Source organism: Streptomyces sp. NPDC091292, from assembly GCF_044757265.1.
GTDB lineage: Bacteria > Actinomycetota > Actinomycetes > Streptomycetales > Streptomycetaceae > Streptomyces.
On sequence record NZ_JBIVUQ010000004.1, the window covers coordinates 56,661 to 166,554 of the forward strand.

Sequence of the window (109,894 nt, forward strand, 5' to 3'; positions counted from 1 at the left end):
CCGAGCAGATCCGGCGGGTCGTCTCGACCCCGTCCAGCTTCGGCATACGGACGTCCATCAGGACCACGTCGACCTCGGTACCGCGCAGCACCTGAAGCGCCTCGACACCGTCGCCCGCCTCCGCCACCACCTCCATGTCCGGCTGGGCGGCGAGCACCATACGGAAGCCGGTGCGCAGCAGCACCTGGTCATCGACGAGCATCACCCTGATCGAGGGCATCGGGATCCCTTCATGGACACCTGGACAAATCAATGGCGGTCGACATCGGCGTCAACATTGACATCAACATCGACATCGGGCGGGTCAGTGGGCCGGTTTCAGCGGCAGCAGGGCGCTGATACGGAAGCCTCCGCCCGGCCGGGGCCCCGCGTCCAGCGTGCCGCCGACCATGCCGATGCGCTCGCGCATACCGATCAGACCGTGGCCCTGCCCGTCCGGGCCGCCGTCCTCGTACAGCTCGTGCGGCGCGCCTTTGCCGTCGTCCTCGACAAGGAGGCCGAGGCCGTCGTCGAAGTAGACCAGGCGCACACTGGCGCCCGCGTTCGGCCCACCGTGTTTGCGGGTGTTGGTGAGGGCCTCCTGCACGATGCGGTACGCGGTCAGCTCGACGCCGCTGGGCAGCGGGCGCGGGGTCCCCTCGACCTTGTAGTCGACGGGCAGCCCCGCCGTCCGCACCTGCTCGATGAGTTCGTCGAGCTGGCCGACGTCCGGCTGCGGCACGTACTCGCCGCTCTCCTCGTGCTCCCCCGTGCGCAGCACGCCCAGCAGACGCCGCATCTCGGCGAGCGCCTGCCGGCCCGTCCCCGAGATGGTCTCCAGGGCCTTGCGCGCCTGGTCGGGGGCCGCGTCGAGCACATAGGCGGCGCCGTCGGCCTGGACGACCATCACGGAGACGTTGTGGGCGACCACGTCGTGCAGCTCGCGCGCGATGCGGGCGCGTTCGGCGGCGACGGCGACCTTGGACTGTGCCGCGCGCTCCTTCTCCAGGCGCGCCGCCCGCTCCTCCAGCTGCGCGAGATAGGCGCGGCGGGTGCGGATGGAGTCGCCGAGCACCCAGGCCAGCGCGAACGGCACGATCATGAAGATGGTGACCGCGAGATGGCCCACCGCGCTGGTGTTCGGCTCGGGCCACCGCAACTGCGCGAGCGGCGCCGCGACCAGACCGCCCGCGAGGGCGAACCGCGACGCCCAGCGGGCACCGTCCGCCGCGACGGTGTAGATGATCACCAGCATGGCGAAGTTCGCCGCCATCGCGGGCACGTCGAACACGAGCTGGACGACGCCCATGGTGGCGGCCACGACGAGCATGCGCTCGGGCATCCGGCGCCGCAGCGCGACCACCAGGCACAGCACCAGCGCGATCAGCACCGACGCCACGGGCTCCCGGTGCGGCGGGTTGTTCACCGTCTGGACCAGACTCACGCCGGTGATCCCGAAGAGGAAGACGGCCCAGAAGCTGTCGACCCACGTCGGGTGTCTGCGGAGAAAGTCGTAGAGGCGCTGCACGTAACCCAGCGTAGGTAGCCGTGTGGCGCCCCGGGGTCAACCGGAGGTTCGATCCGGAACCTGTACACGTACTCCCCAAGGTGGAGGCTCGCGAGGTTCGCCCATGGTTCGCCCGTGGTTCGCGCGTGGCCCGACGACCTAGCCTGGCCGCGTGAGGGATGACCGTGAGGGATGACACAGGGGGCGCGTGCCCGGAGGGCGACAGGGGCGCGCGAGGGTGGCGCGAGGCGGCCGACGAGGCGCTGTACGGGCCGTCGGGCTTCTACCGGGGACCCGCCGGTCCGGCGGCACACTTCCGTACGTCGGTGCACGCGTCGCCTTTGTTCGCGCGGGCGGTGGCACGGCTGCTGTGCCGGGTGGACGCCGCGCTCGGCCACCCCGCCGAAGTGGCGTTCGTCGACATGGGCGCGGGCCACGGCGAACTCGTGACGGGTGTACTGGCCGCGCTGCCCGCCGAGGTGGCCGCACGCGCGCGTGGGTACGCCGTCGAGCGCGCGGAGCGCCCCCCGGGCCTCGACCCCCGTGTCGCGTGGCGGGCGGTCCCTCCGGACGGCGTCGCGGGGCTGTTCTTCGCGAACGAGTGGCTGGACAACGTGCCCGTGGACGTGGTCGAGGTCGACTCCGACGGTGTGCCCCGTCTCGTACGGGTCCGCCGCGACGGCACCGAGACGCCCGGGGAGCCGCCGGCCGGGGCGGACGCGGAGTGGCTGGCGCGCTGGTGGCCCTTTCCGCCGGGGCCCGGCGGGAAACCGGAACCCGGACTGCGGGCCGAGATCGGCCGGCCGCGCGACGCTGCCTGGGCCGCCGCCGTCGCGACCCTCACGCGCGGCCTCGCGGTCGCCGTCGACTACGCGCACACCGCCGGCGCCCGGCCGCCCTTCGGCACGCTCACCGGCTTCCGCGCGGGCCGTGAGACGCCGCCCGTGCCGGACGGCTCCCGCGACCTCACGGCGCATGTGGCGCTGGACGCGTGCGCGCTGCCCGGCGGGCGGCTGACCCGCCAGCGGGCCGCGCTGCGGGCCCTGGGAGTGCGCGGAGACCGTCCGCCGCTGTCCCAGGCGTCGAGCGACCCCGCCGGGTACGTACGGGCGCTCACGCGCGCGGGAGAGGCCGCGGAGCTGACGGCGGCCGGTGGGCTCGGCGACTTCGGGTGGCTGCTCCAGCCCGTCGGATTCCCGGACGGACCCCCACCCGGCCTCCTGGACGACCTGCTCACCGGCGACGGCCGTACCGACTGCCTGCCCGCCGCCTCCCCGATAGCCGAGGGGGGCCTACTTGTCGATGTCCCCGACCACGAAGAACAGTGACCCCAGGATCGCCACCATGTCCGCGATGAGCGTCCCGGGCAGCAGCTCGGTCAGCGCCTGGATGTTGTTGAACGACGCGGACCGCAGCTTCAGCCGGTACGGGGTCTTCTCGCCCTTCGACACCAGGTAGTAACCGTTGATGCCGAGCGGGTTCTCGGTCCAGGCGTACGTGTGGCCCTCGGGCGCCTTGAGCACCTTCGGCAGCCGCTGGTTGATCGGCCCCGGCGGCAGCTCGGCGATCCGGTCGAGGCAGGCGTCGGCGAGGTCGAGGGCGTTGTGCGACTGGGCGAGCAGCACCTCGAAGCGGGCGAGACAGTCGCCCTCGGTGCGCGTGACGACCTCAAGGGTGTCCTGAAGCTCCCCGTACGCGAGGTACGGCTCGTCGCGGCGCAGGTCGAAGTCGACGCCCGACCCGCGCGCGATGGGCCCGCTCACGCCGTACGCGTGCACGGCCTCCGGCGAGAGCACGCCGACGCCCCGGGTCCGGCCCCGGAAGATCTCGTTGCCGAGGACCAGCCGGTCGTAGATGTCCATACGGGAGCGGACCGACGCGACGGCCTCCCGCGCGCGGGTGGTCCATCCGGCGGGCAGGTCCTCCTTGAGGCCGCCGACGCGGTTGAACATGTAGTGCATCCGGCCGCCGGAGACCTCCTCCATCACGGCCTGGAGTTCCTCGCGCTCCCGGAAGGCGTGGAACACGGGGGTGATGCCGCCGAGTTCCAGCGGGTACGAGCCGAGGAACATCAGATGGTTCAGCACCCGGTTCAGCTCGGCGAGCAGCGTGCGCGTCCACACCGCGCGCGGGGGGACCTCCATACCGAGCATCCGCTCGACGGCGAGGACGACGCCCAGTTCGTTCGAGAACGCGGAGAGCCAGTCGTGACGGTTGGCGAGCATCACGATCTGCCGGTAGTCACGCGCCTCGAACAGCTTCTCGGCGCCCCGGTGCATATAGCCGATGACCGGCTCCGCGTGCTGGATCCGCTCGCCGTCCAGGACGAGCCGCAGCCGCAGCACGCCATGCGTGGACGGGTGCTGCGGTCCGATGTTGAGCACCATGTCGGTGCTGTCCGCGGCGCCACCGATGCCGACCATGGTCTCCGTGGTGGGAGTCATGGCACCAGTCTCCCCTACGTAGGCTTGCGGCATGGAGACGGGGAGCGCGGGTATGGGCGGGGCGGAAACCACGGGGTCGGACGGGATCGGAAGCAGCGGGATGGACGGGACGACGGAAAAGGCCGGGGACAAGGCCGGTGAACCGGTGTGGACACCGCTGCCACCAGGGCTGCTACGGATGCGACGGCTGCTGCTCGTGCTGTGGCTGGTGCCGCTGACCGCCGGCACGGCCGTACTGCTGTGGCTGACGGCCGGCGCCGCCTGGGCCGCGTTCGCCGCGCTGCCGCTGGCCCTGCTGCTGTGGGGCTGGCCGCTGCTGGGCCGCAACTGGCGCTCCTGGCGGTACGCGGAGCGCGCGGACGACCTGCTGATCAGCCGGGGCGTCCTGTGGCACGAGGAGACGGTGGTGCCGTACGGCCGGATGCAGCTCGTGGAGGTCACGTCGGGCCCGTTCGAGCGGTACTTCGGCCTCGCGAGCGTTCAGCTGCACACGGCCGCCGCCGCGTCGGACGCCCTCATCCCGGGCCTCGACCCCGCTGAGGCGGAACGCCTCCGCGACCGCCTCACCGAGCTGGGCGAAGCACGATCGGCCGGGCTGTGACGGGGGCCGGAGAAGGCGTTCCCGTCGCTGCCGAGAGCATGCCGGTCGCCGAGAAGGGCGTACCACTGACCGGCGACGACGGCGGGCCGGTGGAGCGGCGGCTGCACCCCGTGACGCCCTTCCGGCGCGCGTGGGCACCGTTCGCCGTGCTCGTCGGACTGGCCCTGCACAACCCCGACCAGGCACAGCGGCGCCTCACGCAGCTCACCACGACGACCCTGCTGAGCGCGCTCGCCGCGATCGTCCTGGCCGGCGCGCTCTACGGCTTCCTGTCCTGGTGGTGGACGCACTTCTCGGTCACCGACACCGAACTGCGCATCCGCACCGGCCTGATCTTCCGGCGCACCGCCCACATCCGCCTCGACCGCATCCAGGCCGTCGACATCACCCAGCCCCTGCTGGCCCGTGTCGCGGGCGTCTCGAAGCTCAAGATCGATGTCATCGGCACGGACAAGAAGGACGAACTCGCGTTCCTCGGCGAGCGCCACGCGCGCGTGCTGCGCGCCGAACTCCTCGCCCGCGCCGCCGGATTCGCACCCGAGACCGCGCACGAGGTCGGCGAGGCCCCCGTACAGCGGCTCGCGCATGTGCCGCCGCGCATGCTCGCCGTGTCCGTGCTGCTCAGCGGGGGGCCCTGGCTGATGCTGATCGGCGCGGCCGTGGTGCCGACACTCCTCTGGTACGCCACCGAAAGCCCGTGGACGGTCATCGCCACCGCGCTGCCGCTCCTGGGAGGCGCAGCCGCGAACAGTGCGGGCCGGTTCGTCACCGAGTACGACTGGACGGTCGGCGAGTCACCGGACGGCCTCCGCCTCGACCACGGCCTCCTCGACCGTGCGCACGAGACCGTGCCGCCCGGCCGGGTGCAGACGGTGCGGATCGTGGAGCCGCTGCTGTGGCGCCGACGGGACTGGGTGCGGGTCGAACTCGATGTGGCGGGCTCGTCCAACTCCGTGCTGATGCCGGTGGCACCGCGCGCGCTGGCCGAGGAGATCATCGGGCGGATCCTGCCCGGCGTGCGGGTGCCGCGTGAGCTGTCGAGGCCGCCGCGCCGGGCCCGCTGGTGCGTGCCGCTGTGGTGGCGCGGTTACGGACTGGCCGTCACGGACACGGTGTTCGCGTCGCGCCACGGGCTGCTGCGGCGCAGTCTGTCGCTGATCCCGCACGCCAAGGTGCAGAGCGTACGGCTCACGCAAGGGCCCTGGCAGCGCTTCCACGGCCTCGCGGACGTCCATGTGGAGACCGGGGCGAACAACACCGTACCGGCCCACCAGAGGGGCGCTCAGGAGGCCGCAGCGCTGCTGCGGTCCCAGGCGGAACGGTCGCGTACGGGTCGGTTGACGGCGCGACCCGAGCGGTGGATGGCCTGAGGTAGGTCTTGCGGGTCGCGGGTTACGGATTACGAGTTCGGTTACGCCCGGAGGGCTGAGCGCAGGCCCGCCAGGTCTATCTGCTCGGTCTCGTCGTGCGCGGTCAGGTCGATGACCTGGCCGATGCCGCGGTCGGCGTCGCTCGACGGCTTGAACTCCGACTCGGCCTCGGCCTTGTGCACGGCAAGGGCCTCCTCGCCGACGACATCGGCGAGGTCCTGGTTCCGCACGGCCTCCAGGGCGGCCGGCTCCGGCTCGCCCTTGGTGCCGAAGAAGTCGAAGCCGCCCTCGACGGGCCGCCGGCGCGCGGGGGTCGGGGGGACGACGGCCGCGGCGGTGGGCACGTTGAAGTGACCGGTGGCGGTGGCGGTGGCGGCCGTACCGGTGCGCGCGGGTGAGGCGGCGGCGCGCTCATGGGTGTCGGCCGCGGGCGCTTTGGTCACCGTGCTCTTGGCAACGGCGCCTTTGCCGCTCTTCTCACCCTGGCCACCCTTGTCACCCCGGCCACCCTTGTCACCGTCGCCCGGCGCGCCAGCACCCGCGCCCGGTTCATCACCCGCACCCGGATCGTCGTCCGTGCCGGAGGGCCGCCCGAGCCGTTCCAGCGCCGCGTTGGCCCGCGCGTACAGCGGTGCGAGCGGGGGAACGGGCGCCGCCGCCGCTTCCGTGGCCACGCCGTCGACCGCCTCGGCGGCGTCGTCCTCGTCGGTGTCCTGGCCCGCCGGCAGTTCCCTCGCCGGGGCCGCCGCCTCGATGGCGAGCCTGCGGCGCCCTTCGAGTGCGCTGGCCCGCTCGGTCTCCGCCGTCGCGTACCGCCGCAGCAGCGCCGCGTGTTCATTGCGCAGGGACGCCAGTTCGGCACGCTTCGCGCGCAGCCGCTGCTCCAGCTTGACCCGCAGTTCGCGGGACTCCTCCAGGTCGCCCTCGACCTCCGCGACCCGTTCGTCGAAACGCCACTCGTCACCGGCGCGGGCCCGTATCAGCTCGGCGACGCGCCTGCCCGCCACCCGGTCCCAGCGGCGCATCACGACGGAGCCCACGACGGCCGCCGCCGCGGCGCCCCCGGCCAACGCGCGGAGCACCACAGGCTCCGCGACCAGCCAGGCGCCCGCGGCGCAGACGACGGAGGCTCCGGCGATCACTGAGGGGGGCAGCATCCGGTGCAACGGTGGGGAATGACGGTGACGTCCACGTGGCATGGCCAGAAACTTACCGCGCGTAGGGGAATGTTGCTGCCCCGCCCGGTAAAAACCCGGCGCCCGTTGCGCATTACTTCTTGATCAGCCCCTTCGACTCCAGATACGCCTTCGCCACATCGGCCTCCTTCTGGCGCTCGGCGTCGACCTTGCGGTTGAGTTCGACAAGATCGTCCGTGGTCAGCGTGCGCGTCAACTTCCCCAGGACGTCCGCTATCTCCTTGTCGCCCGCGTCCTTGGCGTTCACGACGGGGAGGATGTTGTCGGCGTTCTGGAGCTTCTTGTCGTCCTCAAGGAGCACGAGGTCGAAGTTCTTCAGCGTCGCGTCGGTGGTGGTGGTCAGCACGAGTTGGTCGGTGCCGTTCTTGACGGCCTGCTTGGCCTGCGTGGTGCCGACGCCCTTGGGGTCGATTCCGGTGACGTCGATCCCGTACGTCTTCTTCAGACCCGGTGCGCAGAAGGGCCGCGTCTCGCATTCGTCGCCGGCCGCGATCTTGACCTTTTCGCCCGACTTCCCCAGATCCGAAAGGGTCTTGAGGTCGTGCTTGTCGGCGAATTCCTTGCTCACCGCGAACGCGTTCTGGTCGACGGCCTCTCCGGCGGGCAGCACCTTGAGGCCCTGCGGTTCGGCGAGCTTCTTCAGCGCGGCGACCGTGGCGTCGAGATCGCTGGAGGCGACGGGCGCGGCGTCCGGGCCGTTCTGCTTCAGGTTGAGGAATTCCGCGAGGGTCGCCGCGTATTCCGGGACGACGTCGATCGCGCCCTTCTGGAGCTGCGGTTCATAGATCTCGCGGTTCTCGACGGTCTTGACCGATGTGGAGTATCCGGCGTCGCTGAGCACCTGCTTGTACAGCTCCGCGAGCACCTTGGCCTCGGTGAAGCCGGCCGCGCCCACCACGAGCGAGCCCTTCTTGCCGCTGTCCGCGCCTCCGGTGCCGCCGTCGCTCTCCAGGCTGTCCCCGCCGCAGGCGGCGAGCGCGGCCGTCAGCGCCCCTACGGCGACCGCGGCCACGGCGGTCCTTCGCGCTCTCACGCGCGTGCTGCTGTTGCGCATCCAACTGTTCATGTCACTTCACCTGTTCACGTTCGGGTTTTCGGATCACGTGTTTCGGATCACGTGTTTCGGATCTCATGTGTCGGGTTCTCAGCGCGCCGCGCCCGCGCGCCCCCGCATCGGGTCGAAGAGGCGGCCCGCGATCACGAGGACCGCTTCCACGAGGAGCGCGAGCGCTGCCACGAGGAGGGCGCCGGCGACGACCTGCGGGGTGTTCTGGAGGTTGAAGCCGGCCGTGATGATCCGGCCGAGGCCGCCCTCGCCGGCCATCGCGGCGAGCGTCGCGGTGGCGACGACCTGCACGGCGGCGGACCGAATGCCCGCGGTGACCAGCGGATACGCGAGGGGCAGCTCCACGCGCGCGAACACCTGCCGACCGCTCATGCCCATCCCCCGGGCCGCCTCCACGACCGCCCGGTCGACCTCACGCATCCCCAGATACGCGTTGGTGAGCAGCGGCGGCACCGCGAACAGCACCAGCGCGATGAGGGTCGGCAGATCGCCGTGCTCCCCCAGGGGCGTCAGCGTGAGCAGCACCAGGACGGCGAGCGTCGGCACCGCGCGCCCCACGTTGGAGATGTTCACGGCGAGCGCGCCACCCCGGCCGATGTGCCCGAGCCAGAGCGCGAGGGGCAGCGCGAGGGCGCAGGAGACGGCGAGGGCGACCCCGCTGAAGTACAGGTGCTCGGCGAGGCGGTTCCCCACGCCTTTGTCGCCCTGCCAGTTGGCGCCGGTGGTCAGCCAGTCGTAGGCGCCGGACAGGGCGTTCATATCGCGTTCATGCCTGGTTCGGCCGCCTTCTCGACATCGGTACGGGCATCGGTACGGGCATCACCACGGGCATCGGTACGGGTACGGGTGCTGAGGCGGGGTGTGCGGGGGCGGCGGCGGTTCGTCCGGGTCCAGGGCGTGAGCAGCCGCTGGAGGCCGAGCAGCAGCAGGTCCGCGACGACGGCGAGCAGCACGCACAGCACGGACGCCGTGAGCACCTGGGACTTGAAGGAGGTGTCCAGGCCGTCGAGTATCAGCGTGCCCAGGCCGCCGTAGTCCACGAGGGCGCCGACCGTCGTCAGGGCGACCGTCGAGACCGTGGCGATCCGGACGCCCGCGAGCAGGGCGGGCAGCGCCAGGGGCAGTTCGACCTCCCACAGCAGCCGCAGCGGTCCGTACCCCATCCCGCGCGCGGCCTCACGGGCGTCCTCCGGGACGGCCTGGAGGCCCAGCAGGATGTTCCGCACGAGGATCGTCAGCGAGTACAGCACGAGGCCCGTGACGACGAGGGCCGCGGAGAGGCCGAAGACGGGCAGCAGCAGCGAGAACATCGCGAGCGACGGAATCGAGTACAGCACCGTCGTCACGCCGAGGATCGGGCCCGCGAGGGCGCGGCGGCGGCGCGCGAGGAGGGCCAGCGGCAGCGCGACGGCGACCCCGATGGCGACGGAGGCCACCGTGATCCCGATGTGCTGGACGGTGGCGTCGATCAACTCCTGGCTGCGGGAGCTTATGTATTCCCCGCAGATCCAGTCGTTCGCCACCATGCAGTTCTGTTCACTCACCCCGACCCACCTCCCCCGGATCCCCTCGTACACACATCTGTCAACCTTGGTATTCGGTCGTTCTTGCGACCCTAACCCCGACCACTGACAATCACCGAGAGCCGTCGTACGGGCGCAACATGCCCTTCACAATGCGCGCACCACAATGGGGACCCATGATCCGGTTCGAGAACGTCACGAAGCGCTATGCCGATGGCACCACGGCCGTCGACGACCTGTCCTTCGAGGTCGGCGAGGGTGAACTCGTCACGCTCGTCGGCCCGTCGGGCTGCGGCAAGACCACGACCATGAAGATGGTGAACCGGCTCATCGAGCCGACCAGTGGCCGGATATTCCTGTCCGGCGACGACATAGCCGAAGCGGATCCCGTGGAACTCCGGCGCCGTATCGGCTATGTGATCCAGCAGGTCGGTCTCTTTCCGCACAAGACCGTGCTCGACAACACAGCCACCGTTCCGCATCTGCTCGGTGTAAAGCGGTCGAAGGCGCGGGAACGGGCCGCCGAACTCCTCGACCTGGTCGGCCTCGACCCGGCCGTCTTCGGTGGCCGCTACCCCGAGCAGCTGTCCGGCGGGCAGCGCCAGCGGGTCGGCGTCGCCCGCGCGCTGGCGGCCGATCCGCCGGTCCTGCTGATGGACGAACCCTTCGGCGCGGTCGACCCGGTGGTGCGCGAACGGCTCCAGTCGGAGTTCCTGCGGCTCCAGCAGTCCGTACGCAAGACCGTGCTGTTCGTCACACACGACATCGAGGAGGCCGTCCGCCTCGGCGACCGCATCGCGGTGTACGGGAGCGGGCGCATCGAGCAGTTCGACACCCCTACGACGGTGCTCGGGGCTCCGGCGACGGACTATGTGGCCGACTTCGTCGGTGCGGACCGGGGGCTGAAGCGGCTCTCCGTGACGCCGATCGAGGAGAGCGACCTGGAGCAGCCGCCCGTCGTGCACCTGGATGATCCGCTGCCCAGGGAGCTGGACGCGCGCTGGGCGGTCGTCCTCGACGGCGACGACAACCTTCACGGCTGGATCTCCGAGGAGCACGCACGCGGGCGCGAGGGGACGGTGCGGGCGTATGCGCGGCGGATGGAGGCGTGGCTGCCGCTCGGTGCGTCACTGAAGCAGGCGTTCGCGACGATGCTTCAGCATGACGCCGGGTGGATCGCGGTGATCGACGAGAACAGTGAGGGACGGTTCCTGGGGGTTCTGACGCCCGCGCGTCTGCATGAGGCGCTGCGCCGCTCGACGGTGGCGGAGGCCCGGGACATCTCCCGCGCGGAGGTCGCGTTGGAGACGGTGAGCGGAACCAGGGCGTGACCGCGGAGCGCCCGGCGGGTCACGCCGTGTTGTCGTCCTCGTCCTCCGGGAGTTTGCAGACCCGCTCCAGGAAGAAGGCCGCCGCTATGACGGCGATGCCGGCCAGGACCGAGAAGCCGGCGTAGAACGCCTGGTCGCGGCGGGTGGGGATGTCCAGGGAGCCCAGGAGGAACACGCCCACCCCGCCGTAGAGACCGGAGACCAGGGCGGCCACCAGGGCGCTCGCCTGGCCGAAGACGACGGCTCGGGCCGCCATCAGCGGGTCGACGCCCTTGGCGCCGGGGCGCCGCTCGCGCTGGGCGCGGAGCCGGGACCGCAGCGACAGTGCCGTCGCGAGCAGGACGACGGCGATCACCGCGAGGACGATGGGGGCGGCGATCGGGACCCGCGGCAGGGTCCCCACCGAGTCCCAGAGGCGCGCGCCCGCCCACGACACCACACCCGCCACCACGAACAGGCCCGCCAGGGTCCTGAGGCGCAGTTGTTTCACGTCGTCCCTTCGTCGCCCTCGTCCCGCCCTCGTCTCCACAGACCTTAACGACTACTCGGGCAGCCGGAGTTCCAGGTCATCGCGGGCCGCGACACTGTCACGGGTGACCATGTCGAGCAGCCGGGCCACGGGCCCCCGGCCGGGCAGCTTGGCCTCCGGCTCGACGTCGGCCCAGGGGGCGAGGACGAACGCCCGCTCGTGCGCGCGCGGGTGGGGCAGGGTCAGCACCGGATCGTCGGAGACGACATCGGCGTACGACACGATGTCCACGTCGATGGTGCGCGGGCCCCAGCGCTCGTCCCGCACCCGGTGGAACGCCTCCTCCACGGCGTGCGCCCGCTCCAGGAGCGAGCTGGGCGGGAGGGTGGTCTTCACGACCACGACGGCGTTGAAGTACGTCGGCTGCGATGCGGGGTCGACGCCCCAGGGCGCCGTCTCGTACACCGGCGAGACCGCCTTGACGCGCAGGCCCGGGGTGTCCTCCAGGGCGTCGATGGCGCCCTGGAGGGTCTCCAGGCGGTTGCCCAGATTGCTGCCGAGGGCGATCACGGCGCGCTGGGGATTGCTGAGGGTGGTGTCGGCGGCGTCCACTTGCGCCACCACGGACGCGGGCACCGGCTGGACGGTCGGATCGCTCTGCCCCTGGGCGAAGAATGCGGTCATACTCGGCTCCGGGTGATGGTGACGGTCACGTCGTCGAAGGGGACGGTGATCGGGGCGTCCGGTTTGTGGACACAGACCTCGACCTCCTGGACCCCGTCGTGCTTGAGACATGTCTGGGCGATGCGCTCGGCCAGTGTCTCGATCAGGTCGACCGGCTCGCCCTGCACCACGGCCACGGTCTCCTCCGCCACGATGCCGTAGTGCACGGTCTTCGCCAGGTCGTCGTCGGCCGCGGCGGGCCGGGTGTCCAGGCCCAGGACGAGGTCCACGATGAAGGTCTGGCCCTCCTCGCGCTCCCGGGCAAAGACGCCGTGGTGCCCGCGGGCCTTGAGGCCGCGCAGCGCGACACGATCCACGCGAATCACTCCTGCAATCGTCGTTGACAGCCGGTTCGTCCCGAATGCGGTCGGTGCGTTCAGTGCGGTCGGCGCCGTCCCGGCACACCGGCTGCGATCGAATCTACCTGCGAGCACCGACAGTGCCCGCCCGCGGGTGCCGGGTGTTCCGCTCGGGCGACGGGACGCCGCCCGGGGGAACGTGGCTGCTCACGGCCGGGGAGCCGCCCCTACCCAGGGCAGTGGGCGGCCAATCCCACTGAGGTGCCTACGGGGGCACCTACCCACTCAGGAGGGTGTGTCGTCCGTCTCGTCGTCACTGGTTTCGGCGAGTACGGGTGACGCGTGGTGGGACCAGAGCTTCCAGCCGCCGGGTGTGCGGCGGAACACGTTCGTGGCGACGACGAGCTGTCCGACGAGCGGCCCCAGCTCCTCGCCGCCCTCGGGCGCGGGCCCGCCGCTGAGGATGTTCTCGGTGCAGGTCACCAGCGCGGTGCCGTCGAAGACGGAGACCTGGACGTCGGTGAGGAAGAACTGGATGTACTCGGTGTTCGCCATGATCAGCGCGTACGACCGCAGGACCTCGCCGCGGCCCGTGAGGACCGGCCAGCCTGGGTGGACGCAGGAGATCGCGGGTTCGTCACCGGACGGACCGGACGCGTCGTCTTCATCGGACATATCGGATACGTCGGATGTGCCCGAGAGGCCGTGGCCGGACGCCCCGTAGCCCTCCGGGAGGTCGCCGATGTTCAGCCACAGGTCGGACACGGCGTCGAAGTCGCCCTCCTCCATCGCCTCGTAGAAGGCGGTGTTGGCGGCTTCGACCTGTTCGAGGTCGGTGTCGGGTGTGTTCACCGGGCGGCCTCGACGGCCCGTGCGACGCGTACGGCGTCGGCGGTGGCCCGTACCTCGTGGACGCGGACCGCCCAGGCGCCGCGGTGTGCGGCGATGGCGGAGACCGCGGCGGTCGCGGCGTCGCGTTCGCGCGCGGGCGGGGGCGCGCCTTCGGGGCCCGCGAGGATGCGGCCGAGGAAGCGTTTGCGGGAGGCCGCGACCAGGACCGGGTGGCCGAGGGCGCGCAGCCGGTCCAGGTGGGCGAGGAGGGTGAGGTCGTGCTCGGCGTCCTTGGAGAAGCCGAGGCCGGGGTCCACGACGATGCGGTGCGGTGCGATGCCGCCGGCGATGACGGCGTCCACGCGCGCGTGCAGCTCGTCGACGACTTCGGAGACGACGTCGGCGTAGGTGCCGCGTATGTTGCCGCTGCCGCCCTCCATGAAGCCGCGCCAGTGCATGACGACGAAGGGGGCGCCGGCCGCGGCGACGGTGGGGACCATCGCGGGGTCGGCGAGGCCGCCGCTGACGTCGTTGACGAGGGTGGCTCCGGCGGCCAGTGCCTGTTCGGCGACGCGGGCGCGCATGGTGTCGACGGAGACGGTGACGCCTTCCGACGCGAGGCCCCGGACGACGGGTATGACGCGGCGCAGCTCCTCGGTCTCGTCGACCCGGGTGGCGCCGGGGCGGGTGGACTCGCCGCCGACGTCGACCAGGTCGGCGCCCTGGCCGACCAGGTCGAGGCCGTGCTTGACGGCGGCCGTCGTGTCGAACCAGCGCCCGCCGTCGGAGAAGGAGTCCGGCGTCACATTGACGACACCCATGACCGCGCAGCGGTCCCACACGGGAAGCCCGTCGATCCGGCCACGGCCCTGGTAGGTACTCATGGCTTCCAGCCTAGGCCCGCGTACGGGGTGCCCCCCACCCTGCGGTTACGGAAGCCGGTGCCGGTACGGATGCCGGTGCCGGTACGGAAGCCGGTCGCTGTTCCGATGCGGGTCACGCCGCCCGTGCCTCGCGGTCCAGGCCTTCGTGGGCGCACGGGCGCCGGGTGCGGCCCCGGGGGTGCAGGAAGCGCGGCAGGCCGACGTTCACGAACCCTTCGGCGCGCATCGCGGCGAAGCCGATCCGGGGGAGGTCCCTGGTGTGCCGGAAGACCACGAAGCGGGGCTCCCAGCGGGGGCGGAACTTGGCGTTGAAGCGGTACAGGGACTCGATCTGGAACCAGCGCGACAGGAACACGAGCAGCCCGCGCCACGCGCGCAGGAACGGGCCCGCGCCGATCTTCTCGCCGCGCGCGAGCGCCGCGCGGAACATCGCGAAGTTGAGCGACACGCGCGCGATGCCGAGTCCGGGGGCGGCCTGGAGGGCGGCCACGATGAGGAGTTCGTTCATCCCCGGGTCGGCGGAGCGGTCGCGGCGCATGAGGTCGAGCGAGACGCCGTCCTTGCCCCACGGCACGAAGTGCAGGACGGCCCGCAGATCGCTGTGCGGCCCGTATTCGGTGATGAGGGCGTCGGCCTTGTGGGCGGTCGCGACGAGGCAGTCCCCGTCGGCCGCGTCGCCGATGCGGCCGAGCGCCATCGAGAAGCCGCGCTCCGTGTCGGTGCCCCGCCAGGCGTCGGCGGCGCGCCGGATGCGGTCCAGCTCCTGGTCACCGAGGTCACGGACGCGCCGTACCCGGGTCTCGTAGCCCGAACGTTCGATGCGTTTCACCATCTGGCGTACGTTTCGCATCGCACGCCCGGACAGGGAGAAATCCGCGACATCCACCACCGCCTCGTCGCCCAGTTCGAGGGCGTCCAGGCCGGTCTCGCGGGTCCACACCTCGCCGCCGGTCTCCGAACAGCCCATCACGGCGGGCGTCCAGGAGTGTGCCTTGGCCTCGTCCATGAAGCGTTCGATGGCGCCCGGCCAGGCCTCGACGTCGCCGATGGGGTCGCCGCTGGCGAGCATCACGCCGGAGACGACGCGGTAGCAGACGGCCGCCTTGCCGCTGGGCGAAAAGACGACGCCTTTGTCGCGGCGCAGCGCGAAGTGGCCGAGCGAGTCGCGCTGCCCGTGCTTGTCCAGGAGCGCCCGCAGGCGGACCTCGTCGTCCTCGGTGAGCCGGGCGGCGGGGTGTTCGGGCCGGAAGGCGAGGTAGACGGTGGTGAGGGCGGTCAGCAGGCCGAGGGCGCCGAGTGAGGCGGCGACGGTCCATGAGGTGGAGCCGGTGTAGTCGACGGGTCCCTCGACGCCGAAGAGGCCGTACAGGACGTGTTCCAGGCGCTCCGCGAGGCTCGGGTCGCCGACCACCCGCTTGGGGTGCACGCTGACGATCAGCAGGCCGAGGAGCAGGGAACCGGCGCCCATGAGGACGAAGTTGGCCAGCGCCCGCCAGCGGCTGCGCGGGTCGGGCAGCGCGGCGAACTCACTCCGATGGCGCAGCAGCAGCGCGAGAAGTACGAGCGGGATCAGGACGCCGATGAGCGAGTGGCGGTAGGCGAACTGGGCGAGGGCTCCGGCGGGCAGCAGCACCACCGCGGCCCGCCACGCGCGCCTTTTGTTGCGGCGCAGCCCGTGCGCGAGGAGGAGCAGCAGGACGCCGACGCTGATCGCCAGGGCGGCGGCGAACGGGCCCAGGGCGCCCGGGAGTACCTCGGCGATGGCGTGCATACGGCTGTGCCGGAAGCGCGGGAAGACGCCGGCCGCGATGTCCAGGAGCCCGACGAGGGTGCACGCGCCGGCGACCAGCGCGGGGACGGACTCGGGGCGCGGCCCGCGCGGGGTGACCTTGCGCAGGGCGTGGCGTACGCGCGCGGGACGCCTCTCGGGCGCTGCATCTGCTGACGCCGCCGAGCGGCGCGTTTCCGGCTCGGATACGGACGGAACCCTGCCCGACATTTCCCCATCTATCCTGACAGACATCGCATCCCGTAGTTCTGCGAGAGACCTTGATTCCGGAGCCGGCCGGCTCCGGTGCTGTGGCGCCCTCTAGGACGGAGCTTCGACGGGGCGGGTTCACTCCGGAACCGGAAAACCGGCACAAAAACTGCAAAGAAGCAGGTCGAAATACAGGCATAAAGACCGACAGAGAGTTAATGCTGACGCAGAGCTGGTCGCAGGACCGGGTCGAGGGCTGGATGCAGGGCTGACGGCACAGGCGGGAAACACCGGATGGGTCTGACGAGCAACAAGGTGCTGGCGTTGGCGGCGGTACTCGCCGTGCTGCTGTTCTTCGGCACGATCTGGATCTGGCCCCGGCTGGCGCGGCGCTCCTGGCGGGCCGTCGTCGGACGGGCGGCGCTGCTCCTCGCCACCCAGTTCATGATCTTCGCGACGATCGGCGTCGCCGCGAACCAGGCGTTCGGCTTCTACGCGTCCTGGGCGGACCTCTTCGGCCAGGAGAAGGGCCAGGGCGTCGTCCACGACTACGGCTCCGGCGGCGCCCACGCGCCCCTGCGGCTCACCGGGACCCAGACGGTCAACGTCTCGGGCGGCGCCCGCCCGGACGTCGGCGGCCAGATCCAGCAGGTCGACCTCGTCGGCCCGGTCTCCCACATCGCCACACCGGCGTACGTGTATCTGCCGCCGGAGTACTTCCAGCCGCAGTACCAGAACCGCAGGTTCCCGGCCACGACCGTGCTGACCGGTTACCCGGGGACGGCCGCCGCGCTCATCAAGGGCCTGCACTACCCGCAGACCGCCCACCAGTTGGCGGCGGCCGGCCAGATGCCGCCGATGATCCTGGTGATGCTCCGGCCCACGGTGGCGCCGCCGCGCGACACCGAGTGCGTCGACGTCCCGAACGGGCCGCAGACCGAGACGTTCTTCGCGAAGGACCTGCCGGATGTCGTCGCGGGCCACTACCGCGTCGACCGCAGGCCGGGCTCCTGGGGCATCATCGGCGACTCGACCGGCGGCTACTGCGCCCTCAAACTCGCCCTGCACCACCCCCAGGTGTACGCCGGCGCGGTGGCCCTGTCGCCGTACTACACGGCGGCGAACGACGCCACGACGGGCGACCTCTTCCAGGGCGACCAGACGGAAAGGGACCGCGCGAACCTGATGTGGTTCATGGAGCACGAGCCCGCCCCCCGCACATCCCTGCTGGTCACCACGAGCAAGCAGGGCGAGCACAACTACGGCGACACGATGAGGTTCATCGACCTGGTCAAGTCGAAACCCCCCACGACCATCGCATCGATCGTCCTGGAAAGCGGCGGCCACAACTTCAACACCTGGCGCAGGGAGATCCCTCCGGCGATGCAGTGGCTGGGCACGAAACTGGCGGACCGGTAGCCCCGCAGGTCACCTCGCCATGATCAAGCTCATCGCCTCGGCCCGCGTGGCCGGAACCCGTAGCTGTCCCCGTACCGCCGACGTGATCGTCTTGGCGCCCGGCTTCCGTACGCCCCGCATCGTCATGCACATGTGCTCGCACTCGACCACCACGATCACCCCGCGCGGCTCCAGGATCTCCATCAGGGAGTCCGCGATCTGCGTCGTGAGACGTTCCTGCACCTGGGGGCGGCGGGCGAAGACGTCGACCAGGCGGGCGAGCTTCGACAGGCCGGTGATCTTGCCGTCGGTGGACGGGATGTACCCGACGTGGGCGACCCCGACGAACGGGACCAGGTGATGTTCGCAGGAGGACATCACCTCGATGTCCTTCACGAGGACCATCTCGTCGTGCCCGAGGTCGAACGTCGTCGTCAGCACATCCGACGGCTTCTGCCACAGCCCCGCGAAAATCTCCCGGTACGCCCGCGCCACCCGCCCCGGAGTCTCCCGTAGACCCTCGCGGTCCGGGTCCTCGCCGACGGCGATCAGGAGTTCGCGGACGGCGTTCTCGGCGCGCTTCTCGTCGAACTCGCCTATCGCGCCCTCGCCGTCCAGCGTCACGGGGTCGGTCATGGTTTCGCCTCGTTCCTGTGCGGGGGCCGGGGCTCGTCCGCGCCCCCCTGTGGTGCCGTGCCGTACGGGCACGGACAAATGCCGCGCCCCCCAGGCTAGAACCTGGGGGGCGCGGCATCCATTCCGGCCTGGTGAGACGACCGTCACCGTCCCGTCAGCCCTCGGACCGCCGGTCCTCCGGCTTCGGGGACGCCTCGGTCGGCGGCACCACGGGGGTGGTGTCGGTCTTGGCGCCCGCGGTCACCGCGGGGGCCGACCCGTTCGTCAGCGACAGCTCCTTGGGGGAGAGCACCGGCGGGCGGGTCGACGGCGTACGCCGTGAGGAGCCCGTCCACGCGGGGCGGGCCGGGCGCTTGGTGATGGCGGTGAAGATCTCGGCGATCTCCTCCTTGCCCAGCGTCTCCTTCTCCAGAAGCTGAAGCACCAGGTTGTCGAGGACGTCGCGGTTCTCGACGAGGATTTCCCACGCCTCGTTGTGCGCGTTCTCGATGAGCTTCTTGACCTCTTCGTCGACGAGGGCCGCGACCTCTTCCGAGTAGTCGCGCTGGTGCCCCATCTCCCGGCCCAGGAAGGGCTCGGTGTTGTCGCCGCCGAACTTGATCGCGCCCAGACGCTCGGTCATGCCGTACTGCGTGACCATCGCGCGTGCGGTGGTCGTGGCCTTCTCGATGTCGTTGGCCGCGCCGGTCGTCGGGTCGTGGAAGACCAACTCCTCGGCCGCGCGCCCGCCCAGCATGTACGCGAGCTGGTCGAGCATCTCGTTCCGCGTGGTCGAGTACTTGTCCTCGTCGGGGAGCACCATCGTGTACCCCAGGGCGCGGCCCCGGGACAGGATGGTGATCTTGTGGACCGGGTCGGAGTTCGGGGAAGCCGCCGCGACCAGGGCGTGTCCGCCCTCGTGGTACGCGGTGATCTTCTTCTCCTTGTCCGACATGATCCGGGTCCGCTTCTGCGGGCCCGCCACGACGCGGTCGATGGCCTCGTCCAGCATCTGGTTGTCGATGAGCTTGCGGTCGCTGCGGGCGGTCAGCAGCGCGGCCTCGTTCAGCACATTGCTGAGGTCCGCGCCGGTGAAGCCCGGAGTGCGCCGCGCGACGGCCGACAGGTCGACGTCCGGGGCGACCGGCTTGCCCTTCTGGTGGACCTTGAGGATCTCCAGACGGCCGATCATGTCCGGGCGGTCGACCGCGATCTGCCGGTCGAAACGGCCGGGGCGCAGCAGCGCCGGGTCGAGAATGTCCGGCCGGTTCGTCGCGGCGATCAGGATCACACCGCCCTTGACGTCGAAGCCGTCCATCTCCACCAGGAGCTGGTTCAGGGTCTGCTCACGCTCGTCGTGCCCGCCGCCGAGCCCGGCACCACGGTGCCGGCCGACCGCGTCGATCTCGTCGACGAAGACGATCGCCGGGGCGTTCGCCTTGGCCTGCTCGAAGAGGTCGCGCACCCGGGACGCACCGACACCGACGAACATCTCGACGAAGTCGGAACCGGAGATCGAGTAGAAGGGGACCCCGGCCTCACCGGCGACGGCGCGCGCGAGGAGCGTCTTGCCGGTACCGGGCGGGCCGTAGAGCAGGACGCCCTTGGGGATCTTGGCGCCGACGGCCTGGAACTTCGCCGGCTCCTGGAGGAACTCCTTGATCTCGTGCAGTTCCTCGACGGCCTCGTCGGACCCCGCCACATCGGCGAACGTCGTCTTCGGGGTGTCCTTGGTGATGAGCTTGGCCTTGGACTTCCCGAAGTTCATGACCCGGGAGCCGCCGCCCTGCATCTGATTCATCAGGAACAGGAAGACGACCACGATCAGGACGAAGGGGAGCAGCGAGAGCAGGATCCCGAGGAACGGGTTCTGCTTCGACGGCGAGACGGTGTACCCGTCCGCGATCTTCTTGTCCTGGAACTTGGTCTGCAAGGTGTTGGCGAGGTCGGCGCCCTGGGTGCCGATGTAGCTCGCCTGGATCTTCTGGCTGCCTTCGACCTTGTTGCTGCCACTCAGCTCGACCTTGATGGTCTGTTCATCACCGGTGGTGAGCTTGGCCGACTTGACCTTGTCCTCGTTGATCGCCTGAATGACCTGGCCGGTGTCCACCGTCTTGTAGCCGCCGGACGAACCGACGACCTGCATCAACACGACCACGGCGAGGACGGCCAGCACGATCCACATGACCGGCCCACGGAAGTATCGCTTCACGTCCATCCATACGGAGCGGTGTCGCCCCGTCCCTCCTGCCATAGTGAGTTTGATAAAGACTGTTTTGAAGACTGCTCTTCGGACGGTACCCCAGCATTGTCACCCGAAGGCGCAGGGGACGGCCGCCGAACCAGTCTTCGCATGCTCCAACGGCGGGAACAGGTTCTGGGTTCCCACCAAGGTCCCACCGGATTCCCGGCGAGTCCCCGAGAATACGGCGCGGGGCGGTTCAGCCGCCGTAAACGTGGGGCGCGAGCGTACCGACGAAGGGGAGATTGCGGTACTTCTCGGCATAGTCCAGGCCGTATCCCACGACGAACTCGTTGGGGATGTCGAAGCCGACCCACTCCACGTCGATCGCGACCTTCGCCGCCTCCGGCTTGCGCAGCAGCGTGCACACCTTGAGGGACGCGGGCTCACGCGATCCGAGGTTGGAGATCAGCCAGGACAGGGTGAGCCCGGAGTCGATGATGTCCTCGACCACGAGCACGTGCCGGCCCTTGATGTCGGTGTCCAGGTCCTTGAGGATCCGGACGACGCCCGAGGACTGGGTGCCCGCGCCGTACGACGACACGGCCATCCAGTCCATGGTCACCGGGGTGGACAGCGCACGCGCCAGGTCCGCCATGACCATCACGGCGCCCTTGAGGACACCGACGATCAGCAGGTCCTTGTCCGCGTACTCCGCGTCGATCTTCGCGGCCAGCTCCGCCAGCTTGGCGTCGATCTCTTCCTTGGTGATGAGCACCGACTTCAGGTCGGTGCCCATGTCTTTCGCGTCCACCCGCATCACTTTCGGTCGTCCGAGCCGCCGGTTGAGCCGCCGTCGCGGGGCTCGTCTCAGCCTTGCCGAATCACCAGTCTGCCACCCTGCCGCTGAGCGACGACCTTGCCCGGGAGATTGATGGCTCCCTGGCCGCGCCAGCCGGTGATCAGGCGGTCGAGTTCCTCGATGTGACGGGCGAACAGCGAGCCGGCCGGCGCACCCGCCTCGATCGCCGCGCGCCGCAGGATGCGGCGGCGCACGGCGGGCGGCAGCGCGAACAGCTTGGCGCATTCCAGCCGGCCCGCGGGGTCGCGTACCGCGGTCTCGGCCTGGGCGGCCCAGGAGTCGAGGGCGTCGGCGTCGTCGCGGGACAGCTGGGCCGTACGGGCCAGGGCCTCGACGACGCCTTTGCCGAGAGCTTTCTCCAGGGCGGGCAGGCCCTCGTGGCGCAGCCGGGAGCGGGTGTACGCGGGGTCGGCGTTGTGGGGGTCGTCCCAGACGGGCAGATGCTGGACGAGGCACGCCTTGCGGGCGGTCTGCCGGTCGAGGTGGAGGAAGGGGCGCCGGTAACGGCCGCCGGCCCCCGAGACCGCGGCCATGCCCGACAGGGAGCGGATGCCGGAGCCGCGGGCCAGCCCGAGGAGAACGGTTTCGGCCTGGTCGTCGCGGGTGTGGCCGAGCAGGATCGCGGCGGCGCCGTGGAGTTCGGCGGCGGCGTCCAGGGCGGCGTACCGGGCGTCGCGGGCGGCGGCTTCGGGACCGCCGTCGCGGCCGACGGTCACGGCGACGGAGTCCACCGGGTCGAGGCGCAGCGCGGTGAGCCGCGCGACGACGTCGGCGGCGCGGAGGTCGGAGCCGGGCTGGAGACCGTGATCGACGGTGATCCCACCGGCGCGGATGCCGAGTTTGGGGGCTTCGAAGGCGAGGGCCGAGGCGAGCGCCATGGAGTCGGCGCCGCCGGAGCAGGCGACGAGCACGAGGGGGGGCCGCGCGTCGCGGGGGGTGGCGGGGTGGCCGTGATCACCGGGGCCGCCGGGGGCGACGGCGGTTCGGGCGGCTCGGGGGGTGGTGTCGGGGCGCTGGGCGAGTTCGTTGAGGACGTCGTGGAGTACGCGGCGGACCGCCAGGCGTATCGCCGCGACCGCAGGATGGGGACCCATGTCCGGTTCCCTTCGTGAAGTTCGGGGGGTGTGGCTCGGTCACTCAGAGTGTGTCGATGGTGACAGAGCCGAGCCGTTCCCCGAGCATTGCACGCCTACCCATCGCTCACGGTCCCTCGGACGGGTGATTACGGGGGCGTTCTTCTGTCGTCGGCCGCATGGCGCTCAGGACTCTGCCTTACGGTGCACCCTCGCGACCCAGTCCGCCGGTTTGCCGATCTCCGCCTTGGTCGGGAGCGTGTTGGGGGAGGTCCAGACCCGGTTGAAGCCGTCCATACCGACCTCTTCCACGACGGCGCGTACGAAACGTTCGCCGTCCCGGTACTGGCGCAGTTTCGCGTCCAGGCCGAGGAGTTTGCGCAGCGCCAGGTCGAGGCGGGACGCCCCGCGGGCGCGGCGCTGCTGGAACTTCTCGCGGATCTCGGCGACGGACGCCACGACGTCGGGGCCGACGCCGTCCATGACGTAGTCGGCGTGGCCTTCGAGCAGGGACATCACGGCGGTGAGACGGCTGAGGATCTCCCGCTGGGCGGGCGTCTGGACCAGTTCGACGATGGACCGGCCCTCGTCCTCCTCGTCGTCGGTACGGCCGCCGGCCAGGGACTGGGCGGCCTCCCTGATGCGTTCGAGAACGGTCATCGGGTCGACCTCGGTCTCGGCGAGGAACGACTGGATTTCGCCCTCCAGGTGGTCGCGCAGCCAGGGCACGGCCGTGAACTGGGTGCGGTGCGTCTCCTCGTGGAGACAGACCCAGAGGCGGAAGTCGTGGGGGTTCACGTCGAGTTCGCGCTCGACGTGGACGATGTTGGGGGCGACCAGGAGGAGCCTGCCGCCGCCGTTCGCGGCGGCCGGGAGGTCGCGGGTGGCGGGGGCGAAGGTCTCGTACTGGCCGAGGACGCGGGACGACAGGAACGACAGGAGCATGCCCAGCTCGACGCCGGTGACCTTGCCGCCGACGGCGCCGAGTACGGCGCCGCCCGGGGTGGAGCCGCGGCGTTCCTGCATCTTGTCGAGGAGCGGTTTGAGGATTTCGCGGAATCCGGCGACGTTCGCCCGGACCCAGCCTGGTCGGTCGACGACGAGGATCGGCGTGTCGTGCACGTCCCCGTCGCCCATCCTGGTGTACGTCCGGACGTGTTCCTCGGACGATTTGGCGTGCCGGCGCAGCTCGGCGACGACGGCGCGGGCCTCGTCGCGGCTCACCTCGGGTCCCGGCCGCACGAGCCGGGTCGCGGTCGCCACCGCGAGATTCCAGTCGACCATCTCGGCACCACCGATGCTCGTCATGCGTCAACGGTACGTGGTCGGCTCCGCCTACGGTGAGGGATAACCCCACGCTTTCCCCGCCACCCGGCCTAACCAGGGCCCCGAACGCCCCCATCCCCACCCCCCGCCCCCGGTGCTCGGCCCCGGCCCCCAGCCAGAAGCAGGAACAGGGTCTGCGCCCCAGCCCCCACCACCCCGGCCGCTCGGCACCGCCGGAATGCGCCGTCCCGCGTCCTGCCGTCGCGGCGGAGAAAAGGGGTGGTGGAGAAAAGGGGCGGTGGAGAACAAGGGGCGACCGGACTGCCCTCCCCCCGGCCGTCTCCCGCCCACGCCCCCAGCGCGAGAACCCACAGGAGCTGCAACCCCGCCCCCACCAACCCGGCCGCTCGGCACCACCGGAATGCGCCGTCCCGCGTCCCGCCGTCGCGGCGGAGAAGAGGGGGCGGTGGAGAACAAGAGGGGCCTGGGCTGCGCACCGGCCGACCTGCTCACCCGCCCAGGCCCGCGGCACGAAGACCACCAGGGCCATCGCCCCAGCCCCGCCACCCCGGCCGCTCGGCACCGCCGGGAACGGACCATCCCGCGTCCCGCCGTCGCGGCGGCGGATGGGCGGCGGCGGAGACGAAGGCGTGAGAGAAAGCGGGCGGCGGCGAAGAAGGAGCGACCCGACCTGCACACCCGCCCTCCCTCTCACCCCGCCCACACCCCCAGCGCCAGAACCCACAGGAGCTGCACCCCGGCCCCCAGCACCACAGCCGCTCGGCACCACCGGAATGCGCCGTCCCGCGTCCCGCCGTCGCGGCGGAGAAAAGGCGGCGGCGGACGCATGGGGGGCCGGGCTGCGCGGCTGCTGTCTCTCCTGGTCCCTGCTCGCTGGGGGTGCTCCACGGGCGCCCAGCACCGTTGATCTGGTTTGTCCCTGGGGCTGCGGCACGCGAGAAGGGGGGGGTGGGTGGGGCAAAAAGCTGTCGCGCAGCGGCAGGTTCGGGTTAGCGGCAGCCGCAGTTCGCCAGAGTTGTGGCCAGGTGGTCCAGGGTGGATTGGGTGGTGGTCGGGTCCGCTGAGGGGCCGTCCGACATGAAGGTGAAGGTGAGGAGGCGGCCGTCGGCGTCGACCACTGTGCCGGCCAGGGTGTGGACACCGGTCAGGGTTCCTGTTTTGGCGCGGACCACACCCGTTCCGGGGGCGTCCGGACCGTCGGCGTAACGATTTCTCAGGGTGCCGGTGAAGCCGGCGACGGGCAGGCCGGTGAGGACGGGCCGCAGCTCTGGGCGGGCGGGGTCGGCGGCGCGGGAGAGGAGAGAGGTCAGCAGGTCGGCCGTCAGACGGTCGGCCCTGTCCAGGCCGCTGCCGTCGGCGAACCGCGCCCCACCGAGCGGAAGTTCCAGCTTGTCCAGGGCCCGGTGGACCGCCTTGCCGCCCCCCTCGAAGCTGGCCGGCTCCCCCACCGCGACGGCCGTCTGCCGCGCCAGCGCCTCCGCGATGTCGTTGTCGCTGTTCGTCAGCATCCGCTCCACCAGCGCGGACAGCGGCGCCGACCGGACGGCGCCCAATTCCTCCGCCCGCCCCGACGCCTTCGCGCCCACGGGCTCGCCCTTCGTCCGGACCCCCCGGTCCCGCAGCAGCTCGGCGAACTTCCGCGCCGCGTCCCCCGCCGGATCGGTGCTCCGGGGCGCCGTACCGGACGACGAGTCGTCGAGCCGCCCCTCGTCCACCATCAGGGCGCTCACGGGCGCGATGTTCTCGTTCGGGCCGATCGGGTGGGTGGGCGGACCCGCGTACAGGGAGGTGTCGTACGCGACCGTGACCTCCGTCGTACCCCGGGATTTCAGGGCGCTCGCCGTCTCGTCGGCCAGGGTGCGCAGCGACGCGTTGCCGGCCGCGTCCGCGCGCGCGGTCAGCGTGGGGTCGCCGCCGCCGACGAGGACGACCTCCTTGGCGTCCGGTTCGGCGACGGTCCGGGTGGTGATGCGGTGGTCGGCGCCGGCCGCCGAGAGCGCGGCGGCGGCCGTCGCCAGCTTGATGGTCGACGCGGGGGTCAGCGCCGCACCCTCGTCGCGCCCCCACAGCCGCTCCCCGGTCACCGCGTCCACGACGGCGGCGCTGCGCCGGGTGCCGGCCGGCAGGGAGCCGCCGAGCAGCGGCTCCAGGACGTCGCCGAGCGCCCGCCCGGTCGGCACCGGGGCGCCCCCGGTCGGGGCGCCGAGCGCGGTCAGGACGGACGGCGCGCTGGGCGCGGCCTTCGGGACCCCCGTACCCGTACGCCCCGTACCGCCGGTAAGCCCCGTACCGCCGCCACCGTCGCCGTGATCTGTGCCACCCTCGGCCTCGCGCTCGGCCGCCCAGTCGCGCTCGGCCGTGCGCTGGCCCGAGGAGTCCCAGGGGCCGGCGACGGCGATCGACCCGGCGGCGACGGCCAGGCCGACCACGGCGGCACCCGTTGTGACCTGCCACGTCCTGAGCTGTCCGGGGCGGACCGACCGCAGGGCCGACAGGTGGGTCACCGAGCGGCGCGCGATCCGTACGGCGCGCGGCCACGGCTTCAGCTCCGGCACGACCGACCAGCCCCTTTCGCGATCACACACTTGCGTGAGGGACACTTAATCACTGCGTCTTGCCTGAAAGTGTCACGAGACAGTGTCACGAAGAATGATGTGCTGATCATGGAGGAGCCACCGGTGGAGTTCGACGTCACGATCGAGATTCCGAAGGGTTCGCGGAACAAGTACGAGGTGGACCACGAGACCGGTCGGATCCGCCTGGACCGTCGGCTCTTCACCTCGACCAGCTACCCCGCCGACTACGGCTTCGTCGAGAACACCCTCGGTGAGGACGGCGACCCGCTGGACGCGCTGGTCATCCTGGACGAGCCGACCTTCCCGGGCTGCCTCATCCGGTGCCGCGCCATCGGCATGTTCCGCATGACGGACGAGGCGGGCGGCGACGACAAGCTGCTGTGCGTGCCGGCGTCCGACCCGCGCGTGGAGCATCTGCGGGACATCCACCACGTGTCGGAGTTCGACCGCCTGGAGATCCAGCACTTCTTCGAGGTCTACAAGGACCTGGAGCCCGGCAAGTCCGTCGAGGGCGCCAACTGGGTGGGCCGTACGGAGGCCGAGGTCGAGATCGAGCGGTCCTACAAGCGCGCCGAGGAGTCGGGCGGCCACTGAGCCACCGACCGTCGTACGTACGGGCCGTGTGTTCCTGAGGGGGCACACGGCCCGTTCTGGTGCCCGTGCTCCCGTACTCCGGTTCTGGTGCGCGTGCTCATACTGGGCATACGAACTACGGCCGTACCCCCGATTCGACTGGGACGTAGTGGGTGAGTGAGCAGGAGTCGTCCGAGGACCGCGACCGGAAGCCGTCGTCGGACGAGGCGCGCAGCGCCTTCAGCCAGCCCGCCGGTGTGCAGCCGCAGGCAGCGGCGGCGCCGGAGGGCGAGTCGCAGACGACGTCCGAGTTCGCGGTGCCGGACGGTCTCGCGGCGCCGCCGGCCACCCTGGCAACCCCGGCGGACGAGGGCTCGGCGTTCAGTACGCCCCGTACCTACAGCGCGCGGTCCGCGCCGCCCGCCTTCACTCCGCCGTCCGGTGTGCCGGTGGTGCGGCCGGCCACGGAGGCGCCCTGGCAGGACCGGATGCGCACGATGCTGCGGATGCCGGTCACCGAGCGGCCCGCACCGGAGCCGGCGCAGCGGCACGGGGACGAGTCGGTACCGGCCGTTCCGCGCGTACTCGACCTGACGCTGCGGATCGGGGAGCTGCTGCTCGCGGGCGGTGAGGGCGCCGAGGACGTGGAGGCGGCGATGTTCGCCGTGTGCCGGTCGTACGGGCTCGACCGCTGCGAGCCGACGGTCACCTTCACGCTGCTTTCGATCTCGCACCAGCCGTCGCTGGTGGAGGACCCGGTGACGGCTTCGCGGACGGTACGCCGCCGGGGCACCGACTACACGCGGCTCGCGGCCGTGTTCCGGCTGGTGGACGACGTCAGCGACCCGGAGACGGAGGTGTCGCTTGAGGAGGCGTACCGGCGGCTCGCGGAGATCCGCCGCAATCGGCATCCGTACGCCGGATGGGTGCTGACGCTGTCCAGCGGGCTGCTCGCGGGCGCGGCGTCGGTGCTGGTCGGCGGTGATCTGATCGTGTTCGTGGCCGCGGCGGTGGGGGCGATGCTGGGTGACCGGCTGGCGTGGCTGTGCGCGGGGCGGGGGCTGCCGGAGTTCTACCAGTTCACGGTCGCCGCGATGCCGCCCGCCGCGATGGGGGTGGCGCTGACGCTCGCGCACGCGGACGTACGGGCGTCCGCCGTGATCACCGGTGGGCTGTTCGCGCTGTTGCCGGGGCGGGCGCTGGTGGCGGGGGTGCAGGACGGGCTGACCGGCTTCTACATCACGGCGGCGGCACGGCTCCTTGAGGTCCTGTACTTCTTCGTCGGCATCGTCGTGGGCGTGCTGATCGTCCTGTACTTCGGTGTCCGGCTGGGCGCCAAGCTGAATCCGGATGCGGCGCTGCTGGTGATCGAGCGGCCCGGGTGGCAGATCGCGGCGTCGATGGCGTTGTCGCTGTGTTTCGCGGTGCTGTTGCAGCAGGAGCGGTCGACGGTGCTCGCGGTGACGTTGAACGGGGGTGTGGCGTGGGTGGTGTACGGGGCCCTTCACTACGCCGGTGGGATCTCGCCGGTCGCCTCCACCGCCGTCGCCGCCGGGCTGGTGGGGCTTTTCGGGCAGTTGTTCTCGCGGTACCGGTACGCGTCCGCGCTGCCGTATGTGACGGCGGCGATCGGGCCGCTGCTGCCCGGTTCGGCGACGTACTTCGGGCTGCTGGCGATCGCCCAGAACAACATGGATGCGGGACTGGTCTCCCTCACGAAGGCGGCGGCCCTGGCCATGGCCATCGCGATCGGCGTGAACCTGGGCTCGGAAATCTCCCGCCTCTTCATCCGCATCCCCCGGGGAGCCCCGGTGGGCGACCGCAAATCAGCGAAGCGGACGCGGGGTTTCTAAGGAACGTGGGCCACGGAAGTCCCCGCCCACCCGACTCCCGCACCGACGCTCCCACCCACCCACCCAAAAGCCAGCAAGCCTCGCTCCCCCCACACCCGAAACCCCGAATCACACGGCTCGCCACCACGGACACGGCGGGAAAGAAACGCCGCGACGCACGCGGAACAGACACGGCCGAGGCAAGGCGAAGCGCCCGCTACGCGGGCAGAACAGACGACGCCAGGACAAGGGCCATTGCACCGCCGGTCCACGCCGCGGTGGCACACCACCGTCGCGGCGGGAAAGAAGAACGGACGCGGTCGAGCCCCGCCCTACCCCGGGCCCCGCCCACAACCCCCCACACCCCCGACCACCGGAACCCGGGCGCCCCACCCGGGCGACCAAACATCCCCCGCTACCGCCTAGCGTGCCGCCCCCGCTGAGGGTTCTCCGGGGACGACCCCGACCCCTGGTCGCCCGACTCCGCCGCCGCCTTCTTCGAGCCTCGGCGGGCCCGCCAGAATTCGATGATGATCGGGACGACCGAGATGAAGACGATGAGGATCAGGATCGCCTCGACGTTGTCACGGACGAAGGTGTGCTTGCCGAGCCATGCGCCGAGGAGGGTGACGCCGGCGCCCCAGAGGATGCCGCCGAGGATGTTGAACGTGATGAACGACCGGTACCGCATGCCGCTGACGCCCGCGATGATCGGCGTGAACGTCCGGACGATCGGCACGAAGCGGGCCAGGACGAGCGACTTCGGGCCGTGCTTCTCGAAGAATTCGTGCGCCTTCGCCACGTTCTCCTGTTTGAACAGGCGTGAGTCCGGCCGGTTGAACAGGGACGGGCCGACTTTCTTGCCGAAGAGATAGCCCGCCTGGTCCCCGAGGATCGCGGCGATGCAGATCAGTACGCACACCAGCCACAGCGGCATGTCCAGCTGCCCCGTGGTCACCAGCAGACCGGTGGTGAAGAGCAGCGAGTCACCCGGCAGGAAGAACCCGATGAGCAGGCCCGACTCGGCGAAGACAATGATCAGCAGGCCATAGATTCCGAACTCGTTCAGCAGGTAATTCGGGTCCAGCCAGCTCGGTCCGAGAGCAAGCGTCATCACGGTTCCGGGCTCCTGAGGGGTGAAAGGGGTGGACGGCTGTCCGTGCGCCGCCAAAGCTATCAACGCCAGGCGACACGCTGGGGTTCCACCCAGCCCCCTGGAATCCGATTGTTTTCCCGGTGTGCGGGCGACCCGCCGTACGGCCAAGCTGTGCGGGACAGCATCGCGCGCCGGCGCGGGCGTCCCGGAAGGTGGATCGCGTGGGTATCGAGGAGTACGGGGGCGGCATGAGCCCCCAGTCCGACGTGCTGGTGGTGACGACGAACGACGTGCCCGGCTACCAGGTGACGCGGGTCATCGGCGAGGTCTTCGGCCTCACCGTGCGCTCGCGCCACCTCGGCAGCCAGATCGGCGCCGGGTTGAAGTCGATGATCGGCGGCGAGCTGAAGGGCCTCACGAAGACGCTGGTGGAGACTCGTAACCAGGCGATGGACCGGCTCATCGAGCAGGCACGCGCGCGGGGCGCCAACGCCGTCCTCATGTTCCGCTTCGACGTGACGGAGGCGGCGGACGTCGGCACCGAGGTGTGCGCCTACGGCACCGCCTGCGTCATCAGCCCCCTGTAGCGGCCGGAACCACGACCAACTTCATGTCCTGCGCGCGGCGTTCGCGAGAATCGCCGCGCGCAGGTACGCCGCGAGGCCCGGCTTCGCCTTGTCGATGTTCCGCGTGAACCGCTCGTCGGCGATGTACATCTCCGCGAGACAGACGTGCATCTCGTACGGGCACGTGTAGTGGTGCCGCGTGATCTGCCCGCGGTGGTCCTCGGCGGCGTCCATCGCGGCCTCCGAGTCCGCGGGCTCCCCGGCCTCCATCAGCGCGACGAACCGCCGCGTGAGCGCGTCGGCCTCTCCCTGGATCCTGGCCCAGTCCTCCTTGGTGTACGTGGCCGCCTTGCGCTGCGACTCCGCGTAGGCGTCGGTGTCTCCCCAGCGCTGTTCGACCTCGTCGGCGTACTGGTCCGGGTCGAAGTCCCCGAACACCTCGAACTTCTCCTCGGGCGTGAGGTTGATGCCCATCTTCCGTGCCTCCATGGCGGTTTCGACGGCGGCGGCCATCCGCCGCAGTTTCTCGATACGGGCGGTCAGCAGCTCGTGCTGACGGCGCAGGTGCGCGCGCGGGTCGGCGTCGGGGTCGTCGAGCAGGACGGCGACCTCCTCCAGCGGGAAGCCGAGTTCCCGGTAGAAGAGGATCTGCTGCAGCCGGTCGAGGTCGGTGTCGCTGTAGCGGCGGTGTCCCGCGTGGCTGCGCCCGCCCGGCGTGAGCAGGCCGATCTCGTCGTAGTGGTGCAGCGTCCGCACCGTGACACCGGCGAACCCGGCGACCTGCCCCACGGAGTAGTTCATGACACGCTCCCTCCTTCCGTCCGCGCGGGCCTTCCCTCCGCTCAGGGTGGCTCCTCACGTCGCGTGAGGTGCAACCCCGCTTTATCGTGGGCCGTGCCCGTAGCCACCCCGTCACCCACCGTGAGGGAGGCCCCGCCGTGCCCCTGCACAAAGGTTCCGGCAAGTCCGACGAGCGCCCGATGTCGGTCAACCCGTTCTTCGGTGACGCCAACCCGGTCGGTGCCATGACCGACGCCCCGCCGAAGCACCGGCTCCCGGACGGGCCGCTGACGCCGGCGAGCGCGTACCAGTTGGTGCACGACGAGCTGATGCTCGACGGGAACTCACGGCTGAACCTGGCCACCTTCGTCACCACCTGGATGGAGCCGCAGGCCGGGGTGCTGATGGCCGAGTGCCGCGACAAGAACATGATCGACAAGGACGAGTACCCGCGCACGGCGGAGCTGGAGCGGCGCTGTGTGGCGATGCTCGCGGATCTGTGGAACGCGCCCGACCCGTCGGCCACCGTCGGCTGCTCGACCACCGGTTCGAGTGAGGCGTGCATGCTCGCCGGGATGGCGCTCAAGCGGCGCTGGGCGCTGCGCAACGCCGACCGCTACCCCTCGCGCGAGGCCCGCCCGAATCTGGTGATGGGCGTCAATGTGCAGGTGTGCTGGGACAAGTTCTGCACCTTCTGGGAGGTCGAGGCCCGGCAGGTGCCCATGGACGGCGACCGCTACCACCTCGACCCGCGCGCGGCGGCCGAGCTGTGCGACGAGAACACGATCGGGGTCGTCGCCGTCCTCGGCTCCACCTTCGACGGTTCGTACGAGCCGGTGAAGGAGCTGTGCGCCGAGCTGGACGCCCTCCACGCGCGCACGGGGCTCGACATCCCGGTCCATGTGGACGGCGCGTCCGGCGCGATGGTGGCGCCGTTCCTCGACGCGGACCTGGAGTGGGACTTCCGGCTGCCGAGGGTCGGCTCGATCAACACGTCGGGGCACAAGTACGGGCTTGTGTACCCGGGGGTCGGCTGGGCGCTGTGGCGATCGGCGGCCGAGCTGCCCGAGGAGCTGGTGTTCCGGGTGAACTATCTGGGCGGTGACATGCCGACGTTCGCCCTGAACTTCTCGCGGCCCGGCGCGCAGGTAGTCGCGCAGTACTACACGTTCCTGCGCCTGGGCCGTGAGGGGTTCCGCGCGGTGCAGCAGACCACCCGGGACGTCGCGATGGGGCTCGCGCGGCGGATCGAGGCGCTGGGCGACTTCCGGATGCTGACGCGGGGCGACGAACTGCCCGTGTTCGCGTTCACGACGAAGGACGACGTGAAGGCGTACGACGTCTACGACGTGTCGCGGCGGCTGCGCGAGGCGGGCTGGCTGGTGCCCGCGTACAGCTTCCCGGCGAACCGTGAGGACCTGTCCGTGCTCCGGGTGGTGTGCCGCAACGGTTTCTCGGCCGATCTGGCGACGCTGTTCCTGGGGGATCTCAAAAGGCTGATGCCGGAACTCCGGGGCCAGCCCCATCCGTTGACCAGGGACCGGGCCGCGGCGACGGGCTTCCACCACTGAGACGCCCCCTGCGGGGAAGCCCACCACCGCGACCCGTCCGCTACTTGCTGAGCGCCCCGAACTTCCGTACCGCCAGCGGGAAGAACACCGCCACCATCAGCAGCGGGAACACCACCGCGAGCGCGCCCGCGTGGTCGGCCGCCCAGGACGTGCCGGTGCCACCGGGGTTGCCGAACAGGTCGCGTACGGCGGTCGCGGTCGCGGACATCGGGTTCCATTCGACGGCCGCGCCGAGCCAGGACGGCATGGAGTCGGGTGTGGCGAGGGCGTTGGACAGGAAGCCCACGGGCCAGACCAGGATCTGCACGGCCTGCACCAGCTCCGGCTTGCCCGCGACCATCGCGAGGTGGATGCCTAGCCACAGCATCGCGAACCGGAGCAGGAGCAGCAGCCCGAAGCCGCCGAGGAGAGCGGCGAAGGAGCCGTCCCAGCGCCAGCCGATCGCCAGGCCGACGCCGAGCATGACCAAAAGCGCGGCAGCGGACTGGAGCATGTCCGCGACCGAACGCCCCACGAGAACGGCGCCCTTGGTCATCGGCATCGATCGAAACCTGTCGATCACGCCTTTGTTGAGATCCTGCGTGACCGCGACCATCGTGGCGTCCAGACCGAAGGCCATGGTGAGCGCGAGCATGCCGGGCACCAGGAAGTCGACGTAGTCACCGGACACGCCCCGGCCGCCGCCGATGAGGAAGCCGAACATCAGCAGGAGCATCACCGGGAAGGCGAGGCCGACGACGACCTGGACGGGCTGTCGCGCCCAGTGGGCGAGTTCGCGCCGGGTCATCGTCCAGGAGTCGGCCAGCACCCACCCGATCCGGCCGCCCCCGCCCCCGCCGTCGACGCCCCCGCCGCCGCCCCCACCGCCACCATGCGCAACGGCCACCCCGCCGCCGACCTCGGTCTGATACGTGGTCATGCCGCCCCCTTCGTCAGGTTCAGGAACACTTCGTCCAGCGTGGGCCGCCGTACGGCCACGTCCTCCGCCTCGATACCGGCCTCCTCCAGCGCGCGCAGGGTCCGGGTGAGCGCGGCCATGCGGTCGGCGACGGGCGCGCTGAGCAGCCGCCGGTCCGCGTCCACGACGGCGCCCTCGGGCAGCAGCCGGGCCGCCGCGTCGAGTTGGGCGGTGTCGCGGACCACCACGTCGATACGGTCGCCGCCCGTCCGCGACTTCAGCTCGTCGGCCGTGCCGTCGGCGATGACCCGCCCGTGGTCGACCACCGAGATGCGGTGCGCGAGCTGGTCCGCCTCCTCCAGGTACTGCGTGGTCAGCAGGACGGTGGTGCCGCCGCCGACGAGGGAGCGCACCGCCGACCACACCTCGGCGCGCCCGCGCGGGTCGAGTCCGGTCGTCGGCTCGTCCAGGAACAGCACCGCCGGTTCGGTGATCAGCGACGCGGCGAGATCCAGCCGCCGCCGCATGCCGCCGCTGTACTGCTTGACCGCCTTGCGGCCCACGTCCGCGAGCCCGAACCGGTCGAGCAGTTCGGCGGCCCTGGCCCGCGCGCGGGCGGCGCCCAGGTGGTGCAGCCGTCCGAACATCTCCAGGTTCTGGCCGCCGCTCAGCTCCTCGTCCAGCGCCGCGTGCTGGCCGAGCAGTCCGATCCGGCGGCGTACGTCGTCGGCCTGGGTGCGGACGTCCCGGCCCGCCACCTCGACCCGGCCCTCGTCGTGCCGGAGCAGGGTCGCCAGGACCCGGACCAGGGTGGTCTTGCCCGCGCCGTTGGGACCGAGGACGCCGTGCACGGTGCCGCGTGCGACCCGCAGATCGAGTCCGTCGAGTGCGCGTTTCGTCCCGTACCGCTTGTGTGCACCCTCCACGACGATCGCGTCGCCGCCGCCCGGGTCCCCTGACCTCACTGAGCCCACTTCGCCCTCCACCATCAGCCACCTTCCCCAGTAATCAAACTTGACTACCGGCCCGCGACCATATTCCCTCCACCTCGATTGGTCAAACTTGATTAGCTGGAACAGCCGGCCGAATCCGGCTCAGCCACGGTCCCCGGGATGCGTCTCGCCCGTCGCATACGGGTTCTCCTGGCCCTCCGTGAGCACCCCGACGAACGGCTCGCCCTCACCGGCGAACGTGTACGCGCCACCCTCGATCCGCTCGATCAGACCCCGCGTCCACTCGGCGCCCCCGTCGGCCGTGTGCAGCCACATGTTCATGATCTCGCCGATATGGCCGTACTGACCGGGCCCCTCCTCCGGCACGTAGTGCTCGACCACGGCCGCGCGCCACTCCTCGATCCCGCGCACCCGCTCCTTGAGCAGCGCCACGACCTCGTCGCGCTCCAGCTCCACGAGCAGCCCGAGCGCGGCGGACAGCACGTCGGTCCTCTGGTCGTACTTGGTCAGGGCCTCGCGCAGCAGCGTGAGGAACTCCTCCTCGCCGCGCTCGGTGATCTCGTACTCGACGCGGGGCGGGCCGCCGACGGTGGACGGCGCGACCTCGTGCGCGAGCAGGACGCCCTGCTTGGCCATCTGTTTCAGGGCGTGGTAGATCGACCCGGGCTTGGCGTTCGACCACTCGTGGGCGCCCCAGTACTCCAGGTCGTTACGCACCTGGTAGCCGTGCGCCCGCCCGTGCTGACGAACGGCCCCGAGCACGAGCAGACGGATCGCTGACATGTGATCCACCCTAGAGCGCCGACCCCACCCACCCGGCCCCGCCCCGCGTCACACAGCCCGAGGGCCACCGCGCCGCGCCGCCCCGTCCAGATCAAGCGCCACTGCGACCGATGTGCTCGATATGGAGCGTGCCCGTGTCCGAGTCGACGCGATAGAGAATGCGCCAAGGACCGTGACGCAGGCGCCGGTGAGCAGTGCCCCAGGCACGGGATCCCTCGGGTCGATCATTCTCCGCGAGTTGATCCGTGGCCCGCAGGAGCGCATCGACACCTTGCGGATCGTCCTTGAGGTGCCCCGCAGCGGCGTCGAGTGCCGCAGGCTCCCACGACACCTGCCAGGTCACTCGCCCCTCCCCGCCGCTTCCAGCAGTGCGCGGCGCGCCTCGGCGTGAGGAATGGCGGACTCGGCCCGCCCCAGCGCACGATCGCGCTCCAGGCGGGCGAGCGCGAGGGCGTCCTCCAGGTCTTCCAGCTCCGCCGGAGAAATGAGGACGGCGGCCGGAACGCCGCGATCGGTCAGCGTGATGTGCTCATGCTGGGCCGCCCGGCGGGCGAGTTCACCGAGCTTGCCTCTGGCTTCCGCGATGGGATACGTAGCAGACATGCATCTACTGTACACCTACATTCACATCTGCCTCGCCCCACACCACTCAGCCCTGGCCTTCCTCAGAGCGGGAACGCGCTGCGGCCGTGCTGGACCGACACCCACTTGCGGGTGGTGAAGGCGTCGACCGTCGACTCGCCGTTCAGGCGGCCGAGGCCCGACTGCTTTTCGCCGCCGAAGGCGATCATGGGCTCGTCGCGGACGGTGGTGTCGTTGACGTGCATCATGCCGGTGTCGATGCGGTGCGCGAAGTTCACGCCGCGCTCGGCGTCCGCCGTGTGCACGGCGCCGCTCAGCCCGTACGGGGTGTCATTGGTGATGCGTACGGCCTCGTCCTCGCCGTCGAACGGGATCAGCAGCGCCACCGGGCCGAAGATCTCCTGCCGCAGCAGCGGCGAGTCGGCGGGGAGCCCGGTGAGGACCGTCGGCTCGACCAGGTTGCCGATCGTGCGGCCCTCGACCAGGGCCGTGGCGCCCTCGGCGAGCGCCTGGTCGACCAGGCCGCTCAGCGCCTCGGCCTGGAAGTCGTTGATCACCGGGCCGATATGGGTGTCCGGGTCGCGCGGGTCACCGGTGTTCAGCTCCCGCACCCGGGCGACGAACTTCTCCGTGAACTCCGGCTCCAGAGTGCGGTCGACGAGGATCCGGTTGGCCGCCATGCAGACCTGGCCCTGATACGCGTACCGGCTGAAGACGGCCGCGTCGACCGCGTAGTCCAGGCCCTCGTCGTCCAGGTCGTCCAGGACGACGAGCGCGCTGTTGCCGCTCAACTCCAGGATGGACCGCTTGAGATGGCTCGCCGTCACGGCCGCGACATGGCGGCCGACGCGGTCGGAGCCGGAGAACGAGACGACCTTGGGGACCGGGTGCTCGATGAGCGCGTCACCGATCTCGGCGATGTCCGTCACCAGCACGTTCAGCAGGCCGGGCGGCAGGCCCGCGTCCTCGAAGATCTTCGCGATCAGGCCACCGCCGACGACGGGGGTGTTCTGGTTGGGCTTGAGGACCACCGCGTTGCCGAGGGCGAGCGCCGGCGCCACCGACTTGAGGGTGATCAGAAAGGGGTAGTTGAACGGGCTGATGACCGCCACCACGCCGACCGGCAGCCGGTATACCCGGTTCTCGCGGGTCTCCTCGCGGGACGGCACGATCTCGCCGTCGAGCCGCATCGCGAGCTGCATCGCCTCCCGCAGGAAATCGGCCGCGCCGTGCACTTCCTGCTGGGCCTTGACCCGGGTACCGCCGAGTTCGTCGATGATGGCCTCGACTATCTCGTCCGCCCGTTCCTCGGTGATCCGCAGCGCCCGCTCGATCACCTTTCGCCGCGCGTAAGGACTCGTGGCTCCCCAGGACTTCTGCGCGCGTTCGGCGGCGCGATAGGCCGCGTCGACCTCGGCGACCGTCGCGACGGTGATCGAGGCCAGTTTCTCGCCGTTGTAGGGATTGAAGTCGATGATGTCCCACGAGCCGCTGCCGGTCCGCCATTCGCCATCGATGTACTGGTGGGCCAGGTCAGTGAAGAAGGACATGTGATCCCCAACTCAAAAGGCAAGCGCGGGCGCAAGCGCCTGATGAGACGTCATCGTACTTGTGTCTCATGAAAGTTGAAGCAGTCCACGGAGGAGATCACGGGTCTGGGACGGATCAGGACTGTCCGTCCTGAGCAGTTCCATGGCCTTTGCGTAGTGTGCGACTTCTTCTGGCTTGTCCACATAGAGGGCGCTGGTGAGCTGTTCCAGATAGACCACGTCGGAAAGGTCGGATTCGGGAAAGCTCAGCATCGTGAAACTTCCGCTCTCACCGGAGTGCCCGCCGAAGCTGAACGGCATCACCTGAAGCGTCACGTTCGACCGCTCCGACGCCTCGATCAGATGCTGCAACTGGCCGCGCATCACCTCTCGGTCGCCATACGGCCTGCGCAACGCGGCCTCGTCCAGGACGACATGGAAGTGCGGGGCCCGCTCCGACACGAGGATCTTCTGCCGTTCGAGGCGCAGCGCGACCCGCCGGTCGATATCGGCGGTGTTCGCGCCCTTCGTCCCGCGCGAGACCACCGCGTGCGCGTACGCCTCCGTCTGGAGGAGGCCGTGCACGAACTGCACCTCGTACACCTGGATCAGTGAGGCGGCGCCCTCCAGCCCCACATATGTCTGAAACCAGCCGGGCAGCACATCCGAGTAACTGTGCCACCACCCCGCGACGTTGGCCTCCTTGGCGAGTGCGAGGAGCGACCCGCGCTCCGCGTCGTCGTTCACGCCGTAGAGCGTCAGCAGATCTTCGACGTCCCGCGCCTTGAAGCTCACCCGTCCCAACTCCATGCGGCTGATCTTCGATTCGGAGGCCCGGATCGAGTAACCGGCCCGCTCTCTCGTGATGCCGCGCGCTTCCCGCAGTCGCCTGAGTTGTGAGCCCAGCAGGATGCGCCGCACCACCGAGCCTCCCCCCGCGCCTTCGGTCTGGGGGTACCCCCAGGACTCGCCTGCGGTCACTTCGTCAGCCTCCCCAACGTGTCAGGGGGCGAAGTCTGCCACTAAAACCTTCCAGCCCGTACTCGTTCGGTTACGGAAATGGAAAGCCTGCGAAAGTCCTGGACAGAAAGTCTGCGGAAGAAATCGGCGATAAGTGGTATGGGATCGTCCATTCCCGGCGCGTGCACGTGCATCTGCCCTTGCATCTGCTGTACGCATTCGGAACCATGGCACGCGCACCACCGCAGCAACCGCAGTAGCGCTACGGCCGCGAATCACGGGAGTGCCTCGCATGGGGATGAATGGATCGACCATGCTCGAACCGTTGAGGCAGGGGCTGCCCCCGATGGAGCCGTCGGCCGTCTCCAGCGCGGCGTCGTGCGCACTGCCGGCCCGCTACGAAGCGGTCGGCGAAGCCCGGAGATTCACCCGGAGAACGCTGACCGACTGGGACGCGGCCGAGCGCTTCGACGACATATGTCTCGTCGTCTCGGAGCTGGTGACCAACTCACTGCGCCACGCACTGCCGTCGGACATCCCCCGTACGGAGGACCCGCCGGTCCGGCTGCATCTCATGCGATGGGCGTCCCGGCTGGTGTGCGCGGTGCGCGACCCCAGCGAGGAGAGCCCGATCGCACGGGCCGAGGTGGACGACTGCGCCGCCGAGTCGGGGCGCGGCCTGTTCCTGGTCGAGTCGTTCAGCGACGGCTGGGGCTGGCATCCGCTCGCGGGGGCACCCACGGGCAAGGTCGTCTGGGCCCTGTTCCGCCTCTGACCCACCTCACCGCCGCCGGTACGGACGCGGCCCCCGCCCGGGTCTACGCGGGTCGACCCCGCCCCCTGTAACGTTCGAGGCCCTCTGGAACGTTCCAGCAGATCAGGGCCCGGCGACCAGATGGTCGAACTCGCCGTCCTTGATGCCCAGGAGCATGGCCTCGATCTCGGCACGCGTGTAGACCAGCGCCGGACCGTCCGGGAACCGCGAGTTGCGTACGGCGACCCCGCCTCCCGGCAGGCGCGCGAACTCGACGCAGGAACCCTGCGAGTTGCTGTGCCGGCTCTTCTGCCAGACCACCCCATGAAGCTGTGTGGCGGCCATGCCGTTGTACACGTCGTGCACAGGTCGCTCCCCGGTGGTGCAGTGGCTGATGTGGCCGATGCGGCTGATGTGACAATTGCTGTACAGGTCAACTGCTCCGGATCATAACTCTGTTTCTCATGCAGATGCATGGGCAAATGCACGTGCACGCGGGGTGGTCTCTTGGTTACAGCTTTACTGTCCCTTGACCTTGCTTCCTGGCGGCTCGGAAGGCTCTCTTCGCTCGCGTGCCGGTTCAGCGCCTGCCCCGACACCCGCCCGACATGCGCACTCCTCTGCCCGAGACCGCATGTACACGATGAGACGCACTCCGGGGCCAGGATGTTCCAGCGTTCACATAGTGGACTCGGATGAGTGGTTCGTGTTCACGTTCTCACCGCTTCCCCACAGGGGTTCGTAGAGATCGAGCCACGCGCGCACCTCCGCCAGCGGGGCGGGCTCCAGCCGGTGGATGCGCTGCCGCCCCACCCGCCGCTCCGACACCAACCCGGCGTCCCGCAACACCTTCAGATGCTCCGACAGACTCGGCCGCCGCATCGCGAAGTGCGCGGCGAGCGCCTGTACGGGCTGCGGGCCGCGCTCCCGTAACAGCCGCAGCAGCTCGCGGCGGGGGGCGCTGGCGAGCGCGGCGAAGATCTGGTCCTCGCGGGGCTCGGGGTTCTCGCGGTCCATGCGGTGTCCGTCTCGGTGGCCTGCGGTGTCCGTGGTCGGACCATGATCCACGAAGGGTGCGGCGCGCCGGTCGCCACCCTCCCCCGGCGGCCCACGCTCCGTATCCTGACGGGGTGAGCTGGCTCCGGGCGTTGCGGGAGACGGCCCGGTCGGGCGTGACGGTCGAACGGAAACGGCTCGAACCGCTCGCCGCGGCCCGGGGTGCCGCCGGTCTCGCGATCGTGATCGCGTTCAGCCTCTGGGCGTTCGGTCCGGCCGCGGCGGCGAGTTCCGCGTTCGGCGCGTTCCAGGCGGCCATCGCCACCTTCCAGCGGAGCTGGCGGCCCCGCCCCGAACTGGCCGTGGTGTCCGGCGCGACCCTCGCCGTCTCGACCTTCCTCGGCTACCTCACCGTCTCGCGTCCGGCCCTCTTCCTCGCCCTCCTCGCGCTGTGGACGTTCGTGGCCGGGCTGAGCTGGGCAGTGGGCCCCACGATCGGGCTGATCGCCACGTCCAACGTCGCGATCATGCTGGTCACGGTCACCCTGCCGACCTCGGTCGCCCAGGCCGCGGGACACGGCGTGATGATGATCGTCGGCGGTCTGGTGCAGGCCGCGCTCGTCGTACTGTTCCCGATCCGCAGATGGGGCGCCCACCGGGACGCGCTCGCCGACGCGCTGGCCGCCGAGGCGGACTACGCGCGTCGGCTGCGCCAGGACCCGGTGGCCCGTTTCGACCCCGTACCGCTCATGCAGGCCCGCGACGCCGCCGCCGTCACCTCCTGGCAGGCCCGCACCCGGCCCGCCGAACTCCACGGCGCGCGGGGCCTCGCGGAGCGCATCCGTCCGGTACTCGCCGCCCTCGCCGACCCCGCCGTCGGCGTCCCCGCCGAGGGCCCCGCCCGCGACCGCGTCCGCGAACTCCTCGCCGCGGCGGGCGCCATCCTCGACGCCGCGGCCCACGCCATCCGCCACGGCACCCCGGCCACGGTCCCGCCCCCGGCCACCGCCACGTTCCGCACCCCGGACACGAGCACGCTGCTGAAGGGCCCAGCACTGAGAGCGGCAACCCGCCTGGGCTCGCTACTGGACGACGTGGTGGAGGCCACGGAGACCCCGGTTCCCCGCCCCCGACCTCGTCTCCGGCTCCGGCTCCGTACTCGACCTCGCCCGCGTGTCCAACCCCGTTGTGGGCAGGCGTTCCGCACGGCGGAACGGGTGGGCACAACGCCAAGTGCCGGGCACCTGGACGTACAAGGGGGAGGCAGCCCGACCGGCAAGGTGAAGGTACGCCCCGGACTCCTACAGCTCGCCCCAGGCGCCGCCCGAGCAATACGGCAAGAGATCCGACCCGGCTCCCCAGTACTACGACACGCGATCCGAGTAGCCTCCGTAGCCGCCGCAGGCTACCTGCTGGGCACCGCCCTCCCCTTCGGCCACGGCTACTGGGCCCCCATGGCCGCCGTCATGGTGATGCGCCCGGACTTCTCCCAGACCTACTCCCGCGCCGTCGCCCGCTTCGGCGGCACCCTCCTCGGCGTCGGCCTGGCCACCGCCATCGGCCAGGCATTCCACCCGGGCACGTACCTCTCCGCCACCCTCGCCGTACTGAGCGCCGCACTGATGTACCTGGTGATGCGCACCGGCCAGCTCGCCGCCCAGGGCTGCATCGCCGCGTACGTCGTGTTCCTGCTCGCCATGGGCGGCGAGGAGTGGACGCAGACCGTGCCCGAGCGAGTCCTGCTCACCCTCATCGGCGGCCTCCTCGCGATGCTGTCGTACGCCGTCTACCCGGCCTGGGAGACGCCCCGGCTGCGCGCCCGCCTCGCCGACTGGCTGGCGGCGACGGGCCGGTACGCCGCCACGGTCGTCGGGCACTACGCCGAGCCCGCGGGAAAGAACGCGCCCGACGTCCGTACCGCCCTCCTCGCGTCCCGCGCGGCCCGCACCGCCTGGCACGAGGCGGTGGACCGCGCCCGGATCGAACCGGTGCGCCACCGCGGTCTCGCCCCTGCGGCGGCCGAGGCCGCGGCGGAGGCCGTGGGGCACATCGGCCGCGCGGTGATGCTCATCGAGGCGCACCTCCCGGAGCCGGGCGACCCACCGGTCCCGGCCGCCGCCGCCTTCGCCGACGCCCTGCGCACGGCCACCGCGAAGGGCGCGAAAGCGGTACGGGAACGGCGCGTTCCGGAGTGGGGCGCGGTACGGGACGCCCTCTCCGCGTGGGAACGGGTAGGGGTGCGGGACCAGGTCGTACGGCAGGGCGCCGAGATGGTCGTCGACGCGCTGGGGCAACTGTCGGACGCGCTGGCCGCCGCCGACGGCGGTCAGGACGTCGGCAGACCCGCCGTCGGGAGCCCGTCCGGCAGTTGACCGTCCTTGGTCTTCTGGTACGTCTCGGTGCCGAGCCCGCCCTCCCAAGTGATCTTGAGGGTGTCGGCGTTGACGGAGTCGACCATGCCGTGCGCCCGGTTGTCCTTGCCGGTGGTGCAGGTGAGTTCGATCATCTGCATGCCGGAGTCCTTGGACACCGCGCCGCTGCACACCGATCCGCCGGTCTCGAAGAGGCCCGCCTGGGAGCCGGTGACGACCAGCGCGACGACCTTGCCGCCGTTCGTGGCGACCCAACTGCCCTCCAGCGCACCGGCCTTGGCGCCGGAGTCCGCCCCGGAGCCCGACGACGAGGACGCCGACGAGGACGAGGAAGCCGACGAAGAGGGGGGCGCGCTGCCGGACGGATCCGCCTTGTCGGCGGTGCATCCGGCCAGCGCGAACAGCGCCACCAGACCCACGGCCGCGACACCGGCCCGGCGGACAGGTCCCGACGCCACAGAATTCACCGAAGTCCCAGCAGACACGGAAGTCCCCCCAGTCACGGATCGCCACGGATGGTCGCGGATGGCCACGGATGGCCGCGAGCCCGCAGCAAGCTACCAGGAGGACTTGCGCACACCCGGGAGGAAACCGGCGTGCGCCTGTGCGCGTACGCCGATCCGTGAGAGGCCGAAGGCGCGCAGATAGCCGCGTGGGCGGCCGTCCACACTGTCCCGGTTGCGGACCCGGGTCGCGCTCGCGTCACGCGGCTGCCCGCGCAGTTCCCGCTGGGCAGCGAGCCGTTCGGCGTCGGTGGAGCCCGGCCGGCGGATGATCTCCTTCAGCTCGGCGCGGCGCTCCGCGTACCGGGCGACGATCTCCTGGCGGCGCCCATTCTTCGCGATCTTGCTCTTCTTGGCCATCAGACCTTCACCCCGCGGCCACGAATCCTGGCGACGGCGGCCTCGACGCCGATCACGTCGACGGTCTTGATCCCTTTCGCGCTCAGCCGCAGCCGGACGTACCTGCTCTCGCTCGGCAGCCAATAGCGCTTGCGCTGGACATTGGGGTCGAAGCGGCGCGAGGTGCGCCGGTGCGAGTGCGAGATCCGGTTGCCGAAGCCGGGTTCGGCGCCGGTCAGCATGCAGTGGGCGGACAAGGGGACACACCTTTCCGTCGGCCGGTCGGCCGACCGTTCGGGAGGCTCGTTCGAGAGCTGTTCGAGAGCCGTTCGGGGCCCTCTTGAAAATGGGACCCATTTTCATTACACTACCAGCATGGCACGCAACGAACTCCGCCCGGTCATCAAGCTCCGGTCCACGGCGGGGACCGGCTACACGTACGTGACCCGCAAGAACCGCCGTAACGACCCCGATCGCCTGACGCTCCGCAAGTTCGACCCGGTCGCCGGCCGGCACGTCGACTTCCGCGAAGAGCGCTGAGCCGAGCCGCCTCCGCGCGGCCCAGGAAGGACACAGGTACACACGCCATGAAGCCCGGAATCCACCCCGCGTACGGGCCGGTCGTCTTCCGCGACCGCGCCGCCAACCACGCCTTCCTCACCCGGTCGACCGCGACCAGCGACAAGACGGTCGAGTGGGAGGACGGAAACACCTACCCCGTGGTCGACGTCGAGATCTCGAACGTCAGCCACCCCTTCTACACGGGCAACGCCCGCGTCCTGGACACGGCGGGGCGCGTCGAACGCTTCGAGCGCCGGTACGGCCGGGACGCGCGCCGGGGCGAGGCCGGCTGATGGCTGCCGGTCACGAACCCGGAGCCGACGACAAGCCCGACCCCGGTCCCGGTCCCGGCCCCCGCGCGCACCGTCCCGCGCGCGGGGGCCTTCATGTCGCCCTCGTCGGCGGGCTGCACGCCGACGCCCGTAAGGAGACGGTCGAACGGCTGCTCGCCGCCGTCCCGGGGAGCGTCGCCCTGCACCACGACCTGTCGACGGCGCCCGAGGGCACGGTGCGGCGGACGGTCCGTGACGCGCGCGGGGTGCTCTCCACCGGGGACACGCCCCTGGTCAACGACTGCGCGTGCTGCGCGCTGCGCGAGGACCTCGTACCGGAGATCGCCCGCATCCGTGACGAGCGTGACCGTGCGGCCGGTGTGCGGCTCGCGGTGGTCGAGCTGTGGGACTCCGTCGAGCCCAAGGCGATGGCCGAGGTGGTCGCCGCGCACGGCTTCACGGTCAGCGCGGTGATCACGGCGGTCGACCCCGCGCTGATGCTGCCGTACCTCGCCAACGGCGACGACCTGGCCGACGTGGGGCTCGCCGCCGCCGCGACCGACCAGCGGACCGTCGCCGACACCTGGGCACGCCAACTGGAGTACGCGCCCGTGCTCGCCGTCGCGGACTCGCCGGAGGCCGACGACGAGGACCGGGCCCTGCTGGCGCAGCTCCATCCGACCGCCCGCCAGGTTCCGATCGGCCACGGTGACCTGGCGGGCGCCGCACTCGGCGGCTTCGGTGCGTTCGACGTGGAGGCTGCGGCAGCCGCGCAGCACCCCGCGTGCGCGCGGCTGCCCGCCGACGCCGACGAGGCCGGTGTGTCCACGCTGGTCTGGCGGCGGCGCCGGCCGTTCCACCCGGAGCGGCTGTACGCGGCCCTGGAGGACCTGACCTGTGCGGCGGCCCGCAGCCGTGGCCGGTTCTGGCTCGCCGACCGGCCCGACACGCTGCTGCACTGGGACGCGGCCGGGGGCGCCCTGTGCGTGGAGAGTGCGGGGCCGTGGCTCGCGTCGCTGCCGGACGCGGCCTGGGAGATGGTGCCGCCCGTACGGCGGGCCGCCGCCGCGCTCGACTGGCACCCCGCGCACGGCGACCGCTGTCAGCATCTCGTCTTCACCTCGCCCGGTCTGGACCGCGACGGCCTGGCGGACCTTCTGGAGTCCTGCCTGCTGACCGACGCCGAGTACGCCGCCGGGCGCGACGCCTGGAAACGGCTGCCGCCCGCCTTCGACACCCTCCTGGAGGTCTGAAACCCATGCCCCGCAAGCCCAAGCCCGAACGGGGGCCGGTCAAGTCCCGGCCCAACCCGCTCGATCAGGCCAAGATCACGTACATCGACTACAAGGACACCGACCTACTCCGGAAGTTCCTCTCCGACCGGGGCAAGATCCGCAGCCGCCGGGTGACCCGGGTTTCGGCGCGGCAGCAGCGGCAGTTGGCGCGGGCCGTCAAGAACGCGCGCGAGATGGCGCTTTTGCCGTACTCGTCGTCACGCTGACCCGAGCGCGGCGTCGCCTCCGGTGTGCGCTCCGGCGTGCCGGAGGGTCGCCGCGTCCGCCGCGCGGGTGCCGTCGGTCCAGCCCGCCTCGTCGGAAACGCCCCGTACGCGCGCGTGGGTGGTGTGCGGGAACATGCGCTCCGTGCTCGCCGCGACCGCGACCTCGCGCGCGGCGAGCACGGGCAGCGACTCCGGCTCCGCCGAGGTCACGCGCCGCGCCGTCGCGGTCAGGCGGTCACCGATCCGGTGCGCGTAGGCAGCCAGGAACGACTGCCGGAACGTCTTCGTGCGTTTGCGTCCGGCGGCGCGCTGGGCGGCCTCCGCGCGGGTCATCGCCGCGGTGCCCTGCACCAGGAGCGAGGTGTACAGCAGCTCCACGGCGTCCAGGTCCGCGTCGAACCCGACGACCGTCGAGAACCCCAGGTCGCCGTTCCACACGGCGCGGCAGCGGTTGGCGGTGGCGACCGCGTCGAGCAGGACCGCCTTCGCCGTCTCGTACGGGGCGTCCACGCCGATGCGACAGGCGCCCGGCGCCGCCTCGCGTGAACCCGCGCGCGTACGGGACGACAACAGCGCCTCGTCGACACTGTGCCGCGCCATCAGCTCCTGCGCCTTCGCGCTCAGCGCCTCCGCCTCCTCCGGGAAGGTCGTCGCCTCCGCCTTCGCGAGCAGGGCCCGGATCCGGGTGAGCATGCGCGGCTCGCCCACGGTCGGGGCGGCGGCGGTCGCGGTGCCCGTGCCCGGCGGTGGGCCGACCGGTTCGATCGCGGGCAGGGCGAGCAGCAGCCGGTACAGCTCCAGGACGGTCGTGGCGTACGAGAAGCGGTCGGGTGGCGGGCCGTCGGTGGGGACTTCGCCGACTGCGGTGAGCTGGTCGGTCCAGCGGGGCGGCAGGGTCGCGTACCGGGAGGTCTCGGAGCGGATCAGGCGGGCGGCGACGCGCAGGTGCGGGTCCGCCAGGTCGCGGCGGATCATCCGTACGATGTCGGCCGGCTGCCAGCCCCGGTGCCAGGCGGCCCGGAGGAACTCCTCGCCTCGGCGGGTGAGTTCGGCGTCCGCCGAGGGGGTGGCGGCCAGGAGGGAGGCGGCGGCGTCGAGCGCCGCGTCTCCCTCTTGGTACAGGGCTGTGCCGAGTGCCTGGTCGATTCCCACGGTTCTATGTTCTCAGGGCTGGTCGGGTGAGGTTGTCCACAGGTTGTGGACAACTGCTGGGCGTTGCGGGGTTGCGGGGCTGCCTGTGACGGTCACCGGTGTTGTCAGTGGTGGCTGCGACACTCGCGGATATGAGTGGGCGGTGGGGTTTGGCGCTGGTCGAGGGTGGTGGCGTGGAGGTCGCCGCCCTCGGCCCGGACGGGCTGCCCGCGGGGCCCGTGGTGCGGGAGGCCGACCTCGTCGAGTCCGTACGCGCACGCCCCGAGGTCACTCGCTGGGTCTGGCGGTCCACCGCCGACGTGTATCCGCGACTGCTCGCCGCAGGCGTGTCCGTGGAGCGGTGTTACGACATCGAGGCCGCCGAGACCCTGCTCCTCGGGCACGAGGGGCGGCTCGGGGAGCCGCATTCGGCAGCGGCGGCCTGGGCGCGGCTGCACCAGGCACCCGTACCGCCGGACCCCCCGCAGCGCGCCGCCGCGCCGGGCGCCCAGTCGCCGCTGTTCGAGCCGCAGCCGGTGCCGATGGCGCTGGACGCGCTCCTGGAGGTGTACGCCGATCAGCAGCGGCGGCACGACGCGGCCGAGCACCCCGGCCGGATGCGGCTGCTCACGGCGGCCGAGTCGGCGGGGATGCTGGTCGCCGCGGAGATGAACACGGCGGGGCTGCCCTGGCGCGCGGACGTGCACCGCGAGGTCCTGCGCGAACTGCTCGGCGAGCGGTACGCGGGCGGGGAGCCGCGCCGGCTCGCGGAGCTGGCCGACGAGGTGTCGGCGGCCTTCGGACACCGGGTCCGCCCGGATCTGCCCGCCGAGGTGGTGAAGGCGTTCGCGCGCGCGGGCGTGAAGGTGCGGTCGACGCGGCGGTGGGAGCTGGAGTCCGTCGACCATCCGGCCGTGAAGCCGCTGATCGAGTACAAGAAGCTCTATCGGATCTGGGTGGCGCACGGCTGGTCGTGGCTCGGCGACTGGGTGCGCGACGGCCGCTTCCGCCCGGAGTATCTGCCGGGCGGTACGGTCACCGGGCGCTGGGTGACCAACGGCGGGGGCGCCCTTCAGATCCCGAAGGTGATCCGGCGCGCGGTGGTCGCCGACCCGGGGTGGCGGCTGGTCGTCGCCGACGCCGACCAGATGGAGCCGCGCGTCCTCGCGGCGATCTCCCGCGACCCCGGCCTGATGGAGGTCGCGGGCCGGGGCACGGATCTGTACCAGGAGGTGTCGGACCGCGCCTTCTCCGGCGACCGCGACCAGGCGAAACTCGCCGTGCTCGGCGCGATCTACGGCCAGACGTCGGGCGACGGCCTCAAGAACCTCGCCGCCCTGCGCCGCCGCTTCCCGCGCGCGGTGGCGTATGTCGACGACGCGGCGCGCGCGGGCGAGGAGGGGCGCCTCGTACGGACCTGGCTCGGCCGGACCTGTCCCCCGGCGGCGGGTACGGAAGATGCGGCGGGCCTGGAGGAGGCGGGCATCCCTCAAGACGAACCCACGGCCGACGACGGATCGGCCACCGGCACGGGCACCGGCTCCGACCCCGGGTACGGCTTCACCCCGGGCTATGCCTCGTCCAACTCCCGCGCGCGGGGCCGCTTCACGCGGAACTTCGTCGTCCAGGGCAGCGCGTCCGAGTGGACGCTGCTCCTGCTCGCGGCCCTGCGGCGGGCCTGCGCGGGGCTCGCGGCCGAGCTGGTCTTCTTCCAGCACGACGAGGTCATGATCCACTGCCCGGCCGAAGAGGCGGACACCGTGGCGGCAGCGATCGAGGAGGCCGGCGCCCTGGCCGCCCGGCTGACCTTCGGTGAAACCCCGGTCCGCTTCCCGTTCACGACGGCGGTGGTGGAGTGCTATGCGGACGCCAAATGACCCCGGTTTCGCTCGTGTTGAGATTCTGACCTCACGGCAGGCGGGGATGGGCGCCGCAGTCAGGCCCAACCGTGTTCCGTCAGGTCACCTTCGTTCCCCAGGTACCCGAGGAGACCGGCCTTCGGGTACTCGATGATGTCCTCGGGCAGCTCGTGGACGCTGAACCACTCCAGACCGAGGCACTTTTCCGGTTCCCGGTTGACCGGTTCTCCACTCCACTCGGTGGCCTCGAAGAAGAACCCGACCCGCTCCACGGTGTCGTCCTGCTGGTGGTGCACGACGTGGACCAGGCGCAGATGATCAGGGTCGACCGAGATGCCGGTTTCTTCCAGCAGTTCGCGCGCGGCCCCCACACTCAGGGGCTCACCCCGGTCGAGCTTGCCTGACGGCATGTGCCAGCGGCCGTAGCCGTAGGGGCCGCCGCGCTGTGAGAAGAGCAGCTTGTCCCCGTCGCGGAGGATGACGTGGGTGTCGATGACGGGTTGTGCGGGTTCCGGATTCATGGTTCCTGGGGGGTCGTCGGGGGCGGTAGGGCCCCCGACGGTACCGGCGGTGCGGAGAGTGTGTCGGCGATCGTGACCGCGACATCCGTTGGGGTGGCGGTGCCGGTGTTGACGACGAGTACGGGCACACCGGCCGCCTGGAGGGTGCGGGTGATCTCGTCGTAGAGCTGGACTTCGCGGGCGGGCGCGGTGGGGTCGCGGTGGAATCGGTTGTGAGGCCCGCGGGCGGCTATGCGTTCGGCGATGAGGCCGGGGTCGGCGGTCAGGATGACCGCGAGATCCGGCATGAGGACGTTCCGGTTCAGGTCGAGGAGGAACTTGAGAGGGACGCCGTCCAGTTGCTGCATGACGAAGGTGGATGCGACGTACCGGTCCGTGATCACTGTGTCCCCCGCGTTGAGCCGGGGCTCGATCTCGTGCTCGACGTGCTCGTACCGGTCCGCGGTGACCAGGCAGGCCAGGGCGTGCCCGCGGATGGTGGCGAAGTGGCTGCTGATGAAGCGGCCGAGGTCGCTGGCGGTGGGCTCCACGGTCGGGTACACGGTGTTGCCCCGGCCGGTCAGCTCGGCATGCAAGGCATTGGTCGTGGTGGACTTTCCGACGCCGCTGGGGCCGTCGAGGGTGATGAAGTGACCGCGTCGTGCGGTCATGCCGCCGCTCCTTCGGTCGCCTGGTTGCGCTCGTGTTGTTCGCGGGTGAGCGTGGCCAGGGTGGAGCGGATCTTGGTGAGGGGGACGTCGCCGAACTGGATGCCGACGGAGAAGTTGAATTCGTCACGTTGACGCATGGACTCGTCGGCTCCGTCGGACGTCAGGTCGACGTCTCCGTACGCCAGCAACGCGTCGGGGTCGTGGCCGGCTGTGGTGAGGGTCTGCCAGACGGGTGTTCCGGGGTAGGGGCGGAACTCGAACACGCTGGCCCGTATGTCGCCGGGGTTGTTGTCGGCGATGCGCCACAGATTGTGGATGTGACGGACTGTCGCTTGCATGTCGTCGTGGGTCTCACCGGGGAACCCAAGGATGAAGTAGCCCTTCACGCCGATGCCGTGCTCGACCAGGCGCCGGGCCACGCGTTCGGTCATCTCGGCGTTGATCCGCTTGTCCATGGCCTTGAGGATGGCGTCGCTGCCGGATTCGATACCGAGGGCCACCTCCCGTAGGCCGTTCGTGACAAGCCGGTCCAGTTCGTGGTCGGAGATGCGGTCGAGGACGTTGATGCGGCCGGTGGCGTCCCACACGTAGCGCTCACCGATCCTGTGGCGGGTGAAGGCGGCCATCTGTTCCTCGATGACCCGGCCGACGCCGAGGAAGAGGTCGTCGACGAAGCGGAAGGCGGTCACACCGTACTCGGCGTGCAGTTGGTCAAGTTCCCCGATGATGTTCTCGGGGTCCCTGACGCGGATCGTGAGGTCCGGGTTGGCGCTGACGGCGGCACCGCAGAACGTGCAGTTGTATGGGCACCCGCGGCTTCCGACGATGTTCGCCTCGATGTGCCCGGCGTGGGCCGCGGTCCGCAGAAGCGCCGTATGGCGACTTGCGGCGAGGCGCCGGTCCGTCTCCGTGGGCGCGGCCTGGTAGGGGTCCTGGGGCAGGAACGCTCGGTTGACGTACGGCAGGGTGTTGATGTCCGGGCCGAGCATCCGGGCGCTCAGCTTCGTGTCGGCCGGGATCCCGGTCGCCCGGGTCCCGAGCAGGGGGTCGCGCCACACGACGCCAGGCAGTTCGCGGCGGCGTTGCTCGTCCTCCAGGAGGGCGGCGACGCGCAGCTCGCCCTCGCCGAGGACGAGTGCCCGCAGCTTGGCCATGCGGGGGTCGGCGAGGACACGGTCCGGCATGGCCTTGGCGTGGTGTCCGCCGACCATCAGGGCGATGTCCGGATCGAGGGCTGCCGCGATGCGTGCGGACATCTCGTAGGTGGGGGCGAGGAGGTTCATCGCCGCCCACCGCGGTGTGGCGGCGTTGACCAGTGCCGCTGTCTGCGTGATGCCGAGCCCGTGCGCCTCGGCGTCCAGGACGCCCACGTTGAACCCGGCCTGCTGCGCGTATGTGGCGATGTACGCCATGCCCAGCACAGGCAGTGTGTAGTCGTTGGTGCGCGGTCGTCGGTCGTAGTCGCGCAGGGGCGCGTTCACGAAAAGGGCGTCAAGCGCGTGGGCCGGATCGGCTCCGGCGATCAACGGTAAGTGCGACATCGGTCCTCCTGGTCAGCGGGCATGGGAGCCCCAGGTGAGGGTGGCGAGCGTCAGGGTGTGCACAGCGGTCCGGTCCCGACCTGCCATGCCGGTCCACATCGGACCGAACGCCTTGTCCTTCTTGTCGGGCCAGTCGAGACCGGGCGCGATCTGCGCGGCCCAGGTGCGCACGGCGAGGTCGTCGTGCGGATAGATGCTGAAGTCCCCGGTGAAGTCGGCCGCCGCGGCGGACGCGGTCCAGGGGCCGATCCGGGGGACACCGGTCAGCGCCGCCACCAAGTCGCCCGCATCCAAGCGGTGCCATTGAGCGCTATGCCGCTCGCAGTGGGTGGCGGCGGCTTGCAAGGCGGTGCGGTGGAACTTGGCGCCCACCGCCGCGAACTGGTCGTCATCGAGCGTCAGGACCCGCTCCGCGGACGGGGCGACGGCCAGCGTCCCGTGCGGTGTGTCGACGGTGGTGCCGTAGGTCTCGCACCACGCCCGGTACAGCTTCCGGGCCTGCCCGGCACGGACGACCTGCCGGAGGATGGCGGTGGTGATCGCGTCCCACAGCGACGGGTTGGCCGGCCGCTGCGTGGGCCCAAGTTCATCGAGTCCGGCCTTGAGCACGGCGGGGACGGTACCGGGCAGGCACGCGGGGTCGGTGGTGACGACGACCGGCTTCACGTCCTCGGTCCCGTGCGCGCAGGCCATGTGCAGGCCGGTGCGGCGGTCCCACGACAGGACCCAGACCCCGGACGCAGTGCGTACGGCCCGCACGCGGCCTCCGGTCCCGGTCTCGATCCAGGCGGGGTGATCAGTCGTCAGAACGCCGGTCATGGACGTGCTCCTCGGGGTGTTGTGCGGTTGGTGCGTCGTAGCCTCTCGCGCCACGGCGGTCCGTCGCGCGCGACGACGGGATGTCAGGCGCGGCCGAGGAGAGTGCCGTCAGGCGGTTCTTGGAGTGGGGCAGGTTCCGGCGTGGCCGGCGAACAAGGGGCAGGCGAAGTCGTCGTGCGGGGAGCGGATGCAGTCGGAGAGCGTGACCACCTCGCTCAGGGGGCCGAGCCATCTCACCCACACCACGTTGGTGCCGGTCAGGTGGCGGAGAAGGCGGTAGTGCGGGCCGGAGTGGCGGGGGCGCAGAGTGCACCAGGACGTCAGGAAGAGGTCGTCGTCCGCCCCCGGGCCGCCGTCGATGGCACATACGGCCTCCATCTGGTCCATAGTGAGGTGGCCGCCCCGCCGGCCACAGCGCACGACTGCCTCTCCGGACTCGACCAAGTGCCTGGCCAGGATCTCCGCGTAGGCCGGCTCACGGACGGCACGGCGGATTGATTCCATGTCGAAATCCACGGCACAGACCTTCCCGTCAGTGGCTCTCTCGGTGGCTGCGGTTCGTAGGTATGCGAGGAGGGGGTGAGGTTGGCGTGGTCCGTCGCCCTGCGCCTCGGGTGTGAACGTCCAGGCAGTGCGCTGCCAGTTCAGCGTGGGCCGAGTGCAGTGTGCAGTTCCTCGTCCAGAACGGCAGTGAGCGCGTCGGCGTCGGTGAGGTAGCGGTGGGGGGTGGGTGGCTGCATCCACTCCAGGCCGGGCCGGTCGGTCCAGTGCACGGGAGGCACGGCGACGTAGGTACCGTCGCCCAAGACCTGGACATGCTGGGAGAGCCTGCCCCGTGCGGTGACGGTGTCCGGGAGGACGAGCCAGTACATCGCGAGGGCGTAGCCGTCGCGGATGACCGCGCCGGATGCGTCCCGGAGGCGTGCGCGGGCGGGTTCGCCGATGGACTGGGGCACACGTACGGCGTCCCAGTAGCGGCCCGCATTGACGAGCTGGACGCTGATGCCCTGCGGCGGGTGCCACGCTTCGACCGCGCGGTGACGGCTCCCGGTGCGCATCTGCTCCAAGTGGCCGGCGAGAGCCTGGACGGAGCGGGCGAGGGACTGAGTGAGTTTCACCTCGGCCGACAGGGAAGGGCCGGGGGTCAGATCGAGGCGCCCGCGGGCCTCGCCGACGCACAGCATGGCGCGCAGGGGCGGCCCGGCGTGCTGCGCGGTGCGGGCCGCGTCCTCCACGGCGGGGACGAGTTGCATCAGGGCGCCCCGTAACTGGGCGCGGAGAGTGTCGAGTTCGTTTCGGGTGGGCGGATCTGCCGTCTCCGAGAGGACGCTGTCGGCGAGCGCGAGCATCGCGGCCGTGTCGAGCGGCGACGTTCCGGACGTGCCCTCGCCGGAGCTGCCGGCCGCAGGCTGATCGCGCACCCACTCGGTGAGCCGGTCACTGAGCAGAGGCCGCTCCTTGCCCTCATCGGGCACGTCGGTCTCCCTGATCGGACCTGATGCTGAGCTGACCATGGAATCGCCTCCTTTTGTCGGCTTGGTGTACCGAACCAGTTGACCGTTCCAAAGGGCGCACGATCGGTCTGGGGTGCCGGACTTTCAGGCGGACTTTTTGATCCGACGTCCAGGTGAATTCACTACCGTTGGAGGCAGTTGGCCAGAGCGAGGGCAAGCGAGGGGACTGGCATGACGGCAGTAGGGACAGGCAAGCTGGCGAACCTACGCAGAGATGCCGGCTACACCCAGGCGTCCTTCGTCGCCGCGTTCCTCAAAGAGGCTGCCCGGCTGGGAATCCCGGCGACAACCGGCGTCCGTCAGGTACGGCGGTGGGAAACCGGGAGTCCGCCCCCGCTGCCCCATCCCGGCCAGCAACTCGTACTGGAGGCGATGTTCGGTCTCCCGCTCGCCGAGATGGGGTTCGAAGTTCCCGCCCATCGCAAGGCCATTGGTGAGGGAATCAGCGACGATGGAGAGGTGAAACGTCGAACCTTCGTCACTCATTCGGGGGCGATTGCGGCTGCGTCGATCCTTCCGGACCGGCATGGGCCCCGTATTGGCGCCGGCGAAGCAAGCGAACTCCGTGGGCGGCTACAGAGTCTGTACACCGTGGATCACGTTTCAGGCGGCATTCCCGCCAAAGCGCGCGCCCAGAAGCTGGAGCACCTGATCACGACGATCTTGAATGAAAGCGTCTACACAGGAAGGATCGGCCAGGCCCTCCAGACCACCCTGTGTGAACTTTTGTGTCACCGGGCCTGGTTCGGATATGACGGTGGCCCGCCCGAAGAAGCGCGGGCCGTGTGCATGGAAGCGATGACCACCGCTCAGCTCGTCGGCAGTCCTTTGCTCCAAGTACGTGCACTCAACACCCTGTCCCTGCTCTCTGTGGATGCCGGGCGCTCCTGGGAGGCCGCCTCGGCGGTGGAGAACGCCTACTCCCTCGCGCAACGGGCAGGCGCCGGGCCAACCGTTCACTTGGTGATCTCCTTGCGTGAGGCGAATGCCGCGACCAGTGCGGGGGATCTGTCGGGGGCCCGCCGCGCCTTGATGCGTGCGGTGTCCTACCAGGGGCGTGCGGACGGGGAAGCCGAGGTACCCCGATGGGCACGTTTCGCCGGGCCCGTCGAAGTGGACTACGCCACTGCCGCATACCACGCCAAGGACGGCAAGCCCGCGCGAGCCGTCCCCTTCCTGCGCTCAGCGGTGGACGGGCTCGGCGGCGGGTACACCCGCAACGCTGCCTGGTACCGGGCCCGGCTTGCTCAGACGCTGTTGGCAACGGGCGAGGTCGAAGAGGCATGCCACGAGATGACAGGCGTACTTCGCGCGTGCGGTGGTGTGTCCTCAGCGCGCCTTCGGCACCGCCTCAGCGCCTTTGAGTACGCCGCCAAAGCAATCGATCATCCCGCCGCGCGTGAAGCGGTCGACCGCGTAAGGCATGCGAAGGCGAGCGCGTGATGAGCGAGTTCGAGGACATCACCGTCGAATACATGGACGGCGCGGCAGCGGCGCAGGCACAAGATGCGTTCATGTTCGTCTATGCCGAGGCGTTCGCTGAACCGCCCTATCTGAAGTCCTCCGCCGATGTTGAGGCCAACACCGCGCGGTTCCGTTCTCAGGTGCGGAAAGCGACCTTCCGCGCCGCTCTCGCCCGCTCCGCCGATGGCACTCCGGTCGGTATCGCCTACGGCTATCCCCTCGGTCCTCGCACGGGATGGTGGGATCACCTGACCGTTCCCGTGTCAGCCGAACTCCGCCATGAGGACGGGAACCGTACCTTCGGCCTGATCGAGCTTGCCGTTCGGGCATCCTGGCGGCGGCGCGGCGCGGCCCGGCGACTGCACGAGATGATCCTCGCCGGAGCTACTGAAGAACGCGTGCTGCTGAATGCGCGGCCCGATGCCGATGCCGCGCAGGCCGCCTACCGATCATGGGGATACCGCAAGGTGGGTGAGGCCCACCCATGGGCTGGAGCGGCCCTCCACGACGTGATGATTCTCGAACTGCGCGAACAACAGTGACGGCAGAACCGGCGCTTGCAGAAGCCCTCCAGCGCAGAGAGGAACCGAGCGGCCCGCACACGCAGGAAACTGTCGGCCGTCATCAGACCGACGATCTTGGTTACGTGTTGATCGACAGCACGTCCGACACCGGCCGCCGTCGGGTCGCCGGGCCCGCCGGCCCGTAGCCCAGGCGGATCACCATGTGGACGTGGCCCATCGGGGACGTCGGGTCCCGTACCGCCCAGCGGAGTTCGGACCACTCCAGGGCCTGGGACGCGACGGAGGTGGCGAGGCCGTCGAGGGTGGCCTCCAGGAGGACGCGTTCCATGGCCTGGCCCGCGCGCAGCCAGTCCAGCGGGGTGTCGCCCGTGGTGCCGAGCAGGGCGAGTCTCGGCGCGTCCTCGAAGACGACCGACTCGCGCAAGGGGAGCGTCCCGGTGTCCTGTCCGCCGTCGAAGTCGCGTACCGGCGCGCCTCCGGCGGACTCGCGCGGCCCGAACGCGTACCGCGGAATCCCGTCGTCCCGCGCCCGGCCGCCCGTGGTCCAGTGCGCCAGTTCCTCGCGCAGCCCCGCGTCCTCGGCCTCGCGCCGCGCCGCGTCGCGGCTCAGGTCCACGATGGTCTGGGTGTGGAAGGCGTCCGGGTACACCAGTCGTGCGCCCTCCAGGAGCGCGGCCCGCCGCAGGACGCCTAGCAGCGACTCCTCGATCGGTTCCGCGCTGAACGGGAAACGGCTCGTATGGCGGCGGTGCAGGGCGGGGTACAGGTCGGCCAGTTCGTCGTATCCGCTCACGGGGGCTGTGAGGGTGACCTCGGCCAGTAGGTCCTGGTCGGCGGGGTTCGGCAGCAGCCGGGTGGCCGGGGTCCAGCCCGCGTGCGCCGCCGCTACGCGCAGATTGAGGACGGCCGCCGCACAGCTCAGATGCAGGGCGCGCCGGTCGGGGTCCATCGCGGGCAGTTGCCGCGAGGGGTCGGCGCGTATCTGGAAGGTCCGGTCGGCGGGGTCGTAGCGGAAGGTCCACGGCTGGGCGTTGTGCAGCGACGGCGCCAGGGTGGCGTCCTCGACGAGCGAAGCCACCGGCAGGTCGGTCGTCTCCCTATCGATTCCTTGGGTCATGAGACTCCCTTTGCCCGAAAAGACCAAATAAAGCGTAAATAGAGCAAAGAAGGTTAAAGAGTCTTCTTATTTAGATTTTACTGATAGAGGGTATTTGGCACCGGTTCACGAAGTTTCCTATCGTCGGGAACGAGGAGGTGAGGTGCGGTGACGGAGGACACCAATCAGCGGATCGGCCAGGTCGGCAGAGACCCCCTCCCCGAGAGCGTGATCCGGCTCCTCGCCGCCCCCGACTCGGCGACGCTCCTGGACACGGCCTTCGACCTCGATCTGTCCGGGCTCGGCGCGCGGGCGGGCGCCCTCTACCTCACCGATGACGAACGCTGGCTGCGGCTGGTGGCCCAGCGGGGCATGGACCAGGACGTGCTGGACCGGTTCGCGGTCATCGCGCCGGACGCCGCGCTGCCGATCGCGATGTCCGTCCGCGAGCGGCGCCCCTTCTACGGGATGTCCGCCGACTACCGCGACCGGTATCCGGACATCGCGGCGCTCCAGGTACCCACCGACTTCGTCACCATGCCGCTGCTCGTCGACGACCGGTGCCTGGGCGCCCTGATCGTGGAGCTGTCCCGGCCGGGGCCGCTCTCCGAGGAGGACCATCAGCTCCTGCTCATGGTCACCGGCGTGTGCGCGCACCGCCTGGAGCATCTGCTCGCCCTGGAACGGTCGGCGCTGCTGCCCGCCGACAGTCCGCGACCGGTCCCCACGGAGCGCAACGAGGCGCAGCGCACCCGGAAGACCCGGGTCGAACTCGCCATGTCCAGCGGCGACATCGGCTCCTTCGAGTGGAACATCCGGACCGGCGCGATCTTCTGGGACGAGCGGCAGATCCGGCACTTCGGGCTGGACCCCGAGACCTTCGACTCACGCTTCGACACCTTCATGGACGCCGTGCACCCCGACGACCGCGAGCGGCTTGGCCGGACCATCCAGGAGGGTCTGGAGAGCGGCGACTACCACTGTGTGTACCGGGTGGTGTGGCCCGACCGCTCGGTGCACTGGCTGGAGAGCAAGGGCACCGTCCACCGCGGGCCCGGCGGGCAGCCCGAGACCCTGATCGGTGTGGTGTGGGACCGCACGGAGCAGCGGGAGCGGGAGTCCCGGCGCGAGGCGCACCGCGAGTTCGTGCTGCGGATGACGCACGCGTTCGCCGCCGCGCTGTCGACGCGCGACGTCCTCGACGCGGTGACCGGGATCGTCCTGCCCGAGCTGGGCGCGAGCGCGCTCGCCGTGCACATCGAGCACGAGGGGCGGCTGATCCTGGAGGGCGCGGTGGGCTACCCCGCCGACACCCTGGAGCGGCTGCGGCTGGTCGGGCGGGTCGACGACAACCCGATGTCGGCGGCGCTGCTCGCCGACGGCCCGCTCTTCCTCGGCTCGCGCCGCGCCTACCTGGAGCGGTTCCCCGATCCCCGGCTGCGCCCCGCCGAGCAGCACCAGGCGTTCATCTTCCTGCCGCTGACCTCGGCGGACGGCACGGTGGGCAGCTGCCTCATCTCGTACGACGAGCCGCGCGAGTTCACGCCGGACGACCAGATCGTGGCGGCGACGGTGTCCGGCATCCTCGGCCAGTCGCTGGCGCGCGCCCGGCTGTCCGATCTGTCGCGGCGCCGGATGACCGAACTCCAGCAGCTGATGATGACGCGCACGCTGCCGCCACTGCCCGGCTTCGAGGTCGCCGGGCGGTATCTGCCGGCGGCCGAGGGCATGCAGGTCGGCGGCGACTGGTTCGACGTACTGACCCGGGAGGACGGGGGCGCGTCGCTGGTCATCGGCGATGTCCAGGGGCACAGCGCGGAGGCCGCGGGCGTGATGGGACAGCTCCGTACGGCGCTGCGCGCGCACGCCGCCGACGGCTACCGGGCCGAGCATCTGATGCGCCGCGGCAACAGCACCCTGTGGGGCCTGGACACGGACCGCTTCGCGACCTGCTGCATCACCGACGTGTCCCCGCGCGCGGGGCACCTCCAGCTCGTCCGCGCGGGCCACCCGACCCCGCTCCAGGCGGAGCCCGACGGAGCGGTCCACGAACTCGCCGTCCCCACCGCCCTCCCGCTGGGCGTCGCACCCGACGACACGTACCCCGTCTACCACGGCCAACTCGTCCCCGGCGCCAGCCTGTTGCTGTACACGGACGGCCTGGTCGACCACCCGGACCGCCCGTACGACGACGCGGTGGCCGCCTTGGCGGACCTCTTCAGGACCTGGGCGACCCCGGGGCCGGAGGACACCCCCGCGAAGTCGCTCGAAACCCTGGCCGACGCCATCGTCTCCAGCGACCTCACGCAGTCGGGCTCGGACGACGTGGCGATTCTGATCCTGCGCCGGATCTGAACGGGGAACTTCCGCGCGCCCCTGGCGGACCTCCCGGTCCCGCTCAGGGCGCGATTCGTACGCGGTCACTCTCGCCCTCGGACAGGAACGCCGCCATCGCCCGGCCCTCCTCCGTGACGGCGGCGCGTTCGGCCCGGGTGAGGGGGCGCAGCGGGGTGACGACCACGGTGGCCGTGTCGACGGTCCAGGTCGCGGCGGCGCGGCCGTCGACCAGGACGGCGCGCTCGCCGGCGACCGAGAGGCCGCGGTGCTCGTCGTCGACGATGCGGCTGCGGTCCTGGTAGCCGAGGATCGCGTTGTCGAACGCCGGCAGGAAGCGGACAGGGGCGGGGGTTTCGGGGTCGGGGCGGGGCGCGTCGGGGAGGTCGAACAGCTCGCGGCCCCGCTCGTCGCGGAAGGTGACCAGTTCGTCGCGTACGGCGGCCACGGCGGCCGGGAGCCCGGCGATCCCGGACCAGGCGCGCAGATCGGCCGACGCGGCGGGCCCGAACGCGGCCAGATAGCGCCGTACGAGCACCTGGCCGACCGGGTCCGAACCGTCGAGGGGCAGCGGGTCGGGCTTCCGGCCCAGCCAGGAGGAGAGGAGCACATTGCGTACGCCCGCCTTGGTACGCCACAGCCCGCGCGGCGGGATCTGCGCCACCGGGAGCAGGGCGGGGATCAGCAGTTCGCCCAGGGCCCTGCGTCCCGGCGCATGCGGAGCGGGGCGGCCGGTGGTCGGTGGTCGGTGTTCGGTGAGCAGCCGCACCAGCTCGCTCATGGTGCGGGGCTCGCCGTCGGCCATCACCGCCAGGCCCGCCGCGCCGATCGCGTCGAAGTCGAGACCTTCGAGTTCGCCGCGGTAGGTCCCGACCACGCGCTGCCGCAGCATCGCCTCGTGCCGCGAGCGCCAGGCGAGGGTGTCGTCGGCGGTGAGGAGGTGGACGGTGCGGCGCATGAGGTGGGTCCGCACCACGCGGCGCCCGGTCAGCAGCTCCGAGAGGGCCGCCGGGTCGAAGGCGCGCAGCCGGGACCAGAGCCCGATGAACGGTTCCTGGGGCTCCTGGGCCTGGAGGCCGCAGAGGTGGGCGACGGCGTCGAGGACGGGGAGGTCGGCGCGGTCGAGGAGGAGTTGGCGGGCGAGGGTGGCGCGGTTGAGGGAGCGGCGGTCGAGCACCGTCATCGGGTCGGCGGGGTGTCGGGGGCCTGATCGCCGGAGTTCTGGTTCTGCTGGTCGAGGGTTTCGCGGAGGATGTCGGCGTGTCCGGCGTGCTGGGCGGTTTCGGCGATGAGGTGGGTGAGTACCTGGCGGACGCTGCGTACGCCGCCCGGCTCGTGCCAGGGCGCCGCCGGCAGCGGGTGCGCCGCCGACAGATCGGGGACGGCGGCGATGATCTCCTCGGTTCGGGCCGCGACCTCCTCGTACCGCCGCAGGATTCCGCTCAGGGTGTCGCCGGGCTGCATCTCGAATTCGCGCTGATGGTCGATCGCCCACTGCGGGAACTCGCGCGCGGTACCGGCCAGGAAGTCGTCCCAGGTGACGCCGTCGGGCAGGTCGTGGGGCATGGCCGACGGGCCCTCCACGGCGAAGCGCGTCCACTGCTCCTCCATGGACGCGACGTGCTTGATCAGGCCCCCCAGGCACAGCGCGCTGACCGTCGGGCGCGCGCCGGCCTGCTCGTCGGTGAGCCCGCGGGCGGGGGCGGTGAGGGCGGTGCGGGCGGTGGCGAGGGCGGCGAGGAGGTCGCTCCGCTCGGGGTCGAGCGCGGCGGGGGGTGTGGCGGAGGGCGCGGCGGGGGGTGTGGCGGTCATGGTGATCGGTCCTCGTGGTCGGTCGGCGCGGTTCCGGTTGCTCCGGTTGTTCTTCGGTACGAGACCACCGTGCCAGGGGTAGAGGACAGGTTGTGTCCGCTACCCGCCGAGAGGTTCGGGGTGTTCCGACCAGGTGCGGAGTTTCTCCGGGTTGCGGATCGCCCAGATGTGCGTGATGCGGTCGCCCGCGAGCTGGAACGCCGCCACGGTCGCGGTCACCCCGGCGTGCTGCGCGACCAGGCCGGGCCTGCCGTTGACCGTGCGCTCCAGGAGCGTCAGCCCGGGGGCCTTGTCGGCGATGTGGATCAGGTACTGGGCGATGCGCGCGCCGCCCTCGACCGGGCGCAGGACGGTGCCGACCATGCCGCCGCCGTCGGCGATCATCGTGGCGTCGGGGTCGAGGAGGTCGACCAGTGCCTCGATGTCCTTGGCCTCCCACGCCTCCTTGAACTCCCGTACCAGACCGGCCTGTCCGGTCCGCCCGGTCCGCCCGGCCTGTCCGGCCTGTCCGGTCGCGGATGCCTCCTGGGCGGGCGACGCGGCGCGCATACGGCGACGCGCCGACGACGCGAGCTGTCGGCAGGCCGCGGGGGTGCGGCCGACGATCTCGGCGATCTCCGCGAAGGGGTACCGGAAGACGTCGTGGAGGATGAACGCGACACGTTCGGCCGGCGTCATCGACTCCAGTACGACGAGGAAGGCCATGTTCACCGACTCGTCCAGCGTGACCCGGTCGGCCGGGTCGGCCCCGCCGTCGGGCGTCCGGCCGCTGAACCACTCCGTACGGTCGGGCAGCGGCTCGGGTATCCACGCGCCGACATAGCGCTCGCGGCGGGCCCGCGCCGAGCCGAGCAGATCCAGGCAGACGCGGCTCGCCACCGTCGTCAGCCAGGCGCCGGGCGACTCGACGGCCTCCCGCTTCGGCCGTGACATCGCGTACCAGCGGGCGTACGTCTCCTGCACGGCGTCCTCGGCCTCGGCCAGCGAACCGAGCAGGCGGTAGGCGAGGTTGATGAGCTGCCGCCGCTCGCCGATGACGGCGCTCAGGTCCGGCTCGGCCCTGTCGTCCCCCGGTCCGGAGCTGTCCCCCGGTTCGGATGTGGTGCTCATGATCGCGACCGCCCCCCCTTGGCCCTTCCAGTCCGCTTCGGCTTCCGCTTCCGCTTCCGCTTCCGCTCTCCCTACTCCGACGAAATACCGCACCGGACTGTCAGACCGGCGCGGCTCTGACATTTCGGGGGCCCACATCGTCGGACCAATGAGACACCACCGCACAGGAGAGGACCACGTCATGGCCACACCGACGACGACGGGCGAGCGGGGCGGCGGCCTCCCGTTCCTGCGGATCGCGATCGCCGCGCAGACCCTGGCCCTGCTCTTCCAGGCGGTCACCGCCGGCATGCTGCTGACCTCGTCGTACGGCGAGACACTGCACAGCGTCGGAGCGCGCGTGATGTACGGGGCGTCGATGCTGTACGTGGTCGCCGCGATCCTGGCGTGGCGGCCGGGCGGCGGTCCGGCCCGCCCCATCCTGTACGCGTCCGGCTTCCTCGTACTCGCCTCGATACAGGTGGTACTGGGCATCGCGCACAAGCCTGTGCTCCATGTCCCGCTGGGCGTGGTGATGTTCGGCCTCAGCCTGCTGGCGCTGGCCCAGGTGCTGTTGCCTCGCGCGTCCACGAGCGCCCTCCCGCGCCCCTGATCCGTCCCGCGCTCACCACGGCACCGTCCGCCCCAGGTAGTCGACGTAGTGCAGACCCGGGCTGTCCCGGAGGGTGTCGAGCGTCCTGACCAGGTTCGGGATGCTCTCGTCCACGTCGAGCAGGGCGCCCGGACCGCCCAGGTCCGTGCGTACCCAGCCGGGTGCCATGAGGACCAGGGGGCGGGGTTCGCCGGTGTGGCGGGCCGCGTAGCTGCGCATGAACGTGTTGAGCGCGGCCTTGCTGCCTCGGTACACCTCGTGGCCGCCGTGCTCGTTGTTGGCCACGCTGCCCTGGCCCGAGGACATCACCGCGATCGTGCCGGCGGGCGCGACGCGGTCCTGAAGGGCCTCGATGACGCGCAGCGGGCCCAGCGCGTTGGTGACCATGACGCGGACGAACTCCTCGGTGGGGGTCCGCGCGACCGTGTCCTCGGGGCTGCTGGCGACACCCGCGTTGACGAAGAGCAGGTCGAATGTCCGGTGGGCCTCGGTCAGGCGGTCGCTGAGCGCGGCGATCTGCTCGGGGTCGGTGATGTCGACGGTCTCGATCTCGATGCGCCCGGAGCCTGCGCCTGCGCCTGTGTCGGCGTGGTCGTGGTCGTCGGCGTGGTCGTGGTCGTCGGCGAGGCTGTCGGCGAGGTCGTGGAGTGCGGTACGGGCCGTTCCGCGCACGGTGGCCACGATCTGCCGGCCGCCCCGCGCCCACTCCCGGGCCAGCGCGAGACCGAGCCCCCGGGACGCGCCGATCAGCAGCACGCGCCCGGCCGGGGCCGACGGCGGCTCCTCACCGGAGCGACCGCTCAGGTTGCTGTCGGACATACCACCCATGGTCCGAGAGGCAACGGAACCCGGCAAGTCGGGTCCCGGTGGACGGCCCGTACCACTCGAACCTCGGTCAGGCGGAGTTGGACCCTCCGCCGATCTCCCGCCCCAGCCTTCGCGTCTCGTCCTGGATGCGGCGTACGACGCTGCGTACGTCCTCGCCGCCGTCCACCCCGTTCTCGACCAGTTGGACCGCGAGGGTGTTGAGGTAGTTGGTGGCCCCCACCAGGTGGCTCACGACGTCCTGCCCGTTCCCGTAGCGCAGTTGGTCGAGGAGGTGTGAGGCGTCGTCGACGACGCGGCCCACCTGGACCGAGATCTCGTAGGCCGCCTCGGCGGGGAGGTCGGCGCGGCCGAGCTGCCGTCTGATGCGCTCGCAGGAGTCGATCAGTGACTGGGCCAGGGTGAAGTCCCGGCGGCGCCCGACGACGAAGTCCGCGTTGATCACCGAGCCCTGCGCCACCGTGGCCGGGGGGAGGCTGTCACCGCCGAAGGCATGGGCGCGCTGGAGGGGGTTGTAGGGGCGCAGTTCGGTGGAGTTGAGTGCGTTGAGCGCGGGGCGGAAGCACGGGTGGATGTGGAACTCGGTGTCGTGCGGCTCGACGGGGATACGGGCGCCCCCGGTGTGGACGACCTCGCTGCCCCGGCGTACCCCCAGAAAGTTCACCCCGAACAGGACGTCAATGACTCCGTCGACGGTGAGGGTGTCGGTGTAGTCGGGGAAGCGGGTGTGCAGCGCCTCGCGGTGTTCCTCGAAGCGGCTCGCCAGCGCCGGCCTCATCACCACGTAGCCGGTGTTCTGGAACAGGGCGAAGATCCGGCTGAGGAAGGGGTAGTTGACCAGGTATTCGCGGGCGACGTCCTGGAGCTTCCACTCCGAGAACTGGCGGGTGGCCAGGGCGATGTCGTCCGCGCCGATCGTCGTGTGGCCGCGTTCGGTCGCCTTGTCCCGGCACAGGTTGAGGTACTGGATCGTGTCCCGGGGCCGGGGCAGTGAGCGGGAGAAGAGGTACTCCGCCGTCGGAAGGCCCTCCGTCCGCTCGGGGAACACCTGCCCCCAGAGTTCCGCCGATGCCAGCCGCCGCCCCAGCGATACGGAGGCGCGGGTGAGGGCCAGCTCCTTCAGCTCGTCGGGGGTCCATTCGACGCGGATCTCGTCGCCGCGGTACTTGTCGCCGTCGCTGAACTCCAGCGAGTCGTAGATGTCGGCACGCAGGAACAGGACGCAGCGCAGGGCCTTCCCGTACGCGCCCGCCACATGCTTGCCCGCCAGCAGGAGGCCGGTGACCATGGCTTTGCTGTCGGGGTCGTTCGACCAGACCTGTTCGAGCTGATCGACCAGCACCAGCAGCGGCCCGTGCGTCTCGGCGCAGTCGAGTGCGCTCAGCGCGCGGGCGACCCCCGTCTCCAGGACGTCGAGCTGCGCGGTCGCCCTGGCTCCCTCCGACGAACCGCTGACATCCAGCGACGCCTTGACCCCGAACGCCTCCAGGGACAAAGCGGTCTGGAGCCCGCGCGTACCGCTCACCAGCCGGTCGTACAGCCGGGCTTCCCCTTCCTCACCATTCGCCCGCAGAAACTTCCGTAAGGCGCGTACGGACGCGGGGAGCCGTCGTCCGTGCCGCGCCCTGGCGTGGGTGATGACGTGCCGGGCCGCGTGTACGGCGAAGACGTAGCGCCAGATCAGCGACTTGGCGGTGTCCGGGGTGAGCCCCTGAAGCTCGAATCTGCGGATCTCGTCGCCCGCCGCGTCGTCCGGGGTGATCAGCACCGTGGAGCCGGAGCGTCCGCCGCCGACGCCGTCGAGGCTCAGCCGCATGCAGATCGCGCTCTTGCCGACGCCCTTGCGGCCGATGACGAGGATCTTCCGCCCGGAGAGCACGGCTTCGTACGCGGCCGTACTGAGGAACCCCTCGCGGAGCAGCCCGTCGGCGAGGTCGTGTTCCGCGTCGTCGCGGCCGAAGTACAGCTTTCGGATGGTGTCGCCCGGTCCGGGCATACCGCCCACCGCCCTCCCCGTATGTACGCGTGCCGGCCCAGCGTGTCCACGGTAGCGAGTGGACCGGGCCGCGTCCTTGCGGACGGAGGTATCCGCGCCGACCGTCCGGGGCCGGAGGTGGTCATCTACCCGACAACGCGAATATCGGCGAAGTGCCATGGACCGGCCGCCACCGTCTCCCCTAGCGTCCTCATGACGGCACGGAACAACACTGCACCGAGGAGGGCCTAATGGCACGTGAGGAACTGACCCGCCTTACCGGCACGACCGGCGGCCCCAACTGCGACGACGACGATTGCCCCAACGTCTACCGGACGAAGAGGGGTTCATTAGTCGTCCAGGGAGAGCTGTCCGACGCCTTCGCCACTCGTGATGGCGAGGGTCTGGTGGAGATTCCCGAGCACGTTCTGAGGGAGGCCGTCCGTGCTCTTGGATGGTGAGGAATGGCGCAGGTTCTTCGACACCTTCGAGCGGGAAGCGTGGCGCTTCGAGGCGCAGCCCACGTACACCATGCCGAAGGAGCAGGAGAACATCGCCCATTTCCTACGGGGCGCGGACAAGCCCGCCGATCACAACGCACGCTGGCATGAACGGGTACGCGGATACGTTGAATCGGGCCGACGGATCGGCCGCGTACGCGTCGTACGCCGACCGCTCACCCCATATCAGCGGTACCAATTCGCCTGGGGCATCCCCGGCAACATCGCCGCCGGCGAAGACATCCGCATCCTGGACGTCACCGAGAACGACCACGGCCTGCCGCTCTCCGGCCGCGACTGGTGGATGTTCGACGCATCCCGCATCGCTCACCTCAACTTCCACCCGGACGGAACGCAGATCAACCGCGAGGCATACGAGGGCAACCCGGCACCGTACCGGGAGTGGAAACGCATCGCCCTGGAGCACGCGATGCCTTTCGAGGAGTACGTGAAGGGCCTTGACGTTTGACCCTGGGCAGTTGGGCCAGTCGAAGGCTGACCTGGCGGAGACGCTCCGCACCCTGCGCAAGCGAGCCGGCCGTACGCAGGTCTGGCTCGCTCAGCGCTGCAACATGTCCCAGACGAAGCTCAGCAACATGGAGACGGGCCGGATCACGCCGGGTCTGGTCGACGTCGAGTTGATTCTCAGGTGCCTCGACGCGCCTCCCGCGCTGGTAGCCGAAGTGGCCGCCCTCGCACGGCTGGCCAACACGGAATGGCAGGGAAAGCGGGCGTCGTGGCGGCGGGGACTGGACAGACGTCAGGCAGAGTTGGCGGTCCTCGAAGCCGAAGCGACGCAACTTCGCTACTTCCTCCCCGCGATGGTGACGGGCCTGCTGGCCACACCCGAATACGCCAGGGCCAGCCTTGGCCACTCGCCGGTGGACATTTCCAAAACGGTCGCGCGGAAACTGGAACGGCAGGCTGTTCTCTACGACAGTACGAAGCAGTTCACTTTCCTGTTGACCGAGCAGGCCGCCAGATGGGGCGTGGTCTCCCGTCCGGCGATGGCCGTGCAAATTGACCGCCTGATCTCCCTGTCCCACCTTCCTCATGTATGTATCGGCATCATTCCGTTCACTGCGACCTCGGCACGTGGCCCGATGAACACGTTCACGGTGTACGACCAACGGCTGGTTACCGTCGAGACCTTCACGGGGCGCATAATTTTCCAGGACGCCAGAGATATCGCGGAACATCTTGAAGTATTCGCCCTGTACGAGCGCCATGCACTGTTCGGCGATGAAGCCAGAAATCTACTCGGACAATGGGCAGCCGACTTCCGGTCGTGATCGTCTACCCCACAACGCGAATAAAGCTGGAGACGTGGTCTCGGGGAGCCGACGATCCCTTCATGCCAACCGCAACCGCCCAGGTTCGGATGGCGGGCGGCCGTGATCCCGGCCGTGAAGACGATCAGGAAGGCACCACCATGACCGACCTGTACTCGATGGACATCACCGGGGCTTCGTTCGTGAAGGCGTGCGGGGGCCCCTGCACCGAGGGGTGCGTGACCCTGTCCCGGATCGGTGAGGACGCCTGGGCTCTGGGTGACAGCAAGCGGCCGGACGTGGAACCACTGCGGTTCACCACGGCCGAGCTGGACGCGGCCGGGATCGACCCGGCGCGCTTCGACCTGACGGCCTGACGCATCTGTCCCTGGCCGGTCCCCGCCCCTCAGGCGGGCGGGGATGGGCCGTGCTGACCGAGACGCCAGTCGCTCCGACTACCCGAAGAGGGAACGGCAATTGCACTACCACGGGTATCTGTGGACAGGCCCCAAGCAACGGTTCGATGACGAGGCGTTACGACGACCGCCACACCCCGACCCACCACCTCCCTACGGCAGACCGGAGCTGATCCAGCGGTACAAGGAAGTGATGGCGGAGTTTCCCCTCGTGGACCTCCCTCCGCTGGAAACCGCGTACTGGCTGATCAAGTCGAGGAATCTGGTGCGGGGCACCTGGCCGGAACCCAAGGAAGCGGCGGCCTGGCTCGGGGAGCGGATGACGGAGTACGCGCCTCGCTTCCAGTCAGCGGCCGACCGCGACGTCACGGGGCCCGCGGTCCTGATCGACTGCGCCGCCGAACGCCTCGGATGGGGCGGGGACGTGTCCCACGGCTGGTACCTCGAACGCCCCGTGTTCCTGTCACTGGCCTTGGTGTGCTGCCCGAATCGCATACGAGCCGAGTTGCCGTGCCCGCTCCGGTGACCCGCGACCTGACCACCGCGGATCTGATCGCCGACCCCGGGCCACCGCATCCGGACGAGGTAGTCGGTGGTGGGCGCTCGATAACCAGTGGAGCGGCGCCGCTGTGCGCCATTACCTTGCTGCCGAACCAAGTCGTAGTCGGCTGGACCCGGACAAGGACGTGCCGTTGTACACCGTGTGAGACCTCCCAAGCGCTGATCTGTCGCGCGTCGCACCTGTGCGCCGCGCTGTTTTCTGCTGCGGATTTCTCACTGAGACCGGTGTATTTCTGTGCTCCATATCTGGGTGGTCATGCCCACCTGCCTGCCGCTCGTTCGCCGCCGCTGCCATGGGTGCGCGTCCGAGCGTTTCCGGGCAAACGGAAAATTTCGCGTCAACGCGCACCACAAGCTCATAGACGCCTGGCTCCTCGCACTCTGTACGGATTGCGGGGAGACCACGAAGCTCACGGTCTTCGAGCGGGTGAACGTCCGCTCCGTACGACCGGAACTGCTGGACCGTCTCCACAACAACGACCCCGGCCTGGCGGCCGAACTCCTCCAGGACCCGGTCGTACAACGCCGCAACCGCATCACGCTCGACTGGGACAAGGCCTGGCGTCTCGATACGGGCGGATCGGATCACCTGGCACGCGAGGTGATCGACGTCTCGGTCCGTTTCACGGCCCGAATCCCTGTCCGGCCGGTACGACTGATCGCTGAAGGCTGCGCTCTTCCACGGGCCGAGATCGAAAGACTGATCGCGGAGGGAAAGCTGGTTTCGGCGGTGCGCCTGAGCGGCAGGCTTTCGGGCGACTTCACGTTCACGCTGAAGCGCTGAGCGTTCCTGGGAACCGGGGGCCTGTCCGGCAAAACCCGCCGGGCGGGCCCTGGCCTGGCGGACGAGCATCCGATGGAGGGAGGCCGTCCGCGCTCTTGGATGGTGAGGAATGGCGCAGGTTCTTCGACACCTTCGAGCAGGAAACGTGGCGTCGAATCGGAACGACGAATCAGCCGTGTACGAGTCGTACGCCAACCACTCACCCCATATCAGCGATACCAATCGCCTGGGGCATCCCCGGAAACATCGCCGCCGGCGAGGACATCCGCATCCTGGACGTCACCGAGAACGACCAGGGCCTGCCGCTTTCCGGCCGCGACTGGTGGATGTTCGACGCATCCCGCATCGCCCATCTCAACTTCCACCCGAACAGAACGCAGATCAACCGCGAGGCATACGAGGGCGACCCGCATCGCCCGACCTTGCTGTCTGACCCTGGGCGGTATTTGCGGGGGCTGTCGTCAGTGCATGGACGCCGGAAGGACGGTCCTCGCCTGTTCATACAGGGCTCGGGCGTGCGCGTTCTTCGTGTGGGGGCGGATCAGTTCGACCATGGTGCGCATACGGTCGTCCGCGCGGCCGGACTGGACCATGGGCCACTCGTCCAGAGCGGATGTCCATGTCTCGCACGCCGCCTCAAGGTGGCCGACCTTCAGTTGGCGCTCGGCCAGGGTGCCACGGCGCTGTACTCGGATGCGCCGGTAGACGCTGTGCCGTAGGCGGTCGGCCTGCTGCATGGCCTCGATGGAGCCGGTCGTGTCGCCGAGTTCGTAACGGACTTGGCTGATGTGGTAATTGAGGGCCGCCGGGTCGTACCTGCCGACCGTCTTGCCGCGCGATTCAGCCCGGTCAATGGCCGCCTCGGCCTCCCGCAGATACCGGAACGCGCCCGTACGGTCACCGGTCTGCGCGGCTGCGTGCGCTTGCTGACCGGCGATGAAGGCCCGCAACCGGGGACCCGCTGCCGGAGACGCGGCAGCGGCGGCGTCCGCAAGATCCATGGCCTTCGGCCCATGACCCAGGTCAACGGCCTGCACGCTCATGCCTCGCAGGGTTCTGCAATACGTGAGGTGGTCGCCCGACGCTCCTGCGAGTTCAAGAGCTTTGACGTAGTAGCGCTGGGCGAGCCCGTGCAGCCCTTCGTCCACGGCCATGTAGCCCGTGAGGTAGCTGAGATCGGACGCCGCCGCCATCATCGCTTTGCGTACGTCGTCGGATGCGTCCGCGCCGAGGTAGTCGGCGACCGTGTTGACCATGAACGCGGCGGCCATCGGGCGGGTATGGCGCCCGCCGAACAGGTCGACCAGCTCGGACACCTTGGCCGTCATGTCGATGACCATGTCGACTTCTGGCATCCCTATACGAGTCGCCCGCCCGGTCTTGAACGCCTCCATCCGCCCAAGCACGTCCGGCCACCCCGGGATGGTGAGCGCCACGGAGAACAACCCGGCACCGAGAACCCCGCGCCTCGACGGGTCCATGTCCTGTCTGCCCAGTTCGATCAGCCCTTCCATTCGATTCCGCGTAGGTGAGGTGCCCGACCAAGTTCTATGGCAACCGGAGTTCCTGCGGGGCAACGGAAGGATATTTACGCGCAAGCTCATCGAAGACGACCTCCAAGCGCGAGAGCGTTTCGGCTCCGACGGCACTTGCCGCGACCCTGAGGGCGAGTTCGCTCGCTTCTACCTCGTCATCGCCCTCTCGCCCGACCGCCATTCCCGCCTCCCCACGCTCTGAATCGCCGTTCTACCAGCCCAGAGCAACGAGACACAGACCCAGCCAAGGTGGGTGAGCAACGGGGTACGACTGGGGACCGTGGGATACGCCTTGACCGATGACGGGCGCATCGGCAGCATGACTACTGGACCAGTCCACTAGTCAGGGGAAGGGCGAACATGGCACTGCCCAAGTACGACCAGATCGCGGGCGACCTTCGAGGACGGATCGTGCGCGGCGAGTTGGCGGCGGGCGATCTGCTGCCCTCCGAGCGGGAGTTGACCGAACGCTGGAACGTCTCGCGCGCCACCGTCGTACGGGCGCTCGACGTCCTGCGTCAGGAAGGGCTCGTGGAGACCCGTCAGGGAACCGGTTCGCTCGTACGTGAACGGCTGCCGCTGGCGCGCACGGCCGGCGAGCGGTACGCCACGTCCGTGGCGACGGGCAACATCTACACCGCCGGGGAGTACGCGGAGATCCACTCGGCCGAGATGGTGCCCGCACCGGAAGACGTGGCCACGGCTCTGGATGTCCAGCCCGGCGACCCGGTCGTACGCAGGCACCGTGTGACCTTCGAGGGCGAGACCCCGACCGCGACCTCCTACAGCTGGTTCACCTCCGAGACCGCTGACGCGGCACCCCGACTCCTCCAGCGCGAACGCGTCCGTGAAGGCACCACGCGCTACGTGGAAATGCAGACCGGCCGCAGCCCGCACACAGGCCGGGACTGGTGGACCGCCCGCCTGGCATCGGCCGAAGAGCTGGACCTCCTGCACCTCACCGGACCGGAAGCAGTCGCCGAGTCGCGCCATGTCGCGTACTGCGCCGAAGGCCGACCACTCACGTACGAGGTAGGAATCGTCCCTGCCGGGCGTTGGGCGCGTACGGAGGAGTACGCGATGGGCAGTTGACGCACCGTCAATCACCCTGAGAGTCCCCGTCGTTGGCGGGGACTCTTTTTCTTTCCCTCTTGACCTGACTAGTCCACCGGTGGACCATGCAAGTAGACACTCTGTGCTGACCGGCACTAACAGAGTGGCAGCGCTCGACGGCATCAGATCGAAGAGGGGCGATGGACCATGACGAGGGAGCCGATCCTTGGCGAGTACCTCATCGATGAACAAGGGCGCGTCGGCAGGGTGATGGAGTTCACCCACACGTGGGTCACGCTTCGTCCGCCGAAGGGCGGCCGGGAGTGGGACGTGTTACGCGACGACAGTCAACCGGCCACGCACGAGCAGTTGTTGCGGGCACTCGTCAACAACGCCAACAAGCGGAGCCGGGGCGAACTTCTGTGACCACAAGCGCCGCATCGGACCAACCGAGTTACCGGTGCGAAGTCCACGCCGAAGGGGTCGTCCACGGCGCCGGACACACCGCCCACCACATCCTCTCCACCCACGACACCATCTCCCCGATACTCGCCATCCGCTGGCTCCGCAGCCAGGCGTTGCGTATCGCGGACCGGCTCGACCCCGACCCCAACCGTTCGCCCTGGGTGACACCCGCCATGCGGCAGCCCACCACCCCGCCCGAGCCCGACAGCCCCACCCACCTCCGCACATGGGCCCACAACCCCACCCGCCAACAAGCCGCCCGCCTCCGCATCAAGGCCGGGCACCCCCTCCTCATCCTCATCCCGGACACCGACTGCTCCTACACCCTCACCGTCCAACCACCCCACCACCCGAAATCCCCAGGACCCGCCATGCGCGAATGCCAAGCCACCAACCCCGTACCCCCCACCCCCCTCCTCTTCGCCATCCTCGCCGGACAAGGCCGCGTCCTCGGCAACGACCTCCAGTACGCCCCCATCCACACCCACTGCGAACTCGCCCACGGACACCCCGGCCAACACGCCGACCACGTATGGGACTGGGACCACAACCCCACCCACGCCCTCTGGGCCCGCTGGACCACCGGCCAGCCCTTACGGTTCGAGTCCCTGCCCTGGTGCGAAAGTCCCGGCGGGCCCGACGCCGACGCCTGCACCCTCTTCCGCGACCATCCCCACCCCCACTCCTGGGCCGTCCACGACGGCAAGCCGGACTAGGGCCCGGGAGCAGGGGCGGCTTCGGTCAGTCGTCAGTCGGTCGGGTCGTCGGGCATGATCTCCCGGACCTCCTGCGCACAGCGGCACGAGGCAGCGATCTTGGCCGCCCACTCCAGCGCGTCCTCACGTGACGGCACGTCGATGACCGAGAACCCGCCGAGTACCGCCTTGGTCTCCGGGTACGGGCCGTCGGTGACGGTCCCGTCGGTGGCCACGACGCTCGCCCGCTGCGTTTCCACTCCCCCACCGAAGACCCACACACCCGCCTCCTGCGCCTCCCGCACCACCTCGTGCGAGGCCGCGGCCACCTCGGGCAGCTCCTCCTCGGGGATGATCATCGTGCCGTCGTCGAACGAGATCAGGTACCGCGTCATCCTTGGCTCCTCTGACTGCCTTGGCCGTCGGCCTCTTTCGGCGGCCTCACACCGTACGGCGAACGCCCCCTCCTGACGTCTAGGACACCGACACCGGTTCGTCGGACTTCCGGGGGCTGACGAACAGGGTGGCCGCCAAGGCCAGCATCAGCAGACCGGCACACACATAGCTGGAGATCGCCAATGCGTCCGCCATCGCCTCCCGCCCCGCCTCCGCGACCCCCGCCGTACGCGGGTCGGCCGCGAGGGACGGGATCGCCGAGCCTGCGCTGTCCGTCACGGCTCCGCTGATCCGGTCCGCCTCCGGGCCCGTCAGCCCGCTCCCCGTGAGGCTGTCCCGCAGGTTCGACGTCAGCGTGCTGAAGAACAGCGTGGTCAGTACGGCGATACCGAGCGCAGCGCCCAGTTCGCGCGACGCGCTCTGGATGCCCGACCCCTGCCCCGCGCTCTCGGCCGGCACGTCCACCATCACGATGTTGGTGACCTGCGCGGTGGCGAAGCCGACGCCGATTCCGTAGACGAACAGGGCGGTCGCGATCAGGCCCCACCCGGTGTCGGTGGCGGCGACCAGGCCCAGCATCGCCAGACCCGCCGTCTCCAGGAGCAGCCCGATCCGTACCAGCCCCAGCGCCGACGTACCCATGGAGAAGCTGGCGCCGCTCGCGCAGAAGCTGCCCGCCGCGAGGGCGACCAGCGCCAGCCCCGCCTGGAACGCGCTGTAGTCCAAGGCGAACTGCAACCACAGCGGCAGCACCGCGATGATGCCGAACTCGCCGAGCCCCACGACCAGTGTCACGACATTGCCGTTGCGGAAGGACGGGATGGCGAACAGCCGTACGTCCATGAGGGGTTCCTGCCGTGCGCGGTGGAGCGCCGCCTGCCTGCGCCAGAACACGAACAGGACCAGCGCCGCCACGACGAACGCGACCAGGACCGGGGAAGGGCCCCCGCTCCACGACAGTCCTCCGACGGTCAGCGGCTCGACCGTCATCAGCCAGCCGTACGTACGCCCTTCGATCAGCCCGAATGCCAGAAAGCCCAGGCCGACCGCCGACAGGACGCCACCGGCGACGTCGACCCGCCCCGGCGTGCGCGGCGACGCCGGCAGGTAGCGCAGCGCCGCCGCGACGATGACGGCCACGAGCGGCAGGTTGATGCCGAAGGCCCAGCGCCAGGAGAAGTCGGCGAGCCACCCGCCAAGGAGCGGGCCGACGGCCGCCGCGGCGCCGATGGTCGATCCCCAGACGGCGAACGCCTGCCCTCGCGCCCTGCCGGTGAACGTCGCGTTCACCAGCGCCAGCGACGTCGGCAGGATCATGGCCCCGCCGACACCTTGCAGGAACCGCGCCAGGATCAGCGTGCCGCCGCCCGGCGCGACCGCCGCCAGCAGGCTCGTCACGCCGAACACGGCGAGGCCGACGAGGAAGATCCTGCGGGCGCCGTGCAGGTCGGAGAGGCGGCCGGTGATCAGCAGCAGCGCGGCGAAGACGATCGCGTACGACTCCTGGATCCACTGGTCCTCGACCGACGTGATCCCCAGGTCGTCGATGATCGGGGCGAGGATCACGTTGACGATGGTGATGTCCACGACGATCAGCGCCACGCCCAGGGACACGGCCACGAGACCGAGCCACTGGCGGAGGGGTGGGGGAGGGGGAGGGGGAGAAGCTGGGGTCGGCTTTGGCTTACTCAAGGAAGTTACCTCCATGGTGAAGTATCTTTATGATGGAGGTAATGTGAGGTGGGTTGTCAAGTGGCCGACCGTCACCGAGGGCCGAAGCGGCCCGGGTACGCGCGGATGGGAAGGTGAAGCATGTCGATGGAGCAACCCGAGCAACCCGAGCACCCCGGCCAGCCCGGTCACCCCACCCCCGACCCCGACCCCGTCGAGGCCCAGCGCGACCGCCTCCTCTACGGGCTCCGGACCTTCGGCGCCCACTACGCCGAGTTCACCCGCCGCTTCGCGACCTGGCTCGGGCTGCACTCCACCGACGCCGTGGCCCTGACCGAGATCCTGTACGCCGAGGACAAGGGGGTTCCGCTGTCCCCGGCCCGGCTGAGCGAGCGCATCGCGCTGTCCTCCGGCGCGACGACCGCCCTGCTCAACCGCCTCGAACAGGCGGGACACATCGTCCGCACCCGCGAGGGCACGGACCGCAGGATCGTGACGCTGCGCAGCAGCCCCGACATCAGGCCGCACGCCATCGAGTTCTTCGGTCCTTACAGCGAGCGCACCACCGCTGTCATGGCGGCGTACAGCCCCGAGCGCCTACGGGAGTTCGAGGACTTCCTCGTCCGCCTCCGCGAAACCATGGACGGGCTCCTCGCCGACGAGTACCAGGAGGGCCGACACGGTCACCGACACGGCCACCGACCCTGACCCGCCCCGGTTGTCCGACCTCGCGGGCACCATGGGGACATGCCCAAGACCTCCGCCCGACTCCTCGCCCTGCTCTCGCTGCTCCAGGTACGCCGGGAATGGGCCGGGGCCGCGCTGGCCGAGCGGCTGGACGTGAGCGTGCGGACCGTGCGGCGCGATGTGGACCGGCTGCGCGAACTCGGCTACCCCGTCCTCACCACCAAGGGTCCCGACGGCGGCTACCGGCTCGACGCCGGTACGGAGCTGCCGCCGCTGCTCTTCGACGACGACCAGGCCGTGGCCCTCGCCGTGGCGCTGCGGACCGCGACCGTCACCGGCGCCGGAATCGAGGAGGCGGCGGCGCGGGCCCTGCGGACCGTACGGCAGGTCATGCCCGCCCGGCTGCGGCACCGCGTCGACGCCTTCCAGGTCACGGCCGTCGAACGGACGGGAAGCCGGTCGCACCCGCAGGCCGACCCTCAGGTACTCGTCGCGCTGAGCGCCGCCGTCCGCGCTCGCGAAGTGCTGCGCTTCGACTACGAGGGGTCCACGGCCAAAAGGTCCGCCCACGGAGCCTCCTCGGAAGGCGCCCACCCGCCCCCGCCCCGCCGCACCGAACCGCACCACCTCGTCACCCGGGGCGGTCGCTGGTACCTAGTCGCCTGGGATCTCGACCGCGACGACTGGCGCATCTTCCGCGTCGACCGGATCACCCCGCGCACCCCGACCGGTCCCCGCTTCACCCCGCGCGACCTGCCCGGAGGAGACGTGGCCGCCTTCGTCACCAGCAAGTTCGAGGGCGCCGACGGCTTCGAACGCTGGCCCTGCACCGGCGAGGTGATCCTCGACCTGCCCGCACCCGCCGTCTCCGGCTACACCCACGACGGAATCGTCGAAGCGCTCGGCCCCGACCGCTGCCGGCTCGTCCTGGGCGCCTGGTCATGGCCCGGCCTCGCCGCCACCATCGGCCGGTTCGACGCCGACATCGAGGTCATCGGGCCGCCCGAACTACGGGACGCCTTCGCGCACTTGGCCCACCGGTACGCGAACGCCGCGCGCCCCGCCGCCGACACCCCCTGAGCGCCCCTCACCCATCCCCGTACCACTACTCCCCCGTACCACCACTCACCCGTACCGCACCCCCCGTCTCCAGCCCCAGGCGGGCCGCCCACGCCAAGGCGTCGTCCATCGAGGCGTCCTCGTCGGCCAGGCGGGCGGCGGCGAGGGTACGGAGGATGCGGGGTATCGCGTCCGCGTCCATGAGGGTGGCCCACTGGCGTCCGGTCAGGGCGAGGTAGCGGAGGTCCTTCAGGTCGGCCACGACCGTCAGGTCCACGGTCTCCGCCTCCGAAAGGTCGAGGCAGCGCAGATTCGGCACCGTGGAGAGTGGGGTCACGTCCACCGGCGCCGTCGTCTTCAAGTCGAGCGACGACAGATGCGGGTGGCCCGTCAAAGCAGTCAATGCGGTCAGGGTTCCGTCGGCCAGCCCCACCCTCAGCGACTCGACCGGCAGATCCCGCACCGGCGTCAGGTCGGACGCGACAGAACGGTTCAGGTGCAGTCGGCGCAGGCCGGGCGCCGCCCTGAGCGGGGCGAGATCGACCGGGCCCGTCGCGTCGTTGATGTGGATCGCCTGGAGCGTGGGCGGGACCTCGCCGGGGAGGTCGCCGATGATCTGCTGAGGGCCGCGCTCGCGGGCGGGGGCGGGGGCGGGGGCGAGCAGCGAGAGGTAGTCGTCGTCCTCCAGTTCATACGCGCCCTGGTCGAGCAGGTCCAGGTAGTGGCCGAGGAGTGCGGTGACCGAGTCCGCGATGTAGTGGGGGCCGTCGTCGTAGTCACGGCCGGTGCGGATGATCTGGCCGGGGTGGCCCGCGCGGGCCGGGGCCGTGTCGACCGCCAGGTAATTGCCGTCCTCGCTGGTGGCGAAGCGGAGCCAGCCGGGGTGGCCTCCGCAGCGGCGGACCGTGTCGGCGGGCGTGGCGTCGAAGACGACGGCGCCCCACTCCAACTCCCAGGTGAACCAGGGCCGTTCGCCCGCGCCCCACCCGCTGTACTCGGCGACCATCCGCTGTAGCGAGAGCCAGGAGCTGCCGTCGAAGAGGTAGCCGCTCTCGAAACCGACCGCGTCACCGTCCGCGAGGGCGTAGAGCGCGCGCAGGTCGGCCGGGAGGCGGCGGCCCAGGTGGCGTTCGGCCTCCTCGATCTCGGCCGGTGTCGCGGGCGGTGGCAGTTCGTCGGGGCGGCCCAGGATCGCGGCCCGCCGCTCCAGATACGTACGGAAGCGGGCCACCGCGAGGTCCGGGTCGCCCGCCGGTCCCGCCGTGCCGGGCTCCTGACGCGCGCCGGGCTGAGGCAGCCGGTACGCGGGGTCGAGTACGACCTGGAAGCCGCCGTCCGTGCCGGTCACGCGGGTGATCGCGCCATGGAACGCCACGAGTCGGTACGCGCCGGACGCCTGGACGCGGAGTTCGAAGCTGACGGGTTCCCAGCCCCGCTCCTCGCGCAGGGCCTCCGCCAGCGCCATCAACTCCTCGTAGGGGTTGGGCACGCCGGATGTCCGGGCCGACGCTCCCCGCCGGGCGAAGCCGCCCGTCACCGACGTACCGAAACGCCCCGCGCGGGCGTGCAGCACCCCCTCCGTCCAGCCGTCCGGACCGTACCCGGCCATCGCCTCGACCACCGGTCGTACCGCTCGCTCCACTCGCTCCGCCATGCCCCGCCCCCGTACCGCCGAAAGTGCCCCCGCCGATCTCCAGAAATCATGACACCGACCACTGACATCAGGCCGGAACGCCGGATGAGGGGGGCGGCGGACTAGCCGCCGATGGCGTTCAGCTCGGCCATCGCGTCGTCCGGCAGGACCACATCGGCGGCGGCGATGTTCTCGCGGAGGTGCGCGACCGACGAGGTGCCCGGGATGAGGACGATGGTCGGGGAGCGCCGCAGCAGCCAGGCGAGTGCGGTCTGCTGGGGCGAGGCGCCGACGCGGGCCGCGACCGTGTTCAGGGTCTCCGACTGGAACGGCGAGAAGCCGCCGAGCGGGAAGTACGGGGCGTACGCGATGTTCTCCGCCGCACACCGGTCGACCAGGGCGTCGTCGCCCCGGACGGCGACGTTGTAGAGGTTCTGCACGGTGACCACCGGGGCGATGGCCTGCGCCTCGGTGAGCTGCTCCGACGTGACGGTGCTGAGGCCGAGATGGCGGATCAGCCCCTCGCGCTGCAACTCGACGAGGGCGCCGAACTCCTCGGCGAGGCCGGGTTCGTCGGCGGGACCTTCGACGTTGCCGAGGCGGAGGTTGACGGCGTCGAGGGCGTCGACGCCGAGGCGGGTGAGGTTGTCGTGGACCTGTGCCTTCAGGGACTCCGGCTCGCGAGACATCACCCACGCGCCGTCACCGTCGCGCCGGGAGCCGACCTTGGTGACGATACGGAGGTCCGCCGGGTAGGGGTGCAGGGCCTCCTTGATGATCTCGTTCACGACGAACGGGCCGTAGAAGTCGCTGGTGTCGATGTGCGTGACGCCGAGGTCGACGGCCGTACGCAGGACCGCGACGGCCTCGGCACGGTCCTTGGGCGGCCCGAAGACGCCGGGGCCCGCCAGTTGCATCGCTCCGTACCCCATTCGGCTGAGGATGAGGTCGTCGGCGAGTGTGAGCGTTCCACCGGGGGCGCTGCTGGTCATTTTCTTACCTTTCGTCCCGATTCGAGAGCCCGACGCTATCCCGCGCCACCGGCCGCTCCCGCGCTTTGCCACGGACCTGGTCACGGACCTGGCCATGACCTGGCCCTGGACCTGTCCACGGACTCCGGTGCGGCTCCCACCTCCGACTCTGCCGCGCCCCGCCGCCCCTAGGCAGTACACCGCCCGTCCTGGGACCGGGGGTCCCTGTCTGGCGTACGGGACCTGTCCGCCGAACGGGGGACGCGGGTCCGGCGGGCTCCCGCCCCCGCGCTACGGTGCGCCGATGCCGCACCTCACCGCGTACGACCGCATACCCGACCGCATACCCGACCGCGAGACCTTCGCCGCCTACGTGGACGCGCTGCGCGCCGACCACCGCCGGCACGGCCACGCGTGGGAGAACGCGACTCTGGACGATTTCCTGGAGGCACTGGCCGCATGGGTACGGGACGCCGGCGGCTCGTACGCGAACGCCGGCCAGGCGCTCCCGGCGGACGGGGACTGGACCTTCTTCGCCCGCGCCCTCATGGCTGCCGCGTACTACGAATGACCCCCCGGCCCCGGACCGACGGGAAAGCCCCTCGTGAACGTCTCCCTCTGTCTCTTCACCGCTGATCTCCGGCTGCACGACAACCCGGTGCTCCGGGCCGCGCTCGACGAGGCCGATCAGGTGGTGCCGGTGTTCGTGCTGGACGTCGGGGTCGGTACGGCGGGGTTTGCCGTACCCAATCGGCTCGCTTTTCTCGCCGACTGCCTCGCCGATCTCGATGCCGGGCTGCGGGGGCGGGGCGGGCGGCTGGTGGTGCGGGCGGGGCCCGTGGTGGACGAGGTCTGCTCGGTCGTCACCCGTACCGGTGCCCGCCGGGTGCACGTGGCGGCCGGTGCCAGTGCGTACGCGCGCCGCCGTGAGGAGCGGCTTCGCGCGGCGCTGACCGCCCTGGGCTGTGCCCTTCACGTCCACGAGGCGGTGACCACCGTGCTCCCCCCGGGAACCGTCGTACCGCACGGCCGCGACCACTTCGCGGTGTTCACGCCGTACTTCCGGCGCTGGCAGGCCACTGCGGTACGGGACGTCGTGGCGGCTCCCCGGGCCGTGCCGGTTCCCGCGTCCGTCGCCGAGCGGGCCGGTTCCGTGCCGCTTCCCGTGCGCGCGGAGGTGGCCGGGGTGTCGCCGGGGCTCGCGACGGGCGGGGAGCGGTACGGGCGCGGGCGCTGCGCGGACTGGCTGCGCGGCTCACTCGCCGGATACGCCGACCAGGGCGCCGAACTCGCGGCCGACGCCACCTCGCACCTCTCCGCGCATCTGCACTTCGGCACCTTGTCGCCCCTCGAACTCGTCCACCGGGCAAGGAAGTTCGGGGGACCGGGCGCCGACGCCTTCGTACGCCAGTTGGCCTGGCGGGACTTCCATCATCAGGTGCTCGCGGCCCGCCCGGAGGCGGCGCGTACCGACTACCGCACCCGGCACGACCACTGGCGCCACGACGCGCGCGAGGCCGAGGCGTGGCGCGCCGGGCGGACCGGATACCCCGTGGTGGACGCCGCGATGCGCCAGCTCCGGCACGAGGGCTGGATGCCGGGGCGGGCCCGGATGCTGGTCGCGAGCTTCCTGACGAAGACGCTCTACCTGGACTGGCGGATCGGCGCCCGGCACTTCCTCGACCTGCTCGTGGACGGCGACGTCGCCAACAACCAGCTCAACTGGCAGTGGATGGCCGGCACCGGCACCGACACCCGCCCCAACCGCGTACTCAACCCGGTCACGCAGGCGAAACGCCACGACCCGCGCGGCGAGTACGTACGCCGCTGGCTGCCCGAACTGGCCGCCCTGCCGGGCCCCGCGATCCACCACCCCTGGACCCTCCCGCCCGCGGAACGGGCCCGCTACGACTACCCCGATCCGCTGGTCGACCTGGGTGAAGGGCTGGAGAGGTTCCGGCAGGCCCGAGGTGGTTGAGGAGCGCGGAGGCGGGCCAGGGCCAGGAGTCCGCCGATGCCGGGGACGGCGGCGCGCCATCGGGCGCCTGATCCGGCGGCGCCCGGGGCCTGCCAGACGGCGGCGAAGGTGACGAGGTAGGCCATGCCGTGCACCGGTCCCATCAGGGAGGTGACCACCTTGGCGTGGACCGTGAACAGGTTGAGGAAGAGGACGGCGAGCGAGGCCGCCTCGACGGCGGCGGCGATCCGCAGCAGACGCGGGGTCGCGGGCCCGGACGCCGAGGTGGGAGTGGGGTCGGACATCGGTCACGCCCCCGTGGTGGAGCCGGGTCGGATGATCATGAGCACGACGACGATCGCCCACAGCAGGTTGAACACCCCGGTGAGCATGGACAACCGGCTCGCGGTGGGTGGCGGTGGCCCGTCGGCGGCGCCGCCGGACGCGGCGAGGACGCGCTGCTGGTTCGGCAGGATCACCATCGCGAGGAGGACGGCCGCGACGCCGGTCAGCCCGATCGAGACGAGCAGCCAGATGTCGGTGAGGACGCCGAGGTAGGCGGCGGTGGCGAAGCCGAAGACGGGGACGGCGATGCCGAAGACGGCGTATCCACGACAGATGCGGTGGAGGAAGGCGGCGATTCCGGCGGCGTTGCCGGGCGTCGGGGTTTCCTCGGGTATCGCGGGCGCCGCGGGCGCCAACTGCCGTGCGTAGCGCGGGAACAGGGACGCGGCGACGGCGATCGGTCCGACCGCCAGGATCGCCACGAGGACATGCAGGGTCAAGAACACCTTGGTCACTGCGGAGCCTTCCACCGACGAGATGAATAGGTTGGCTGCCAATAGATAGCACACCAATACCTGACTTCTGTAGGCTGCCTACCTATGAGACAGGACGCGGTGCGAGGGCACCTGGACGGACTGCTGCTGGCCGTACTCGAAGCGGAGCCCCTGCACGGGTACGCGATCATCACGGCCGTCCAGCGGCGCAGCGGCGGCACACTCGCACTGCGATCGGGCACGATCTATCCGGCGCTGAACCGCCTGGAGCGCATCGGATTGCTGCGCGGCGACTGGCGGTCGGACGGGGACGGTGTGCGGCGGAGGCGTTGTTACGAGCTGACCGAGGCGGGCCGGCGGACGCTCGCCGGCGAACGGACGGCGTGGCGGGAGTTCACGACGGCGATCGGCTCGGTCCTGAACCCGGTTTCCCCACTGAACCCGGCGACTCCCCCGGAGCTGGCCACGTGAGCGACCCCGTGGACGAGTACGTGACCGCGCTCTCCGACGCCCTGCACGGACCGGCGCGCACCAAGGCGCGGATGGTGGCCGAGGTCCGGGACGGTCTCGCGGACGCGGTGGCGGAACGTACCGGTGAGGGCCTGACGTACGAGCGGGCGGCGGATCAGGCGGTACGGGAGTTCGGGAGTACGGACGAACTCGTGGTGAGCTGGCAACGGGAGCTGACGATCGCTCAGGCCCGGCACACCGCACGGACCGTGGCCCTGACGGTCCCCTTCCTGCTGACCTGCTGGTATCTCGTCCAGAACGCCGGGTACCGCTCGGACGGGGAACTCCCGCGTACCGCACAACTGTTGGCCGTCCATCTGGCCGAGGTCTCGACGGTGGCCGCGCTGCTCGCCGGGGCGACACTCGCGGCCACCGGTACGCTCGCCCGCCGACTGCCACCGACACCGCACCGGCTGCCACTCGCCGTCGCGTGGGCGGGGACGGTCGCGAGTGTGTCGATGGCCGTGGCGACACTCGCCCTCGCCATCGCGGCGGTACTGGGCACGAATGGGCTGCTGATCGCGTTCGCGGGGGTGCTGGCGGCGGCGTCGCATGGGCTGATGGCGGGGTCGGCTCGGTCTTGTCGGCGGTGTGCGAGGTTGCCCTTCCGGGAGTGACGGCGGGAGGGTTGCGGGGTGGCTGGGGCGTGGGTTCGGGAGCGGGCACCCGAGAGTTGGCCCCTGTGGCGCATGCCCGATCGATAACCCGTCTCGGCGCCGGGTGGCCCGCTGCGAAACTTCGGGCCATGACCTCACCCGAACTCGGCGAACTGGACTACCTCCGGGAGATCGAGCGTCTTGCCGGCCGCGTGAGCGTGGCGGCGTCCGACGAAGGATGGCTGTCGTTGGGGACGGACCCCGACGCGAACCCCGACAGTTCGACACCGCTTCTGCGCAGTGTGAACGAGCTGGCCCGAACCCTGCGCCGCTACCACTTCACGGGCGACGGTTGCACGGAAGAGGACCGGCCCCTGATCCGGCTCGTCGGAGCCTCCGTACTGAAACCCGGGACCATGCCCGCCGGGGTGGAGGAACCGTACGAAGAAGTCTGCGCGCGCCTCGGCGTCGAACCCCGGTCCGAGGGCTGGGCACTGTGGAACACCTGGAGCGAGGGGGATGACCTGAAGGTGACCATGGTGGTGTCCGCCGTCGAGACCACCGAGGGGCTGTTCCGGAACTGGTCGCGTGGGAGGGCGCTCGATCCGGTGTCGCCGCTGCCGTCCCAGATCGCCGTGGTCCGCACGGGCTGGATAGGCCCGATCACGTTCTCGCCTCGCGGCGTCGGGTTGACGGGTCTTGGCGGCCGACCGCTGACCTAGGACGACCGACCACTGACCTGGGCGGCCCCAGGGGCGAGGGCCGTGCTTGCGGTGCGGGTCAGAGTGTGGCCCCGTGCCACATGCAGGGGCCGGTGTGGAGGAAGCCTCGGTGGGGGGAGCTGTATCCCATCCAGATGAGGGGTACGAAGGTGCCGGTGTTCTGTTCATGTTCGGTGATGGGGTCGTGGCAGGCGATGCAGGTGGGTGGGGGTTTGTCGGCGGCGGTGCGGGCTCGGACGAGTGCGGCTTGTTGGGGGGCGGCGGTGGCGCAGAGCGGGTCCCCTGTCAGGGCGGCGTCTTCGCAGGGCTCGCAGGAGGTCCAGTGGGTGTGGAGGTCGCGGTACGTGGTGACGACGGCGGTGCGGATCGGGTAGCAGGTGGGGCAGGAGTGGGGTGCCCAGCCGATGCCGGCGTGGAGGTTGATGCCGGTGGCTGGGGCGAGGGGGGCGGTGCACCAGACGCAGGCGGCGCCCAGGTTCTGTTCGGTGGTGAGTTGGCGCATGTGCGGGATCTCGAAGAACTGGAGATCGGTGAGGTCCTGGTCTTCGGTGGCGCTCATCGGCGGGTCTCCTTCAGCGCGCGGCGCTGGCGTTGGTCGGTATTGCAGTGCGCGCAGGTGACGGTGTGTTCGATCAGATTTTTGTACGCAACGGCGGCGTCGGGGAGCATCACGGTGCGGCCGTCGTCGGTGAGGGTGAACAGGCTTTTGGTCATACCCGGGTCCCTACGGCGATCCTGTCGGATCCGGCCAGTTTGACCATCGCCCGCAGCACGATCGCGAGGCGCCGGTCGCCCAGTGACTCCAGGTTCCAGAAGGTGATGTTGCGGGGGAACCGGACCGCGACGATCAGGGCGAGGAACGCCTTGTCGGATGACGTGAGCCCCGGCGCCCGGGTGTACCGGGCCTCGAACGCCAGCCAGTCGCACGACACCGCACCGTCATCCCGCTCGGTGACCAGCAGCCCCCGCACCCACTCCCGAGCCAGTAACTCGTCCTCCTCAACGAGCGCGGCCAAGGCGAAACGCTCGCAAGGAGGTTGATCCCGCACCCACGCGGCGAGCCGGTCGGAGAGGAGAGGAGGGGTGTCGGGCGGGTCCGCCTTCGTACCGCCTGTGGCTTCCTGGTCGTGCCACACAATGTCGTTCATGTTGTTCATGTTGTTCATGTCGACTCTTCCGCGGTCGGCCACGCCCCGGAACGGATCGCACGGTCGCCGGAAGTCGCGGTGGCGTGTGCGGTCGAGGGGCCGTGGGTGGGTAACGGCGAGCCACTCGGGAATCTCCCCCGTGTGCTCAGTGGTCGCCATGAGGTCCACGACCAGGGTGGGGGCAGCGAAAGGCCCCAACTATCACGACTTGATGATAGTTGGGGCCAATGGGTGACGCTCTGTCAGGCGCTCAGCCAGGAGCCATAGCTGAGGAACGAATCGGGGAGCTGGCGCTTCGCCGCCTCCAACCCTTCGTACGTCGCCCGTACCGTCGCGTGGTAGCGGGCTTGCTGGGGAGCGGCCTTCCGCGCGCGCAGCAGGTTGCCGAACGACTCGTCCAGGGCTCCCGTCCACATCTGTGCGCGCGCCAGCTCCGCGTAGTGGTGGCTGCGGCGCGAGGCGGGCCACGCCTCCGGGAACGCGATCGTCCGCCCGGCCTGCGACGCGGCTCCGTACTCGTCCAGCTCGGCGAGCACGCTGACCCGGTGCACCTTGACGTTCGTGGGGCCGAACGTCAGCCAGTGCACATCCACCGCCTCGCCCGTCGCGGCGGCGATCCGCTCGCCCTCGGCGAGGTGCCCCTGGGCGCGATCCGCGTTCCCCGCCCGTCCCGCCATCACGGCCGCACCGAGGTGGAGCTGCCCGGTCACCACGTCCCGCTCCCGGCCGGCGGGGGCCTGCTCAAGCGTCGAGAAGCCCACCTTCACCAGGCGCTCGCCGGTTCGGTACTGCCCCTCGCGGAGGTACGTCAGCGCGCGCATGTACCGATACATGCCGCCCACCACCGCGTCACCCGCGCGCTGGGCCGCCCAGTCCATACGGGAGAGGGCGATGGCGGCGAGGTCGTTGTGGCCCAGCTTCGCCGCCACGTCGTACGCGGTGCGGTACGTCGATGCCAGCAGCAGCCAACCCTCCCTGCTGTCCGCCGAGTGCGCTGCCGTGGTCGCTTCCTGAATGAGCCCCGCGACCTGGGAGGCGGCCCGTTTGATCTCGCCGGCGCGGACCATGACGAGCAGGTCCTCGGCGTCGGCTTCGAGGAGTTGGCGGGGGCGGGGCTGGATGTCGGGGTCGGGGCCGAGGTCGTAGACGTCCAGCGCCTCGCGGATCGGCATGATCAGCACGTCCAGTTGGTCGGCGCGCAGCTCGGCGACGTAGGGCTGGCCGGTGATGCTGCTGACCTCCACGCGCATCGCCCGCGCGAACGAAGCGATCACGTGGGGGGTCGCGGGCAGGACACCCTGCTCGGTCTTCGTCGTCGTGGAGTACGGAACCCCGGAGAGATCCGAGAGGGCGCGCTGAGTGAGGTGTCGTTCGCGGCGCAGACGCTTGATGCGCGCGCCGATGTGGTCATGCGGAAGGGAGTGCATGCCGGCTCCGTTCTGACTCGACACGAGAACGGTACCCCTGGCACTTCCGGGCAGATGACGTATCAGTAAGGGAGTTGAGCGCCCCAAGCAGTCGTACGCCACGTACGAATCAGAGCGCGGATCTCGCGTCCGCTTGGCCCGCAGGGGCGAGGGCCGTGATTGCATGCGGGTCAGGGAGTGGCCCCTTGCCACATGCAGGGGCCGGTGTGAAGGAAGCCTCGATGGGGGGAGCTGTAGCCCATCCAGATGAGGGGTACGAAGGTGCCGGTGTGGAGTTCGTGGTGGGTGAGGGGGGTGTGGCAGGAGAGGCAGGTGGGTGGGGGTTTGTGGGCGGCGGTGCGGGCGCGGGCGAGTGCGGTTTGTTGGGGGGTGGCGGTGGGGCAGAGCGGGTCCCCTGTCAGGGCGGCGTCTTCGCAGGGCTCGCAGGAGGTCCAGTGGGTGTGGAGGTCGCGGTACGTGGTGACGACGGCGGTGCGGATCGGGTAGCAGGTGGGGCAGGAGTGGGGGGGCCCAGCCGATGCCGACGTGGAGGTTGATGCCGGTGGCGGGGGCGAGGGGATCGGCGCACCAGATGCAGGCGGCGCCCGTGTTCTGTTCGGTGGTGAGTTGGCGCATGTGCGGGATTTCGAAGAATTGGAGGTCGGTGAGGTCCTGGTCTTCGGTGGCGCTCATCGGCGGGTCTCCCTCAGCGCGCGGCGCAGAACGGTGCCCGGCTCGCACTTCCGCTGGTCGGTATTGCACTGGGTGCAGGTGATGGTGTGTTCGATCAGAGTTTTGTACGCGACGGCGGCGTCGGGGAGCATCACGGTGCGGCCGTCCTCGGTGAGGGTGAACAGGCTCCGGGTCATACCCGTGTCCCGACGGCGATGGTGTCGGACCCGGCGAGCTTGGCCATCGCCCGCAGCACGATGGCGAGGCGGCGGTCGCCCAGTGACTCCAGGTTCCAGAAGGTGATGTTGCGGGGGAACCGGACAGCGACGATCAGGGCGAGGAACGCCTTGTCCGATGACGTGAGCCCAGGCGCCCGGCTGTACCGGGCCTCGAACGCCAGCCAGTCGCACGACACCGCACCACCGTCATGCTCGGCGACGAGAATCCGCCGCACACACTCCCGCGCCAGTAACTCGTCCTCCTCGATGAGCGCGGCCAACGCGAACCGCTCGCAAGGGGGTTGATCCCGCACCCAGGCGGTGAGGCGGTCGCTGAGCAGCGGAGTGTGGTCGGCGGCAGTGGTCATGGCCCGACTCCAAACAGTGAGTGACCTGGTCTGATACCGCTATGGTTTCGGCCGGTCACGGACAGCACACCCCCACTGCCGGACATCTTGGGACGTCTTCGGCCCATCACGGTGACGTGAGTCGTCGCTTCACGTCTATCCTGCGGGCCATGGTGAACGAGCGCCTGCGACGTGCAATGCACCAGGCCGGACTTGACATCCAGTCCCTGGCAGAAGCCTCCGAGGTGTCTACCAAGACCGTCGAACGGTGGATGGGCGGCAAGACTCCCTACCCCCGCACGCGGTACCGGGTAGCGGCCATCCTCCAAGAGGACGAGTCCTACCTGTGGCCCGAAGCGGTCAACACCTCAGCTCTGACCGGCGCCGAGATGGTGGCCACCTACCCTCGCCGCAGCGATGTGCCGAGGCACCTGTGGATGGAGCTGCTGCGCGGCGCGCACCGCGATATCGACCTCCTTGCCTACGCGGGACTGTTTCTCACCGAAGAACACCCCGACTGGCTGCCCACCTTGGCGGCGAAGTCCGAGCAGGGGGTCCGCGTCCGACTCCTCCTCGGGGACCAGGACGGTGCCCATCTGGCCGCCCGGGACGGGGAGTACAAGATCGGCGGCGGCGTCGCGGGACGGGTCTCCGCCGTCCTCGCCCACTATCAGCAGCGCATGCCGCGCACCGTTCAGATCCGGCTGCACGACACCTCCCTGTACAACTCCATCTACCGCTTCGACGACGAGATGATCGTGAACACACATGCCTACGGCGTGCTCGCCGCGTTCACCCCGGTGATGCGGCTACGGCGTATCGACGGCGCCTACTTCAACACCTACGTGGAGTCGTACGAGCGGGTCTGGGCCTCGGCTCGGCCGGTCGACATCGTGACGGAGGACCGATGAGCGAGAGCAAGGCCACGCGCAGGGTCGATCACTGGCAGGACCCCGATGCTCCCAGGCCGACAAGCCGTAAGACCTCGGCCTCCGTGTTCGTCCAGGACGAGGACGGGCGTCTGCTGCTTCTCCAGCGCGTCGACAACGGGCTGTGGACGATCCCGACCGGCGGGGTGAAGAAGGGCGAAACCGTCGGCCAGGCAGGGGTGCGTGAGTGCCACGAGGAAACGGGGCTGGAGGTCGAAGTCACCGGACTCGTCGGGGTGTTCTCCACGCCCGACCACGTGATCGTCTACTGGCACGGCGACCGCGTGGACGAGGTCCGGCAGCCGATCAACATCTGCCTGCGTGCCCGGGTGACGGGCGGTGAGATCGCCCCCGAGCCGTCCGAGGCGGAGGAGGTGCGATGGGTCGATCCGGCGGACCTGGACGCGTACCCGATCCACCCCGCACTCAGATTCCGGATCGACCACGGACTCCGTACACAGGCGCCGTACATCGCCTGACGCGGTACTCGACGGTGTGAGAGGGGCGTCCCGGTGTGGGATCTTCCCCTGCCCGACGAGAGGCAGTGGCGTGTCCAGGAGTCGGCGAGGCGGTCTCGGTGGTCAGGGCGGTGCTGGTCGCGGTTCACGCTGCCTTGGACAAGGTCGCGCGGTCCGTTCGGGGTGTGTGGCGGACGAGGGGCGGCGGGGTCGTCCCGGCTGCTCCTTCGTCGTGGCGCGGCCACAGGAGGAGGGCGCCGATGGTGCCCGCTGCGGCGAGTACCGCCAGGACGGACCAGGTGAGTGTGAAGCCTCCGCTTGTGCCGAGCCATCCCGCGACGGGATAGGTGACCAGCCAGGCCAGGTGGGACAGGGAGAACTGGGCAGCGAACGCCTCGGGGATCGCGTTGCGTCCGACGGAGGTGCGCAGGACCTTGCCGGTCGGTGTGATGACCAGTGCCATACCGATGCCGATCACGGTCCAGACGACCGCCGTACCGATCCATGTCGTGAGGCCGGCGGCGACGAGCGCCACCGCGCCGGTCGTGCCGCCGACGAGGACTCCGGCGCCGGTCATCATGACGGTGCGGGCAGCGACCCGGTCGAGGACGCGGGGCAGTGCGAGGGCGGCGACGAGGGTTCCGGTGCCGGAGGCGGCGAGCATCCAGGCGACGTCCGACTGCGACCCGCCGAGCCGGTCCCGTACGTAGTTGACGGTGTTGACGACGACGATCGATCCGGCCGCCGCGACCACGAGGTTGAGCGCCATGACGCCGCGCAGCCGTGGCGTCCTGAGGAAGGTCCTGATCCCCGCCGTCGCCTTGTCCCATGCCTTGGTGTGGGCGCTGGGGCGGGCGTCGGGGACGCGCGTCAGCAGGACGAGCAGGGCGGAGATGAGGAATCCGGCGGAGGTGCCCAGGAACAGCCGGTCGAAGGTCATGAACGTCAGGGCGACGGCTGCCAGTACGGGGCTGAGCAGGCTCTCCATGGTGGAGGCGACCTGGGAGGCGGACAGGGCACGCGTGTAGTCGGACTCGTCGGTGACGATGTCGGGGATGACGGCCTGGAACGTCGGGGTGAACGCCGCGGAGGCGGCCTGGAGCAGGCCGATCAGGAGATAGACGTGCCAGACCTCGGTGATCAGCGGCAGTGCCAGGACCACCGCGCCGCGGACCACGTCGAGGAGGACGAGAAGGGTTCTTCTGGGGAGCCTGTCGACGTACGCGGCGGCCAGCGGGGCTATGACCACGTACATGACCATCTTGATGGTCAGGGCGGTGCCGAGGACCATGCCGGCGCGCGGTCCTGCGAGGTCGTAGGCGAGCAGGCCGAGGGCCACTGTGGTCAGCCCGGTACCGAACAGGGCGATGACCTGGGCACCGAACAGGCGGCGGTAGTCGCGGTGGGCGAACAGTCGCATGGCGGGTTCCTTCCGTGTCCATGCGGCGGGGCACGGCCCCGGGGTGGCGGCCGTGCACCGCGAGTACAGGCGGGGGATTCTCTACGCACCGGTTTCACTCCCCGGTGTGAGGCCGGCGAGGAGGTTGAAGGCGCCGGTGAGGACGTTGAGTGCGACGACGCCGACGACGTCGGCGATCGCGCGGTCGCTGTAGCCGTGCGCACGCAGCGCGCCGACCTGTTCGTCGGTGATCGACGTCGGCTCGCGATAGATCTGGAGGGCGAGGGTGATGATCGCCGCGATCGCGGGATCGGCCGAGGTGCCCGCGTGGGCCCGCTCGATCTCTTCCTCGTCCACCCCCAGGGCGCGGGCGGCACTGACATGCGCGTCGAGACAGAGCCCGCATCCCTGGCGGACCTGGACGGCGATGGAGATCCGTTCGCTGGTCGCGCGGTCGAGTTTGGCTCGTCCCATGGCGCGGCTGAGCTGGAGGTAGCCGCCCAGTACGGCGGGCGAGTGCGCCATCGTGGAGACCATGTCGCCGATCTGTCCGTGGCGGGAGACCAGGTCGGCGAGGAGGTCGCGCGAGGCGCCGACCGCCGTGTCGGGCGTGAGTCGGGTCAGGCGGGACATGACGCTCCTTCCCTCCGTCAGTGGTGTGCGTGGTCGCCGTGGTGGTGGCTTCCGTGCTCGGGTACGGGTACGGGTGCGGCCTGGGGTGCCGCGTCCGGGCGGGGAGTGGTCTCGGCGGTGCGTACCGTGAACTCGGCCGTCCGGACCGCGTCGTTGTGCTGGAAGTCCAGGTACAGGCGGTAGGTGCCGGCCGAAGGCGCGACCGCCATGAAGGTGATCCCGGGTCCCGGTGCGGTGACGCCGTCACCGGGTTCGCCCTCCGGGTGGACGTGGAGGTAGCCCAGGTCGCCGACCCGCAGTGCCACCAGGTGCCCGTACGCGGCCAGGTAGGGCTGGAGGTCGGTGACGGGCCGGCCGTCGCGGCTGACGGTGAGGGTCAGTCGGCTCGCCTCGCCGGGCAGGAGTTCGCCGTCGAGCGCGACGGTGTACTCGCCGATCCGTGCGATCCCGGTGGCCTCGGGGAGCGGCCTCGGGTCGTACGGCCCGGCGACCGCGGCGTCGATCCCCAGCGTCATGGTCCCGTCGTGGCCGACCGGGTGGACGTCGGCGAAGAACCTCCAGTCGCCCGGTTCCAGGGACAGTTCGACGCTCCAGGTGCCTTTCTCGTCCCTCACCGGGTGCACGTGCTGGAACCCGGCGGTGTCGCGCCGGACGGCTATGAAGTGCAGTTCCTTCTCGTGCTCGGGCGTGTACTCGGTCACCGGCCGCCCATCGGGGCCGATCACCCGGAAGCTGACCGGCTGCGCGCCGGGGGTGCGGATCGTCGAGTCGAGTTCGAGGGTGTACCCGTTCTGCGAGACCGACAGCCCGCCGGGCTGGGCTCCGCCGTGGCCGGCGTGGCCGCCGTGGCCGGCGTGCGCGCCGTGTCCGCTGTGGCCGGAGTGATTCGTCATGGCATCTCCTCAGGTGGGTCGGGCGGGGTGCGCCTTCCGGCGCCATCCGTCGTTCAGGACGTTGATCAGGACTATATACCCCCGGGGGGTATTTGGCGAGCGTACCGCCGGCAGCTTGGGTAGGCTGCCTGACCATGAAGGTGAGCGAGGTACGCGGGCATCTGGACGGGCTGCTGCTGTCCGTCGTGGAATCCGGCCCGCTGCACGGGTACGCGATCATCACCGCCGTCCAGGAGCGCAGCAACGGCGTCCTGGAGCTGCGCAAGGGCACGATCTACCCCGCGCTCAACCGGCTGGAGCGGCTGGGACTGCTGCGCAGCGACTGGGAGTCGGTGGGCGAGCGGCGCCGCCGCTGCTACGAACTCACGGACGCCGGCCGCCGCAGCCTGGCCACCGAGCGCACGGTGTGGCAGGAGTTCATCACCGCGATCGGCTCGGTCCTCGATCCGACCCCGCCGACCCCGCCGACCCCGCCGACCCCTGGTCACGCGACGTAGCACGCCCTCCGCCCCCAACGCCCTCCAACTCCCGCCCCACAGCGACCTGGTCGCGACGGAACTCGACATGATGCCGAGCGTGCCGACGCCTGACGCCCTGCCCGCCCACTCCGGCCCGGTGTACTTCGACGTCGGCGCACCGCGGGGCACCACGTCCTGCTACTGGATGACGGCCGTCTCGGCGGACGGTACGGAGTCCCTGCCGGCGGGCGACTGCGCGGTCAGCACACCGGAACGGTGACCCCTGGTTCGGGGCCGAGGGGCACCGTCGTACCGTCGTGGAATCGTGTGCACGTCAGGTAGCCACCCCTGGCGGCATGGACCGCCGGCGTCGATCCACGCCGCTACACGGGGGCCTGACCACCTGCATGACATCCCACATACGCGCTTTCCGACGCCGTCTGCCCCTCCGGCCGCCCCTCTGGCTGGTCCCGGTGGTGTGGACCGTGGCCCTCGGGCTGTGGGGACTGTCCCGGCGGCACAGCGTGTGGCGGGACGAGGCGGCGACCTGGCAGGTGGCCGAGCGGTCGACCGGTGACATCTGGCACATGCTGGGGCAGGTCGACGCGGTGCACGGCCTGTACTACCTGCTGATGCACGGCCTCTTCGAACTCTTCGGCCCCGGCACGACGACCTTGCGACTGCCGTCCGTGCTGGCCGGCGCGGTGGCGGCGGCCTGTGTGACGGTCATCGGCGAACGGCTCGCGGGGGCGTGGGGGGGCCTGGGCGGAGGGCTGGCGTTCGGGCTGCTCCCGGCGATGCAGTTCTACCTCCAGGAGGGCCGCCCGTACGCCCTGGTCGCGGCCGGGGCGGCCCTCGCGACGCTGCTCCTGGTGACGGCGCTCGAAGGCCGCGCCCGGCCGTGGCACTGGATGGCGTACGGCACCACGGTCGTCCTGTCCGCCCTCCTGAACTGGCTGTCCCTGCTGATGCTGCCCGCGCATCTGGCGACCCTGCTGTGGACGCGGGCGGCGCGCGGTACGTGGACCCGCTGGGCGGCGGCCTCGGCGGCGGCGCTGGCGGGCGCGCTGCCGTTGATCCTGTTCAGCCGGGGCCAGGCGGGCCAGCTCTCCTGGATACCGCCGATGACCTGGCACATGCTGATCGGCCCGGCGATCCTGCTCACGATCGGCGGCCTGGGCGCCCGGCTGGACCGCCCGAGGGCGGGCCACCTGTCGGCGGCGGCGGTGGGCCTGCCGCTCCTCGCGATACCGCAACTCGCCCTGATCGGAATCTCCCTCCAAAAGCCGCTGTTCGTGGACCGCTATGTGGTGTTCAGCCTCGTCGGCCTGTCCCTGCTGATCGGTACGGGACTGGGCGCGGCGGTACGGAGGGCGGGGCCGCGTTTCCCGAGGGCGTCGAGGTGGCTGGTCCCGGCGGTGGTCCTGGTCGCGCTGGTGGGGCTGCTTCCGCAGTCCCTCGCGAAACGGTCGCCGTCCAGCCGGGTGGACGACGTCCTCGCGATAGCGGCCGACGTACGGCGCGTGAAGCAGCCGGGCGACGCGGTGCTGTTCCTCCCGGCGGCCCGCCGCGACACCAAGTCGGTCTCACCTCAAGCCTTCACGGGCCTACGCGACATAGCCCTGGCGAAGTCCCCGGAAGCGTCGGGAACCCTGAAGGGCACGGAGATCCCCCCGTCCCACCTCCGCACCACGATGCTGGCGGAGCCCCGCATCCTCCTGATCACGGACGCCCCGGACGCGGCGAAACCGACGACGGGCCCCCGGGACAGAGCCATGACCGCGATCCTGAGGAAGTACTTCACCCCGACAACGGACCACCAGTCCCGGGGTCGCCGCCTGACCCTGTACGAGCGCCGAACGCCGAACCTCCACGCCCCGCTTCGCGAAACCCCCGTCTCCCGCAGCGGCTGACACGCGGCTCAGTGGTCCCTGAGAAGGCCCGCGTCGTGGGCCAGTACCGCCGCCTGGACTCTGTTGGCGCAGTCGGTGCGGGTGAGGATTCTGCTGATGTGGGACTTGATCGTGCCGGGGCTCAGATGGAGCTGGTCGGCGATCTCGGCGTTGGAGAGGCCGGTGCCGAGGAGGCGCAGGACGTCGCGTTCGGCGGGGGTGAGGTGTTCGGTTCTGCGGCGGGCGGCCTCTGTGTCGCGGCCCGACTGGACGTGGCGGTCCAGGAGTTGGCGGGTGATCCGGGGGGCCAGGACGGGTTCGCCCTTCGCGGCGAGTTGTACGGCGCGGATCAGGTCGGCGGGGCCCGTGTCCTTGAGGAGGAAGCCGCTCGCCCCGGCCCGCAGGGCGCGGGTCACGCTCGCCTCCTCGCCGAACGCCGTCAGCATCACGACGCAGGTGCGGGGCGAGAGGCGGGCGATGTCCTCGGCGGCGGCGATGCCGTCCCTGCCCGGCATCTGGATGTCGAGCAGGGCGACGTCGATGTCCTGGGCGCGGCACGCGGCGGCTGCCTCCCGGCCGTCGCCCGCCTCGGCGACCACCTCGATGTCGTCGGCGTTCTCCAGGATCAGCCGGATGCCCGCGCGCATCAGCGCCTCGTCGTCGGCGATCAGGACTCGGATCATCCGGTCATCCTAGGGGTCCCCCATTCCCCCCCGTTCCCTCTTCATTTCACGGCCGCCAGCGCCAGCAACAGGGCTACGAAACCGACCGTCGGCAGGATCACGAGCAGCGCGGCGCAGCCCGAGCCCAGGACGCGCGGCCAGGTCAGGATCTCGTCCGGCAGGGGGGCGCGTGCCCCTGGTTGCGCGGTCCGGGATGGGTCCAGCGGGTGCGCGACGGGTGCGATAGGCGCGACGGGTGCCGGGGGTGCGACGGGCGCCGGGGTGCCGATTCCCTGCGGCGGCAGCCACGCCGCCACCCGGAACCCACCATCCGTCAAGGCCCCCGCCTCGAACACCCCGCCGAGCAGCGAGATCCGCTCCTGACAGCCGGCGAGCCCGCTGCGATTCCCTCCCCGGGAGTGGCCGCCCGCACCCGGCGCCCCATTCGTGACGGACACCTCGATCCCCCCGTCCCCGCCACCGCTGACCCGCACCCTGGTCGGCGCGCCCGACGCGTGTTTCAGGACGTTCGTCAGCCCTTCGCGGACGAGCCGGTGGATCGCCTGCCGCGTACCGAACCCCAACTCCGCCGTCTCCGGCACGGACCAGTCCAGCTCCACGGCGCTGCCCGTCTGCCGGGACTCCTTCACCAGGGCGGCGATGTCGTCCCGCGTTCCCCGCCCGTCCCCGGTCCCCCCGTCCGCCAGGGCGTCCGTCAGGTCCTCGCGCCGCAGCACACCCAGGATTTCGCGCAGCTCCCCCATCGCCGTACCGGCCGTCGTCCGCAGTAGCTCCGCCTGCCCGGCGAGCGCCGGGGCCTGGCGCGCGGCGCCCAGCTCCAGCGCCCCGGCGTGCACCGAGATCAGGCTCAGCCGGTGGCCCAGCAGGTCGTGCATCTCGCCCGCGATCCGGTTCCGCTCCTCCATCCGGGCCGCGGCGGCGGTCAGCGTACGGGCCTGTTCCAGATAGGTGTTGCGCTCCCGCAACAGGCTGACCAGCGGGCGGCGGCGCCCCAGCAGGGTCCCGGCCAGGGCGGGCAGCAGCAGGAGCAGCACGGCCGAGCCCGCGTTCCCGGCCAGCGCCAGAAGCGGGCCCCCGGTCTCCTCGTGCGGCAGGACCAGGACACGGACGGCGGTCAGGACACCGACGAGGGCGCAGCCCACGCCGACGACCCGCCACGCGCGCCGCGTCGGCGCGATACGCCGGGTGGCGGGCAGCACGATCAGCGGCACCACGGCGAGCGTCCACACGTTGTCGCCCACGAGCAGCAGCGAGGCGCCGACGACCGCGGCGGCCGGCCGGCCGCGCCGGGCGGGGACGAGCAGCGCCGCCCACAGCGCCCCCACGACGGCCGATACCGGCCGCTCCGGGGTCAGCAGGAGCAGCGGTGTCAGACAGAAGGCCGCCGCCAGGGCGGAGAGCAGTGCCTCGGTGACGAGCGTGCGGCGCGGAGCGGCACGCAGCGCGGCCAGGCCACCGGCGACCTGGCCACGCGCCCACCGTGGCAGCCCGCGTATCACGCGCCCGGCCCGAGGTTCAGCTCCGCCCGCAGCGCCGCCACGTCCACCTTGTCGGCGGTCAGCAGACGTACGACCGTGCCGCCGCCCCCGACCCCTGCGCCCGCCTCGGGTGCCGCTTCGTCGAGCAGCGCCGCCAGCAGATGGACCGTACCCACCGTGGGCGAACCGTGCTCGGCGGCGGACAGCCGCGCGACCGCCACGATCCGGTCGGCGGCTGCGGACCGCAGCAGGTCGGCGCCTTCGCCGTCACCGCCGGGGACGGCCGCGGGAGGGGTGTCGGTGGCCGAGGCGACGAGGGACACCTGCCGTACCCCGTGCCGCCGCAGCAGCTCAGGAGCCGCGTTGGCGTCCGCCAGCTTCTCGGGCAGCGCGCGTCCGGCGACGGACAGGGCGCGGTCCAGGGCGAGCGTCCCGAGGAGCAGGTCCACCGGTTCCACCACGGCCCGCCCGCACCGCACCGCCTGCCGCATCGCCTCGATGGTCACCGCGAACACGACCGGGGAACCGTTCACGCTGCTCCCGGACGTCCACGACATCAGCCCGCGCGTCAGCCAGTTGCCGCTCTTGCCCAGCGTTCCGGCCTGGCGGAGCAGGATGACGCCACGGGATTCCGGGCGCTGGGTCTCCGCGGGGGCGCCCGCGTCCAGGGCGTCGAGCGCGGTCGCCGCGGCGGACGGGTCGAGCCGTTCCAGGGTCAGGGCCTCCCGCGCCCTGCTGTCCGGCAGCTCCAGCAGCGCGCGGGCCACATGGCGGCAGCGCACCGAGATCGTGCCCTCGGCGCGGGCCGCCCCGAGCGCGCGCAGCAGGCATACCCGTAGCGCACCGGTCATCCCGGGCAGCGCCCGGTCGCCGTCCGCGTCCGACCGGCGCCCGGTGAGGCCGAAGCGCCACCCCGCCTCACGCCAGACGGCGTCGACCTCCCGTATGTCCGCGTCGGCGTCGGCGTCGAGATCGACATCGACGGGCTCCCCGCGCACCTCGTCGTCGCTCACCCACCCGTTCCCCGCCATCGCGGCGATCCTGCCGCTCAGGGAACCGGCCTTCCGCATCCCCGGGGCGAGCGCCGCACCGGCGTCCGTGTCCCCGAGCACCAGCTCCCCGAGCAGGGTGTCCGTCCCCACGGCCGGCAGCTCCCGCCGGACCGCGCGCCGCAGCGTCTCCACGAGCAGATCCATGACGTCCGGCTCGAACTCGGTGGTCGCCCCGAGCACATCCGTCGTCCCTCGCTGACCCATCACTGTTCCCCTCGAAGCGCGGTGCTTGCCTGAACACCCACCACGCTAAACGCCCACCCGGGACCCCTCTTCTGCCGAGTGGCCAGACCTCCGGTCCGATCGGCGATCCGGCCACACCCCGGAACAGCCACCCGGCCGCGACCCGCGTCAGTCGGCCAGGTCAGTTGGCCGCGTTCATGAGATCCAGGGCGCTGTGCTGCCGCGCGGCGTCCGTGGAGTCGAAGGGTCCGGCCCAGCGCAGCCCGTACGCGTCGAGCGGGGTCCGGTTGTTCGCGTACGCCGTGTCGGCCTGCCGTCGGATGTACGTCGTGTACGGGCGGTCGGAGAGCCGGGCGTTGAACGCGCCGAGTCCCCGGATGTACGCGCCCTTGAAGGAGGGGCCGTCGGCGCCGCAGCCGTTCGACTCGCAGGGCTCCCGCAGGATGCCGCCCGAGTTCAGGGCCCCGGACGTGGTCGACGCGTCCGCGATCTGGCGGCCGGTGGTGAGCAGGGCGGTGTCCCCGGTGGCCTTGTGCAGCTCCGCGAGCGCGCCGAGCAGGACACCTTGGTTGTACGACCAGGTGGTGTCGCCATTGTTGGCGCAGGTCGACAGGTTGATGCCGTCGTTGACGAGATGGGAGCTGTTGATCATCCCGGTGCCCTTGAACCACGCCCACTCGGCGTTGGCCCGGCCCAGATAGACGGTGTCGCCCGCGATGCGGTTGTGGAGGGCCGCGTTCAGTTGCAGATAGAGGGAGTTGGCGATGGCGTTCTTGTAGGTCTTGGCGGTGCTCCACCAGACACCGCCGCCGCACGTGGAGTCCCAGTACCGCGCCATGTAGTCGGCGTCGGCGCGGGCGGTGTTCAGATAGCGGGAGTCGCCGGTGAGGTCGTACGCGGCGACCCACGCCAGCCCCCACCACCCCGTGTCGTCGATGTAGTCGTTCGTGAAGTTGCCGCCCTGCGCGGAGAGGTTGCGGTCGTAGGTGGTGGAGATGGCGTACCGGTAGCTGTCCATTCCGGTGACGCGGATGTTGTCGATGAGGGCGGTCAGGGCGTTGGCCGAGTTCCACCAGCCGGTGGTGGCGAACAGACCGGTGGAGTTGTTGTACGACTGCATCAGCGCGGTGGCGGCGGCCGTCGGACGGCTCCAGGCGTTCCAGGTGGTACGGGCCCACTGCGTGCACGCGATGTCGGGCCGGTCGCCCGCCTTGCCGCAGGCGCGCAGGGCGCCGACACCGAGGGCGCCCCAGTCGTCCACGTTGTACATCAGGGTGCGCCAGCCGGTCTGCCCGGCCGGGATCTTGGTGTCACCGAGCTTGCTGCCCGATGCCCAGGTGCGCCCACCGTCGAAGGACCGGTCGAGCCACACCTCGTCACCGGGGCTACCGCCCGAGATCGAGGCCCAGCCCATCGCGTCGGCGTCGTCGAAGTGCAGGACGAGGGTGCGCGAGAAGATCCCGGCGGTCACCGGCTGCCGGTCCTGCGGGGACAGCGCCGGATCGCGGGCGTCGCAGTACTTGTTGCAGATGGTCGCCCCGGCGGCGGCGACCGCCACACCGCCGGCGGTGGCCGGGGCGAGGACGACGAGGCCGGCGAGGAAGGCGAAGGCGGCCGTCAGAGCGAACAGCCGGGCCCCGGCCCTCCGTACTCGTTCCACTGCGGGTGTCATACGGACTCCAAGGTGTGGGGGGTACGGGACATCAACCGAGGCGCCACTGCTGGTTGGCGCCGCCGTTGCAGGTCCAGAGTTCGAGTGCGGTGCCGTTCACGTTGCCCGCAGGCTTGTCGCCCCCGGTGACATCGAGGCAGAGGCCCGATTGCGTGCCGGTGATCGTGCCGTCGGGGTTGAGGCTCCACTTCTGGTTGGCGCCCCCGTTGCAGGTGTAGAGCTGCACCTTGGTCCCGGCGGTGGTCCCGTTGTCGTAGGCGTCCACGCACTGCGTACCGCCGTAGAGCCGCAGTTCACCGGCCGCCGTGATCGTCACGGCCTGGTTGGCCCCGCCGCCGCAGTCCCAGATCTGGATCCTGGTACCGGGCGTCGTCTGGTTGTCGTACGCGTCGAGGCAGCGGTTCGAGGAGGCGCCGATCAGCGGACGGGTGGTGCCGACGCTGGTGCCGCTGCCGACGGACACCCGGTACATCACCGAACCGTGCCCCGGAACTCGGGCCGAGAGGGTGCCGGTGGTGGAGCTGATGACGTGCGACCAGAGGTTGTTCAGGCGGTACGAGGAGGCCGCCGGGAGGCCGGCCGCCGATGCCGATGTGGTGACGGTGGCGGCGGCGGAGTTCTCGTTGAACAGCACCACCGACACCTCGCCGTTCGCGAGCGGCTTGGTCAGGACGTGCAGACCGCCGGAGTTCGCGACCTCGGTGCCCTGCTTGCCGAGGGAGTCCTGGTCGACGGCGATGACATCCTTGTTGCCGTAGAGCGAGAAGGTGGCGGCCGACGCCGTACGCATGTCGTTGCCCGCGATCAGCGGCGCGGCCATCTGCGACCAGAGGCTGAAGTGCGCGCGGTCCTCGGTGAATGACATGCCGTTGCCGACCTCCAGCATGTCGGGGTCGTTCCACGCACCGGGCTTGGCGTACGGGGCCAGCTTCACATTGGCCTTGAAGAGGGAAACTACGGTGGAGAAGTTGAGGTTGATGTCGTCGGTGGTGCGCCAACTGTTGCCGACGCCCGCGCCCCAGGTCCACACGTCGGCCAGACCCCAGTTGCAGAGGCTGTAGACGATCGGCCTGCCGGTCCTCGCCAGGGCGTCGCGCATCGCGGTGTAGCGCTGCTGGTCGGGCACGTTCTGGTGGTTGCAGTTGTCGTACTTGAGGTAGTCGACGCCCCATGCGGCGAAGCTGTCGGCGTCGGTCTGCTCATGGCCGAGGCTGCCGGGGAAGCCCTGGCAGGTGGCGCTCCCTGCGCTCTCGTAGATGCCGAGCTTGAGCCCCTTGCTGTGGACGTAGGCGGCGGTGCCGCTGATTCCGCTCGGGAACTTCACCGGGTCGGGCACCAGTTGGCCCGCCGCGTTGCGTGACGGCGCCATCCAGCAGTCGTCGATGTTGACGTACGTGTAGCCCGCGTCCTTGAGCCCGGACGAGACGAGTTGGTCGGCGGTCTGCTTGACCAGCGTCTCGCTGACATCGCACCCGAAGGCGTTCCAGTCGTTCCAGCCCATCGGGGGTGTCCGGGCGAGGCCGTTGTCGAGCGCGTGGGCGCGGGGCGCGGCGCCGATGACGAGCAGGGGCGGGAGGAGCGCGAGCAGCAGGAGCAGCGCGAACGCGGTGCTCAGCGGTCTCAGTAATCCGGACAGTCGCGTACGGAGGGGCAGGGCACCGTGGATCATGTCGCCGTCTCCTGTGCCGTGGGGGGAATGGAAACGTATCCATCGGGAAGGTCCCACCGAGCACCGCCCGGGTCAATGGCCCGGACCACGGCCGTTACGCGTACCAACTGCCGTGATCAGAGCGGATGTTGCGTACCCGGTGGCAACTCCCCCGTACCCCGCGCGATGAGCCGCACCGGCAGCACGGTCCTCCGGAAGGGCGCGCCCTCGCCGCCCTCGACACCGTCGACACCGTCAATGCGGTCGATGAGCCGGCGGGCGGCGCACCGCCCCAACTCCTCGGTGTCGGATGTCACCACCGTGACCGGCGTCGGCAGCATGTCGGCGAGCGCGAAGTCGTCGAACCCGACCACCGCGACCGGCGCCCCCAGCCCCCGGGCCGCCCGCAGGACGCCCTCCGTGAGGAAGCCGGTGGTCGAGAAGATCGCCGTCGGCGGGCGCGCCGACGTCAACAGGGCGCGGGTCGCGGCGGAAGCGTCGTCCGTGGTGCCGCGCCGCAGCCTGACGACCAGGTCCTCGTCGGCGGGAACGCCGTTGCGCCGCAGGGCCTTGCGGTAGCCACGCAGCCTGCGGCCGGTGGTGTAGTACGAGGGCGCGACGAGGATCGCGATCCGGCGGTGGCCGTGGTCGATGAGGTGCTGGGTCGCCGTGGCTCCCCCGCCCTCGTTGTCGACCATGACGACATCGGCGTCGGCGCCCGTGGCGGGCCGGTCGACGAAGACGACGGGTACCCGGTCGTGGGCGTTGATCTCGTCCAGGAAGGCGTGGTCGCCCTGGCCGGGCACGATGACGAGCCCGGCGACCCGCCGCCCGATCAGCTCGCCGACCGCGCGGCGCTCGACGTCCGGATCCTCGTCGGCGGTGCTGAGGAGTACCGCGTACCCGGCCCGGTTCGCCACCTCGACGGCCGCCTTGGCCAGGGACGCGTAGAACGGGTTGGTCAGGTCGCCGAGGAGCAGCCCGATGGTCAGGGAGTTCTGGCCGGGGCGCAGCGAGCGCGCGATCTCGTTGCGCCGGTACCCGATGGCGTGGATGGCGGCGGTGACCCGCTCGGCCGTCTCCTCGCGCACCGTCCCGACGCCATTGACGACCCGCGACACGGTGACGACGGCGACCCCCGCCCGCCGCGCGACATCACGCATGGTCGGCCGGGCGCTCCGACGCGGAGAGGGACGACTGCTCACGGGCGCGGCGACCTGCTTTCCCTGCGAGGGCGGCCGGTTGACACACCATCAGGGTACGAGCAGCACCCCCGCCGTCACCCCTCGTCGCGCAACCGAGCCGCCAAGGCGGTCAACTGCTCGGTCTCCTCCGTATGGCCCAGGACGGTCAGCCGGGAGACCGCCGCGTCGACGCGGGTGAGGGCGGGGGCGGGGCGCTCCAGGTAGATCCCCTCCACGGCGCCCGCGAGCCGGACGCACTCGGCCCACTCGCCGGCGTGGTCCGGGTCCGCTCCCGGCTCGCCGAGCAGGCCGACGGCCTTCTCCAGTGCGGCGAGGGCGTCGTCGTACGCACCGGCATAGGCGTGGACCCGCCCGTGCTCGTACGCCAGGGCGGTGTCCAGGGACCTGCCCCGGGCCTCGAACGCGGCGGCGCGCGCCTCGTCGGCGACGCGGCCCGCGGCTTCGAGGTGGACGAGCGCTTCGGCCAGCCCTTCGCCGCCCTGCTGCTGGGCCTGGAGGCGGGCGAGTTCGCGCAGGGAGTTGCTGAGCTGCTCGTAGCGAGGGGCGCGGGCATGGGCGGCGAGCGCCTGGTCCGCGACCTCACGGGCCCGCCCGAACTCGCCGGCCTCGGCGAGGAGTACGGCGGTCTCGGCGGCGATCATGGCGTGGCTGCCCGGGTCGTCGTCCCAGCCGGCCGACTCGGCGGCGAGGGCGACGAACTCCGCCGTGGCGGCCTTCAGGTCCTCGCCCACGTGCAGCGCGCGGGCCCGGGTCAGGCGCAGTTGGGCGACGAGGCGGCCGTCCAGCTCCCCTGCGGCGACGTCCGGTTCGGCGAGGAGGGAGTCGAGCAGGGCGATGCAGTCCTCGACACGGCCCAGGTCGAGACTGAGCTGAGCCGCGTTGCTGTACGAGCAGTACGCGTCCGTCCGGTTGCCCCGGCGCAGCTCCAGCTCCGCCGAGCGCGTCAGATGCCGCAACGCCTCCTCGTGGCGGCCGAGGCGCATGCACGCCTCGGCCAGATCGCTGTGGAGGCGGGCGGTGTCGACGGAGTCGGCCGGCCAGTCGGCGGCCAGCCGCAGACCCTCGGCCAGATCCGCGTGCGCGGCCTGCCAGTCCTGGAGGCCGAACCGGCACCTGGCACGCGTACCGAGCGCGCGGGGCAGGTGCCAGGCCGGGCCGTGCGTCTTCAACCGCGCGACGAGGCCGTCGAGTCCGGCGATCGCGCCGGGCAGGTCGCCGGAGATCGCGTGGGCACTGGCCCGCAGCAGCAGGGCGCCGGCGATCTGCCCGACGACGTCGTGCCGGGTGGCGAACGTGTGCAGCAGCTCCACCTCGGCGAGGACCGGCGCGACGTGCTCCTCGCTCCCCGAGGTCTGGAGCCGCAACCCGAGCGCGGTCGCCCGCAGCCGCAGCAGGCGGGCCTCCTGGAGGGGGGTGAGGCCGGGCGTCTCCTCGTGCAGACGGACCACGGACGCGTGGACGTCGGTGAAGGCGGTGACCAGCGTGGCGGTCCGCGCGGCAGCTTTCGCGGCGGCCTTCGCCTCGGTCCCGTCGGCGTCCTCGGTGGGGATATCGGTGGGGATGTCGGTCGGGGTATCGGTGGGGTCGTCGCCCGCGGAGTCGTCGGCGGCGGCGAGCAGCGCGCAAGCGCGGGCGGTCGCCGCGTCACCCGGCAGCCCGGCGTCCTCGTACAGCCCCGCCGCCTCCTCGTGGAGCGCGGCGGCGACGCCGGATTCCTCGTCGCCCGCCCGGCCCGCCTCGTCGGACAGCAGGTCCGCGCGCAGCCGTACGAGCGGGCCCACCGCCGGATCGTCGGGGTGGGTGTAGTCCCGGGCGGCGGCGAGCGTGCGCAGCCGCGCCCAGCAGGCTCGCGCGTCCGGGTGCCCCAGGGCGTCCAACTCCCGTGCCCGCAGGATGAGTTCGGGCAGCGAATCGGGGACTGCGGTGGTCGAACGCGAGGTGGTCGTACGTGCGGCCGGATCGGTGACCTGGTCGGCCGGGGTCACCTCGTCCAGGCTCCGGCTGCGCAGCGTCAGTTCCAGCGCGTCCAGAAGCGGCGCCCGTTCGAGCCGGACCCTGCGGCGGTCGGTGTGGGCCGTGGTTCCGTTGCGGGTGTCGAAGCGGGCGGCGAGGTCGTCGGCGCGGCCCCGCACCTCGGCGCGGAGTCCGGCCACCGTCCAGGTGCGTCCGGCGAATCCGGCGGCGGGCAGCTCGCCGTGGCCGAGGAGTTCGACGCGCTGGAGCAGCACCTCCGCGCCGGTGAGGAAGTCGGACAGGTCCAACGGCGACTCGACGTCCTCGAACAGGTTCCGGTTCTCGGCGAGCAGTTCCAGGCCGCGCGCCTCGTTGCCGGTCAGCGCGCAGAACTCCAGGTGCCGGCCGACCTCTCCGGCCATCGACGGATTACGGCGGCAGCCCCGGTACCCGGCGAGGTGCAGTGCGCGGGCCCGCTCGGCGCGGCCGGTGCGCAGCAGGGGCAGCAGCGCGTACGAGACGGAGCGGGCCGGCTCCTCCTGGCAGGACTCCTTCCCGGCGAGTACGGGCTCCCAGGCGCCCAGCGCCCGTTCGTCGTCGCCCGCCGCGAGGTGGTGCAGGGCCAGCTCGCAGATCTCGCAGGCCTCGCAGTCGCTGAGCGGCGTCCGGGTGCGGCCCGCCCACAGCTCGTAGGCGAGGGTGGTGTCCTCACCGATGTGGGCGGCGAGCTGGTACGCCTGTCCGTAGTAAGGCTGGAGGCCAAGCCCTGCCTTCTCGTACCGGTCGCGCATCTCCTGCTGCCACTGGCGCAGGCTGGACAGCGGTATCTCGGGCAGCGCGCGCAGCGCGTTCGCGACCCACTTGAACCGCCAGAACAGCAGATGGCGCCGGCGCTCGTCGAAGACGTCGGGCTGCTCGTCGAAGAGCGTGAGCAGCCGGGCGAAGACGACGGGCGACTTCCGGGGTTCCGAGCCGTACGTGTACGCCTCCTGAAGTTCGAGGAGCGCGTGCACGAGCGGTACGGGCTCCGCGAACTGCTCGGCCGCTTCCACCAGTTCCTCGGCGGTGACGGTGCGCGTGCGGCCGTACGGGCGCCGGTCGTTCTCCTGGAGCGCCTGGTACAGCTCGTCCGTGTTCTGGGGATGGGGTGCGGTCGGCATCGTCAGCTGTCCTTGCGGAGGGCGTGGGCGAGAAGGTCGAGGAAGGAGCGGTTGATGAGGCTCGACTCGGCGGGCCTCAGCGGGCGCCGGGACAGCAGCGCGGCCTGCCCGTAGAGGGTTTCCGCGCTGGTACGGGCCAGCTCGGGCTCGTCGATGGCGACGGCGGCGCGGACCAGCGGGTTGAGCTGGTTGAGGATCAGTTGGGCCCGGGGCGCCTCCTGGCGCAGCGCGCCGAGGATGTCGCCCCACACACCGCCCTCCTGCTCACGGGCGAGCTGGGAGCGCGTGCGCTCGTGCCGGGCCTCGCGGCTGTCCACGAGGAGGGCGGGCGCGGACGCGGGCTGGAAGGTGCGCAGCGCGACATCGCAGTCGAAGACGGCGAGGGCGTCGCGGGCCAGCGCGAGATACGCCATGGCGGCCAGCTCCGTCTCACGGTCGACGGGGTCGAGGTGGGCGGTGAGGGTCGCCGGGTCGAGGTCGGCGACGGTGACCGAGGACCTGACCTCGGGGAGCCGGTGGACCAGTTCGCGGTCGTAGGTGTAGCCGCCGTTGACAACACCGAGCCCGGCGGCCGACGCGATGGCCGCGACCTGCCGGAACTCCTCCACGCTCGCCGTCACGAGGACGGTCCGGTGGGTACGCGCGAACTCGTCCAGGGTGGTGTGCCCGTCGGTGGTCTCGAACGGCAGCCAGGGCAGCAGCATCCGCAGGATCTCGTCGTCGTGCACGGCGAGCGACTTCACGGCCAGGTGGTGCGCCTGGAGGAAGCGGCCGAGCAGGTCCGGGTCGCTGGCGGCGGCCCGCGCGATCCAGGCGCGCAGCCGCTCGGCGAGCGCGTCGCGGACGGCGGCGAGCGTGTCGTCCTCGTACAGCGACTCGCGGGACGCCGTCGGGCGCAGGCTCTCGGCGTCGACGACACAGCGGACGAAGAACGCCCACTCGGGCAGGATCTCCTCGGCCTGCTCGGACAGCAGCATGCCCTTGACGTGCACGCGATGCCCGTGGCGGCGCCCGGTCGGCACGGTCTCGGGCAGCACGCACGCGATGCCCTTCAGGCCGACGGCGGGCAGGTCCAGCTCGATGGTGTCGAGCGGCACGAACCCGAAGACGTCCTCGCCGTAGGCGGCCAGCGCGCGGGAACGGGCTCCGGGGGTGGGGTAGGTGCGGGCCCAGGGCGCGGGTTCGGGGTTGACGGACACGCCCGTACGACCGCCCGTACCGACCCCCGTAGCACCTGTGGGACCTGTGCCGTCGTCGAAGGTCACCGGGTGGCGGAGCAGGGAGCCGAAGTGGCGGGCCAGGGAGTGGACCCGGCCCGGCCGGGTCCACTCCCCCGTGTCGGCGCGCGGCGTCAGCGTGACGGTGGTGCCGGGCGAGGGACGGGCGGACGCGGGAAGGGTGCGTACGGAGTAACTGCCGTCGCCGCGCCCCCGCCACTCCACGGCGGGCGCGTCGGGCGTACGGGCGGACCGGCTCAGGACGTGGATCTCGTCCGCGACCAGGAAGCAGGAGAGCAGGCCGATGCCGAACTGGCCGATGTAGTCGGCGCGTTGCTCGGCGATCTGATCGGTGCGCTTGCTGCTGCGGCCGATGGTGGCGAGGAAGGTGTGCACATCGGCCTCGGTGAGACCGACACCGTCGTCCTCGACACGGACCACGGAACCGTCGGCGTAGAGGCGGATGCCGAAGGTCCGGGCGCGGGTGTCGTCGGGCTCGATCGCGTGCCGGGCGGTGAGCGCGTCCACCGCGTTCTGGAGGAGTTCGCGCAGGTAGACGCGGGGGCTGGAGTAGAGGTGGTGGGAGAGGAGGTCGACGAGGCCGCGCAGATCCACCTGGAAGGTGCGATCGGCGCCGGCCGGGTTCGCGGCGGTGTCGGGAGTATCGGGCAAGGTCATCGGGCAGTCCGGAGTGGCGGGGGCGACGGGAGGCGCCCGAAGCGGGAAGGGCGTACGGGGGGTGGGCTCAGGCGCGGCGGTGGGCGCGGGCGAACTGCTTCTCGGGATCGACGTAGAAAGTCCAGGGCCACCGCGTGTACGCGCCGTCGAGCGCCTGGAAGACGCGCCGGACGGTGTGGCGCTCACCGGACAGCGACAGGGCCATGGCGAAGATGTTGAAGTCGTGCTGCCATCCCAGGCTCCGCACATACGCCGGGTGGAGGATGCTGTGGTCGGCCACGGCCCGCAACTCCGCCTGGATCTCCGGGGTCTTGAGGCAGTCCGCACCGTCCGACTCGACCCAGTCCTCGATGTGCGCCATGGCGAGCACGCAGCCGAGCCGGTGCCCCTGCGGGGCGCGGGCCAGCGCGTCGCGGGCGAACGCCATGCCCTGCCCCGGCCCACCGCCCCAACGGGGCTGCAACTCCGACAGCCACTCCATGTGGACCTCAAGGTCCAGCGGGTCGCGGCGCAGGGCGGCGTCGCGCCGGGTCTCGTTGACGGTGGCGCCCAGCGACATGCCACGGCCCGAGGTGAGCAGGCGCCGCCACGGCGTGATCCACTCCGGCCGCAGCTCGGCGGCCTCCAACAACTGCTCCTCGGCGATACGGAGCCGCTGGTGGAAGACGCGCCACTGCTCCTGCGAGACGTTCATGGCGCGTTCGGCGGTACGCGCCTCCCAGCCCCAGTCGATATGGCGGGTCCCCGATATCAGGAGGGCGGTCGCCCGGTGCTCCTTGTCCTCGTCGACGGCCCGGCCGATCCAGTCCTGCACCCCGTCCAAACGGCCCAGCTCGGCGAGCACGTGGTGATCACGGCCGAGGTCGAAGGGGACCAGCGCCGCCTTGACGGCCTCCCAGTCCCCCGCGTCGGCGGCCTCCACCAGCGCGAGCACCCGGGTGTCCCCGAGCGCGCGCAGCGTGTACGTCCCGTTCTTCTGTCGCCGCGGAACAGGAAGCGCGTACGGATCCGCCGCCGGTCTCACTCCACCGCCGCCGAACAGCTTGCCGAACATGCCGCGCCCTCCCCTGGTACCGCGTGATTGTCCGGTGCAGCATAAGCGCGACCACTGACATCACTTCCACAGGGTATTCACGGCCGCTTCACGGGTCCGGTCACGCGGACTGACGGCTCTGGGGGGCATCTGGCGCGTGGGTGAACTCCCTTACGAGCCGGGCGAGTTCTGTCGGCTGGTCCAGGGGGACGAGGGTGTAGCTGTCGGCCACCTCGACCAGCCGTCCGTGGGGAAGGAGTTCGGCGAGGCGTCGGCCGTGCGCGGGTGGCATCACACGGTCTCCGCGCGCCCAGACCACGAGGGCGGGGCGCGTGAAATGCGGCAGGCGTTCGGCGGCGGCGAGCAGCAGCCCCGTGTCCGCCGCGATGGCCCGCAGGGCGCGTACGGCATCGCGGCGAATCCCGTGCTGCTTCATGACCGGCCTAGGGCCTGTCGTCAAATTCCCGGCGTTCGCCCGGTAGGGCGGGCCGGGCGGCGTCTGGTGCGTGCGATCGCAAGGCGCCGGAAGGTCCTCGATGGGGGTCCCCCCTGGTCGTCAAGACCTTGGGGGAGGCGCTACGTGGGCCTTTCGGCAACGCCGCGAGCGTGCGTGCCAGGCGTCGCCCGGCAGGCGGGAATTTGACGACAGGCCCTAGTCCACCGGGCGGTGGCGGCGTCTCCGCGCAGGGTCAGCCACCCGAACGCGATCGGGAGCCGCCGGAGCGGCCGTAGCCTCATCTGCCGCATGAACAACCCGAACATCCGGGGCGACAGCCTGCCGGCGAGCACGAGCGTCCTGCCCGTCAGCCCCGGCGGGAAGTTGTCGAACGCGTCGCACGAGACGAGCACGGCCCGCCCCACGCGCGGGGCGCCGTCCGCCATGAGCAGTTGGACGAGTGCTCCACCGGTGTCGCTGCCGACGAGGGTGATGTCGTGGAGGTCAAGACGGTCGAGGAACTCCGTGACGAGCCGTGCGACGCCGGGCAGCGAGAGGTCGGCGTCGGCGCGCATCGCACGACGGTGCGCGCCGAACGGCAGCGTCGGTGCGATGCAGCGGTGGTCGGCGGACAGATCGGCGAGCGGACCGTCCCAGAGGGAGGCGTCCATCAGCAGGCCGTGCAACAGCACGACGGTGGGGCCGTCGCCGCCGGTGTCCGCGTACGCGATGGTCCCGGCGGACAGTTCGATCTCGTTCATGCCGAACTCCCTCATGGGCGTGGTGATCGTGCGACGTGGGCGAGGTGGGCGATCAGGGCCCCGAACGCGAGGACGGCGGCGCCCGTCCGCACACCGTGGGCGATCTGCCAGCGATCGCGTACGGTCGCCCAGTCGGCGGGCGGCGCCTGAACGGTCCAGTCGAGCTGGTCGGAGTTGACGGGCATGTTGACCACGAGCGTGAGGACGAGGACCCCGACCAGCAGGACGAGGGCGGTGAGCGCCGACCAGGGAGTCCGCTCCCCGGCCTTGAACATGCGGGCGCCGACGAGCAGTGCCGTGGCGATCAGCGCCGGCAGGAGGGTGACGGCCGCGAGCTTGTCCAGCGAGTCGAGTTCGACGTGGCGGACCTGCGTGTACACGTGCCGGTCGAAGCTCCGCAGGGACAGTTCGAGTACGAGGACGGCGACGAGGAACCCGGCGAAGAGGCCCGAGAAGAGCCCGGCGACCAGCCCGGCCCACCGCGCGACCCGGGCAGCCGGACGCGTCTGCGGATTCATGAGCGGGCGGGGGCCGTGAAGGCGGCGGTGTTGTCGGCGGCCCAGGCGGCGAAGGTGAGCGCGGGGCGGCCGAGGAGCTGTTCCACGGTGTCGGTGGTCGGGCCCGGATTGTGCGCGTAGT

General features: G+C 70.8%; 114 protein-coding genes and 2 pseudogenes (2 of these 116 only partly in view). 42 read left to right on the forward strand and 74 right to left on the reverse strand.

The genetic code is table 11. The annotated features are described in order from the left end of the window. Both ACIQNU_RS14405 and ACIQNU_RS14410 read right to left on the reverse strand, forming a co-directional pair. A protein-coding gene (locus ACIQNU_RS14405; protein WP_401365731.1) for a response regulator crosses the window boundary here: on the reverse strand, window positions 1-220 show its 5' end (the start). 458 nt of this gene lie to the left of the window's left edge; only the first 220 of its 678 coding nucleotides appear in the window; the start codon lies at window positions 218-220; its stop codon lies beyond the left edge, outside the window. Between the two features lie 84 nt (window positions 221-304). Next, window positions 305-1,507: a sensor histidine kinase gene (locus tag ACIQNU_RS14410; protein WP_401365733.1), complete on the reverse strand. Its 1,203-nt coding sequence runs from the start codon at window positions 1,505-1,507 to the stop codon at window positions 305-307. A gap of 158 nt (window positions 1,508-1,665) precedes the next feature. On the opposite strand from ACIQNU_RS14410, the gene ACIQNU_RS14415 reads away from it, so the two are divergent. Continuing rightward, window positions 1,666-2,814 (forward strand): SAM-dependent methyltransferase, encoded by a 1,149-nt coding sequence (locus tag ACIQNU_RS14415; protein ID WP_401365734.1) that lies wholly within the window; start codon window positions 1,666-1,668, stop codon window positions 2,812-2,814. Here the strand turns inward: ACIQNU_RS14415 and ACIQNU_RS14420 are convergent. Continuing rightward, window positions 2,779-3,930, reverse strand: a complete 1,152-nt coding sequence (locus ACIQNU_RS14420; protein ID WP_401365735.1) for an NADH-quinone oxidoreductase subunit D — start codon at window positions 3,928-3,930, stop codon at window positions 2,779-2,781. The genes ACIQNU_RS14415 and ACIQNU_RS14420 overlap by 36 nt on opposite strands. Before the next feature lie 31 nt (window positions 3,931-3,961). On the opposite strand from ACIQNU_RS14420, the gene ACIQNU_RS14425 reads away from it, so the two are divergent. Together ACIQNU_RS14425 and ACIQNU_RS14430 are read left to right on the forward strand one after the other, a co-directional pair. Beyond that, window positions 3,962-4,531: a PH domain-containing protein gene (locus tag ACIQNU_RS14425; protein WP_401365737.1), complete on the forward strand. Its 570-nt coding sequence runs from the start codon at window positions 3,962-3,964 to the stop codon at window positions 4,529-4,531. Between the two features lie 38 nt (window positions 4,532-4,569). Next, window positions 4,570-5,901 (forward strand): PH domain-containing protein, encoded by a 1,332-nt coding sequence (locus ACIQNU_RS14430; protein ID WP_401366396.1) that lies wholly within the window; start codon window positions 4,570-4,572, stop codon window positions 5,899-5,901. 41 nt (window positions 5,902-5,942) lie between these two features. On the opposite strand, the gene ACIQNU_RS14435 is transcribed toward ACIQNU_RS14430, so the two are convergent. From ACIQNU_RS14435 to ACIQNU_RS14450, 4 genes are all read right to left on the reverse strand, one after another. Beyond that, entirely contained in the window at window positions 5,943-7,058 is a 1,116-nt protein-coding gene (locus ACIQNU_RS14435; RefSeq protein ID WP_401365738.1) for a hypothetical protein, read from the reverse strand. Between the two features lie 112 nt (window positions 7,059-7,170). Further along, on the reverse strand, window positions 7,171-8,151 hold the full coding sequence (locus ACIQNU_RS14440; protein WP_401366398.1) for an ABC transporter substrate-binding protein: 981 nt from the start codon (window positions 8,149-8,151) through the stop codon (window positions 7,171-7,173). A 90-nt stretch (window positions 8,152-8,241) separates the two neighbouring features. Further along, a complete protein-coding gene (locus ACIQNU_RS14445; RefSeq protein ID WP_401365740.1) occupies window positions 8,242-8,922 on the reverse strand; it encodes an ABC transporter permease in 681 nt (226 codons plus the stop codon). Continuing rightward, window positions 8,919-9,707, reverse strand: coding sequence for an ABC transporter permease (locus ACIQNU_RS14450; protein WP_401365742.1), 789 nt, complete (start codon window positions 9,705-9,707; stop codon window positions 8,919-8,921). The genes ACIQNU_RS14445 and ACIQNU_RS14450 overlap by 4 nt, the downstream gene beginning before the upstream one ends. Before the next feature lie 155 nt (window positions 9,708-9,862). On the opposite strand from ACIQNU_RS14450, the gene ACIQNU_RS14455 reads away from it, so the two are divergent. Next, window positions 9,863-11,017, forward strand: a complete 1,155-nt coding sequence (locus ACIQNU_RS14455) for an ABC transporter ATP-binding protein (protein WP_401365744.1) — start codon at window positions 9,863-9,865, stop codon at window positions 11,015-11,017. Window positions 11,018-11,036: 19 nt separating this feature from the next. Here ACIQNU_RS14455 and ACIQNU_RS14460 read toward each other — a convergent pair whose 3' ends face one another. The 6 genes from ACIQNU_RS14460 to ACIQNU_RS14485 all read right to left on the reverse strand — a co-directional run bounded on the left by ACIQNU_RS14460 (window position 11,037) and on the right by ACIQNU_RS14485 (window position 16,246). After that, on the reverse strand, window positions 11,037-11,507 hold the full coding sequence (locus ACIQNU_RS14460) for a DUF3180 domain-containing protein (protein WP_401365746.1): 471 nt from the start codon (window positions 11,505-11,507) through the stop codon (window positions 11,037-11,039). A gap of 51 nt (window positions 11,508-11,558) precedes the next feature. Then, the gene (gene folK / locus ACIQNU_RS14465) at window positions 11,559-12,170 is read right to left on the reverse strand and encodes a 2-amino-4-hydroxy-6-hydroxymethyldihydropteridine diphosphokinase (RefSeq protein WP_401365748.1); all 612 of its coding nucleotides are present in this window, start codon (window positions 12,168-12,170) and stop codon (window positions 11,559-11,561) included. Continuing rightward, a complete protein-coding gene (gene folB, locus ACIQNU_RS14470) occupies window positions 12,167-12,526 on the reverse strand; it encodes a dihydroneopterin aldolase (RefSeq protein ID WP_401365750.1) in 360 nt (119 codons plus the stop codon). Before folB ends, folK begins: the two co-directional genes overlap by 4 nt. 267 nt (window positions 12,527-12,793) lie before the next feature. Continuing rightward, window positions 12,794-13,360, reverse strand: coding sequence for a nuclear transport factor 2 family protein (locus tag ACIQNU_RS14475; RefSeq protein WP_401365752.1), 567 nt, complete (start codon window positions 13,358-13,360; stop codon window positions 12,794-12,796). After that, window positions 13,357-14,223 (reverse strand): dihydropteroate synthase, encoded by an 867-nt coding sequence (gene folP / locus ACIQNU_RS14480; RefSeq protein ID WP_401365754.1) that lies wholly within the window; start codon window positions 14,221-14,223, stop codon window positions 13,357-13,359. The genes ACIQNU_RS14475 and folP overlap by 4 nt, the downstream gene beginning before the upstream one ends. Before the next feature lie 112 nt (window positions 14,224-14,335). Next, window positions 14,336-16,246 carry a phosphatidylglycerol lysyltransferase domain-containing protein gene (locus tag ACIQNU_RS14485; RefSeq protein ID WP_401365756.1) on the reverse strand — a complete coding sequence of 637 codons (1,911 nt, stop codon included), beginning with the start codon at window positions 16,244-16,246 and terminating at the stop codon, window positions 14,336-14,338. Between the two features lie 249 nt (window positions 16,247-16,495). Between ACIQNU_RS14485 and ACIQNU_RS14490 the strand changes: the two genes are divergently transcribed. Next, window positions 16,496-17,620 (forward strand): alpha/beta hydrolase, encoded by a 1,125-nt coding sequence (locus ACIQNU_RS14490; protein ID WP_401365757.1) that lies wholly within the window; start codon window positions 16,496-16,498, stop codon window positions 17,618-17,620. A gap of 9 nt (window positions 17,621-17,629) precedes the next feature. Here ACIQNU_RS14490 and folE read toward each other — a convergent pair whose 3' ends face one another. The 6 genes from folE to dacB all read right to left on the reverse strand — a co-directional run bounded on the left by folE (window position 17,630) and on the right by dacB (window position 26,173). Next, window positions 17,630-18,235, reverse strand: a complete 606-nt coding sequence (gene folE, locus ACIQNU_RS14495) for a GTP cyclohydrolase I FolE (protein WP_401365759.1) — start codon at window positions 18,233-18,235, stop codon at window positions 17,630-17,632. A 154-nt stretch (window positions 18,236-18,389) separates the two neighbouring features. Continuing rightward, window positions 18,390-20,432 carry an ATP-dependent zinc metalloprotease FtsH gene (gene ftsH, locus ACIQNU_RS14500; RefSeq protein ID WP_401366400.1) on the reverse strand — a complete coding sequence of 681 codons (2,043 nt, stop codon included), beginning with the start codon at window positions 20,430-20,432 and terminating at the stop codon, window positions 18,390-18,392. 223 nt (window positions 20,433-20,655) lie between these two features. After that, window positions 20,656-21,216: a hypoxanthine phosphoribosyltransferase gene (hpt, locus tag ACIQNU_RS14505; RefSeq protein ID WP_389892768.1), complete on the reverse strand. Its 561-nt coding sequence runs from the start codon at window positions 21,214-21,216 to the stop codon at window positions 20,656-20,658. A gap of 50 nt (window positions 21,217-21,266) precedes the next feature. Continuing rightward, entirely contained in the window at window positions 21,267-22,352 is a 1,086-nt protein-coding gene (gene tilS, locus ACIQNU_RS14510) for a tRNA lysidine(34) synthetase TilS (protein ID WP_401365760.1), read from the reverse strand. A 165-nt stretch (window positions 22,353-22,517) separates the two neighbouring features. Continuing rightward, window positions 22,518-23,639 carry a zinc-dependent metalloprotease gene (locus ACIQNU_RS14515; RefSeq protein ID WP_401365762.1) on the reverse strand — a complete coding sequence of 374 codons (1,122 nt, stop codon included), beginning with the start codon at window positions 23,637-23,639 and terminating at the stop codon, window positions 22,518-22,520. A gap of 968 nt (window positions 23,640-24,607) precedes the next feature. Continuing rightward, the gene (dacB, locus tag ACIQNU_RS14520; RefSeq protein ID WP_401365764.1) at window positions 24,608-26,173 is read right to left on the reverse strand and encodes a D-alanyl-D-alanine carboxypeptidase/D-alanyl-D-alanine-endopeptidase; all 1,566 of its coding nucleotides are present in this window, start codon (window positions 26,171-26,173) and stop codon (window positions 24,608-24,610) included. Window positions 26,174-26,296: 123 nt separating this feature from the next. Between dacB and ACIQNU_RS14525 the strand changes: the two genes are divergently transcribed. Together ACIQNU_RS14525 and ACIQNU_RS14530 are read left to right on the forward strand one after the other, a co-directional pair. Then, a complete protein-coding gene (locus ACIQNU_RS14525; protein ID WP_389892993.1) occupies window positions 26,297-26,788 on the forward strand; it encodes an inorganic diphosphatase in 492 nt (163 codons plus the stop codon). Window positions 26,789-26,940: 152 nt separating this feature from the next. Then, window positions 26,941-28,620: a threonine/serine exporter family protein gene (locus ACIQNU_RS14530; protein ID WP_401365766.1), complete on the forward strand. Its 1,680-nt coding sequence runs from the start codon at window positions 26,941-26,943 to the stop codon at window positions 28,618-28,620. 394 nt (window positions 28,621-29,014) lie between these two features. Here the strand turns inward: ACIQNU_RS14530 and ACIQNU_RS14535 are convergent, their stop codons facing one another. Continuing rightward, the gene (locus ACIQNU_RS14535) at window positions 29,015-29,716 is read right to left on the reverse strand and encodes a DedA family protein (protein WP_401365768.1); all 702 of its coding nucleotides are present in this window, start codon (window positions 29,714-29,716) and stop codon (window positions 29,015-29,017) included. A gap of 200 nt (window positions 29,717-29,916) precedes the next feature. Here ACIQNU_RS14535 and ACIQNU_RS14540 point away from each other — a divergent pair, with 200 nt between their 5' ends. Then, window positions 29,917-30,282, forward strand: a complete 366-nt coding sequence (locus ACIQNU_RS14540; RefSeq protein ID WP_401365770.1) for a YbjQ family protein — start codon at window positions 29,917-29,919, stop codon at window positions 30,280-30,282. Between the two features lie 21 nt (window positions 30,283-30,303). On the opposite strand, the gene ACIQNU_RS14545 is transcribed toward ACIQNU_RS14540, so the two are convergent. Next, the gene (locus ACIQNU_RS14545; RefSeq protein WP_401365771.1) at window positions 30,304-31,062 is read right to left on the reverse strand and encodes a MerR family transcriptional regulator; all 759 of its coding nucleotides are present in this window, start codon (window positions 31,060-31,062) and stop codon (window positions 30,304-30,306) included. A 137-nt stretch (window positions 31,063-31,199) separates the two neighbouring features. Between ACIQNU_RS14545 and ACIQNU_RS14550 the strand changes: the two genes are divergently transcribed. After that, entirely contained in the window at window positions 31,200-32,612 is a 1,413-nt protein-coding gene (locus ACIQNU_RS14550; RefSeq protein WP_401365773.1) for a glutamate decarboxylase, read from the forward strand. 40 nt (window positions 32,613-32,652) lie between these two features. On the opposite strand, the gene ACIQNU_RS14555 is transcribed toward ACIQNU_RS14550, so the two are convergent. The 7 genes from ACIQNU_RS14555 to ACIQNU_RS14585 all read right to left on the reverse strand — a co-directional run bounded on the left by ACIQNU_RS14555 (window position 32,653) and on the right by ACIQNU_RS14585 (window position 38,338). Then, on the reverse strand, window positions 32,653-33,399 hold the full coding sequence (locus ACIQNU_RS14555; RefSeq protein WP_401366402.1) for an ABC transporter permease: 747 nt from the start codon (window positions 33,397-33,399) through the stop codon (window positions 32,653-32,655). Window positions 33,400-33,527: 128 nt separating this feature from the next. Beyond that, entirely contained in the window at window positions 33,528-34,499 is a 972-nt protein-coding gene (locus ACIQNU_RS14560; RefSeq protein WP_401365775.1) for an ATP-binding cassette domain-containing protein, read from the reverse strand. Window positions 34,500-34,604: 105 nt separating this feature from the next. Then, window positions 34,605-35,246 (reverse strand): PadR family transcriptional regulator, encoded by a 642-nt coding sequence (locus tag ACIQNU_RS14565; protein WP_401365777.1) that lies wholly within the window; start codon window positions 35,244-35,246, stop codon window positions 34,605-34,607. 91 nt (window positions 35,247-35,337) lie between these two features. Then, complete coding sequence (locus ACIQNU_RS14570) at window positions 35,338-35,589, reverse strand: type II toxin-antitoxin system RelE/ParE family toxin (RefSeq protein WP_401365779.1); 252 nt, start codon at window positions 35,587-35,589, stop codon at window positions 35,338-35,340. Beyond that, window positions 35,586-35,849: a type II toxin-antitoxin system prevent-host-death family antitoxin gene (locus tag ACIQNU_RS14575; protein ID WP_401365781.1), complete on the reverse strand. Its 264-nt coding sequence runs from the start codon at window positions 35,847-35,849 to the stop codon at window positions 35,586-35,588. Before ACIQNU_RS14575 ends, ACIQNU_RS14570 begins: the two co-directional genes overlap by 4 nt. Before the next feature lie 62 nt (window positions 35,850-35,911). Then, a complete protein-coding gene (locus ACIQNU_RS14580; protein ID WP_401365782.1) occupies window positions 35,912-37,378 on the reverse strand; it encodes an aldehyde dehydrogenase family protein in 1,467 nt (488 codons plus the stop codon). A gap of 66 nt (window positions 37,379-37,444) precedes the next feature. Next, window positions 37,445-38,338 (reverse strand): helix-turn-helix domain-containing protein, encoded by an 894-nt coding sequence (locus ACIQNU_RS14585; protein WP_401365784.1) that lies wholly within the window; start codon window positions 38,336-38,338, stop codon window positions 37,445-37,447. A gap of 292 nt (window positions 38,339-38,630) precedes the next feature. Here ACIQNU_RS14585 and ACIQNU_RS14590 point away from each other — a divergent pair, with 292 nt between their 5' ends. After that, window positions 38,631-39,092 (forward strand): ATP-binding protein, encoded by a 462-nt coding sequence (locus ACIQNU_RS14590; RefSeq protein WP_401365786.1) that lies wholly within the window; start codon window positions 38,631-38,633, stop codon window positions 39,090-39,092. Window positions 39,093-39,194: 102 nt separating this feature from the next. Here ACIQNU_RS14590 and ACIQNU_RS14595 read toward each other — a convergent pair whose 3' ends face one another. Together ACIQNU_RS14595 and ACIQNU_RS14600 are read right to left on the reverse strand one after the other, a co-directional pair. Next, a complete protein-coding gene (locus tag ACIQNU_RS14595; RefSeq protein WP_389892990.1) occupies window positions 39,195-39,416 on the reverse strand; it encodes a DUF397 domain-containing protein in 222 nt (73 codons plus the stop codon). A gap of 333 nt (window positions 39,417-39,749) precedes the next feature. Beyond that, the gene (locus ACIQNU_RS14600) at window positions 39,750-40,088 is read right to left on the reverse strand and encodes an ArsR/SmtB family transcription factor (RefSeq protein ID WP_401365788.1); all 339 of its coding nucleotides are present in this window, start codon (window positions 40,086-40,088) and stop codon (window positions 39,750-39,752) included. A gap of 113 nt (window positions 40,089-40,201) precedes the next feature. Between ACIQNU_RS14600 and ACIQNU_RS14605 the strand changes: the two genes are divergently transcribed. After that, a complete protein-coding gene (locus tag ACIQNU_RS14605) occupies window positions 40,202-42,439 on the forward strand; it encodes an FUSC family protein (protein ID WP_401365790.1) in 2,238 nt (745 codons plus the stop codon). Here the strand turns inward: ACIQNU_RS14605 and ACIQNU_RS14610 are convergent. The 3 genes from ACIQNU_RS14610 to rpmB all read right to left on the reverse strand — a co-directional run bounded on the left by ACIQNU_RS14610 (window position 42,394) and on the right by rpmB (window position 43,538). Further along, entirely contained in the window at window positions 42,394-42,897 is a 504-nt protein-coding gene (locus ACIQNU_RS14610; RefSeq protein WP_401365792.1) for a hypothetical protein, read from the reverse strand. The two genes, ACIQNU_RS14605 and ACIQNU_RS14610, sit on opposite strands and share 46 nt — an antisense overlap. A gap of 99 nt (window positions 42,898-42,996) precedes the next feature. Then, window positions 42,997-43,302 (reverse strand): 30S ribosomal protein S14, encoded by a 306-nt coding sequence (gene rpsN, locus ACIQNU_RS14615; protein WP_401365794.1) that lies wholly within the window; start codon window positions 43,300-43,302, stop codon window positions 42,997-42,999. After that, a complete protein-coding gene (gene rpmB / locus ACIQNU_RS14620; RefSeq protein ID WP_401365796.1) occupies window positions 43,302-43,538 on the reverse strand; it encodes a 50S ribosomal protein L28 in 237 nt (78 codons plus the stop codon). Before rpmB ends, rpsN begins: the two co-directional genes overlap by 1 nt. A gap of 118 nt (window positions 43,539-43,656) precedes the next feature. On the opposite strand from rpmB, the gene rpmG reads away from it, so the two are divergent. The 4 genes from rpmG to rpsR are packed head-to-tail and all read left to right on the forward strand — an operon-like array spanning window position 43,657 to window position 45,615. Next, a complete protein-coding gene (gene rpmG, locus ACIQNU_RS14625; RefSeq protein WP_333932256.1) occupies window positions 43,657-43,821 on the forward strand; it encodes a 50S ribosomal protein L33 in 165 nt (54 codons plus the stop codon). 47 nt (window positions 43,822-43,868) lie between these two features. Then, on the forward strand, window positions 43,869-44,135 hold the full coding sequence (locus ACIQNU_RS14630) for a type B 50S ribosomal protein L31 (RefSeq protein ID WP_401365798.1): 267 nt from the start codon (window positions 43,869-43,871) through the stop codon (window positions 44,133-44,135). Continuing rightward, entirely contained in the window at window positions 44,135-45,367 is a 1,233-nt protein-coding gene (locus ACIQNU_RS14635) for a CobW family GTP-binding protein (RefSeq protein WP_401365800.1), read from the forward strand. Before ACIQNU_RS14630 ends, ACIQNU_RS14635 begins: the two co-directional genes overlap by 1 nt. A gap of 5 nt (window positions 45,368-45,372) precedes the next feature. Next, on the forward strand, window positions 45,373-45,615 hold the full coding sequence (gene rpsR / locus ACIQNU_RS14640; RefSeq protein ID WP_401365802.1) for a 30S ribosomal protein S18: 243 nt from the start codon (window positions 45,373-45,375) through the stop codon (window positions 45,613-45,615). Here rpsR and ACIQNU_RS14645 read toward each other — a convergent pair. Then, window positions 45,607-46,767, reverse strand: coding sequence for a DUF2786 domain-containing protein (locus ACIQNU_RS14645; protein ID WP_401365804.1), 1,161 nt, complete (start codon window positions 46,765-46,767; stop codon window positions 45,607-45,609). The two genes, rpsR and ACIQNU_RS14645, sit on opposite strands and share 9 nt — an antisense overlap. Before the next feature lie 131 nt (window positions 46,768-46,898). Here ACIQNU_RS14645 and ACIQNU_RS14650 point away from each other — a divergent pair, with 131 nt between their 5' ends. After that, complete coding sequence (locus ACIQNU_RS14650; protein ID WP_401365806.1) at window positions 46,899-48,623, forward strand: bifunctional 3'-5' exonuclease/DNA polymerase; 1,725 nt, start codon at window positions 46,899-46,901, stop codon at window positions 48,621-48,623. 59 nt (window positions 48,624-48,682) lie between these two features. Here the strand turns inward: ACIQNU_RS14650 and ACIQNU_RS14655 are convergent, their stop codons facing one another. From ACIQNU_RS14655 to ACIQNU_RS14680, 6 genes are all read right to left on the reverse strand, one after another. Next, window positions 48,683-49,126, reverse strand: a complete 444-nt coding sequence (locus ACIQNU_RS14655; protein WP_401365808.1) for an NUDIX domain-containing protein — start codon at window positions 49,124-49,126, stop codon at window positions 48,683-48,685. After that, window positions 49,123-49,776: a dTMP kinase gene (gene tmk, locus ACIQNU_RS14660; RefSeq protein ID WP_401365810.1), complete on the reverse strand. Its 654-nt coding sequence runs from the start codon at window positions 49,774-49,776 to the stop codon at window positions 49,123-49,125. Before tmk ends, ACIQNU_RS14655 begins: the two co-directional genes overlap by 4 nt. Then, a complete protein-coding gene (locus ACIQNU_RS14665; protein WP_401365812.1) occupies window positions 49,773-51,317 on the reverse strand; it encodes a B12-binding domain-containing radical SAM protein in 1,545 nt (514 codons plus the stop codon). Before ACIQNU_RS14665 ends, tmk begins: the two co-directional genes overlap by 4 nt. A 12-nt stretch (window positions 51,318-51,329) precedes the next feature. Continuing rightward, window positions 51,330-52,136 carry a hypothetical protein gene (locus tag ACIQNU_RS14670; protein WP_401365813.1) on the reverse strand — a complete coding sequence of 269 codons (807 nt, stop codon included), beginning with the start codon at window positions 52,134-52,136 and terminating at the stop codon, window positions 51,330-51,332. Between the two features lie 108 nt (window positions 52,137-52,244). Continuing rightward, window positions 52,245-52,640 (reverse strand): hypothetical protein, encoded by a 396-nt coding sequence (locus ACIQNU_RS14675; protein ID WP_401365814.1) that lies wholly within the window; start codon window positions 52,638-52,640, stop codon window positions 52,245-52,247. A 140-nt stretch (window positions 52,641-52,780) separates the two neighbouring features. Beyond that, window positions 52,781-53,650 (reverse strand): DUF6415 family natural product biosynthesis protein, encoded by an 870-nt coding sequence (locus ACIQNU_RS14680; protein ID WP_401365816.1) that lies wholly within the window; start codon window positions 53,648-53,650, stop codon window positions 52,781-52,783. A gap of 171 nt (window positions 53,651-53,821) precedes the next feature. Between ACIQNU_RS14680 and ACIQNU_RS14685 the strand changes: the two genes are divergently transcribed. After that, the gene (locus ACIQNU_RS14685) at window positions 53,822-55,093 is read left to right on the forward strand and encodes a hypothetical protein (protein ID WP_401365818.1); all 1,272 of its coding nucleotides are present in this window, start codon (window positions 53,822-53,824) and stop codon (window positions 55,091-55,093) included. Next, window positions 55,093-55,656, forward strand: a complete 564-nt coding sequence (locus tag ACIQNU_RS14690) for a GNAT family N-acetyltransferase (protein ID WP_401365820.1) — start codon at window positions 55,093-55,095, stop codon at window positions 55,654-55,656. The genes ACIQNU_RS14685 and ACIQNU_RS14690 overlap by 1 nt, the downstream gene beginning before the upstream one ends. 100 nt (window positions 55,657-55,756) lie before the next feature. Here the strand turns inward: ACIQNU_RS14690 and ACIQNU_RS14695 are convergent, their stop codons facing one another. After that, a complete protein-coding gene (locus tag ACIQNU_RS14695; RefSeq protein WP_401365822.1) occupies window positions 55,757-56,755 on the reverse strand; it encodes an Acg family FMN-binding oxidoreductase in 999 nt (332 codons plus the stop codon). 147 nt (window positions 56,756-56,902) lie between these two features. Between ACIQNU_RS14695 and ACIQNU_RS14700 the strand changes: the two genes are divergently transcribed. After that, window positions 56,903-59,089, forward strand: a complete 2,187-nt coding sequence (locus ACIQNU_RS14700) for a SpoIIE family protein phosphatase (RefSeq protein WP_401365824.1) — start codon at window positions 56,903-56,905, stop codon at window positions 59,087-59,089. A gap of 43 nt (window positions 59,090-59,132) precedes the next feature. Here the strand turns inward: ACIQNU_RS14700 and ACIQNU_RS14705 are convergent, their stop codons facing one another. The 3 genes from ACIQNU_RS14705 to sigJ all read right to left on the reverse strand — a co-directional run bounded on the left by ACIQNU_RS14705 (window position 59,133) and on the right by sigJ (window position 61,990). After that, window positions 59,133-60,251: a winged helix DNA-binding domain-containing protein gene (locus tag ACIQNU_RS14705; protein WP_401365826.1), complete on the reverse strand. Its 1,119-nt coding sequence runs from the start codon at window positions 60,249-60,251 to the stop codon at window positions 59,133-59,135. After that, window positions 60,248-60,880 carry a DinB family protein gene (locus tag ACIQNU_RS14710; protein ID WP_401365827.1) on the reverse strand — a complete coding sequence of 211 codons (633 nt, stop codon included), beginning with the start codon at window positions 60,878-60,880 and terminating at the stop codon, window positions 60,248-60,250. Before ACIQNU_RS14710 ends, ACIQNU_RS14705 begins: the two co-directional genes overlap by 4 nt. 99 nt (window positions 60,881-60,979) lie before the next feature. Next, window positions 60,980-61,990 carry an RNA polymerase sigma factor SigJ gene (sigJ, locus tag ACIQNU_RS14715; RefSeq protein WP_401365828.1) on the reverse strand — a complete coding sequence of 337 codons (1,011 nt, stop codon included), beginning with the start codon at window positions 61,988-61,990 and terminating at the stop codon, window positions 60,980-60,982. A 181-nt stretch (window positions 61,991-62,171) separates the two neighbouring features. On the opposite strand from sigJ, the gene ACIQNU_RS14720 reads away from it, so the two are divergent. After that, complete coding sequence (locus ACIQNU_RS14720) at window positions 62,172-62,582, forward strand: hypothetical protein (protein ID WP_401365830.1); 411 nt, start codon at window positions 62,172-62,174, stop codon at window positions 62,580-62,582. Between the two features lie 12 nt (window positions 62,583-62,594). Here the strand turns inward: ACIQNU_RS14720 and ACIQNU_RS14725 are convergent, their stop codons facing one another. Continuing rightward, window positions 62,595-63,401, reverse strand: a complete 807-nt coding sequence (locus tag ACIQNU_RS14725; protein ID WP_401365832.1) for an SDR family NAD(P)-dependent oxidoreductase — start codon at window positions 63,399-63,401, stop codon at window positions 62,595-62,597. A gap of 76 nt (window positions 63,402-63,477) precedes the next feature. Continuing rightward, window positions 63,478-65,403, reverse strand: coding sequence for a P-loop ATPase, Sll1717 family (locus ACIQNU_RS14730; protein WP_401365834.1), 1,926 nt, complete (start codon window positions 65,401-65,403; stop codon window positions 63,478-63,480). 230 nt (window positions 65,404-65,633) lie between these two features. Between ACIQNU_RS14730 and ACIQNU_RS14735 the strand changes: the two genes are divergently transcribed. The 7 genes and pseudogenes from ACIQNU_RS14735 to ACIQNU_RS14765 form a co-directional block, all read left to right on the forward strand. Further along, window positions 65,634-65,843, forward strand: a complete 210-nt coding sequence (locus ACIQNU_RS14735) for a hypothetical protein (RefSeq protein ID WP_401365835.1) — start codon at window positions 65,634-65,636, stop codon at window positions 65,841-65,843. Continuing rightward, a complete protein-coding gene (locus ACIQNU_RS14740) occupies window positions 65,827-66,351 on the forward strand; it encodes a DUF6879 family protein (protein WP_401365837.1) in 525 nt (174 codons plus the stop codon). Before ACIQNU_RS14735 ends, ACIQNU_RS14740 begins: the two co-directional genes overlap by 17 nt. After that, complete coding sequence (locus ACIQNU_RS14745) at window positions 66,341-67,174, forward strand: helix-turn-helix domain-containing protein (RefSeq protein WP_401365839.1); 834 nt, start codon at window positions 66,341-66,343, stop codon at window positions 67,172-67,174. The genes ACIQNU_RS14740 and ACIQNU_RS14745 overlap by 11 nt, the downstream gene beginning before the upstream one ends. A gap of 140 nt (window positions 67,175-67,314) precedes the next feature. Beyond that, the gene (locus ACIQNU_RS14750; RefSeq protein WP_401366404.1) at window positions 67,315-67,530 is read left to right on the forward strand and encodes a DUF397 domain-containing protein; all 216 of its coding nucleotides are present in this window, start codon (window positions 67,315-67,317) and stop codon (window positions 67,528-67,530) included. A 100-nt stretch (window positions 67,531-67,630) separates the two neighbouring features. After that, the gene (locus ACIQNU_RS14755; protein ID WP_401365841.1) at window positions 67,631-68,095 is read left to right on the forward strand and encodes a hypothetical protein; all 465 of its coding nucleotides are present in this window, start codon (window positions 67,631-67,633) and stop codon (window positions 68,093-68,095) included. 270 nt (window positions 68,096-68,365) lie between these two features. Then, window positions 68,366-68,914, forward strand: a complete 549-nt coding sequence (locus ACIQNU_RS14760) for a DUF1062 domain-containing protein (protein ID WP_401365843.1) — start codon at window positions 68,366-68,368, stop codon at window positions 68,912-68,914. A gap of 95 nt (window positions 68,915-69,009) precedes the next feature. Next, a pseudogene (locus ACIQNU_RS14765) lies at window positions 69,010-69,324 on the forward strand (DUF6879 family protein); the annotation flags it as partial. Window positions 69,325-69,375: 51 nt separating this feature from the next. On the opposite strand, the gene ACIQNU_RS14770 reads toward ACIQNU_RS14765, so the two are convergent. After that, window positions 69,376-70,428, reverse strand: coding sequence for a transcriptional regulator (locus ACIQNU_RS14770; protein WP_401365845.1), 1,053 nt, complete (start codon window positions 70,426-70,428; stop codon window positions 69,376-69,378). Between the two features lie 381 nt (window positions 70,429-70,809). On the opposite strand from ACIQNU_RS14770, the gene ACIQNU_RS14775 reads away from it, so the two are divergent. From ACIQNU_RS14775 to ACIQNU_RS14785, 3 genes are all read left to right on the forward strand, one after another. Beyond that, window positions 70,810-71,541 carry a GntR family transcriptional regulator gene (locus ACIQNU_RS14775; protein ID WP_401365847.1) on the forward strand — a complete coding sequence of 244 codons (732 nt, stop codon included), beginning with the start codon at window positions 70,810-70,812 and terminating at the stop codon, window positions 71,539-71,541. Between the two features lie 168 nt (window positions 71,542-71,709). Further along, window positions 71,710-71,928, forward strand: coding sequence for a hypothetical protein (locus tag ACIQNU_RS14780; RefSeq protein WP_401365849.1), 219 nt, complete (start codon window positions 71,710-71,712; stop codon window positions 71,926-71,928). Further along, window positions 71,925-72,683 (forward strand): hypothetical protein, encoded by a 759-nt coding sequence (locus ACIQNU_RS14785; RefSeq protein WP_401365850.1) that lies wholly within the window; start codon window positions 71,925-71,927, stop codon window positions 72,681-72,683. The genes ACIQNU_RS14780 and ACIQNU_RS14785 overlap by 4 nt, the downstream gene beginning before the upstream one ends. Before the next feature lie 32 nt (window positions 72,684-72,715). Here the strand turns inward: ACIQNU_RS14785 and ACIQNU_RS14790 are convergent, their stop codons facing one another. Continuing rightward, on the reverse strand, window positions 72,716-73,057 hold the full coding sequence (locus tag ACIQNU_RS14790; RefSeq protein ID WP_401365852.1) for a YciI family protein: 342 nt from the start codon (window positions 73,055-73,057) through the stop codon (window positions 72,716-72,718). A gap of 79 nt (window positions 73,058-73,136) precedes the next feature. Further along, window positions 73,137-74,765 carry an MFS transporter gene (locus tag ACIQNU_RS14795; protein ID WP_401365853.1) on the reverse strand — a complete coding sequence of 543 codons (1,629 nt, stop codon included), beginning with the start codon at window positions 74,763-74,765 and terminating at the stop codon, window positions 73,137-73,139. A gap of 105 nt (window positions 74,766-74,870) precedes the next feature. On the opposite strand from ACIQNU_RS14795, the gene ACIQNU_RS14800 reads away from it, so the two are divergent. Both ACIQNU_RS14800 and ACIQNU_RS14805 read left to right on the forward strand, forming a co-directional pair. Then, window positions 74,871-75,437, forward strand: a complete 567-nt coding sequence (locus tag ACIQNU_RS14800) for a MarR family winged helix-turn-helix transcriptional regulator (protein ID WP_401365855.1) — start codon at window positions 74,871-74,873, stop codon at window positions 75,435-75,437. A 39-nt stretch (window positions 75,438-75,476) separates the two neighbouring features. Further along, window positions 75,477-76,496 carry a helix-turn-helix transcriptional regulator gene (locus tag ACIQNU_RS14805; protein WP_401365857.1) on the forward strand — a complete coding sequence of 340 codons (1,020 nt, stop codon included), beginning with the start codon at window positions 75,477-75,479 and terminating at the stop codon, window positions 76,494-76,496. Window positions 76,497-76,521: 25 nt separating this feature from the next. On the opposite strand, the gene ACIQNU_RS14810 is transcribed toward ACIQNU_RS14805, so the two are convergent. Further along, window positions 76,522-78,129 carry an SMI1/KNR4 family protein gene (locus ACIQNU_RS14810; protein ID WP_401365858.1) on the reverse strand — a complete coding sequence of 536 codons (1,608 nt, stop codon included), beginning with the start codon at window positions 78,127-78,129 and terminating at the stop codon, window positions 76,522-76,524. 101 nt (window positions 78,130-78,230) lie between these two features. After that, window positions 78,231-79,100, reverse strand: a complete 870-nt coding sequence (locus tag ACIQNU_RS14815) for an oxidoreductase (RefSeq protein ID WP_401365860.1) — start codon at window positions 79,098-79,100, stop codon at window positions 78,231-78,233. A gap of 283 nt (window positions 79,101-79,383) precedes the next feature. On the opposite strand from ACIQNU_RS14815, the gene ACIQNU_RS14820 reads away from it, so the two are divergent. Together ACIQNU_RS14820 and ACIQNU_RS14825 are read left to right on the forward strand one after the other, a co-directional pair. Beyond that, complete coding sequence (locus tag ACIQNU_RS14820) at window positions 79,384-79,650, forward strand: hypothetical protein (protein WP_401365862.1); 267 nt, start codon at window positions 79,384-79,386, stop codon at window positions 79,648-79,650. 33 nt (window positions 79,651-79,683) lie between these two features. Further along, window positions 79,684-81,057, forward strand: coding sequence for a cryptochrome/photolyase family protein (locus ACIQNU_RS14825; RefSeq protein ID WP_401365864.1), 1,374 nt, complete (start codon window positions 79,684-79,686; stop codon window positions 81,055-81,057). Here the strand turns inward: ACIQNU_RS14825 and ACIQNU_RS14830 are convergent. After that, window positions 80,991-81,341, reverse strand: coding sequence for a DUF3817 domain-containing protein (locus ACIQNU_RS14830; protein ID WP_401365865.1), 351 nt, complete (start codon window positions 81,339-81,341; stop codon window positions 80,991-80,993). The genes ACIQNU_RS14825 and ACIQNU_RS14830 overlap by 67 nt on opposite strands. A 3-nt stretch (window positions 81,342-81,344) precedes the next feature. Next, on the reverse strand, window positions 81,345-81,836 hold the full coding sequence (locus ACIQNU_RS14835; RefSeq protein WP_401365866.1) for a hypothetical protein: 492 nt from the start codon (window positions 81,834-81,836) through the stop codon (window positions 81,345-81,347). Window positions 81,837-81,920: 84 nt separating this feature from the next. Here ACIQNU_RS14835 and ACIQNU_RS14840 point away from each other — a divergent pair, with 84 nt between their 5' ends. The 3 genes from ACIQNU_RS14840 to ACIQNU_RS14850 all read left to right on the forward strand — a co-directional run bounded on the left by ACIQNU_RS14840 (window position 81,921) and on the right by ACIQNU_RS14850 (window position 83,643). Then, entirely contained in the window at window positions 81,921-82,286 is a 366-nt protein-coding gene (locus tag ACIQNU_RS14840) for a PadR family transcriptional regulator (RefSeq protein ID WP_401365867.1), read from the forward strand. After that, window positions 82,283-82,942, forward strand: coding sequence for a permease prefix domain 1-containing protein (locus tag ACIQNU_RS14845; protein ID WP_401365869.1), 660 nt, complete (start codon window positions 82,283-82,285; stop codon window positions 82,940-82,942). The genes ACIQNU_RS14840 and ACIQNU_RS14845 overlap by 4 nt, the downstream gene beginning before the upstream one ends. Before the next feature lie 128 nt (window positions 82,943-83,070). Further along, entirely contained in the window at window positions 83,071-83,643 is a 573-nt protein-coding gene (locus tag ACIQNU_RS14850) for a hypothetical protein (RefSeq protein WP_401365871.1), read from the forward strand. A 58-nt stretch (window positions 83,644-83,701) separates the two neighbouring features. On the opposite strand, the gene ACIQNU_RS14855 is transcribed toward ACIQNU_RS14850, so the two are convergent. The 6 genes from ACIQNU_RS14855 to ACIQNU_RS14880 all read right to left on the reverse strand — a co-directional run bounded on the left by ACIQNU_RS14855 (window position 83,702) and on the right by ACIQNU_RS14880 (window position 87,455). Continuing rightward, window positions 83,702-84,202 carry a hypothetical protein gene (locus tag ACIQNU_RS14855; RefSeq protein WP_401365873.1) on the reverse strand — a complete coding sequence of 167 codons (501 nt, stop codon included), beginning with the start codon at window positions 84,200-84,202 and terminating at the stop codon, window positions 83,702-83,704. Next, complete coding sequence (locus ACIQNU_RS14860; protein WP_401365875.1) at window positions 84,199-84,357, reverse strand: hypothetical protein; 159 nt, start codon at window positions 84,355-84,357, stop codon at window positions 84,199-84,201. Before ACIQNU_RS14860 ends, ACIQNU_RS14855 begins: the two co-directional genes overlap by 4 nt. Continuing rightward, entirely contained in the window at window positions 84,354-84,791 is a 438-nt protein-coding gene (locus ACIQNU_RS14865) for a hypothetical protein (protein WP_401365877.1), read from the reverse strand. The genes ACIQNU_RS14860 and ACIQNU_RS14865 overlap by 4 nt, the downstream gene beginning before the upstream one ends. 242 nt (window positions 84,792-85,033) lie before the next feature. After that, window positions 85,034-86,218, reverse strand: a complete 1,185-nt coding sequence (locus ACIQNU_RS14870; protein ID WP_401365879.1) for a helix-turn-helix domain-containing protein — start codon at window positions 86,216-86,218, stop codon at window positions 85,034-85,036. A 668-nt stretch (window positions 86,219-86,886) separates the two neighbouring features. Then, complete coding sequence (locus ACIQNU_RS14875; RefSeq protein ID WP_401365881.1) at window positions 86,887-87,066, reverse strand: hypothetical protein; 180 nt, start codon at window positions 87,064-87,066, stop codon at window positions 86,887-86,889. Continuing rightward, window positions 87,063-87,455 (reverse strand): hypothetical protein, encoded by a 393-nt coding sequence (locus ACIQNU_RS14880; protein ID WP_401365883.1) that lies wholly within the window; start codon window positions 87,453-87,455, stop codon window positions 87,063-87,065. Before ACIQNU_RS14880 ends, ACIQNU_RS14875 begins: the two co-directional genes overlap by 4 nt. A gap of 149 nt (window positions 87,456-87,604) precedes the next feature. On the opposite strand from ACIQNU_RS14880, the gene ACIQNU_RS14885 reads away from it, so the two are divergent. Both ACIQNU_RS14885 and ACIQNU_RS14890 read left to right on the forward strand, forming a co-directional pair. Further along, window positions 87,605-88,345: a helix-turn-helix domain-containing protein gene (locus tag ACIQNU_RS14885; protein WP_401365884.1), complete on the forward strand. Its 741-nt coding sequence runs from the start codon at window positions 87,605-87,607 to the stop codon at window positions 88,343-88,345. Beyond that, the gene (locus ACIQNU_RS14890) at window positions 88,342-88,842 is read left to right on the forward strand and encodes an NUDIX domain-containing protein (protein WP_401365886.1); all 501 of its coding nucleotides are present in this window, start codon (window positions 88,342-88,344) and stop codon (window positions 88,840-88,842) included. Before ACIQNU_RS14885 ends, ACIQNU_RS14890 begins: the two co-directional genes overlap by 4 nt. A gap of 124 nt (window positions 88,843-88,966) precedes the next feature. Here ACIQNU_RS14890 and ACIQNU_RS14895 read toward each other — a convergent pair whose 3' ends face one another. The 3 genes from ACIQNU_RS14895 to ACIQNU_RS14905 form a co-directional block, all read right to left on the reverse strand. Continuing rightward, the gene (locus tag ACIQNU_RS14895) at window positions 88,967-90,241 is read right to left on the reverse strand and encodes an MFS transporter (protein ID WP_401365888.1); all 1,275 of its coding nucleotides are present in this window, start codon (window positions 90,239-90,241) and stop codon (window positions 88,967-88,969) included. Between the two features lie 81 nt (window positions 90,242-90,322). Continuing rightward, window positions 90,323-90,853 (reverse strand): carboxymuconolactone decarboxylase family protein, encoded by a 531-nt coding sequence (locus ACIQNU_RS14900; RefSeq protein ID WP_401365890.1) that lies wholly within the window; start codon window positions 90,851-90,853, stop codon window positions 90,323-90,325. 17 nt (window positions 90,854-90,870) lie between these two features. Further along, window positions 90,871-91,746, reverse strand: a complete 876-nt coding sequence (locus tag ACIQNU_RS14905; RefSeq protein WP_401365892.1) for a hypothetical protein — start codon at window positions 91,744-91,746, stop codon at window positions 90,871-90,873. Between the two features lie 134 nt (window positions 91,747-91,880). Here ACIQNU_RS14905 and ACIQNU_RS14910 point away from each other — a divergent pair, with 134 nt between their 5' ends. From ACIQNU_RS14910 to ACIQNU_RS14920, 3 genes are all read left to right on the forward strand, one after another. Then, window positions 91,881-92,243 carry a helix-turn-helix transcriptional regulator gene (locus ACIQNU_RS14910; protein WP_401365894.1) on the forward strand — a complete coding sequence of 121 codons (363 nt, stop codon included), beginning with the start codon at window positions 91,881-91,883 and terminating at the stop codon, window positions 92,241-92,243. A gap of 79 nt (window positions 92,244-92,322) precedes the next feature. Then, window positions 92,323-92,484, forward strand: coding sequence for a hypothetical protein (locus ACIQNU_RS14915; protein ID WP_401365895.1), 162 nt, complete (start codon window positions 92,323-92,325; stop codon window positions 92,482-92,484). 127 nt (window positions 92,485-92,611) lie between these two features. Continuing rightward, on the forward strand, window positions 92,612-94,117 hold the full coding sequence (locus ACIQNU_RS14920; protein ID WP_401365897.1) for a glycosyltransferase family 39 protein: 1,506 nt from the start codon (window positions 92,612-92,614) through the stop codon (window positions 94,115-94,117). Window positions 94,118-94,125: 8 nt separating this feature from the next. Here ACIQNU_RS14920 and ACIQNU_RS14925 read toward each other — a convergent pair whose 3' ends face one another. From ACIQNU_RS14925 to ACIQNU_RS14980, 12 genes and pseudogenes are all read right to left on the reverse strand, one after another. Continuing rightward, window positions 94,126-94,779, reverse strand: coding sequence for a response regulator (locus ACIQNU_RS14925; RefSeq protein WP_401365899.1), 654 nt, complete (start codon window positions 94,777-94,779; stop codon window positions 94,126-94,128). 41 nt (window positions 94,780-94,820) lie between these two features. Then, window positions 94,821-96,278 (reverse strand): sensor histidine kinase, encoded by a 1,458-nt coding sequence (locus ACIQNU_RS14930; RefSeq protein ID WP_401365901.1) that lies wholly within the window; start codon window positions 96,276-96,278, stop codon window positions 94,821-94,823. Beyond that, window positions 96,275-97,513 (reverse strand): hypothetical protein, encoded by a 1,239-nt coding sequence (locus tag ACIQNU_RS14935; RefSeq protein ID WP_401365903.1) that lies wholly within the window; start codon window positions 97,511-97,513, stop codon window positions 96,275-96,277. Before ACIQNU_RS14935 ends, ACIQNU_RS14930 begins: the two co-directional genes overlap by 4 nt. A 160-nt stretch (window positions 97,514-97,673) precedes the next feature. Next, window positions 97,674-99,164, reverse strand: coding sequence for a glycoside hydrolase family 76 protein (locus ACIQNU_RS14940; RefSeq protein ID WP_401365905.1), 1,491 nt, complete (start codon window positions 99,162-99,164; stop codon window positions 97,674-97,676). Window positions 99,165-99,195: 31 nt separating this feature from the next. After that, entirely contained in the window at window positions 99,196-100,833 is a 1,638-nt protein-coding gene (locus tag ACIQNU_RS14945) for a glycoside hydrolase family 27 protein (RefSeq protein WP_401365907.1), read from the reverse strand. Between the two features lie 116 nt (window positions 100,834-100,949). Continuing rightward, window positions 100,950-101,975 carry a LacI family DNA-binding transcriptional regulator gene (locus tag ACIQNU_RS14950; RefSeq protein WP_401365909.1) on the reverse strand — a complete coding sequence of 342 codons (1,026 nt, stop codon included), beginning with the start codon at window positions 101,973-101,975 and terminating at the stop codon, window positions 100,950-100,952. A gap of 116 nt (window positions 101,976-102,091) precedes the next feature. After that, entirely contained in the window at window positions 102,092-105,130 is a 3,039-nt protein-coding gene (locus tag ACIQNU_RS14955; protein ID WP_401365911.1) for a hypothetical protein, read from the reverse strand. 2 nt (window positions 105,131-105,132) lie between these two features. Further along, complete coding sequence (locus tag ACIQNU_RS14960; RefSeq protein ID WP_401365913.1) at window positions 105,133-107,025, reverse strand: HSP90 family protein; 1,893 nt, start codon at window positions 107,023-107,025, stop codon at window positions 105,133-105,135. 67 nt (window positions 107,026-107,092) lie between these two features. Next, window positions 107,093-108,079 carry a hypothetical protein gene (locus tag ACIQNU_RS14965; RefSeq protein WP_401365915.1) on the reverse strand — a complete coding sequence of 329 codons (987 nt, stop codon included), beginning with the start codon at window positions 108,077-108,079 and terminating at the stop codon, window positions 107,093-107,095. A 100-nt stretch (window positions 108,080-108,179) separates the two neighbouring features. Continuing rightward, window positions 108,180-109,255 (reverse strand): annotated as a pseudogene (locus tag ACIQNU_RS14970) (alpha/beta fold hydrolase). 11 nt (window positions 109,256-109,266) lie between these two features. After that, complete coding sequence (locus ACIQNU_RS14975) at window positions 109,267-109,773, reverse strand: anthrone oxygenase family protein (RefSeq protein ID WP_401365917.1); 507 nt, start codon at window positions 109,771-109,773, stop codon at window positions 109,267-109,269. Next, window positions 109,770-109,894, reverse strand: partial view of an NAD(P)H-binding protein gene (locus ACIQNU_RS14980; RefSeq protein WP_401365919.1) — the 3' end only. It continues 757 nt past the right edge of the window; the window shows 125 of its 882 coding nt (coding positions 758-882); the start codon falls outside the window, past its right edge — the gene reads right to left on this strand; the stop codon is at window positions 109,770-109,772. Before ACIQNU_RS14980 ends, ACIQNU_RS14975 begins: the two co-directional genes overlap by 4 nt.

Bases quoted from the DNA above. Each gene is read 5' to 3' on its own strand.
- ACIQNU_RS14580 (WP_401365782.1), bottom strand. From the start codon at position 37,378: ATGTCCTTCTTCACTGACCTGGCCCACCAGTACATCGATGGCGAATGG.
- ACIQNU_RS14780 (WP_401365849.1), top strand. From the start codon at position 71,710: ATGACGAGGGAGCCGATCCTTGGCGAGTACCTCATCGATGAACAAGGG.
- ACIQNU_RS14415 (WP_401365734.1), top strand. From the start codon at position 1,666: ATGACCGTGAGGGATGACACAGGGGGCGCGTGCCCGGAGGGCGACAGG.
- ACIQNU_RS14685 (WP_401365818.1), top strand. From the start codon at position 53,822: ATGACGGCAGTAGGGACAGGCAAGCTGGCGAACCTACGCAGAGATGCC.
- ACIQNU_RS14435 (WP_401365738.1), bottom strand. From the start codon at position 7,058: ATGCTGCCCCCCTCAGTGATCGCCGGAGCCTCCGTCGTCTGCGCCGCG.
- ACIQNU_RS14565 (WP_401365777.1), bottom strand. From the start codon at position 35,246: ATGTCAGCGATCCGTCTGCTCGTGCTCGGGGCCGTTCGTCAGCACGGG.
- ACIQNU_RS14720 (WP_401365830.1), top strand. From the start codon at position 62,172: ATGGCCACACCGACGACGACGGGCGAGCGGGGCGGCGGCCTCCCGTTC.
- ACIQNU_RS14595 (WP_389892990.1), bottom strand. From the start codon at position 39,416: ATGGCCGCCACACAGCTTCATGGGGTGGTCTGGCAGAAGAGCCGGCAC.
- ACIQNU_RS14665 (WP_401365812.1), bottom strand. From the start codon at position 51,317: ATGTCGCACTTACCGTTGATCGCCGGAGCCGATCCGGCCCACGCGCTT.
- ACIQNU_RS14650 (WP_401365806.1), top strand. From the start codon at position 46,899: ATGAGTGGGCGGTGGGGTTTGGCGCTGGTCGAGGGTGGTGGCGTGGAG.
- rpmG (WP_333932256.1), top strand. From the start codon at position 43,657: ATGGCACGCAACGAACTCCGCCCGGTCATCAAGCTCCGGTCCACGGCG.
- ACIQNU_RS14705 (WP_401365826.1), bottom strand. From the start codon at position 60,251: ATGACGGTGCTCGACCGCCGCTCCCTCAACCGCGCCACCCTCGCCCGC.
- rpsR (WP_401365802.1), top strand. From the start codon at position 45,373: ATGCCCCGCAAGCCCAAGCCCGAACGGGGGCCGGTCAAGTCCCGGCCC.
- ACIQNU_RS14690 (WP_401365820.1), top strand. From the start codon at position 55,093: ATGAGCGAGTTCGAGGACATCACCGTCGAATACATGGACGGCGCGGCA.
- ACIQNU_RS14860 (WP_401365875.1), bottom strand. From the start codon at position 84,357: ATGACCAAAAGCCTGTTCACCCTCACCGACGACGGCCGCACCGTGATG.
- ACIQNU_RS14770 (WP_401365845.1), bottom strand. From the start codon at position 70,428: ATGGAAGGGCTGATCGAACTGGGCAGACAGGACATGGACCCGTCGAGG.
- ACIQNU_RS14555 (WP_401366402.1), bottom strand. From the start codon at position 33,399: ATGACCCGGCGCGAACTCGCCCACTGGGCGCGACAGCCCGTCCAGGTC.
- ACIQNU_RS14805 (WP_401365857.1), top strand. From the start codon at position 75,477: ATGCCCAAGACCTCCGCCCGACTCCTCGCCCTGCTCTCGCTGCTCCAG.
- rpsN (WP_401365794.1), bottom strand. From the start codon at position 43,302: ATGGCCAAGAAGAGCAAGATCGCGAAGAATGGGCGCCGCCAGGAGATC.
- ACIQNU_RS14590 (WP_401365786.1), top strand. From the start codon at position 38,631: ATGCTCGAACCGTTGAGGCAGGGGCTGCCCCCGATGGAGCCGTCGGCC.
- ACIQNU_RS14890 (WP_401365886.1), top strand. From the start codon at position 88,342: ATGAGCGAGAGCAAGGCCACGCGCAGGGTCGATCACTGGCAGGACCCC.
- ACIQNU_RS14695 (WP_401365822.1), bottom strand. From the start codon at position 56,755: ATGACCCAAGGAATCGATAGGGAGACGACCGACCTGCCGGTGGCTTCG.
- ACIQNU_RS14905 (WP_401365892.1), bottom strand. From the start codon at position 91,746: ATGACGAATCACTCCGGCCACAGCGGACACGGCGCGCACGCCGGCCAC.
- ACIQNU_RS14870 (WP_401365879.1), bottom strand. From the start codon at position 86,218: ATGCACTCCCTTCCGCATGACCACATCGGCGCGCGCATCAAGCGTCTG.
- folK (WP_401365748.1), bottom strand. From the start codon at position 12,170: ATGACCGCATTCTTCGCCCAGGGGCAGAGCGATCCGACCGTCCAGCCG.
- ACIQNU_RS14815 (WP_401365860.1), bottom strand. From the start codon at position 79,100: ATGACCAGCAGCGCCCCCGGTGGAACGCTCACACTCGCCGACGACCTC.
- ACIQNU_RS14680 (WP_401365816.1), bottom strand. From the start codon at position 53,650: ATGGTCAGCTCAGCATCAGGTCCGATCAGGGAGACCGACGTGCCCGAT.
- ACIQNU_RS14730 (WP_401365834.1), bottom strand. From the start codon at position 65,403: ATGCCCGGACCGGGCGACACCATCCGAAAGCTGTACTTCGGCCGCGAC.
- ACIQNU_RS14950 (WP_401365909.1), bottom strand. From the start codon at position 101,975: ATGCGTGATGTCGCGCGGCGGGCGGGGGTCGCCGTCGTCACCGTGTCG.
- ftsH (WP_401366400.1), bottom strand. From the start codon at position 20,432: ATGGACGTGAAGCGATACTTCCGTGGGCCGGTCATGTGGATCGTGCTG.
- folP (WP_401365754.1), bottom strand. From the start codon at position 14,223: ATGAGTACCTACCAGGGCCGTGGCCGGATCGACGGGCTTCCCGTGTGG.
- ACIQNU_RS14945 (WP_401365907.1), bottom strand. From the start codon at position 100,833: ATGATCCACGGTGCCCTGCCCCTCCGTACGCGACTGTCCGGATTACTG.
- ACIQNU_RS14790 (WP_401365852.1), bottom strand. From the start codon at position 73,057: ATGACGCGGTACCTGATCTCGTTCGACGACGGCACGATGATCATCCCC.
- ACIQNU_RS14430 (WP_401366396.1), top strand. From the start codon at position 4,570: ATGCCGGTCGCCGAGAAGGGCGTACCACTGACCGGCGACGACGGCGGG.
- ACIQNU_RS14900 (WP_401365890.1), bottom strand. From the start codon at position 90,853: ATGTCCCGCCTGACCCGACTCACGCCCGACACGGCGGTCGGCGCCTCG.
- ACIQNU_RS14865 (WP_401365877.1), bottom strand. From the start codon at position 84,791: ATGAACGACATTGTGTGGCACGACCAGGAAGCCACAGGCGGTACGAAG.
- ACIQNU_RS14975 (WP_401365917.1), bottom strand. From the start codon at position 109,773: ATGAATCCGCAGACGCGTCCGGCTGCCCGGGTCGCGCGGTGGGCCGGG.
- ACIQNU_RS14710 (WP_401365827.1), bottom strand. From the start codon at position 60,880: ATGACCGCCACACCCCCCGCCGCGCCCTCCGCCACACCCCCCGCCGCG.
- ACIQNU_RS14630 (WP_401365798.1), top strand. From the start codon at position 43,869: ATGAAGCCCGGAATCCACCCCGCGTACGGGCCGGTCGTCTTCCGCGAC.
- ACIQNU_RS14830 (WP_401365865.1), bottom strand. From the start codon at position 81,341: ATGTCCGACCCCACTCCCACCTCGGCGTCCGGGCCCGCGACCCCGCGT.
- ACIQNU_RS14445 (WP_401365740.1), bottom strand. From the start codon at position 8,922: ATGAACGCCCTGTCCGGCGCCTACGACTGGCTGACCACCGGCGCCAAC.
- ACIQNU_RS14875 (WP_401365881.1), bottom strand. From the start codon at position 87,066: ATGACCCGGAGCCTGTTCACCCTCACCGAGGACGGCCGCACCGTGATG.
- sigJ (WP_401365828.1), bottom strand. From the start codon at position 61,990: ATGAGCACCACATCCGAACCGGGGGACAGCTCCGGACCGGGGGACGAC.
- ACIQNU_RS14800 (WP_401365855.1), top strand. From the start codon at position 74,871: ATGTCGATGGAGCAACCCGAGCAACCCGAGCACCCCGGCCAGCCCGGT.
- ACIQNU_RS14795 (WP_401365853.1), bottom strand. From the start codon at position 74,765: ATGGAGGTAACTTCCTTGAGTAAGCCAAAGCCGACCCCAGCTTCTCCC.
- ACIQNU_RS14725 (WP_401365832.1), bottom strand. From the start codon at position 63,401: ATGTCCGACAGCAACCTGAGCGGTCGCTCCGGTGAGGAGCCGCCGTCG.
- ACIQNU_RS14515 (WP_401365762.1), bottom strand. From the start codon at position 23,639: ATGACGAGCATCGGTGGTGCCGAGATGGTCGACTGGAATCTCGCGGTG.
- ACIQNU_RS14960 (WP_401365913.1), bottom strand. From the start codon at position 107,025: ATGACCTTGCCCGATACTCCCGACACCGCCGCGAACCCGGCCGGCGCC.
- folE (WP_401365759.1), bottom strand. From the start codon at position 18,235: ATGACCGACCCCGTGACGCTGGACGGCGAGGGCGCGATAGGCGAGTTC.
- ACIQNU_RS14420 (WP_401365735.1), bottom strand. From the start codon at position 3,930: ATGACTCCCACCACGGAGACCATGGTCGGCATCGGTGGCGCCGCGGAC.
- ACIQNU_RS14820 (WP_401365862.1), top strand. From the start codon at position 79,384: ATGCCGCACCTCACCGCGTACGACCGCATACCCGACCGCATACCCGAC.
- ACIQNU_RS14955 (WP_401365911.1), bottom strand. From the start codon at position 105,130: ATGCCGACCGCACCCCATCCCCAGAACACGGACGAGCTGTACCAGGCG.
- tilS (WP_401365760.1), bottom strand. From the start codon at position 22,352: ATGGGTCCCCATCCTGCGGTCGCGGCGATACGCCTGGCGGTCCGCCGC.
- ACIQNU_RS14810 (WP_401365858.1), bottom strand. From the start codon at position 78,129: ATGGCGGAGCGAGTGGAGCGAGCGGTACGACCGGTGGTCGAGGCGATG.
- ACIQNU_RS14490 (WP_401365757.1), top strand. From the start codon at position 16,496: ATGGGTCTGACGAGCAACAAGGTGCTGGCGTTGGCGGCGGTACTCGCC.
- ACIQNU_RS14560 (WP_401365775.1), bottom strand. From the start codon at position 34,499: ATGGTGGAGGGCGAAGTGGGCTCAGTGAGGTCAGGGGACCCGGGCGGC.
- ACIQNU_RS14775 (WP_401365847.1), top strand. From the start codon at position 70,810: ATGGCACTGCCCAAGTACGACCAGATCGCGGGCGACCTTCGAGGACGG.
- ACIQNU_RS14910 (WP_401365894.1), top strand. From the start codon at position 91,881: ATGAAGGTGAGCGAGGTACGCGGGCATCTGGACGGGCTGCTGCTGTCC.
- ACIQNU_RS14440 (WP_401366398.1), bottom strand. From the start codon at position 8,151: ATGCGCAACAGCAGCACGCGCGTGAGAGCGCGAAGGACCGCCGTGGCC.
- ACIQNU_RS14885 (WP_401365884.1), top strand. From the start codon at position 87,605: ATGGTGAACGAGCGCCTGCGACGTGCAATGCACCAGGCCGGACTTGAC.
- ACIQNU_RS14840 (WP_401365867.1), top strand. From the start codon at position 81,921: ATGAGACAGGACGCGGTGCGAGGGCACCTGGACGGACTGCTGCTGGCC.
- ACIQNU_RS14850 (WP_401365871.1), top strand. From the start codon at position 83,071: ATGACCTCACCCGAACTCGGCGAACTGGACTACCTCCGGGAGATCGAG.
- ACIQNU_RS14655 (WP_401365808.1), bottom strand. From the start codon at position 49,126: ATGAATCCGGAACCCGCACAACCCGTCATCGACACCCACGTCATCCTC.
- ACIQNU_RS14455 (WP_401365744.1), top strand. From the start codon at position 9,863: ATGATCCGGTTCGAGAACGTCACGAAGCGCTATGCCGATGGCACCACG.
- tmk (WP_401365810.1), bottom strand. From the start codon at position 49,776: ATGACCGCACGACGCGGTCACTTCATCACCCTCGACGGCCCCAGCGGC.
- ACIQNU_RS14750 (WP_401366404.1), top strand. From the start codon at position 67,315: ATGACCGACCTGTACTCGATGGACATCACCGGGGCTTCGTTCGTGAAG.
- ACIQNU_RS14880 (WP_401365883.1), bottom strand. From the start codon at position 87,455: ATGACCACTGCCGCCGACCACACTCCGCTGCTCAGCGACCGCCTCACC.
- ACIQNU_RS14935 (WP_401365903.1), bottom strand. From the start codon at position 97,513: ATGGGTCAGCGAGGGACGACGGATGTGCTCGGGGCGACCACCGAGTTC.
- ACIQNU_RS14670 (WP_401365813.1), bottom strand. From the start codon at position 52,136: ATGACCGGCGTTCTGACGACTGATCACCCCGCCTGGATCGAGACCGGG.
- ACIQNU_RS14575 (WP_401365781.1), bottom strand. From the start codon at position 35,849: ATGTCTGCTACGTATCCCATCGCGGAAGCCAGAGGCAAGCTCGGTGAA.
- ACIQNU_RS14425 (WP_401365737.1), top strand. From the start codon at position 3,962: ATGGAGACGGGGAGCGCGGGTATGGGCGGGGCGGAAACCACGGGGTCG.
- ACIQNU_RS14600 (WP_401365788.1), bottom strand. From the start codon at position 40,088: ATGGACCGCGAGAACCCCGAGCCCCGCGAGGACCAGATCTTCGCCGCG.
- ACIQNU_RS14545 (WP_401365771.1), bottom strand. From the start codon at position 31,062: ATGAACTACTCCGTGGGGCAGGTCGCCGGGTTCGCCGGTGTCACGGTG.
- ACIQNU_RS14855 (WP_401365873.1), bottom strand. From the start codon at position 84,202: ATGAGCGCCACCGAAGACCAGGACCTCACCGATCTCCAGTTCTTCGAG.
- hpt (WP_389892768.1), bottom strand. From the start codon at position 21,216: ATGCGGGTGGACGCGAAAGACATGGGCACCGACCTGAAGTCGGTGCTC.
- ACIQNU_RS14940 (WP_401365905.1), bottom strand. From the start codon at position 99,164: ATGACACCCGCAGTGGAACGAGTACGGAGGGCCGGGGCCCGGCTGTTC.
- ACIQNU_RS14920 (WP_401365897.1), top strand. From the start codon at position 92,612: ATGACATCCCACATACGCGCTTTCCGACGCCGTCTGCCCCTCCGGCCG.
- ACIQNU_RS14635 (WP_401365800.1), top strand. From the start codon at position 44,135: ATGGCTGCCGGTCACGAACCCGGAGCCGACGACAAGCCCGACCCCGGT.
- ACIQNU_RS14675 (WP_401365814.1), bottom strand. From the start codon at position 52,640: ATGGAATCAATCCGCCGTGCCGTCCGTGAGCCGGCCTACGCGGAGATC.
- ACIQNU_RS14485 (WP_401365756.1), bottom strand. From the start codon at position 16,246: ATGTCTGTCAGGATAGATGGGGAAATGTCGGGCAGGGTTCCGTCCGTA.
- ACIQNU_RS14895 (WP_401365888.1), bottom strand. From the start codon at position 90,241: ATGCGACTGTTCGCCCACCGCGACTACCGCCGCCTGTTCGGTGCCCAG.
- ACIQNU_RS14965 (WP_401365915.1), bottom strand. From the start codon at position 108,079: ATGTTCGGCAAGCTGTTCGGCGGCGGTGGAGTGAGACCGGCGGCGGAT.
- ACIQNU_RS14925 (WP_401365899.1), bottom strand. From the start codon at position 94,779: ATGATCCGAGTCCTGATCGCCGACGACGAGGCGCTGATGCGCGCGGGC.
- ACIQNU_RS14735 (WP_401365835.1), top strand. From the start codon at position 65,634: ATGGCACGTGAGGAACTGACCCGCCTTACCGGCACGACCGGCGGCCCC.